120 protein-coding genes, 2 tRNA genes and 2 pseudogenes are annotated in these 105,569 nt (G+C 32.8%); 98 read left to right on the top strand and 26 right to left on the bottom strand.

Going from position 1 to position 105,569, the window contains the following annotated elements:
• Positions 1-38: 38 nt before the first annotated feature.
• From RT412_RS15515 to RT412_RS15505, 3 genes are read right to left on the bottom strand one after another with little or no spacing between them, the layout of a single operon-like run.
• On the bottom strand, positions 39-401 hold the full coding sequence (locus RT412_RS15515; RefSeq protein WP_313413320.1) for a hypothetical protein: 363 nt from the start codon (positions 399-401) through the stop codon (positions 39-41).
• 50 nt (positions 402-451) lie between these two features.
• Positions 452-640 (bottom strand): hypothetical protein, encoded by a 189-nt coding sequence (locus RT412_RS15510; protein ID WP_313340760.1) that lies wholly within the window; start codon positions 638-640, stop codon positions 452-454.
• Positions 637-1,002: a hypothetical protein gene (locus RT412_RS15505; protein WP_313340758.1), complete on the bottom strand. Its 366-nt coding sequence runs from the start codon at positions 1,000-1,002 to the stop codon at positions 637-639. Before RT412_RS15505 ends, RT412_RS15510 begins: the two co-directional genes overlap by 4 nt.
• Before the next feature lie 340 nt (positions 1,003-1,342).
• On the opposite strand from RT412_RS15505, the gene RT412_RS15500 reads away from it, so the two are divergent.
• Positions 1,343-1,750, top strand: a complete 408-nt coding sequence (locus RT412_RS15500; RefSeq protein ID WP_313340756.1) for a hypothetical protein — start codon at positions 1,343-1,345, stop codon at positions 1,748-1,750.
• Between the two features lie 50 nt (positions 1,751-1,800).
• Here the strand turns inward: RT412_RS15500 and RT412_RS15495 are convergent, their stop codons facing one another.
• Positions 1,801-2,211, bottom strand: a complete 411-nt coding sequence (locus RT412_RS15495; RefSeq protein ID WP_313340754.1) for a hypothetical protein — start codon at positions 2,209-2,211, stop codon at positions 1,801-1,803.
• A gap of 42 nt (positions 2,212-2,253) precedes the next feature.
• Complete coding sequence (locus tag RT412_RS15490; RefSeq protein ID WP_313340752.1) at positions 2,254-2,982, bottom strand: LytTR family DNA-binding domain-containing protein; 729 nt, start codon at positions 2,980-2,982, stop codon at positions 2,254-2,256.
• 599 nt (positions 2,983-3,581) lie between these two features.
• Here RT412_RS15490 and RT412_RS15485 point away from each other — a divergent pair.
• The 6 genes from RT412_RS15485 (at position 3,582) to RT412_RS15460 (ending at position 8,197) form a co-directional block, all read left to right on the top strand.
• Positions 3,582-4,139 (top strand): sigma-70 family RNA polymerase sigma factor, encoded by a 558-nt coding sequence (locus tag RT412_RS15485; protein WP_313340751.1) that lies wholly within the window; start codon positions 3,582-3,584, stop codon positions 4,137-4,139.
• Entirely contained in the window at positions 4,129-4,353 is a 225-nt protein-coding gene (locus RT412_RS15480; protein ID WP_313340749.1) for a BhlA/UviB family holin-like peptide, read from the top strand. Before RT412_RS15485 ends, RT412_RS15480 begins: the two co-directional genes overlap by 11 nt.
• A 276-nt stretch (positions 4,354-4,629) precedes the next feature.
• A complete protein-coding gene (locus RT412_RS15475) occupies positions 4,630-5,442 on the top strand; it encodes an ABC transporter permease (RefSeq protein WP_313413318.1) in 813 nt (270 codons plus the stop codon).
• 9 nt (positions 5,443-5,451) lie between these two features.
• Positions 5,452-6,438, top strand: coding sequence for an ABC transporter ATP-binding protein (locus tag RT412_RS15470; RefSeq protein WP_313340746.1), 987 nt, complete (start codon positions 5,452-5,454; stop codon positions 6,436-6,438).
• Complete coding sequence (locus RT412_RS15465; RefSeq protein WP_313340744.1) at positions 6,422-7,231, top strand: ABC transporter permease; 810 nt, start codon at positions 6,422-6,424, stop codon at positions 7,229-7,231. The genes RT412_RS15470 and RT412_RS15465 overlap by 17 nt, the downstream gene beginning before the upstream one ends.
• A 9-nt stretch (positions 7,232-7,240) precedes the next feature.
• Positions 7,241-8,197, top strand: coding sequence for a metalloregulator ArsR/SmtB family transcription factor (locus RT412_RS15460; RefSeq protein ID WP_313340742.1), 957 nt, complete (start codon positions 7,241-7,243; stop codon positions 8,195-8,197).
• On the opposite strand, the gene RT412_RS15455 is transcribed toward RT412_RS15460, so the two are convergent.
• Together RT412_RS15455 and RT412_RS15450 are read right to left on the bottom strand one after the other, a co-directional pair.
• On the bottom strand, positions 8,187-9,986 hold the full coding sequence (locus RT412_RS15455) for an ABC transporter ATP-binding protein (RefSeq protein WP_313340740.1): 1,800 nt from the start codon (positions 9,984-9,986) through the stop codon (positions 8,187-8,189). The genes RT412_RS15460 and RT412_RS15455 overlap by 11 nt on opposite strands.
• A complete protein-coding gene (locus tag RT412_RS15450; protein WP_313340738.1) occupies positions 9,983-11,758 on the bottom strand; it encodes an ABC transporter ATP-binding protein in 1,776 nt (591 codons plus the stop codon). Before RT412_RS15450 ends, RT412_RS15455 begins: the two co-directional genes overlap by 4 nt.
• A 340-nt stretch (positions 11,759-12,098) precedes the next feature.
• Between RT412_RS15450 and RT412_RS15445 the strand changes: the two genes are divergently transcribed.
• The 8 genes from RT412_RS15445 to RT412_RS15410 all read left to right on the top strand — a co-directional run bounded on the left by RT412_RS15445 (position 12,099) and on the right by RT412_RS15410 (position 20,165).
• Complete coding sequence (locus tag RT412_RS15445) at positions 12,099-13,028, top strand: hypothetical protein (protein WP_313340736.1); 930 nt, start codon at positions 12,099-12,101, stop codon at positions 13,026-13,028.
• Between the two features lie 116 nt (positions 13,029-13,144).
• Positions 13,145-15,784: an alanine--tRNA ligase gene (gene alaS, locus RT412_RS15440; RefSeq protein ID WP_313340734.1), complete on the top strand. Its 2,640-nt coding sequence runs from the start codon at positions 13,145-13,147 to the stop codon at positions 15,782-15,784.
• Positions 15,785-15,930: 146 nt separating this feature from the next.
• Positions 15,931-16,194 (top strand): IreB family regulatory phosphoprotein, encoded by a 264-nt coding sequence (locus RT412_RS15435; protein WP_179239680.1) that lies wholly within the window; start codon positions 15,931-15,933, stop codon positions 16,192-16,194.
• Positions 16,195-16,352: 158 nt separating this feature from the next.
• Positions 16,353-17,300 carry an aldo/keto reductase gene (locus RT412_RS15430; protein WP_313340732.1) on the top strand — a complete coding sequence of 316 codons (948 nt, stop codon included), beginning with the start codon at positions 16,353-16,355 and terminating at the stop codon, positions 17,298-17,300.
• Between the two features lie 7 nt (positions 17,301-17,307).
• A complete protein-coding gene (ruvX, locus tag RT412_RS15425; RefSeq protein ID WP_313340731.1) occupies positions 17,308-17,721 on the top strand; it encodes a Holliday junction resolvase RuvX in 414 nt (137 codons plus the stop codon).
• Positions 17,722-17,731: 10 nt separating this feature from the next.
• Positions 17,732-17,977 carry a DUF1292 domain-containing protein gene (locus RT412_RS15420; RefSeq protein WP_313340729.1) on the top strand — a complete coding sequence of 82 codons (246 nt, stop codon included), beginning with the start codon at positions 17,732-17,734 and terminating at the stop codon, positions 17,975-17,977.
• An 18-nt stretch (positions 17,978-17,995) separates the two neighbouring features.
• Positions 17,996-18,469 carry a Fur family transcriptional regulator gene (locus RT412_RS15415; RefSeq protein ID WP_313340727.1) on the top strand — a complete coding sequence of 158 codons (474 nt, stop codon included), beginning with the start codon at positions 17,996-17,998 and terminating at the stop codon, positions 18,467-18,469.
• Positions 18,447-20,165, top strand: coding sequence for a ribonuclease J (locus tag RT412_RS15410; RefSeq protein WP_313340725.1), 1,719 nt, complete (start codon positions 18,447-18,449; stop codon positions 20,163-20,165). The genes RT412_RS15415 and RT412_RS15410 overlap by 23 nt, the downstream gene beginning before the upstream one ends.
• 50 nt (positions 20,166-20,215) lie before the next feature.
• Here the strand turns inward: RT412_RS15410 and RT412_RS15405 are convergent, their stop codons facing one another.
• On the bottom strand, positions 20,216-20,443 hold the full coding sequence (locus tag RT412_RS15405) for a hypothetical protein (RefSeq protein WP_313340724.1): 228 nt from the start codon (positions 20,441-20,443) through the stop codon (positions 20,216-20,218).
• 325 nt (positions 20,444-20,768) lie between these two features.
• Here RT412_RS15405 and mltG point away from each other — a divergent pair, with 325 nt between their 5' ends.
• Genes mltG through RT412_RS15390 form a run of 3 tightly spaced genes read left to right on the top strand, consistent with a single transcriptional unit; the run spans position 20,769 to position 23,670 of the window.
• Positions 20,769-21,785: an endolytic transglycosylase MltG gene (gene mltG, locus RT412_RS15400; RefSeq protein ID WP_313340722.1), complete on the top strand. Its 1,017-nt coding sequence runs from the start codon at positions 20,769-20,771 to the stop codon at positions 21,783-21,785.
• A 9-nt stretch (positions 21,786-21,794) separates the two neighbouring features.
• A complete protein-coding gene (locus RT412_RS15395) occupies positions 21,795-22,439 on the top strand; it encodes an O-methyltransferase (protein WP_313340721.1) in 645 nt (214 codons plus the stop codon).
• A 10-nt stretch (positions 22,440-22,449) separates the two neighbouring features.
• Entirely contained in the window at positions 22,450-23,670 is a 1,221-nt protein-coding gene (locus RT412_RS15390) for a U32 family peptidase (RefSeq protein ID WP_313340719.1), read from the top strand.
• A 53-nt stretch (positions 23,671-23,723) separates the two neighbouring features.
• On the opposite strand, the gene sigK is transcribed toward RT412_RS15390, so the two are convergent.
• Both sigK and RT412_RS15380 read right to left on the bottom strand, forming a co-directional pair.
• Complete coding sequence (gene sigK, locus RT412_RS15385) at positions 23,724-24,425, bottom strand: RNA polymerase sporulation sigma factor SigK (RefSeq protein WP_313340717.1); 702 nt, start codon at positions 24,423-24,425, stop codon at positions 23,724-23,726.
• 251 nt (positions 24,426-24,676) lie between these two features.
• Entirely contained in the window at positions 24,677-25,339 is a 663-nt protein-coding gene (locus RT412_RS15380; RefSeq protein ID WP_313340716.1) for a hypothetical protein, read from the bottom strand.
• Between the two features lie 195 nt (positions 25,340-25,534).
• Between RT412_RS15380 and RT412_RS15375 the strand changes: the two genes are divergently transcribed.
• The 7 genes from RT412_RS15375 to RT412_RS15345 are packed head-to-tail and all read left to right on the top strand — an operon-like array spanning position 25,535 to position 29,661.
• Positions 25,535-25,933 carry a PTS mannose transporter subunit IIAB gene (locus RT412_RS15375; protein ID WP_313340714.1) on the top strand — a complete coding sequence of 133 codons (399 nt, stop codon included), beginning with the start codon at positions 25,535-25,537 and terminating at the stop codon, positions 25,931-25,933.
• Between the two features lie 10 nt (positions 25,934-25,943).
• The gene (locus RT412_RS15370; protein WP_313340713.1) at positions 25,944-26,417 is read left to right on the top strand and encodes a PTS sugar transporter subunit IIB; all 474 of its coding nucleotides are present in this window, start codon (positions 25,944-25,946) and stop codon (positions 26,415-26,417) included.
• Positions 26,414-27,784, top strand: a complete 1,371-nt coding sequence (locus tag RT412_RS15365) for a PTS system mannose/fructose/sorbose family transporter subunit IID (RefSeq protein WP_313340712.1) — start codon at positions 26,414-26,416, stop codon at positions 27,782-27,784. The genes RT412_RS15370 and RT412_RS15365 overlap by 4 nt, the downstream gene beginning before the upstream one ends.
• 12 nt (positions 27,785-27,796) lie before the next feature.
• Positions 27,797-28,402, top strand: a complete 606-nt coding sequence (gene nadD / locus RT412_RS15360) for a nicotinate-nucleotide adenylyltransferase (RefSeq protein ID WP_313340710.1) — start codon at positions 27,797-27,799, stop codon at positions 28,400-28,402.
• A gap of 3 nt (positions 28,403-28,405) precedes the next feature.
• Positions 28,406-28,909 (top strand): bis(5'-nucleosyl)-tetraphosphatase (symmetrical) YqeK, encoded by a 504-nt coding sequence (yqeK, locus tag RT412_RS15355; protein WP_313340708.1) that lies wholly within the window; start codon positions 28,406-28,408, stop codon positions 28,907-28,909.
• Positions 28,906-29,268: a ribosome silencing factor gene (rsfS, locus tag RT412_RS15350; protein WP_313340706.1), complete on the top strand. Its 363-nt coding sequence runs from the start codon at positions 28,906-28,908 to the stop codon at positions 29,266-29,268. Before yqeK ends, rsfS begins: the two co-directional genes overlap by 4 nt.
• A gap of 9 nt (positions 29,269-29,277) precedes the next feature.
• Entirely contained in the window at positions 29,278-29,661 is a 384-nt protein-coding gene (locus RT412_RS15345; protein WP_313340704.1) for a RidA family protein, read from the top strand.
• A 95-nt stretch (positions 29,662-29,756) separates the two neighbouring features.
• Here RT412_RS15345 and RT412_RS15340 read toward each other — a convergent pair whose 3' ends face one another.
• Positions 29,757-31,043 (bottom strand): D-alanyl-D-alanine carboxypeptidase family protein, encoded by a 1,287-nt coding sequence (locus RT412_RS15340; protein ID WP_313340703.1) that lies wholly within the window; start codon positions 31,041-31,043, stop codon positions 29,757-29,759.
• Positions 31,044-31,287: 244 nt separating this feature from the next.
• On the opposite strand from RT412_RS15340, the gene RT412_RS15335 reads away from it, so the two are divergent.
• The 15 genes from RT412_RS15335 to RT412_RS15265 all read left to right on the top strand — a co-directional run bounded on the left by RT412_RS15335 (position 31,288) and on the right by RT412_RS15265 (position 45,143).
• On the top strand, positions 31,288-31,848 hold the full coding sequence (locus tag RT412_RS15335; protein ID WP_313340701.1) for a ComEA family DNA-binding protein: 561 nt from the start codon (positions 31,288-31,290) through the stop codon (positions 31,846-31,848).
• 79 nt (positions 31,849-31,927) lie between these two features.
• A complete protein-coding gene (gene selD, locus RT412_RS15330) occupies positions 31,928-32,971 on the top strand; it encodes a selenide, water dikinase SelD (protein ID WP_313340700.1) in 1,044 nt (347 codons plus the stop codon).
• Positions 32,972-32,994: 23 nt separating this feature from the next.
• Positions 32,995-34,404 carry an L-seryl-tRNA(Sec) selenium transferase gene (gene selA, locus RT412_RS15325; protein ID WP_313340699.1) on the top strand — a complete coding sequence of 470 codons (1,410 nt, stop codon included), beginning with the start codon at positions 32,995-32,997 and terminating at the stop codon, positions 34,402-34,404.
• A complete protein-coding gene (gene selB / locus RT412_RS15320) occupies positions 34,401-36,305 on the top strand; it encodes a selenocysteine-specific translation elongation factor (protein ID WP_313340697.1) in 1,905 nt (634 codons plus the stop codon). Before selA ends, selB begins: the two co-directional genes overlap by 4 nt.
• 123 nt (positions 36,306-36,428) lie before the next feature.
• The gene (locus tag RT412_RS15315) at positions 36,429-37,115 is read left to right on the top strand and encodes a response regulator transcription factor (protein WP_313340695.1); all 687 of its coding nucleotides are present in this window, start codon (positions 36,429-36,431) and stop codon (positions 37,113-37,115) included.
• A gap of 46 nt (positions 37,116-37,161) precedes the next feature.
• Positions 37,162-37,258, top strand: a tRNA-Sec gene (locus RT412_RS15310).
• Between the two features lie 16 nt (positions 37,259-37,274).
• The gene (locus RT412_RS15305) at positions 37,275-37,643 is read left to right on the top strand and encodes a universal stress protein (RefSeq protein ID WP_313340693.1); all 369 of its coding nucleotides are present in this window, start codon (positions 37,275-37,277) and stop codon (positions 37,641-37,643) included.
• 4 nt (positions 37,644-37,647) lie between these two features.
• The gene (locus tag RT412_RS15300) at positions 37,648-37,935 is read left to right on the top strand and encodes a hypothetical protein (RefSeq protein WP_313340691.1); all 288 of its coding nucleotides are present in this window, start codon (positions 37,648-37,650) and stop codon (positions 37,933-37,935) included.
• Between the two features lie 158 nt (positions 37,936-38,093).
• Positions 38,094-39,560, top strand: a complete 1,467-nt coding sequence (locus RT412_RS15295) for a hypothetical protein (RefSeq protein WP_313340689.1) — start codon at positions 38,094-38,096, stop codon at positions 39,558-39,560.
• An 83-nt stretch (positions 39,561-39,643) separates the two neighbouring features.
• The gene (locus tag RT412_RS15290; protein WP_313340687.1) at positions 39,644-40,345 is read left to right on the top strand and encodes an ABC transporter ATP-binding protein; all 702 of its coding nucleotides are present in this window, start codon (positions 39,644-39,646) and stop codon (positions 40,343-40,345) included.
• Positions 40,338-42,092, top strand: coding sequence for an efflux RND transporter periplasmic adaptor subunit (locus tag RT412_RS15285; protein WP_313340685.1), 1,755 nt, complete (start codon positions 40,338-40,340; stop codon positions 42,090-42,092). Before RT412_RS15290 ends, RT412_RS15285 begins: the two co-directional genes overlap by 8 nt.
• A gap of 20 nt (positions 42,093-42,112) precedes the next feature.
• A complete protein-coding gene (locus RT412_RS15280) occupies positions 42,113-43,447 on the top strand; it encodes an ABC transporter permease (protein ID WP_313340684.1) in 1,335 nt (444 codons plus the stop codon).
• A gap of 136 nt (positions 43,448-43,583) precedes the next feature.
• Positions 43,584-43,967: a thioesterase family protein gene (locus RT412_RS15275; protein ID WP_313340682.1), complete on the top strand. Its 384-nt coding sequence runs from the start codon at positions 43,584-43,586 to the stop codon at positions 43,965-43,967.
• A 64-nt stretch (positions 43,968-44,031) separates the two neighbouring features.
• Complete coding sequence (gene nrdR / locus RT412_RS15270; RefSeq protein WP_313340680.1) at positions 44,032-44,493, top strand: transcriptional regulator NrdR; 462 nt, start codon at positions 44,032-44,034, stop codon at positions 44,491-44,493.
• Between the two features lie 17 nt (positions 44,494-44,510).
• Positions 44,511-45,143 (top strand): DUF4241 domain-containing protein, encoded by a 633-nt coding sequence (locus RT412_RS15265; RefSeq protein ID WP_313340679.1) that lies wholly within the window; start codon positions 44,511-44,513, stop codon positions 45,141-45,143.
• A gap of 51 nt (positions 45,144-45,194) precedes the next feature.
• On the opposite strand, the gene RT412_RS15260 is transcribed toward RT412_RS15265, so the two are convergent.
• Positions 45,195-46,127, bottom strand: coding sequence for a CorA family divalent cation transporter (locus tag RT412_RS15260; RefSeq protein WP_313340677.1), 933 nt, complete (start codon positions 46,125-46,127; stop codon positions 45,195-45,197).
• A 230-nt stretch (positions 46,128-46,357) separates the two neighbouring features.
• On the opposite strand from RT412_RS15260, the gene RT412_RS15255 reads away from it, so the two are divergent.
• The 12 genes from RT412_RS15255 to RT412_RS15200 all read left to right on the top strand — a co-directional run bounded on the left by RT412_RS15255 (position 46,358) and on the right by RT412_RS15200 (position 56,722).
• Positions 46,358-46,762, top strand: coding sequence for a NusG domain II-containing protein (locus RT412_RS15255; RefSeq protein WP_313340675.1), 405 nt, complete (start codon positions 46,358-46,360; stop codon positions 46,760-46,762).
• 19 nt (positions 46,763-46,781) lie between these two features.
• Positions 46,782-47,300 (top strand): Gx transporter family protein, encoded by a 519-nt coding sequence (locus RT412_RS15250; RefSeq protein ID WP_313340673.1) that lies wholly within the window; start codon positions 46,782-46,784, stop codon positions 47,298-47,300.
• Between the two features lies 1 nt (position 47,301).
• On the top strand, positions 47,302-47,544 hold the full coding sequence (locus tag RT412_RS15245; RefSeq protein WP_313340671.1) for a DUF4321 domain-containing protein: 243 nt from the start codon (positions 47,302-47,304) through the stop codon (positions 47,542-47,544).
• 9 nt (positions 47,545-47,553) lie between these two features.
• Complete coding sequence (locus RT412_RS15240) at positions 47,554-48,132, top strand: Maf family protein (protein ID WP_313340669.1); 579 nt, start codon at positions 47,554-47,556, stop codon at positions 48,130-48,132.
• A 42-nt stretch (positions 48,133-48,174) separates the two neighbouring features.
• Positions 48,175-48,864 carry a DNA repair protein RadC gene (gene radC / locus RT412_RS15235; RefSeq protein WP_313340667.1) on the top strand — a complete coding sequence of 230 codons (690 nt, stop codon included), beginning with the start codon at positions 48,175-48,177 and terminating at the stop codon, positions 48,862-48,864.
• Between the two features lie 21 nt (positions 48,865-48,885).
• Positions 48,886-49,923, top strand: a complete 1,038-nt coding sequence (locus RT412_RS15230) for a rod shape-determining protein (protein ID WP_313340665.1) — start codon at positions 48,886-48,888, stop codon at positions 49,921-49,923.
• A gap of 12 nt (positions 49,924-49,935) precedes the next feature.
• A complete protein-coding gene (mreC, locus tag RT412_RS15225; protein WP_313340663.1) occupies positions 49,936-50,772 on the top strand; it encodes a rod shape-determining protein MreC in 837 nt (278 codons plus the stop codon).
• Between the two features lie 13 nt (positions 50,773-50,785).
• Complete coding sequence (gene mreD / locus RT412_RS15220; RefSeq protein WP_313340661.1) at positions 50,786-51,277, top strand: rod shape-determining protein MreD; 492 nt, start codon at positions 50,786-50,788, stop codon at positions 51,275-51,277.
• Positions 51,278-51,302: 25 nt separating this feature from the next.
• Positions 51,303-54,656 (top strand): penicillin-binding transpeptidase domain-containing protein, encoded by a 3,354-nt coding sequence (locus RT412_RS15215; protein WP_313340659.1) that lies wholly within the window; start codon positions 51,303-51,305, stop codon positions 54,654-54,656.
• 18 nt (positions 54,657-54,674) lie between these two features.
• Complete coding sequence (locus RT412_RS15210) at positions 54,675-55,376, top strand: AAA family ATPase (protein ID WP_313340657.1); 702 nt, start codon at positions 54,675-54,677, stop codon at positions 55,374-55,376.
• A gap of 165 nt (positions 55,377-55,541) precedes the next feature.
• Positions 55,542-56,171: a M23 family metallopeptidase gene (locus tag RT412_RS15205; protein WP_313340655.1), complete on the top strand. Its 630-nt coding sequence runs from the start codon at positions 55,542-55,544 to the stop codon at positions 56,169-56,171.
• Positions 56,172-56,179: 8 nt separating this feature from the next.
• Complete coding sequence (locus tag RT412_RS15200; RefSeq protein WP_313340653.1) at positions 56,180-56,722, top strand: site-2 protease family protein; 543 nt, start codon at positions 56,180-56,182, stop codon at positions 56,720-56,722.
• A gap of 369 nt (positions 56,723-57,091) precedes the next feature.
• Here the strand turns inward: RT412_RS15200 and RT412_RS15195 are convergent, their stop codons facing one another.
• The gene (locus RT412_RS15195; RefSeq protein ID WP_313340651.1) at positions 57,092-57,697 is read right to left on the bottom strand and encodes a master DNA invertase Mpi family serine-type recombinase; all 606 of its coding nucleotides are present in this window, start codon (positions 57,695-57,697) and stop codon (positions 57,092-57,094) included.
• A gap of 97 nt (positions 57,698-57,794) precedes the next feature.
• On the opposite strand from RT412_RS15195, the gene RT412_RS15190 reads away from it, so the two are divergent.
• The gene (locus RT412_RS15190) at positions 57,795-58,469 is read left to right on the top strand and encodes a TaqI-like C-terminal specificity domain-containing protein (protein WP_313340649.1); all 675 of its coding nucleotides are present in this window, start codon (positions 57,795-57,797) and stop codon (positions 58,467-58,469) included.
• 1 nt (position 58,470) lies between these two features.
• Here the strand turns inward: RT412_RS15190 and RT412_RS15185 are convergent, their stop codons facing one another.
• The 5 genes and pseudogenes from RT412_RS15185 to RT412_RS15170 all read right to left on the bottom strand — a co-directional run bounded on the left by RT412_RS15185 (position 58,471) and on the right by RT412_RS15170 (position 66,323).
• Positions 58,471-61,767, bottom strand: coding sequence for an Eco57I restriction-modification methylase domain-containing protein (locus RT412_RS15185; protein WP_313340647.1), 3,297 nt, complete (start codon positions 61,765-61,767; stop codon positions 58,471-58,473).
• On the bottom strand, positions 61,764-65,060 hold the full coding sequence (locus tag RT412_RS15180) for a helicase-related protein (protein WP_313340646.1): 3,297 nt from the start codon (positions 65,058-65,060) through the stop codon (positions 61,764-61,766). Before RT412_RS15180 ends, RT412_RS15185 begins: the two co-directional genes overlap by 4 nt.
• Positions 65,061-65,175: 115 nt before the next feature.
• Positions 65,176-65,432: pseudogene (locus RT412_RS17190) on the bottom strand (DUF86 domain-containing protein).
• A gap of 26 nt (positions 65,433-65,458) precedes the next feature.
• On the bottom strand, positions 65,459-65,746 hold the full coding sequence (locus RT412_RS15175) for a nucleotidyltransferase domain-containing protein (protein ID WP_313340643.1): 288 nt from the start codon (positions 65,744-65,746) through the stop codon (positions 65,459-65,461).
• Positions 65,747-65,855: 109 nt separating this feature from the next.
• A complete protein-coding gene (locus RT412_RS15170; protein ID WP_313340642.1) occupies positions 65,856-66,323 on the bottom strand; it encodes a cupin domain-containing protein in 468 nt (155 codons plus the stop codon).
• Positions 66,324-66,620: 297 nt separating this feature from the next.
• On the opposite strand from RT412_RS15170, the gene RT412_RS15165 reads away from it, so the two are divergent.
• Both RT412_RS15165 and RT412_RS15160 read left to right on the top strand, forming a co-directional pair.
• Positions 66,621-66,926, top strand: a complete 306-nt coding sequence (locus RT412_RS15165) for a type II toxin-antitoxin system RelB/DinJ family antitoxin (RefSeq protein ID WP_313340639.1) — start codon at positions 66,621-66,623, stop codon at positions 66,924-66,926.
• Entirely contained in the window at positions 66,923-67,231 is a 309-nt protein-coding gene (locus RT412_RS15160; RefSeq protein ID WP_313340637.1) for a type II toxin-antitoxin system RelE/ParE family toxin, read from the top strand. The genes RT412_RS15165 and RT412_RS15160 overlap by 4 nt, the downstream gene beginning before the upstream one ends.
• 32 nt (positions 67,232-67,263) lie before the next feature.
• On the opposite strand, the gene RT412_RS15155 is transcribed toward RT412_RS15160, so the two are convergent.
• From RT412_RS15155 to RT412_RS15145, 3 genes are all read right to left on the bottom strand, one after another.
• Positions 67,264-67,920, bottom strand: a complete 657-nt coding sequence (locus RT412_RS15155) for a hypothetical protein (protein WP_313340635.1) — start codon at positions 67,918-67,920, stop codon at positions 67,264-67,266.
• Positions 67,921-67,979: 59 nt separating this feature from the next.
• Entirely contained in the window at positions 67,980-68,573 is a 594-nt protein-coding gene (locus tag RT412_RS15150; protein ID WP_313370724.1) for a hypothetical protein, read from the bottom strand.
• Positions 68,574-68,705: 132 nt separating this feature from the next.
• Positions 68,706-68,788 (bottom strand) — tRNA-Leu (locus tag RT412_RS15145).
• 148 nt (positions 68,789-68,936) lie between these two features.
• On the opposite strand from RT412_RS15145, the gene RT412_RS15140 reads away from it, so the two are divergent.
• The 15 genes from RT412_RS15140 to RT412_RS15070 all read left to right on the top strand — a co-directional run bounded on the left by RT412_RS15140 (position 68,937) and on the right by RT412_RS15070 (position 80,898).
• Entirely contained in the window at positions 68,937-69,809 is an 873-nt protein-coding gene (locus tag RT412_RS15140) for a PhzF family phenazine biosynthesis protein (RefSeq protein WP_313340508.1), read from the top strand.
• A 13-nt stretch (positions 69,810-69,822) separates the two neighbouring features.
• Complete coding sequence (locus RT412_RS15135; protein ID WP_313340507.1) at positions 69,823-70,176, top strand: DRTGG domain-containing protein; 354 nt, start codon at positions 69,823-69,825, stop codon at positions 70,174-70,176.
• Positions 70,169-70,594, top strand: a complete 426-nt coding sequence (locus RT412_RS15130; RefSeq protein WP_313340505.1) for an anti-sigma regulatory factor — start codon at positions 70,169-70,171, stop codon at positions 70,592-70,594. The genes RT412_RS15135 and RT412_RS15130 overlap by 8 nt, the downstream gene beginning before the upstream one ends.
• 9 nt (positions 70,595-70,603) lie before the next feature.
• Positions 70,604-71,845 (top strand): [Fe-Fe] hydrogenase large subunit C-terminal domain-containing protein, encoded by a 1,242-nt coding sequence (locus RT412_RS15125; RefSeq protein ID WP_313340504.1) that lies wholly within the window; start codon positions 70,604-70,606, stop codon positions 71,843-71,845.
• Between the two features lie 13 nt (positions 71,846-71,858).
• A complete protein-coding gene (locus RT412_RS15120) occupies positions 71,859-72,191 on the top strand; it encodes a DRTGG domain-containing protein (protein ID WP_313340502.1) in 333 nt (110 codons plus the stop codon).
• On the top strand, positions 72,188-72,877 hold the full coding sequence (locus RT412_RS15115) for a PHP domain-containing protein (RefSeq protein WP_313340500.1): 690 nt from the start codon (positions 72,188-72,190) through the stop codon (positions 72,875-72,877). The genes RT412_RS15120 and RT412_RS15115 overlap by 4 nt, the downstream gene beginning before the upstream one ends.
• A gap of 42 nt (positions 72,878-72,919) precedes the next feature.
• Entirely contained in the window at positions 72,920-73,465 is a 546-nt protein-coding gene (locus RT412_RS15110) for a sensor histidine kinase (protein ID WP_313340499.1), read from the top strand.
• 187 nt (positions 73,466-73,652) lie between these two features.
• Positions 73,653-74,981 carry an electron transport complex subunit RsxC gene (gene rsxC / locus RT412_RS15105; protein WP_313340498.1) on the top strand — a complete coding sequence of 443 codons (1,329 nt, stop codon included), beginning with the start codon at positions 73,653-73,655 and terminating at the stop codon, positions 74,979-74,981.
• Positions 74,982-74,993: 12 nt separating this feature from the next.
• On the top strand, positions 74,994-75,944 hold the full coding sequence (locus RT412_RS15100) for an RnfABCDGE type electron transport complex subunit D (protein WP_313340497.1): 951 nt from the start codon (positions 74,994-74,996) through the stop codon (positions 75,942-75,944).
• A complete protein-coding gene (locus RT412_RS15095) occupies positions 75,934-76,509 on the top strand; it encodes an RnfABCDGE type electron transport complex subunit G (protein WP_313340495.1) in 576 nt (191 codons plus the stop codon). The genes RT412_RS15100 and RT412_RS15095 overlap by 11 nt, the downstream gene beginning before the upstream one ends.
• Before the next feature lie 9 nt (positions 76,510-76,518).
• Positions 76,519-77,115: an electron transport complex subunit E gene (locus RT412_RS15090; RefSeq protein ID WP_313340494.1), complete on the top strand. Its 597-nt coding sequence runs from the start codon at positions 76,519-76,521 to the stop codon at positions 77,113-77,115.
• 12 nt (positions 77,116-77,127) lie between these two features.
• Positions 77,128-77,703 (top strand): electron transport complex subunit RsxA, encoded by a 576-nt coding sequence (gene rsxA, locus RT412_RS15085; protein WP_313340493.1) that lies wholly within the window; start codon positions 77,128-77,130, stop codon positions 77,701-77,703.
• A 14-nt stretch (positions 77,704-77,717) separates the two neighbouring features.
• On the top strand, positions 77,718-78,524 hold the full coding sequence (locus RT412_RS15080) for an RnfABCDGE type electron transport complex subunit B (RefSeq protein ID WP_313340491.1): 807 nt from the start codon (positions 77,718-77,720) through the stop codon (positions 78,522-78,524).
• A gap of 259 nt (positions 78,525-78,783) precedes the next feature.
• Positions 78,784-79,422 carry an isochorismatase family cysteine hydrolase gene (locus tag RT412_RS15075; protein ID WP_313340490.1) on the top strand — a complete coding sequence of 213 codons (639 nt, stop codon included), beginning with the start codon at positions 78,784-78,786 and terminating at the stop codon, positions 79,420-79,422.
• A 12-nt stretch (positions 79,423-79,434) separates the two neighbouring features.
• On the top strand, positions 79,435-80,898 hold the full coding sequence (locus RT412_RS15070) for a nicotinate phosphoribosyltransferase (RefSeq protein WP_313340489.1): 1,464 nt from the start codon (positions 79,435-79,437) through the stop codon (positions 80,896-80,898).
• A gap of 66 nt (positions 80,899-80,964) precedes the next feature.
• On the opposite strand, the gene RT412_RS15065 is transcribed toward RT412_RS15070, so the two are convergent.
• The gene (locus RT412_RS15065) at positions 80,965-82,155 is read right to left on the bottom strand and encodes a coenzyme F420-0:L-glutamate ligase (RefSeq protein WP_313340488.1); all 1,191 of its coding nucleotides are present in this window, start codon (positions 82,153-82,155) and stop codon (positions 80,965-80,967) included.
• Between the two features lie 170 nt (positions 82,156-82,325).
• On the opposite strand from RT412_RS15065, the gene RT412_RS15060 reads away from it, so the two are divergent.
• From RT412_RS15060 to RT412_RS15020, 9 genes are all read left to right on the top strand, one after another.
• The gene (locus RT412_RS15060) at positions 82,326-82,907 is read left to right on the top strand and encodes an aromatic acid exporter family protein (RefSeq protein WP_313340486.1); all 582 of its coding nucleotides are present in this window, start codon (positions 82,326-82,328) and stop codon (positions 82,905-82,907) included.
• 115 nt (positions 82,908-83,022) lie between these two features.
• Positions 83,023-83,289, top strand: a complete 267-nt coding sequence (locus RT412_RS15055; RefSeq protein WP_313340485.1) for a pro-sigmaK processing inhibitor BofA family protein — start codon at positions 83,023-83,025, stop codon at positions 83,287-83,289.
• A gap of 262 nt (positions 83,290-83,551) precedes the next feature.
• A complete protein-coding gene (locus RT412_RS15050) occupies positions 83,552-83,701 on the top strand; it encodes a hypothetical protein (RefSeq protein ID WP_313340483.1) in 150 nt (49 codons plus the stop codon).
• A 75-nt stretch (positions 83,702-83,776) separates the two neighbouring features.
• Entirely contained in the window at positions 83,777-85,207 is a 1,431-nt protein-coding gene (locus RT412_RS15045; RefSeq protein WP_313340482.1) for an aminotransferase class I/II-fold pyridoxal phosphate-dependent enzyme, read from the top strand.
• A complete protein-coding gene (gene tmk, locus RT412_RS15040) occupies positions 85,204-85,815 on the top strand; it encodes a dTMP kinase (protein WP_313340480.1) in 612 nt (203 codons plus the stop codon). Before RT412_RS15045 ends, tmk begins: the two co-directional genes overlap by 4 nt.
• Before the next feature lie 9 nt (positions 85,816-85,824).
• Positions 85,825-86,157, top strand: a complete 333-nt coding sequence (locus RT412_RS15035) for a cyclic-di-AMP receptor (protein ID WP_313340478.1) — start codon at positions 85,825-85,827, stop codon at positions 86,155-86,157.
• 8 nt (positions 86,158-86,165) lie between these two features.
• The gene (holB, locus tag RT412_RS15030) at positions 86,166-87,146 is read left to right on the top strand and encodes a DNA polymerase III subunit delta' (RefSeq protein ID WP_313340477.1); all 981 of its coding nucleotides are present in this window, start codon (positions 86,166-86,168) and stop codon (positions 87,144-87,146) included.
• Positions 87,143-88,024, top strand: a complete 882-nt coding sequence (locus RT412_RS15025) for a stage 0 sporulation family protein (RefSeq protein WP_313340475.1) — start codon at positions 87,143-87,145, stop codon at positions 88,022-88,024. Before holB ends, RT412_RS15025 begins: the two co-directional genes overlap by 4 nt.
• Positions 88,025-88,124: 100 nt before the next feature.
• The gene (locus RT412_RS15020) at positions 88,125-88,295 is read left to right on the top strand and encodes a 4Fe-4S binding protein (protein ID WP_313340474.1); all 171 of its coding nucleotides are present in this window, start codon (positions 88,125-88,127) and stop codon (positions 88,293-88,295) included.
• A gap of 62 nt (positions 88,296-88,357) precedes the next feature.
• Here the strand turns inward: RT412_RS15020 and RT412_RS15015 are convergent, their stop codons facing one another.
• Positions 88,358-90,052 (bottom strand): M3 family oligoendopeptidase, encoded by a 1,695-nt coding sequence (locus tag RT412_RS15015; RefSeq protein WP_313340473.1) that lies wholly within the window; start codon positions 90,050-90,052, stop codon positions 88,358-88,360.
• 227 nt (positions 90,053-90,279) lie between these two features.
• Between RT412_RS15015 and RT412_RS15010 the strand changes: the two genes are divergently transcribed.
• The 7 genes and pseudogenes from RT412_RS15010 to RT412_RS17185 form a co-directional block, all read left to right on the top strand.
• Complete coding sequence (locus tag RT412_RS15010; RefSeq protein WP_313340472.1) at positions 90,280-91,575, top strand: DUF512 domain-containing protein; 1,296 nt, start codon at positions 90,280-90,282, stop codon at positions 91,573-91,575.
• A gap of 11 nt (positions 91,576-91,586) precedes the next feature.
• On the top strand, positions 91,587-92,912 hold the full coding sequence (gene der / locus RT412_RS15005; protein ID WP_313340471.1) for a ribosome biogenesis GTPase Der: 1,326 nt from the start codon (positions 91,587-91,589) through the stop codon (positions 92,910-92,912).
• A gap of 22 nt (positions 92,913-92,934) precedes the next feature.
• The gene (gene plsY / locus RT412_RS15000; protein WP_313340469.1) at positions 92,935-93,516 is read left to right on the top strand and encodes a glycerol-3-phosphate 1-O-acyltransferase PlsY; all 582 of its coding nucleotides are present in this window, start codon (positions 92,935-92,937) and stop codon (positions 93,514-93,516) included.
• 8 nt (positions 93,517-93,524) lie between these two features.
• On the top strand, positions 93,525-94,526 hold the full coding sequence (locus RT412_RS14995; protein WP_313340468.1) for an NAD(P)H-dependent glycerol-3-phosphate dehydrogenase: 1,002 nt from the start codon (positions 93,525-93,527) through the stop codon (positions 94,524-94,526).
• 12 nt (positions 94,527-94,538) lie between these two features.
• Positions 94,539-94,868, top strand: a complete 330-nt coding sequence (locus RT412_RS14990) for a tRNA-binding protein (RefSeq protein ID WP_313340466.1) — start codon at positions 94,539-94,541, stop codon at positions 94,866-94,868.
• A gap of 24 nt (positions 94,869-94,892) precedes the next feature.
• Positions 94,893-95,678, top strand: a complete 786-nt coding sequence (locus RT412_RS14985) for a 4Fe-4S binding protein (protein WP_313340465.1) — start codon at positions 94,893-94,895, stop codon at positions 95,676-95,678.
• Between the two features lie 109 nt (positions 95,679-95,787).
• A pseudogene (locus RT412_RS17185) lies at positions 95,788-95,955 on the top strand (CPBP family intramembrane glutamic endopeptidase); the annotation flags it as partial.
• A 202-nt stretch (positions 95,956-96,157) separates the two neighbouring features.
• Here RT412_RS17185 and RT412_RS14980 read toward each other — a convergent pair.
• Positions 96,158-96,748: a class I SAM-dependent methyltransferase gene (locus RT412_RS14980; RefSeq protein WP_313340464.1), complete on the bottom strand. Its 591-nt coding sequence runs from the start codon at positions 96,746-96,748 to the stop codon at positions 96,158-96,160.
• A 118-nt stretch (positions 96,749-96,866) separates the two neighbouring features.
• On the bottom strand, positions 96,867-97,388 hold the full coding sequence (locus RT412_RS14975; RefSeq protein WP_313340462.1) for an NUDIX domain-containing protein: 522 nt from the start codon (positions 97,386-97,388) through the stop codon (positions 96,867-96,869).
• A gap of 426 nt (positions 97,389-97,814) precedes the next feature.
• Between RT412_RS14975 and RT412_RS14970 the strand changes: the two genes are divergently transcribed.
• The 12 genes from RT412_RS14970 to RT412_RS14915 all read left to right on the top strand — a co-directional run bounded on the left by RT412_RS14970 (position 97,815) and on the right by RT412_RS14915 (position 104,978).
• Positions 97,815-98,042: a hypothetical protein gene (locus tag RT412_RS14970; protein WP_313340460.1), complete on the top strand. Its 228-nt coding sequence runs from the start codon at positions 97,815-97,817 to the stop codon at positions 98,040-98,042.
• A gap of 88 nt (positions 98,043-98,130) precedes the next feature.
• Positions 98,131-98,268, top strand: a complete 138-nt coding sequence (locus RT412_RS14965) for a hypothetical protein (protein ID WP_313340458.1) — start codon at positions 98,131-98,133, stop codon at positions 98,266-98,268.
• Between the two features lie 143 nt (positions 98,269-98,411).
• On the top strand, positions 98,412-98,552 hold the full coding sequence (locus RT412_RS14960) for a hypothetical protein (RefSeq protein WP_313340456.1): 141 nt from the start codon (positions 98,412-98,414) through the stop codon (positions 98,550-98,552).
• Positions 98,527-99,294, top strand: a complete 768-nt coding sequence (locus RT412_RS14955) for an anti sigma factor C-terminal domain-containing protein (protein WP_313340454.1) — start codon at positions 98,527-98,529, stop codon at positions 99,292-99,294. Before RT412_RS14960 ends, RT412_RS14955 begins: the two co-directional genes overlap by 26 nt.
• Positions 99,295-99,364: 70 nt before the next feature.
• A complete protein-coding gene (locus RT412_RS14950) occupies positions 99,365-100,360 on the top strand; it encodes a hypothetical protein (RefSeq protein ID WP_313340452.1) in 996 nt (331 codons plus the stop codon).
• A 110-nt stretch (positions 100,361-100,470) separates the two neighbouring features.
• Positions 100,471-101,043: a hypothetical protein gene (locus RT412_RS14945; RefSeq protein ID WP_313340450.1), complete on the top strand. Its 573-nt coding sequence runs from the start codon at positions 100,471-100,473 to the stop codon at positions 101,041-101,043.
• Positions 101,044-101,066: 23 nt separating this feature from the next.
• Positions 101,067-101,792: a hypothetical protein gene (locus RT412_RS14940; protein WP_313340448.1), complete on the top strand. Its 726-nt coding sequence runs from the start codon at positions 101,067-101,069 to the stop codon at positions 101,790-101,792.
• 224 nt (positions 101,793-102,016) lie between these two features.
• The gene (locus RT412_RS14935; protein WP_313340446.1) at positions 102,017-102,532 is read left to right on the top strand and encodes a DNA topology modulation protein; all 516 of its coding nucleotides are present in this window, start codon (positions 102,017-102,019) and stop codon (positions 102,530-102,532) included.
• A gap of 9 nt (positions 102,533-102,541) precedes the next feature.
• The gene (locus RT412_RS14930) at positions 102,542-103,105 is read left to right on the top strand and encodes a pyridoxamine 5'-phosphate oxidase family protein (RefSeq protein ID WP_313340444.1); all 564 of its coding nucleotides are present in this window, start codon (positions 102,542-102,544) and stop codon (positions 103,103-103,105) included.
• A gap of 27 nt (positions 103,106-103,132) precedes the next feature.
• On the top strand, positions 103,133-103,579 hold the full coding sequence (locus RT412_RS14925; protein WP_313340442.1) for an NUDIX domain-containing protein: 447 nt from the start codon (positions 103,133-103,135) through the stop codon (positions 103,577-103,579).
• 10 nt (positions 103,580-103,589) lie between these two features.
• The gene (locus RT412_RS14920; RefSeq protein WP_313340440.1) at positions 103,590-104,132 is read left to right on the top strand and encodes a GNAT family protein; all 543 of its coding nucleotides are present in this window, start codon (positions 103,590-103,592) and stop codon (positions 104,130-104,132) included.
• Between the two features lie 12 nt (positions 104,133-104,144).
• Positions 104,145-104,978, top strand: a complete 834-nt coding sequence (locus tag RT412_RS14915) for an endonuclease VIII (RefSeq protein ID WP_313340438.1) — start codon at positions 104,145-104,147, stop codon at positions 104,976-104,978.
• A gap of 283 nt (positions 104,979-105,261) precedes the next feature.
• On the opposite strand, the gene RT412_RS14910 is transcribed toward RT412_RS14915, so the two are convergent.
• Positions 105,262-105,423 carry a hypothetical protein gene (locus RT412_RS14910; protein WP_313340436.1) on the bottom strand — a complete coding sequence of 54 codons (162 nt, stop codon included), beginning with the start codon at positions 105,421-105,423 and terminating at the stop codon, positions 105,262-105,264.
• Positions 105,424-105,569 lie beyond the last annotated feature (146 nt).

Genomic DNA, 105,569 nt, shown 5'->3' with positions numbered 1-105,569 from the left:
ATATTGACCTAGTTTTCGATGAGCCAGCTGACCTATTTTTAGATTAGCATAAACATTGTTATGGTAAATTTCATTTTATCTGATAAATACCAATATCCTTCATATTTATAAACATTTTCTTTTTCCGGTTCAATAAAATTTTTATGGGGGAAATAAATAAATTTACCGCTTTTTCTAACAACCAATATGCCGTACTCATCATTTTCAATAATCGTATTTAAAGATAAATACAGATTTTTTAGATAAGCACCATAAGGTCCGGCAACCGCGGAATGCTTTCCCGGATATCCTTTTTCGGCATAATTACTGATTAAATTAAAACAATTGATATATATAATATATATGATAATTACTGATATTATGGATATTGACAGCTTTATTTTCGTTGAATTCTTTTTCATGTTATTATTTGCTCCTACAAGATATTATCCGTATTCAACGGAAACGGGCTTTATTCATATTTCAATTCATAAAAATTCAATTCATTAGCATATGGCAAGGTTTTTGCCCAGTTTATAAAGTCTGTATTCCATTCGGTCAACTGATGATGACTCCTGCTGGCTGCCATATGTCTGATGCTTGCATAATTTAAAGTAACCGTTCTTTTCTGAAAAAATCCTTCCGGTAACATTTGCTTCATAATTCTTTTATTCCGTCGGATTCAAACATTTCCTTAATCATCGGATAAGCTGTTAATTTGTGCATGGTTGAGCTGCTGTTTGCAGTTGTCCCTATTTTATATGTATCGAATTCAGACCACCAATACCGGGGAGCCGTTATATCAACACTGACAAATATTTGTCTCATATATTTAGAATGTGTACTTCCGCCCTTAATCATTCTTTGCGCCAAGTTCAAATCATTTTTACCTATTTCATAAAAAGGTTTATCACAACTATCATGTATATAGCGGCTATCAGATAAATGCCAGCTATCCTTTGGATTCCTCAGTCCTCTTAACGCACCTTCAAAATTAAATACTTCTGTATTTTCAAACCTCATACCTGCATTCTCCTTATGAATATGTATCATCATTATATCAAATAACGTTTATAATTTCTATAAATTTATAAAATAGGTTTACACTTATAAAATGAAATTGTTCTTATAGAAATTAATAGAAGATTTATCATAGCATGAAATTTTATAACCATAAATTCTAATTTGAGTGATAAGTTTGAATATTTCAGAAGATATTAAATCTGATATAAGTGAAATTAAAAATGAATTAGAAAAATTAATTTGTAAAACAGGTATACATTTTGTTTTAAAAAGTTGACTTTATATTATGAGAAGCTAAATAAGAATATGCTTTTTAGTATAACAAAAGGAGGTAAAAAAAATGGCATGGACAAAAGTTCAGACAGTAGATGTTTATTATACTTACAATCAGCTTTGTGATATTCTTAATGAACATGCATATGGGTTTGTATTTAGTCAGTTGTCCGATATTTTTTTGGAAGACGCTAAAGAAGCAGCTAAAGATGCAATTATTGCAAAGGTAGGAAGCGCTGCATTTACTAAATTATTATCAAAAATAAGTTTGGTATTAACTGTTAGAGACATAGTAAGTTTCATTGATGGAGTTGTAGATTTTATTCAATTATACAATGCAGCATTGTATTTGGAAGCGGTTAATCTGCAGGGAGCAGTAAGATTTAGGACAATAATATATGAAGATGTAGGAGGTCCAAACGAGGGGTTATATTTCCCGGGCGAAACATCAGTAACTTATAATATTAACTACTAACAAAAAAACTGTCTATATAAAGATATATGCTTTTATAGACAGTTTTTTCATTACTTTCTTATAACTTCGTAATGTATTTTTATCCTATCAAGTTTCGAAAATATTATTTCATCATTATTATCAGTTTCAACAGTATATGTATACTCAATATGCCTATATTCTTTAGCATTTAGTTTATAACTTTCAGTAATAATATTCTTAGGAATTAAATTATAATAAGGATACCATTCCTCATCTTTTTCTTCTCTCAAGAAATGTAATTTTAAATTAATTGATTTGTTTCGCTTATTTTTAATACCTATTCTAAATACTATATTTTTTATATTAGCATTGTTTTTGTCGGGAGTAACTAAGTCTACACTCCCCTTTTCTAATTTCACAGGTTTAAAATAATCGTAGACAGCAAATATAGCTAACATTATTCCTATAATTATAATAAGTATTTTATTTCTATAAATCATCGTTAATACTCCTTTTCATTTATTTATCATGTCTTATGATTTTCAATTTTCATTTTGAACTAAAAAATTCAGAAATTCTTTTTTATATACGCGCCCTATTGGTACCTTTTCACCCGTGTGAAATAGTTCCACTTCTTTTGCCGATATTGATTTGATTTTCGATTTATTAATAATAAAACCCTTGTGACATCTTAAGTATAAACTCATATCAATAGTGTCCATAAGTTCTTTAAAAGTCATACGGATTCGTTCTGTTTTTTGGTTTATCATATAAATATTGATATAATTCGATTCTTTTTCAAAATACAAAATATCCTTATTCATAATTTTTATTTTCTTATTATTTTTATTTATTGTAATAAAGCTGTTTTCATTATTATACAACATATCCTTTTCAATTTTTTCAAAGGCTTTCATTAATGTTAAAGTTAGCTTTGTTTTTTCAATTGGTTTAATTAAATATTGAAACGCAAATTGTTCAAATGCTTTAGTAGTATATTCTGTAAATGATGTAACATATATTATTATGGCATTTGGGTCAATTTCAAGTATTTTACCTGCTATTTCTGTACCACTTATTTCAGGCATATTAATATCCATAAAAATTATGTCATATTTATGTTTAGAGTACAATTCAATTACTTCAGCACCTGATGCTGTTTTATGGCATATATAGGATATGTCATTATCCTTTAATATGCTATTTATATTCTCTTCCAAAACATATAAATGTTCTTCCATATCATCGCATAGCAAGAATCTGTATTCCAAATGTATCCCCCCTTGTAATAAAAATACATCAACACTCGAAATAACAATCTTTATATAGCTATCAAATAAAATACGTCTTAAAATATAAGACGTATTTTTGATATAAATAGTTCCATTAAAATAATACTTCTATACATGTTTTAATTTATAAATTAATTAACTTTTTATATTAAATTACTTATAATGTTGTTTATATAATTAACTGTGCTGTTTATAACCTACATATTGAATTATATTATTCAATTGGATAAAATTAATAAAATGCTACAAGTTTATTCAAAGGAAATGGAAGTATTATGATCAAAAATATCTTATTTCAATTAAACATTAATACTTATTGTCAAATGGCTATGCCTTTATATGCATTTAAGCCCGGTTAAATAATTCTATTATACTTGACAATATTCTAATCTTATATTTAGCAAATAAAAAGATGCATATAACGGCTTAATGCAGATGAAGCATGAAACCTTAGTATGTGTCTTTTTTATGCGCAAAATTTAATTATACCCCCTTGTAAAAATTTTTGGGACAGGTTTACAGATTACCTTTTCAACTTGTCCTTAATATTCAAGCGATTTTTACAAGGAGGTAATAAGATGGAATTATATTTGCTTTTTCGAGCCGCTCAATCGGGAGACGAAGAATCAATATTAAAGCTTTATGATAAGTTTTTGCCAAAAATAAAGAAGTGCGGCAGAAATTTGAATTATGAAACTGCGGAAACGGACATTGTAATACTATTCTTGGAGTTTATAAAAAACACTGATTTTAGTGCTTTAAATTCTAAATGTGACGGTGTAGTAGTAAATTATACTAACAAGTTTTTTATTAACGCATATTTAAATTTATTAAAAACCCACAAATCTAAAATTCAATACGTTTATTTAGATGATGAAAACACTTTTATAAATGATGTCCCTTACTATGATGAAATAGACGATTTAGAGAATGCTTACCTTTCATACTTAACCGAGCTCCAGAAAAAGATAATTATTTTAAAATATGTATACGGATATTCTGATAATGAAATAGCAAACAGCTTGCGAATTTCGAGACAAGCTGTTAACAGGGCAAAAAATAGGGGACTAAATGCTATTAAAGAGGCAATTGGTGATTTTGAAATTAAAACAGGAGGACGATACCATGGAAGATAAAATAATAGAAATTGCATCAACTCAAGGGTTTTGGGCTTTATTGTCAGTAATGATGATATTGTATATTATCAAAACTCAAGAAAAAAGAGATCTCAGGCAGGAAGAAAGAGAAAAAAGTTATCAAAATATCATTTCTTCACTTACCGACAAGCTTAAAGTGGTTGAAGCTATAAAAGATGATGTTACACAAATTAAAGGTCTATTGAGCAAATAGAAAATTTATTAGAAAGTTTTATAAAAAATCGTCTAATATCGTCTAATAAAGATATGCTCCTCTTATGGTAGACAGTGGAAAATAAAAACTGTTTATTGTAAGGAGGAGCATATTTAATTTTGTATTAAGTTTATCTTTAGAATGTTATTTTAAGTAATATTTTTGGAACAATTATCATTGACAATATCATACTTCATCCGTATAATACGCGTGAATTTAAGATAAATGCGTTTGATTAACCAAATGGTTAATCAAAATGACGGAATGGAGGATGGAATGAACCTGAAGGTTTTATACGGAACAATGAAAAAGGACCTGCTGATAAAGTACAGGGCGTATCCGGTACATTTCTTTGTGGGTAATACGCTGACCGGATTATATACGGTGCTTGGAGCATGGATGATGTGGAAGCTTTTGTTTGAAGGGAACATGTCGTCGGATTTCAGCAGGTTTACCGGGACAGGAGATTATATAAGCTATGTTGTGGTGGGAAGCCTGACGTACTTGTTCGTCGTGAGGACATGCCTCAACGTAAGCAGGAGTTTGATTACAGAATTAAGGGAAGGTACTCTTGAGAGTCTGATGCTTGCACCGTTCAGAAGAACAGAATATTTTCTTGGGAACATGCTTGTTCAGACTGTGACCACATCCATGGAAATAATAGTTTCTCTCATTATTGCAATACCATTTGGTATAGATTTAAGCCGTGCGAATATGGGAGCGTTCCTGATTGCTTTCATAGTATCGCTTTATGCCTTTTTTGGAGTGTCCATGGTACTTGGGAGCATAATGCTTTATACGAGGGATACTTATATATCTCAAAACACTCTGTTTGCATTTTTGTTTTTAGTGTGCGGAATTTCTTTTCCGGTTCAGTACTTGCCGGAATGGCTCAGGGCTATTGCAGAGTTTATACCCGTTACCGAAGCGGTTAATCTTATACGCAGCACACTTTTATCAGGCAGGGGTATAAGTGAACAGATGTCATCGGTGCAGCATATTTTACTGCTGGGAACCGTATATGTTGTTGTTGGATTTATGCAAATGAAAAGGTGCGAAGAAATTGCGCTTGAAAAAATAAACGGATAGGAGCAGGACATGATTATAGCGGAGCATTTGAAGAAAACATATATAATTAAGCAAGGAAAGGGATTATTCAGAGAAAAACAGGAGATACAGGCAGTCAGGGACATATCCCTGCAGATTGAAAAAGGAAAAATAGTAGGGCTTTTGGGAATAAACGGTGCCGGAAAAACAACCACCATAAAAATGCTGACCACATTGCTGTCACCAACAGAGGGGAGCTATTTTCTGGATGATATAGATGCAGTGAAATATCCTGTTGAAATAAAAAAGAGGATTAATATGATTGCCGGCGGAGAGAGAATGATATACTGGCGTCTGACGGCTTATGAAAATCTGTGGTATTACGGACAAATATACAATGTCTCAAACAATGTACTTAAGGAAAGAATTGATAATCTGCTTAAGCTGGTGGGGCTTGAGAATAAAAAGGACGTGCCTGTCGAAACATTTTCTAAGGGTATGAAGCAAAGATTACAGATAGCACGGGGACTAATAAACGACCCGCAATATTTATTTCTTGACGAGCCTACAATAGGGCTGGATGCGGTTGTGTCAAAGGAGCTGAGAAGCCACATCAAGCACCTTGCAAAGGAGCAAAGCAAGGGCATTCTTATAACCTCTCATTATATGGGTGAAATAGAGGAGCTGTGCGACTATATTTATATAATGAGTGACGGTTTTTTGATAAAGCAGGGTACTGTCAAAGAGCTTACGTCAGAAACCTTTAACAGAAAAAATTATGTATTAAGATTGGATAAGCATTGCAAGGAAATTACAGAACGTATTTGTGGCAGGTTGAAATCCGTTGATGCAACTGTTGAGGTAAAGGATGAAAATGATGCAATATACATCAACAGCAGAGAAAATATATCCATGGAATTATCAAGGGCGTGTACGGAAGCAGGTTTGTATATAAGGGAAATGTATGAAAAGGAACCGCAGCTTGAGGATGCAATAATTCGTCTTTCGAAGGAGGCGCATCATGAGGTCGTTTGTTAAGGCACTTGCTGCTGAAATGAGGAAGCAGCATAAAAATTATTTTCACAGCAGGATGATCTATGTATCATTGTTCGTATGGCCCTTTTTAAATTTCATAACAACGTATTACAGCTTCAAGGTTTTTGATATTGAAAAAAGCAAAATAGCTTACATTACAGCAGAAAATATGGTAGTATATTTATTGTTGGGGTATATGTGCATGAGCTTTTTCAGGTCACTGGTTCAATCCGCATGGAACTTCTCTTTCGAACGAATCAGCGGAACGCTTGAGCTTATTTATCTTTCACCGGTCAACAGAGCGGCTGTGCTTTTAGGAAATGCCATATCATCACTGTTTGAAAGCGTATTTGTAATGCTGATTTTTTCGCTTCTTGTGCTGATAATGAAGGTCGAGGTTTTGTTTGTAAAAATTTTGCCCTGTGTTACCGTGTTTCTCATTGTTACGGCAATGGCTGTGGCGTGGGGGATGTTTCTTAACTCTCTCTTTCTGTTTTCAAGGGACTCTGATTTTTTGTTTACCATATTGGAGGAGCCCATGGAAATATTTTCGGGCGTAAAGGTTCCAACCGTATTGTTTCCCTTATGGGCAAAAGCAATCAGCGTAATTTTTCCTTTGACCTATGCTATTGAAGCTGTAAGGAGAGTGGTGCTCACAGGAAGCTCGCTTTATGAAATCAAAGAGTTTGCAGGAATCGGAATTGCAATTACTGTAATATTGTTTGCTTTAATTTCGGTAATAATAAAGATAGTGGAAAAGCATATGCGCATAACGGGAAATATAACTCTTTTTTAGGAGAGCAGCATGAATGTAGGTTTTTTGTGTGAAAATGAATTAAGTGCGGAATTTGCCTTTTCTCCGTTATTTGAAATGCTTGCTTCAATGCATGTTATTTCTGTGCCTGAGCACCATCTGGACAGAAGGAAATGGATCGAGGAAATATCGTATAAAATTTCCAAGGAGCTTCTACATAATATAAGAAAATACGGACGTATTACGGGAGATTGGCTTATACCTATGGATTTTTCCGACTTTAGTCCGTATAAGGACCTTTGCATCCCGGATGCGCTGGCAGAAATTGAAAAACTTAGCTTACATCAATGGAATGAGGTATATGAATTATATGATAAGAGTATCAGCTGGGAAGAAAAAAACAATATTATTGAAATCATGAAAATTTATTACGAGACATTTTTTTATAATGAGATTAATTTTCTACAGCCCTTTCTCATCCATACAATAAAGAGAAAAATAAACATGTTTATGGAAGTTGGATTGCTTAACGGTATGGATAAAATACATGAGCGACTGGAAATAAGCGAAGATAAAATAATTTTTCATAAGAACAGAGAGTATAGCTTTGATTTAAATAAACTGAGCAAAGTGGTTATAACAGCGAGTACATTTATGAGCCCGCATCTTCTGATGCATGAGGATAAAGGAATATTGTATCTGACCATGCTTGTTTCATTGGAAGAAAGGAATGAAGCAGTTCCCGACGATTTGATAGATTTATTGAAAGCTCTGGGCGATGGAACGCGTCTCAGAATCCTCCGTGAGATGAGGACTGAAGCCGCATCAACACAGAGCTTAGCATTAAGCTTGAATTTGACTGAAGCGGGAATATCAAAGCACTTAAAGGTTCTTTGCAATGCTAAGCTGATTGAAAAGAAAAGACAAGGAAATTTTATGATGTACAGTATCAATAAAGATGCCATTGATTACATTCCATATAAATTGTATGAATTTATCATGCGGTGACGTTGGGGTAGGTCGAATACCATTTAGCTTGAGTTTTAAACATAACAGAATATTTTCCGCCGCTGTTTAAAAGCTGTTCATGTGTTCCTACCTCAACTATTTTACCGCTGTCAAGAACAACTATCCGGTCGGCAATTTGAGTTGCCCCCAATCTGTGTGTTACAATTATCGCTATTTTATCCTCTGCTATGTCTCTGAATTTTTTATAAATTAAGGATTCTTCTATAGGATCTATTGCCGAGGTCGGTTCATCAAGTATTATAAACTTAGAATCTTTGTAAATTCCTCGTGCCAATGCAATTCGCTGCCATTCTCCTCCTGATAAATCTAATCCTCCGAAATCTCTTGAAAGCATAGTATTTAATCCGCTTGTTATTTTTTCACTATCTAAGTTGAAATCCGCAGAATATAATGCTTTCTTAACCTTTTCCTTATCAATGGTATTATTGGGATCGGAAAGGTAAACATTATACTTAAGCAGCATTTTATATTTGCCAAATTTTTGTACAACACCTGACACATACTTGAATCTGCTTTTTTTAGAATATGCTGATATTGTAGTATCATTTATCAGAACGTCACCCATAGTCGGCAGTAAAATACCTGATATAATTTTTACCAAGGTTGTTTTTCCCGCGCCGTTCTCACCTACGATGGCAATTGTTTCGCCCTCTTTTATATGCAGGGATATATTTTCTAAAGCATATATATTACTGTTAGGATATTTAAACGAAACATTTGAAATATTAATGCCTTTAGAATAATCAATATCTTCATCAATTCCGTCTTCTTCCGGAAGATCAAGAAAATATACTAAGCTTCTGAGAGAACCATAATTTCCAAGCATATCTCCCAAATAATTGCTTACAGCATCATCCATAAAGGCAATCATAATGTTTACAGATGAAAAAACAGCAGCAAAAGCTCCAATTGTAATGTACCCGTTTATCAAAGAGGAAACGAAAAGCACTATAACTCCAAAATATCCTAACAATGTTAATGATCTAAGACCTATTTCTATCATTTGAACTTTTTTTACAGAGCTCCAACGTTTTGAACAGAATAACATCAGCTCGTTTTCGTATTTGTCTCGGATAAATGAATAAATACCTAACAATCTTGTTTCTTTAATGTATTCTTTTTTATACATTTCATTTTCATAATAATTGACTTTGCGTTCAATTGGTGCAGATTCATCTACTAACTTTGTATATACCTTTTCTTTAACTATTTGCGAAATAAGCAGTGGAACAAACATCAGGAAAATACTCCATACAAGAACAGGGCGCAGACTGTAAAAATAAATACCCATAATAACAAAATACGGACCATAAAAAGTAAGTAATGTGGAAACTGAATGATATAATTCAATTCCATTATCAGCACCTTCTTTGGCCTTTTGAATACAATCAAGAGTTTCGGCATCTTCAAAATCAAGAGCGTGAAGCTTACTGACTTTTTCATGTATCTTTTCTCTGAATGCTCCTTTAATTCTTAACGCGGTTGGTCCGGCCAAAAAATTACATATTGCATTCATTAATTCATTAAAAATAAGTACTGCAACTGTGATAAAAATAGTCATTAACAGACTGACAACATTTGTACCGTTCTGTATCGCATGATTAATTGTATCAAACATATTCTGCAAGGCATGTACTATAAGTACAAAACTTGAAGAAGACAGTATCATTCCTATGCTATCGGCTATTATCCATAGAGGTGCAGCTTTAAAGGAAGCAGCAAGAATACGGCTTGCAACCTTAAAGTATGAAATTTTTTCCTGATTCATTGATACCAGCTCCTTTGTTGTTCAAACATTTGATAGTAATGTCCTTTTAAATTCATAAGTGATTCAAAATCTCCTTTTTCAACCAATGTTCCTTCATTGAAAACAAGAATTTCATCTGCTATTTTTGTTGATGCTAATCTATGACTGATTAAAATAGTCATTATATCGTGACTGATTTTACTAAACAATTCATAAATTTTATTTTCGTTTACCGGGTCTAATGAGGCTGTGGGTTCATCCAAAATCCTGACGGGTGCTTTGGATACTATTGCTCTTGCCAGGGCAACCCTCTGCCATTCTCCGCCTGACAAATCTATACCGTCTTTATGAATTTTACCTAAATTAGTATTGAGACCGTTTGGCAGGCTTTCAACAAGCCTTTCCAATTCAATCTGGCTTATAGCCTTATTTATAGCTTCGTCGTTACAAGAGGTATTCATCATTTCTATGTTTCCTATTGCAATATTCTCTCTGAATGTAAATTCATGCTTTGAAAAATCCTGATAGACAGCAGAGAAGAAGCCCTTGATTTCACTGAAGCTATATTCCATTAATTCTTTTCCGTTTATGAGGATTTCACCGTCATAATTCGTATACAGTCCTGTGAGCAATTTGATTATTGTTGTCTTTCCAACACCATTCGGACCGACCAAGGCATATTGCTTTCCACCCTCCAATAAAAAAGATACATTTTTAAGTATCGGGGTATCTGTTCCCGGATAGCTAAAGCTTACATTTTTAAACTCAACACCTGTAATTTTACTATTTAATATAGGAGGTTCCAAGGCATACAGTCTTTCTTCATAGCTCATAAAATTTTGAATGTCTTTTATGTACTCCATACCGCTCGTAATTGTATCAATCTGATAGCTTAAACCCCAGGATAAATTTCCAGTCAGTGAAAGAATGGCATTTACAAGAGAAATAAACATACCCATGCTTATGGAGCCTGTAATTAAAGGCTCTAACAACACGACTATTATAATCAGTGCAGCTATTGATGTGAATACACCGCCGAGTTTAGTTTTAATAAACCATTTAAACCTTGTAATGGTTTTAATGCGAAATGTCTCGTTATAAACTCTGCGGTATTCTGTGTTAATCTTCTCGCTGAAACCAAAAATACTCCTTTCGTCAACATTTTCTCTGTCTGAAAGAATTTCACTGTAGTATTCGCATTTTCGTTCAAGCTCTGAAGAATCAATTTTAGCTTTATAATTGGCTTTACCGCTTTTTATTGAAAAATAAAAAAGCGGAACGCAACTTATAATAATTATTATTGCTGCCCACCACGCTTGTACAAAAATTATAGAAATTATACCCATTATGGATATAAAGGTTGCCAGTACTTGATTCATGGCAATATAATTATCTACAACAGTATTTTCGGGTTTATCTAATACCCTTGATATTAAATTCCATGATTCTGTATTCTCCAAATAGTGGTATTCTAATTTAGAGCATTTTTCAAGCAATAAGCTTTTATAACTTTTCCTGATATTAATTTTTGCTTTTTCAGATATCAATTTCTGGAATGCAGGCAGCATAAGTTCATATCCATACAATAGAATGATTGCCGCCACATCAAAATAAATTTTAGAATTTATGACGCCTATACTTGCACTTTGCAAAGCTAAATTTATAAAATCTGTAACAAATATTATTGTAACAATAGGACAAAAACCACTTAATATAAAAATTATAGTTATTAGAACTGCTTGTTTAGGGGAATATTTATTTACAATATGAATATGTTCTGAAAAATTTTTCATTTTAGTTTATATATGATTTCAACAATCATAATTTCCTTTCATTATATACTTTTATGATATATTCCCGTAATGTTTTATATTCTTGATTTTTTGGGCATATGGTACCTGAGTTACATAATTTTTCATTATGCCAAATTTTTCAAGTTTTGTTGTTTAATTATATCATTTACTGTAATATAAGCAAAGTATTTATATTTTATATCCTCATGTTTAACTGTGTCTAAAATTAATGGATGTTAATAATTCTATTATTTAAATATTTTTCCAATTATGATATACTCTATTTTGTAGAATTTGCATCTACAGTACACTTGAATATATAAAAAATAGGAGAGGTTATATGCTTAAGTTATCAAATGAATGTTTTAATAAAGTCAGTTATTTATTGAAAAATGAAGCGAGAGATTTAGAGAAATATTTATATGAATATCATTTTCAAGGAGGAAGCAGTAAAAATATAATAAAGGAATTAAAAAAATATCAAAACGATGATGGAGGATTTGGAAAAGCGTTAGAATCAGATTTTAGGCAGCCTGATTCATCGCCTATGGCTACTTCAATAGGGATAAGGATTCTATCTGAAATAGAAGAAACAGAGGATACAAAAAATATTATAAAGTCGGCTTGCAAATATTTTGAGCTTACATTTAATGAAAAAAGAAGTGGATGGTATGCCTTAAATAAAGAAGTCAATAAATATCCTCATGCACCATGGTGGCATTATGATGTAGAAAAAGGAATGACTGTAATAGATAAAAACTGGGGAAATCCTTCTGCTGAAATATTAGCATACTTATATAAATACAGAAATTATACTAACTTATTAGATATTAATTATTTAATCGAATATGCAATTAAATATATTGAGGATAAAAAAGTGTTTGAATCAGATAATGAACTGTTTTGTTATATAAAATTATTTGAAATACTGCCGGAAGATATTAAAAGCCAATTAAAAAACAGAATTTCGTGCGGTATATCTCAAGTTATTGAATACAATCGAGAAAATTGGAAAGATTATGTTCCGCTTCCGTTAGATTTTGTTTCAAGTCCCGAAAAAGAAAAGTTCGGAGTCATTAACAGTAAGATAAATGAAAACCTTGACTATTATGTAGAGCTGATAGAAGGAAATGAAGGCAGCCTGATAAATCCTCCTTGGGGAGACAGCTATTATCAGGGGAGTTTAAAGCCTGCTTATAATGAATGGAAGGGAGTTTTAACTTTAAAAATATTAAAAAGATTAGACAATTATAATAGGATAGAAAGATAGAACAGCAGTAATTATCTTTTTTTAAACATAGTTGACAATACGGGAAAGAATACATTATAATTTCATAATAAAGTACATAAGAGCGCATACTATGAAACGGAGGAATAATCGGATATATGGATAAATTAGATAGATTTTCGATAAACAATATAAGAAAAGAGTATTTAAACTTTTTTAAGAGCAAGGAGCATTTAACGGAACAAAGCTTTTCTTTGATTCCTAAAAATGATAAGAGCTTGTTGCTAATTGGTGCAGGTATGGCACCTTTAAAGAAATATTTTACGGGAGCTGAAGCACCTCCGGCAAAAAGAATGGCAACATGTCAAAAATGTGTAAGAACAGGAGATATAGACAATGTTGGTTTAACAGCGAGACATTTAACTTTTTTTGAAATGCTCGGAAATTTTTCCTTTGGAGACTATTTCAAAAAAGAAGCAATAGAATGGGCGTGGGAGCTCTTGACCGATGTTCTTAAAATAGATGCAAACAGACTTTGGGTTACTGTTTATTTGGATGATGATGAAGCTGCTGATTTGTGGCATAATAATGTGGGAATACCAAGAGAAAAAATAGTCAGATTAGGCAAGGAAGATAATTTCTGGGAATTAGAGGTAGGACCTTCAGGACCTTGCTCAGAAATATATTACGATACAGGTGATGACAGGGGATGCGGTTCACCTGATTGTAAACCGGGTTGTGATTGCAACAGATATATAGAAATTTGGAACTTGGTTTTCACACAATTTGATAAGGATGAAAATGGAGTTTATCATCCGCTGCCAAATCCAAATATTGATACAGGAATGGGATTAGAAAGAGTTGCTACTGTCTTACAGGATAAACCGACTGTTTTTGACGTGGAACCATTAATTTTCATAGTAAAAAAGGTTGAAGAAATTTCAGGTATAACTTATGGCAGCGGTAAGAAAAGTGATGTATCCATGAAAATAATCTGCGATCATTCAAGAGCAGCAACGTTTATGATCGGTGACGGTGTTATTCCTTCTAATGAAGGCAGAGGATACGTTTTGAGACGTCTAATCCGTAGAGCAATAAGACAAGGAAAATCTTTAGGCATACATAATGAATTTTTAACTAAGACGGTTAAGGTTGTAATAGACGAGTGGAAGGAAGCTTATCCTGAATTAGCTGAGAAGGAAAGCTACATTTTAAAGGTTGTGAGCTTAGAGGAAGAAAGATTCAAAATAACTATTGACCAGGGTCTTGAGCTTTTAATGAAAAAAATTCAAGTGTTAAAGGATTCTGATGAAAAGGTTCTTGATGGTGAGGATGCATTTAGGCTTTATGACACTTATGGATTTCCAACAGAATTAACAGAAGAAATTCTAAGCGAAAATGGATTTATACTTGATAAAAACGCTTTTGTCACTATTATGGAAGAACACAGGAAAATGGCAAGAGAAGCAAGGTTAAAGACAGGAAGCTCAGGTTGGAAGGATGAAAATTTCAACATAGATGTACCTAAGACATTGTTTACGGGATATGAAAGCTTGACTGAAACTGATGCAGATGTATTAGCTTTAATAGTTGATTCAGAACAAGTTAATACTATTAACGAAGGTCAATCCGGTATTATGGTTTTAAATAAAACTCCTTTCTATGCTGAAAGTGGAGGACAGTTAGGAGATTCAGGAAAAATTTCTACACACGAAGCTGAAGCTGCGGTTGTTGATACGAAGAAATTCAATAAAATTATTCATCTTCATGAAGTAACTCTTGAAAAAGGAAGTATTTCTGTTGGAGACAAAGTAACTGCGACAGTCAATGCCGACCAAAGGAAAAATACTGCTAAAAACCATACATGCACCCATTTGCTTCACAAGGTTCTTAAGGAAATGCTCGGGGATCATGTAAATCAGGCAGGTTCTTTGGTAGCACATGACAGGTTCAGATTCGACTATACTCATTTTGAAGCAGTTACACCTGAAATATTAAAAGAAATTGAGAGAAGAGTTAACGAAGCTATTCTTTCTGACTACACTGTTTATACTGACATATTGAGTATTGACGAAGCTATCAAATCAGGCGCTACAGCATTGTTTGATGAAAAATACGACGATGTTGTAAGAGTTATAAGTGTAGGTAATTTCAGCAAGGAGCTTTGCGGAGGTACTCATATTGATGAAACTGCTAAGATAGGTATGTTTAAAATAATATCAGAGGGAAGTATTGCTTCAGGAGTCAGAAGAATTGAAGCGATTACAGGAAGAGCTGCAATTAATTATTTAAATCAGCTTTCTGATGTTGCGGAAGAATTGTCATTTGCTTTGAAGTCATCTATTGATGAATGCGTAGGAAAAGCACATGCAATCAAAAAAGAATTAAAAGAAAAGGATAAAGAAATACAGAAACTAAACAACGAATTGCTTAAGCAAAGCATAGGGAATATACTTAATGATTTTGAAGTAATTAACGGAGTGAAATTATTTGCTATAAGCTTAAAAGACAAGGATGCTAATTCATTAAGAGAAATTGCGGATAAAATTAAGGATAAAAATGAAAGCTGCGCTGTTTTGTTAGCTTCTGACCTTGGGGATAAGGTGTTGTTTGTTTCTTCTGTAACAAAGGATTTAGTTCAAAAAGGATTTCATGCAGGAAATATGGTAAAGGAAGCAGCTTCAATTACCGGCGGCGGCGGTGGAGGAAGACCGGACTTCGCTCAGGCAGGCGGTAAGAATCCTGAAAAAATAAATGATGCAATTGAGGCAGTAAGACAATTGATAGGCAATAGATAAGCAGTTGATTAGCAATTGAATTAACAATTGCTAATCCATAGCGAGTCAATCCCTAATCGACTGTAATGTTAATGTGTGCTAAAATTGTCATTGATTTTATATAATTGATATAGTACAATAGACATATAGTGCAAGAGGTGGTTTTTATGGATAGTAATGTAAATAATACTGCAAAGTTCGATTACAAATTAGAATCATTAAATGAAGCAAGGGAAATTATATCTCAGGTTTATGAGTCATTGAAAGAAAAAGGATACAATCCTAATAACCAGCTCATAGGATATATATTATCCGGAGATCCGACTTATATTACGAATCATAACAATGCAAGAAGTTTAATAAGGAAAATAGAGAGAGACGAACTGTTAGAAGAATTATTAAGTGTTTATTTAGACGTAATAGACCTTTAAGCAGACGACCCGAATTTTAAGCAGATGACCCAAATTTAATTTGGTGTCAGTCGCTTATGCTGTATGCGAAATTTGGTGTCGGTCGCTTATACTGTAAGCAACAAAGCAGTATATGTGTATATACTGCTTTGTTGCTTAGCCAAAATAACGAGTGAAAAATGAAATATATAAATTTTTTTGAAAAAAAACGAATATCAAAATTATGCTACGGAACTTTATCGTTAAGTGATTTACAAAATCGCGATTCACTGAATAATAAAGTAAAATTATTGAATTACGCTTATGAAAAAGGAATAAACTTTTTTGATACAGCAGAGCTATATGACAACTATAATATATTAAAAGAATTCATAAAAGACAAAGACAGGGAAACACTAACAATAGCTACAAAAAGTTATGCATACGACAAGGATACCGCAGAATATAGTGTCACTAAAGCTTTGAAGGAATTAAACACAGATTATTTAGATGTATTTATGCTGCACGAGCAAGAAAACGGCAACAACTTTTTAGGCCATTATGAAGCAGTTGAACGCTTTATGGAGTATAAAGAGCAAGGCGTTATAAAACATTTCGGAATATCGACACACCGTGTGGCAGCAGTGAGAGATTCGATTAAATTTAAGGAAATAGAGTTTGTATTTCCGCTTATTAACAAAAATGGTATCGGCATTCAGGATGGTACTGTAAATGATATGCTTGAGGCTATTAAGAAAGCAAAAGAACAAAACAAATTTATTATGGCTATGAAAATTTATGGAGGAGGACATCTTACAACAGATGCACAGGAATCCTTCAGCTTTATTAACGGGGTTGCCGGAATAGATGCCATAGCAGTAGGTATGAGCACAATTGAAGAAATTGATGCAAACATATGTTATTTAGAAAGCAATGAGTTAAATATTAATATAAAAAATAAAATCAGAAATCAAAAACGCACTCTAATAGTAGAAGAGTGGTGTATTGGTTGCGGAAAATGTGCAGATAAGTGCAGGCAAAATGCATTGACAATTGTTGACGGCAAATGTGTCGTGGATATGAACAAATGCGTTCTATGCAGTTATTGCGCAGGTGAATGTACGGATTTTTTTATCAAAATTGTATGAGGTATTTATGGACAGATTGATGGGTCTTGATGTAGGAGACAGAACGATTGGAGTTGCAGTCAGTGATTTGCTGATGATTACCGCACAAGGGGTAACTACAATTAAAAGAACAAATATTAAGAACGATATTAACGAGCTTAAGAAAATAATTGACGAATATAAGGTTACTAAAATTGTTGCGGGACTTCCTAAAATGCTTGACGGGACGGTTGGCATTCAGGGAGAAAAAGTCCTCAGCTTTTTAGAAAAGCTCAAAAAACACGTTGATTTACCTATTGAGCTTGAAGATGAACGTTTCACCACATCAATATCCGAAAGAATGTTGATAGATGCCGATGTAAAAAGGAAAAAAAGAAAAGAAGTAATAGACAAATTGGCCGCAGTTCATATTTTATCAGGGTATATGCAAAGAATTAAATAAGGAGCAGATCATGGAAGACAACATAATAGAATTAATTAATGATGAAGGAAAAGTTGAAAAGCTTGTTATAGAGGCAACTTTTCATTTAGATGACACCATGTATGCGGTTCTTCACGAAATAAATTCTGATGAAGGTATGATATATTATGTGGAAGAATCCGAGGACGGTAACGGAATATTGATTAAAGTTGAAGATGAAGAAGAAATCAGAGAAGTAATGGAAGTTTACGAAGGAATTGCGGATGATTTAATTTAAGTCATTTGGGGGTGAAGTATGGACAAATCAGATTACTTAATTAATGTTCTTGCCAATAACGGTTATAAATCTACAGTTCAAAGGAATTTAGTATATGAAATCCTTGCGGAGCATAAAGATAAGCATTTAAGTACTGAGGAAGTTTATGACCTGATAAAGGATAAGAACCCCAATATGGGAATTGCTACTATTTACAGAACACTTCAGCTTTTTGAAGAAATTGGCTTAGTTTATAAGCATAATTTTGATGATGGATGTTCAAGATATGAAATACTGGCTGAAAACAGCAATGAAATTCATCAGCATCATCATTTATTATGCAAAATATGCGGAGACATTATTGAGGTCAAGGAAGATCTAATGAACTCATTGGAAGAAATTATAGAAAAACAATACAATTTTGAGATATTAAATCACGTAGTCAAATTCACAGGTATCTGCAGTCAATGTAGAAATAAGGAGAATGAAAATGGCTACAGAAAAGAAACATAAATTAAAAATAATCCCATTGGGCGGACTTGGGGAAATAGGCAAAAACATGACAGTTATCGAATATGGAACAAACATAATTGTAGTAGACTGCGGTATGTCATTTCCCGAAGATGAAATGTTAGGTATCGATATAGTAATACCTGATATAACTTATTTAATAAAAAATCAAGATAAGATAAAAGGAATTTGTCTGACACATGGTCACGAGGACCATATTGGTTCACTGCCATATCTTTTAAAGAAAATAAATGTTCCTATATACGGAACAAAGCTCACATTAGGACTTGTTGAGAATAAATTACTTGAGCATAAAATAGAAGACGCAGAATTGAACAGAGTTGAAGCCGGTCAAACAATTAATCTGGGCTGCTTCAAGGTAACTTTTATCAGAAGTAATCACAGTATTCCTGATGCAGTATCTTTTGCTATTGACACACCAATCGGTATGGTTGTGCATACAGGAGACTTTAAAATCGATTATACTCCTATAAATGAGGAGGTAATCGACTTAGGCAGATTGGCGGAGTTCGGCAGAAAAGGTGTTCTGCTTGCTATGTCAGACAGTACGAATGTTGAAAGAGCAGGATTTACTGAATCTGAAAAAACTATCGGTTATAAATTTTTAGAAATTTTTAAAACCTGTGGATCAAGAATTATTGTTGCCTCATTTGCATCTAATGTTCATAGATTGCAGCAGATTATTAATGCTGCGGTAGCTAATAACAGAAAGGTAGCAATTTCGGGCAAGAGCATGATTAATGCCGTTAAGGTATCTCAGGAGTTAGGATACCTGGATGTGCCTGAAGGAACATTGATTCATGTTAATGATTTAAAGGATTACAAGGACAGTGAAGTTGTTTTAATGACAACCGGAAGCCAGGGAGAGCCAATGTCTGCTCTTACGAGAATGGCAAACAGCGATCATAAAAAGATCCAGATTAAGCCGGGAGATTTAGTTATTATTTCTGCTAATCCAATACCGGGTAATGAGAAAACTGTTTCAAGAGTAATCAATATGCTTTATGAAAAGGGAGCAACCGTATTATATGATGCGTTAACTCAAGTGCACGTTTCAGGCCATGCCAGAAGAGAAGAATTAAAGTTAATGCTTTCATTGCTGAAACCAAAATTTTTCATACCTGTCCACGGTGAATACAGACATTTGATGCAGCATGCTAAGCTTGCCGGAGAAATGGGAATACCTGAAAAAAACACCATAATCGGCAAAAATGGTGACGTTATTGAGCTTACATCAAAATCAATCGCTATAAACGGTTCTGTTCCATCCGGTAATATTCTTGTGGATGGTCTTGGAGTAGGAGATGTTGGAAATATTGTTCTGAGAGACAGAAAATTATTAGCTGAAAATGGATTGATAATAGTTGTTCTTGTAACAGAAAGAGGAACCGGCAAAATTATTTCGGGACCTGAGATTGTTTCAAGAGGTTTCATATATGTGAGAGAAAATATTGATTTAATCGAAGAATCCAAATCAGTTATAAGAAAAGCATTGTCAAAGTGCGAAGATACTAAAATCAAAGACTGGAACAATATTAAAATGATGATTAAGGATAGTTTAAGCGGCTTCATATATGAAAAAATTAAAAGAAATCCTATGATACTTCCAATAATTATGGAGGTTAAATCAGAGGATATGTCAAGTATATGTGATTTGTTTAAGGAGTTAGAAGTGTAAAAAAGCAAGCCGGCGAAAAATTCGCCGGCTGCTTATGTGCTTATTACTCATTATTTTTTAATCATGTGAAAGTTTACACCTAAAACAGGTCCAAATTGAGATGGTTTATTGTTTACAATCTTTTTTTCCACCAATCTTGAATTTTCTCTTTTAGAGAAAATATCTAATTCCGGTCTACCACTTATTTCATTGGTTAATTGTAAAGCACCATTCAGTTGATTTCTAACTTTTACATTGTCAAATTCATTTGTAATCTTATACTTCGGAGTGTTACTCATGTTCAATCTTTCCAATCTTCCAGTCCAATAGAACCAACCCTCTCTTACAAGTAATAAGCATTAATATTATGTGTTTAATACAATATATTATGCATAGAAAAAATTGCTATTTCAGGCTTTTTAAAAGTCCCGCCTGCGTCGTTGCCGTTCAATCGGTCAATCCTCACGTATAAAAACAATACGCTCCGGTTGTCCGATTTCCGGTGCCTTGCAGGACAAACCTTTTAAAAAGCCTTGGTTGATTAAGGAGAAAATCTTTTTTTATATTGTAATTGATGTCAAAAAGATGTATAATTTAGTGGATTTTGAATATACGGAGGGACTTATGAAGAAGATACTTGCCGTCTTAGTGATATTGGCTGTAATTATAACTTATTTTTTTGCTAAAAATTATATAAATGATAATTTACAGGCAGTTGACAGTACTGACGATACTAAAATTGTTGTGGAAATACCTGCGGGGAGTTCTACAAATCATATAGCTGATATACTTTATGAAAATGAATTAATAAAAGATACACGTATTTTTAAATATTATGCCAAAAAAATTGAAGCTGATTCCAAATTGAAAGCAGGCAGCTTTGTATTATCTAAAAATATGAATGCCGATGAGCTTTTAAAGGCATTAATAAACGGAGGAAGTTCCGGTAATACTTTAAATATTACGATTATTGAGGGTTTAACATTGGAGGAAACAGCAAATGAAATTTCCGAGCAAATGGATTTAAACTATGACAGATTAGTGGAAATTATGAATAATGGTCAGAGGTTCAAGGATGATATGGAATTTTTAAAAGATTATCCTGACATCAACAATCTTCAGGGTTATCTTATGCCTGAAACGTACAATGTATATATAAATTCAAGTGAAGAAGATATAGTAAAGGTGCTTCTAAACCAGTTTGATAAGTTTTATATTAATGAAATAAAACCAAGGTTAACTGATAATAAGCTGAGCTTTGAAGAGATTATAAATCTTGCAAGCATTGTTGAAAAGGAAGCATTACTGGACGAGGAAAGAGACGAGGTTGCAGCAGTATTTTTGAACAGAATTGATATAAACATGAAGCTGCAGTCATGTGCAACCGTAAACTATGCACACGGTGAATGGAAGGAAAGACTAACGTATGAGGATATAGCAATTGATTCACCTTATAACACATATGTAGTTGAAGGCTTGCCTCCAACACCAATTAATTCGCCCGGAAAAGTTTCGATTATAGCTTCACTTGAACCGGCTGATGTTGATTATTTATTTTTCGTTGCAAAGGGAGATGGTTCTCATTATTTTTCTAAAAGCTATGATGAACATATAGAAGCAGCCGGCGAGTATTTAGACTAAAGGTAAATTATGGATAATATTAACAGAGAATATATTGACAGCTATATAAATTCCCTTATATTAGATGAGGATGAGAAGCTTACGGCATTCAGAAATGAATGCCGGGAAAGAAATCTTCCCATAATTCATAAGGAAGTGGGACAATTTATAAAGCTTATGATAAAGCAATCAAATGTAAAAAGTATATTGGAGATCGGCACAAACGTGGGATATTCTTCTATATTTTTTAGTCATGTTATGAATTTAGGAGGCAAAGTTGTAACCGTCGAAAGAAGTGAAAAATTTTATCAGGAAGCTATAACCAATATCAAAAAATTTAATCTTGATAAAAATATTGAAGTTCATTTCGGTGATGCAACAGAGATTTTAGATACAATAGAAGGCAGCTTCGACATGGCTTTTATTGATGCGGCTAAAAGCTATTATAAATTATTTTTTGATAAAGCCTGCGAAAGAATGAAGTCGGGAGGAATCATAATATCAGATAACGTATTGTATCAAGGTATGATTGCATCTGATGAATTGGTTGTAAGAAGAAAGAAAACATTAGTAAGAAATTTAAGAAACTATCTTGAATATATATCACACGACGATAGATTTATTACTTCCGTACTTCCGTTAGGAGACGGTTTGGCAGTTACATTGTTAAAATAAAGGAGAAAGTATGTTACCAAAGTTATTAGCACCTGCAGGCAATATGGATAAATTGATCATGGCTGTTCAATATGGAGCAGACGAAATATATTTTGCCGGTAAATCAATGGGAATGAGGGCAGGCGGCAAGAATTTTTCCCAAAAGGAATTAGAGGAAGGAATTGAGTATTGCCATAAGCATGGGAGAAAATCAAATATTACCGTAAATATAGTACCTCATAATGATGATTTAAAAGGAATTGAAGATTATCTGAAATATTTGCAAAGAATAGGGGCAGATGCGTTGATAGTTGCAGATCCTGGACTTGTAGACATTATAAAACAGACTGTTCCTGACATGAGAGTTCATTTATCAACTCAAGCAAATACAACAAATTATCATACTGCAAATTTCTGGTACAGACAGGGAGTTAACAGAATCGTGTTAGCCCGGGAGCTTACATTTAAGGAAATAGAAGAAATAGTCAAGAATTCACCTAAGGATTTAGAATTTGAAACATTTGTACATGGAGCAATGTGCATATCCTATTCAGGAAGATGCTTGTTAAGCAGCTTTATGACAGGCAGATTTTCAAATAAGGGTGACTGTGCTCAAGCATGCAGATGGAAATATAACTTAGTGGAAGAAAAAAGACCCGGAGAGTATTATCCTATAGAAGAAAACGACGAAGGAACGTTTATCATGAATTCTAAGGATATGTGCATGGTTGAACATTTGGACAGATTTAAAGAAATAGGTATTAAGGCATTAAAAATAGAAGGTAGAAATAAAAGCGAATATTATACGGCAATTGCCGTACGTTCCTACAGAAATGCTTTGGATGAGTTAGAAAAACCGCGTGAAGAAAGAAATACCGTCTATTGGAAGGAAGAGCTCGAAAAATCGTCTCACAGAGATTTCTCTTATGGATTTTTCTTTGGCAATCCATATAAGGATGGTCAGCTTTACACCTCGAGCAGCTATATAAGAACCTATGACGTCGTAGGTATTATAAGGTCTTATGATAAAGAAACGAAGACAGCTCTTGTAGAACAAAGAAATAAGTTCAGGGAAGGAGATTTGTTGGAATGCTTCGGTCCTAAAGGCAGACATTTTGAAGTTATTGCAAAAAATATGCAGGATGAAGCAGGCAATAAAATAGATTCAGCACCTCATCCTCAGCAAATGATAAAAATAGAAATGAATGAAGACGTAGAACCATACTTTATATTACGAAAAAAGGTTGAATAAAAGATAGGGGACGATTCGTTTCGTGTTTGTGAGACGAATCGTCCCTGATTGTTCTATGTACCTGCGTTTGATACCAAGGCATCGTATAATTTTTTTAATGCCTTTTTTTCTATTCTTGATACATATGAACGTGAAATACCAAGAAGCTTTGCAATTTCCCTCTGAGTTTTATGCTCATGATTCCTTATACCGTATCTCATTTCTATTATTGTTTTTTCTCTTTTCTGAAGAGTTTTATCTAATATTTCGTCTAATGCCTTTATTTTTTCTTCTTTATCCAATCTGCCTATAATTTCTTCGCCTTCGTATTTTATTATGTCAATAAGATATATATTGTTTCCTTCTTTATCGGTACCTAAAGGACCTTGAAGAGAAATTTCTTTTTTTAGTTTTTTATCGCTTCTTATTGTCATCAGTACTTCGTTGTCAATGCACTTTGCAGCATAAGTAGCAAGCCGGATACCCTTATTGTCATCGAATGTCGATACGGCCTTAATTAGACCGATTGTACCGATTGAAATTAAATCTTCCTGATCAATACCAACAGTCTTATATTTTTTTATAACATGGGCAACTAATCTGAGATTTCGCTCTATAAGTACATTCCGTGCATCCATGTCTCCTTCCTTAGATTTTTGAATTAACTCAGATTCTTCATCTTTGCCTAAGGGCTGTGGAAAGGAATTTCCATTAGTTATGTAACCGAAAATAAAAATAGATAGTGGAAATAAAAGCTGCAATAAATTTTCAATCAAAAAACCACCCCCCGGAGTTATACATTATATGCAAGCTTTTTGAAAAATATTATACTGTTATAATTTTAGAATGTGTACAAATATTTGTCCGCGACATCTGAAAACAGTATCTGCTGATTCGCTTTAAGGGAACTTGATTAATGCGAATTAGTATTAACTGGGAAATACATAAAATTTGATAAAATTCGACTATGATAAATTAAACATGGGGGCTATTGTCCCCATGTATATTCGATGTATTTCCCTGCTAATTATTTTCTGCTGATATTATTTCTTGTATTGTTATTGTTCGTGTTTCTGTTTTGTTGATTATTGTTCATGACGTTGCAGTTCATCCGTCTCATTAAATCCATGAGCTGTTCGCAGGTTAATTGCTCAGGCATTTGCGACATACCCGGCATACTGGGCATCTGCGGCATTGAAGGAGTTTGTGGCGCAGTTGGCGTTTGAGGTGTACCCGGTGTTTGCGGAGCTGTCGGCATTTGCGGCATACCCGGCATCCGCGGCATACCCGGCATCCGCGGCATACCCGGCATCTGCGGCATACCCGGCATCTGCGGCATTTCGGGCATATCCGGCATCTGTGGCATTTCGGGCATATCCGGCATCTGTGGCATTTCGGGCATACCCGGCATCTGTGGCATACCCGGCATACCTGGCATAGGCATTTGTGGGAATGGGAATCCCGGAATACCTGGATATAAATTCATATTTCCCGGCATTAAATCCGGTGACATAGGTATTGCAGGCATATCACCATCGGGCAATACGGTATCAGGGAACATGAAGCCGTTTGGTAACGGACTCGTTGGCATCTGATTTGCTTTTATTGACATATGTGATGCGTAGGGGTTACAATTGTAGGGCATTGAATCATAATGCGGCCAGTTGTTTCTATTATTTGAATAAATCATATATTCCTCCATATATAAAATTTCTTATAATTAATATACGTATTAAATCCATATTAGTGAATTAAAATAGCAAATGTTTCTTTACTAATTTCATAACATCATTTACAATATAAATATGAAAAATGATGTTAGCCCAAATTTTATTGTCATCCATCTTTCTGCTTCCGGATGACAGAGTTAAAAGGAGATTAAGCTATGATAAATTTATTGCTTGTAACACATGGAAATTTTGGAAGGGAATTATTAAAAAGTTCAGAATTGATTATAGGAAATATAGAGAATGCAGAGAGTATATCTTTTGAATATGGTAATAGTTTTGAAGAACTTTTAGATAAAGTGGAAGAGGCAGTTGAAAGATTATCCAAAGATGATTTGATTATTTTTACCGATATGTACGGTGGAAGCCCTTTTAATGCGGTAACAAGAGTGTCTAATAACAGGAGATTTTATCATATAACAGGAATTAATTTTCCGTTGTTTGTCGATATAGCCGTAAACAGAGATACATACAGCTTAGAAGATATAGCAGAGAAAATTATAAAGAACGGTAAAAAGAGCATAGTCTTCGTTAATGAGAAGTTTTTGGCTGATTAGTGGAGGAAGAATGAAAAAAATTGTTTTGACAAGGGTAGATGACCGCTTGCTTCACGGACAGGTGGTTGTATCCTGGATACCTTATCTTAAGGCGAATGAGGTGATTATTGTTGATGATGAATTGGCACGTGATGAGTTTATGTCACTTTTAATAAAAAATGCAGAGCCGGAAAATGTAAATGTGCATATATTTACGGTTGAAGAGGCGGCAAACTATTTAAAAGGTGAAGATACCGGTTCTAATATACTTATTTTAGTTAAAAATATCGAATACATAATAAAGCTTTTGGAATTTAATATAGCATTGAATCAAATTAATATAGGCAATCTTGGCAGTAATTTAAAAAGAAAAAAATATTATAATTCTGTTTATTTAAGTGACGAGGAATTAAATATGCTCCAAGGCATTGCGAAAAAAACAGAGATTGAAATAAGAATGCTGCCTAAGGATAAAGAAATTAAGTTAGAAAAGGTAAATAAATGAGCTATTTAGAGTATTTTTTAATTAGCATATTATATTTTTGGGGAAGCAGCACGGCACTATCTTTTGGAGTTGGGTACTTTACATTGTACAGACCGGTAATATCAGGATTGCTGACAGGTTTTATCTTAGGAGACGCAGTTAATGGTATGGCAGCCGGTGCAGTTGTCAATTTAATTTATATGAATTTTATATCAACAGGCGGCTCTTTTAAGGGAGATCAAATGCTTACTGCAATTATTGCAGCAGCAGCAGCTGTCACTTTAAATTTAAATATGGTAGAATCCGCAGCAATTGCTTATCCGTTTGGTTTTTTGGGAATTTTAATTTGGAAGTATCGTCTGAATATTAATTCTGTATTTGTTAAAAAATTTGAAGAAGAGTATGAAAAAGGCAATAATCCTGAAATAAATTTATATAATGGATTTCTGCCGCAGCTTTTGTTATACATCATGAGTACGTCTGTAATTATAACAGCTCTTTTTATTATGAATTCAATCGGAATATATGCAGCAAGTTTAAATAAAATATTATTTATTTTAGGGTTTGCACTAATTATATATACTTCCTGTTCTTTAATTTTAAAATTAAAAAACAAAAAATTTATATTAATTTTTGTTGGCTCATTAATAATTACGCTAATTTTCAATATCCCGTCATATTTAACAGTTTTAACAGTTTTATTGTTTTTATTTTTATATACGGATAAAACACTGATAAAAATTAGCTATGTTATGCATGAGCAGAGTATTTTGAATAAAAGGGATTTGGTTTATTCGTGGGTCATCTGGTCCAACTACTCGCATTCATGTTACAGCTTTGAGAGGTTGCAGGGTTTGGCATTTGCTCACAGCATGAAGAATATTTTTAGAAAGCTTTATAATGATAAAGATGAAATGATGAAAGGTATATACAGACACAGTGAGTTTTTTAATACGGAACCGAATATGGGAACACCCATAATTGGATATATTATTTCTCAAGAAGAACAAATGGTCTTAAACAAAGAAGAAAACAATAATATTAGCTTTGTTAAAAAAGGAATGATGGGAATAGCGGCAGGATTGGGAGATTCCTTTACTCAGGTTGTATTAACGCCGATGTTCATTTCATTGTCAGTGGTATTATGTACTGACGGTTATTATTCTTTGGCTGTTATACCTGTTATAATTCTTGCTTTATTAATTTTAATGATTTCATATACCGGATTTATGAAGGGTTATTATGAGGGTAAGGAAAGTTTAATCGAAAGAATTAACATAGTTAAAAACAGCAAAATTAAATTGTATTTTCCGTATATTTTTTCGGGAATATTGGGAGTTTCATTAGGGAAACTAATATTATTCAATTATATGCATTTTTTCAGATAAGAGGAATTTTAGATGATAAACAGAAAAGTGGGAATAATGGGTGGGTCATTTAATCCTATTCATCAGGGACATTTAGTTGTCGCTAACGAAGTTTTAAATATATACAATTTCGATAAAATTATCTTTGTTCCTACGGGAATCCCCCCTCATAAAAATGGGTTAAAAACAAGCCCTTGGGATAGATATATAATGACACAGATTGCAACCGTGTCAAACGATAAATTTACTGTTTCTGACATAGAAGTCAAAAGAACAGGAAAAAGCTACACGTTGGATACCTTAATACAATTCAAAGAAATGTATCCTGATACGGAATTCTATTTTATAACAGGTACTGACGCTGTTATAGATATTCTTAATTGGCATGAGCCGGAAAAACTGTTAAAGTTGTGTAAATTTATTGCTGTATCAAGACCGGGAACAGGTAAAGACATTATTGAAATGAAAATAAAAGAAATAAAAGATACACTCAATGGTCACATAGAGCTTATGCAGGTGCCCATGCTTCAGATTTCTTCTACTGATATAAGAGAAAGAATTAAAAATGGTGTTTCCGCAAAATATTTGTTGCCGGAACCGGTAGAACAATATATTATAAAGAATAATCTATACAGGTGAAAGATGGATTTAAATGATTTAATAATCAAATTAAAAGACAGATTAAGTCCGAAGATATTCAATCATTGCGTAGGCACAATGGATGAAGCTGAAAAGCTTAGCCTGCGATATTCAATTGATGTTAATAAAGCAAAGATAGCAGGTCTTTTGCATGATTGCGGCAAAGCAGAAAAAGGAAAAGATAATCTGACTCATGCTAAAGCAGGTGCAATTCTTGCAAGAGAGGTTTATAATGTACAGGATGAGGATATAATAAATGCAATTAAGCATCATACAACAGGAAAAGAAAATATGACCACATTAGAAAAAATAATCTATATTGCTGATAAGATAGAACCTAACAGACATTATGAAGGGGTAGAAGAGCTCAGGGAAATTGCTTATAAGGATTTAGATGCTGCAATTATATTATCATTAGAAAACACAATAGAATATGTAAAAGATATGAATAAAGTACTTGACCATCAATCGTTAAATACATTAAAATTTTTAAAGGAGAAAAGATGATAAACAAAAAAATTGAAATTATACTTAAAGCGTGTGAAAATAAAAAAGCTTACAATTTTACCGTTCTTGATGTATCAAAAACGAGCTCGATAACCGATTATTTTATTATAGTAAGCGGCAATAACGAAAGACAGACAGTGGCAATTGCCGAGGAGGTAATAGAAAAATGTGCTCAGGAAGCAATAGATTTTTATTATAAAGAAGGTTTTGATACAGCAAGATGGATATTGTTAGAAACAGATGACATAATTGTTCATATTTTTCATAGAGATGAAAGGGAAATTTATGACCTTGAATCACTATGGTATGATAATAATTCAATAGATGTTGAGCAATATGGTATAACAAATTGGAAATAGGAGGTTATTATGGCTAATACAGTAGTTCAAACAAACAATGCGCCGGCAGCGGTAGGTCCTTATTCTCAGGGAATAAAAGCCGGCAACACTATTTACGTATCAGGTCAGCTGCCGATTAATCCGGCAACAGGAGAACTTTATACAGGTGGAGACATTAAAGAAGAAACAAGAATTTCTTTAATGAATGTTAAAGCTATATTAGAGCAAGCAGGTGCATCTTTAAAGGATGTGGTTAAATGTACAGTGTTTATTAAGGATATGAATCAATTTGGGTTAATAAACGAAATGTACAGTGAAGTGTTTGGCGACACAAAACCGGCGAGAGTTTGCGTAGAGGTTGCAAGATTACCTAAAGATGCAAATGTAGAAATTGATGCAATAGCAGTCGTATAATAAAAAATATGTCCCTCGTCAATAAAAGCGGGGGACATATTAATTATACTTACAGTATAAGCGACTGACACCAAATTAAAATTCGGGTCATCTGCTTAGCTATTATATCTGCTCTTTCTTTTTTTTCTGATTAGTTTAATTCTGATATCATTATAAACCTTTAATAAGAATAACCCTGTAACTATACCGGCAGTTATTATAAGAATAAACTTAATGATTGTAAAGAAAATATTGCTTTTTGAATTTTCAGACAAGGTGCTTTTTACGGGTGTAGGAGTTATAAGATTAACGCTTCCTATTACCTTACCGTCTGATTGATATTCTATTTTACCAACCACATCATTTTTATTTAAAGGTAAATTGATGTCATTAATAATAATTTTTGATTCAATATTATTTTTTGAACCCTTTTTAATTAACGTCGCAAAATCATTTTCTGCTATAGCTGAAATTTCTTTGATGTCTCCGTCTTTAACTTCTATATTCTGTACAAATGTATTTTTGCTTATCAATGTTGTGCTTTCAAACTCTTTGAAACCATAATTAAAAAGATTATGCGCATCTTGATACATTTCCAAGGATACCCCGTTCATAATAACAGCTATTAAATCGGTGCCGTCCTTGCTGGCACTGGCAACTAAAGTATTGCCTGCTTCAGGAGTATAGCCTGTCTTAATGCCTGTCGCATATTCGTATGTGGGGTCAATGTATGCACCGTCTACATATATCTGATTATAGCTCGCATTATGTATCAGCCTGTTTAAATTAGCAAAGTATCTTGTTTCATCTTTTTTATTGGTAGGCGGTATTTCATATCTTTCGGTGCCTGCTATTTTTCTGAAGGTTTCATTTTCCATTGCATATTTCGCAATTAGAGCAAGATCCGCAGCCGTCGTATAGTGATTGGGGTCATGTAAGCCGTGAGGATTTACAAAATTTGTGTTGTATGCCCCAAGCTCCTTTGCCTTATCATTCATAAGCTTAACGAATTTTTCTTCGTTTCCGCCATAATGCTTTGCCAATGCCAGAGCCGCATCATTTGCCGAAGGCAGCATCAATGCGTACAATAAATCCTTAAGCGTCAATATTTCTCCCGGCTCCAAAGCAATGTGGCTTCCTGCTATCTCATGAGGGGTATCATCATCAATAGTTATAATGTCGGATAGATCTCCCATTTCTATTACTAAAATAGCCGTCATAATCTTAGTAAGGCTTGCAGGATACATTTTTTGGTTTGCTTTTTTCTCGGATAATATTGTTCCTGTCTTTACATCAATCAGCACTGATGTTTGACATATAGTATTCGGTGCAGCATAGGCAGCAGATACATTTAATAAAAATACAGAAATTAATAACAGAAGGTAAATAAATCTTTTTATCATCTGTAAACTCCTTATTTATACAAATCAAATAATAGTATAGCAGAATTATATGCTTTTGTAATTATAAATTTTGATTTTTTGCAAAAATAATGTATAATGTAATTAGTATATGTCTATTACTGTTTTTATTTAAAAGAACGGACAAATATTTGTCCGTGACATAGGAGAACAGTATTGACTAATTCGCTTCAAGGGAAATATTTAATGCGAATTAATCTAATATTGCAAATACAGGAGATTTTTTATGAACAATCGTATTTATAAAAAAGGGCTTGCGGTTGTTTTAATCATTGCATTATTAATTATGACTTACTTGGGGATTAAACTTTCAAGCAAGGAAAAAGATATAGTATTTAGTGAAAATATTGGTGACAATAATGTTAAAACAGAAAAATCAGAAAGCATATTTGTTGATATTGATGGTGCTGTAAAGAACCCCGGTGTATATGAACTTAAGGAAGGAAGCAGAGTCAATGATGCAATTTTGATGGCCGGCGGACTTACGGATAAGGCGTATACTAAGAATCTTAATAAAGCAAGATTACTTGTTGACGGAGAAAAAATATATATTTTAAACGATGATGAAATAAATGAAATAAGTGCTGAAAACAGTAAATTAATTAATATAAATACTGCATCCAAGGATATGCTAATGACAATTCCCGGCATAGGAGATGTTTATGCTCAAAGAATAATAGATTACAGAAATAAAAAATCCTTTGGCTCAATAGAGGAAATTAAAAATATAGACGGTATTGGTGAAAAAACATTTGAAAAAATGAAAGAAATAATAACAATTGATTAGCAGCAGACAGGCAATGGATATACAATTGATTGTTTGTTGGTAACTATATGAGAAGAATATATGATTGGTGGTGCAAATTATGCAAAGAGATGAAATACGTCTTACACAGATGACAAAAGCTGCAGGCTGAGCGGCTAAAATAGGTCCTAAGACCCTTGCTCAAGTTTTGAGTAAGCTGCCAAAATTTACAAATGATAAATTAATTGTTGGATTGGAAACATCAGATGATGCCTGCGTATACAAGATAAATGATGATATAGCCATGATACAAACGGTTGATTTTTTTACACCGGTTGTGGATGATCCTTACACTTTCGGGCAGATTGCCGCTGTAAATTCCTTAAGTGATATATATGCTATGGGTGGAGAGCCTGCCTTGGCTTTAAATATAATTGGTTTTCCAAATTGCCTTGATCCGGATGTTATGGCTGAAATATTAAAGGGCGGTGCCTCTAAGGTAATGGAGGCAGGAGCAACCATTGCAGGCGGTCATTCGGTAGAGGACGATGAGCCAAAATACGGATTATGCGTAACAGGTTTCATTCATCCGGATAAAATACTGAAAAATTACGGTGCAGAGACAAATGATGTGTTGATATTAACAAAATCTGTTGGAACAGGAATCGTCAATACGGCGATTAAAGCCGATATGTGCTCTGAAGAATCCAAAGATGAGGCAATCCATATAATGAGCACATTAAATAAATATGCTAAAAGGGTAATCGAAAATTATCCTGTAAGCTGCTGTACCGACATAACAGGTTTTGGTTTAGCGGGGCATTCTGCTGAAATGGCGGAAGCAAGCAATAAAACATTTGTTATTAATATAAAAGATGTGCCGGTTATTAAGGATGTATTTGAATATGCTTCAATGGGACTTGTTCCGGGAGGTGCTTATAGAAACAGAGAATTTTTTGAAAATAAAATTTCTATAGAAGGTGTAGAAGAACAATTTATTGACTTAGTATACGATCCTCAAACTTCGGGAGGGCTGTTATTTGCAGTCAATGAAAAATATGCGGACAGTATAATGAAGGATTTAAAGATGAGCTTAGATACTGAATCTGCTGTTATAGGAAGGGTTATTGAAAAAGAAGGAAGCTATAATGTGATTATACGATAATGTCATAATCATAGGGAGAAAACATGGATAAAAAAACATATTACAGAAGTATTCCTAAAGTTGATTTGTTGATGGAATACGATGAAATTAAAAGCTTAGAAAAGAAATGCAGCAGAGAATATATTTTAGAATCAGTCAGAAAGGTTACAGATGAATTAAGAGAATTTATTAATAATTCGGAATGTCAAGAGGATATAAATAGAAAAATAAAAAATCTTGTACCGGACATTGTTGGGGAAGTAAAGAGCTACACCGAATATAATTTAAAAAAGGTTATAAACGGAACAGGAACCATATTACATACAAACTTGGGAAGAGCATTAATTTCCGATGAAGCTGCTGACAGAATCAAGCAATTGGTTACAGGATATTCCAATTTAGAATACAACTTAAAGGATGGTATCAGGGGCTCAAGATATTCCCATTTTGAAAAAATAACAACTAAAATAACCGGGGCAGAAGCGGCAATGGCGGTAAACAACAATGCGGCTGCTGTTTTATTGATTCTTTCTGCTCTTTGCAAGGGTAAGGAAGTAATAGTTTCAAGAGGAGAATTGGTTGAAATAGGAGGTTCCTTCAGAGTTCCGGACGTTATGGAGCAAAGCGGATGTGTATTGAAGGAGGTCGGAACAACTAATAAAACACATTTATATGATTATGAAAATGCAATAAATGAAAATACAGCGGCATTATTGAAGGTTCATACAAGCAATTATAGAATTGTGGGATTTACAGAATCTGTATCGGTAGATGAGCTGACAGAGCTTGGATGTAAATATAATTTGCCTGTTATTGAGGACATAGGCAGTGGTGTCTTAGTTGATTTAAGCAAGTATGGTTTAACCTACGAACCGACGGTGCAAGCTTCCATAAATGCGGGAGCCGACATAGTATGCTTTAGCGGAGATAAGCTGTTAGGCGGTCCTCAGGCAGGCATAATAGCAGGGAAAAGGGCCTTAATTGAAAAAATAAAAAAACATCCGTTAACTCGTGCCTTGAGAATTGATAAATTTACAAGCTGTGCATTGGAAAGTGTATTTTTGGATTACATGGATGAAGAAAAGGCAGTATCAAGCATTCCTGTTTTAAAATTAATCAACAGAAGCAAGGATGAATTATTTAATACGGCAAATTTGATATATGATAAATTAATAAAAATATCGGGTAATAAATGCGAAGTTCTTATAGAGGATTGCCAGTCGCAAATTGGAGGCGGCTCTTTGCCCCTTGAGAGAATTGACAGCATTTCACTTAATTTTAAACCTCTTAATATGACTACATCATCCTTAGAAAATAAATTAAGACATTTGGAAACACCTATTATAGGAAGAGTCGTTAACGATTGGTTTATTATAGATTTAAGAACTGTACTCCAAGGAGAAGAGGAAATAATTTTAGAAGCTTTTAAATACATCTTTGAGGAGGAAAGATGAAAAACATAATAATCGGTACAGCCGGGCACATAGATCATGGTAAGACGACCTTAATAAAGGCATTGACAGGAAGAGAAACCGACAGGTGGGAAGAAGAAAAAAGAAGGGGTATAACCATAGATTTGGGCTTTACTTATTTTGACCTGCCTAACGGAAATAAGGCAGGTATTATTGATGTGCCCGGACACGAAAGATTTATAAAAAATATGCTTGCCGGTGTTATAGGAATGGATTTGGTGCTTCTTGTGGTTGCTGCAGATGAAGGAATGATGCCTCAAACAACGGAGCATTTAAATATATTAAATATGCTTGGAGTCAAAAAAGGTATAGTAGTTATAACTAAGTATGACTTAATAGATTCGGAATGGCTTGAACTTGTTAAAGAAGATCTGAAAGAGGAATTAAAAGATACATTCTTAGAAAATGCACCTATGGTTGAAGTGTCATCTAAGACAGGCTACGGCTTAGATAAATTGGTTGATGTAATCGTTAATAAAACAGAAACTGAGATCGAAGAAAGAAACATTAATACTATACCGAGATTGCCCATAGACAGAGTTTTTTCAATAACCGGATTTGGAACAGTTATAACAGGAACACTTATTTCAGGCATGCTTAAAAAAGGTGATGAAGTAGAAATTTATCCGGTTAATAAAATATGTAAAATAAGAAATATTCAGGTTCATTCAAATGATGCGAACGAAGCTTATGCGGGACAAAGAACTGCTATAAACTTATCCAATATTAAAAAATCTGAAATTTACAGAGGTTGTGTGATTGCACCCAAAAATTCCATGAAAAATACGATGATGTTAGATGTTAAGCTAAGTATACTTAAAAGCTCAAGGCGCATTGTGGAAAATCGTTCAAGATTACACCTTTATACGGGAACCAGTGAAATACTGTGCAGAGTAGTTCTTCTTGACAGAGATGAATTGTCTCCCGGAGAAAGCTGTTATGCTCAGTTAAGGCTGGAGGAAGAAATAGCGGTAAGAAGAAAAGATAAGTTTATAGTTAGATTTTATTCTCCGATGGAAACAATAGGCGGTGGTGAAATAATAGAACCGGTACCTTTAAAAAAGAAAAGATTTGATGATTTATTAATTGAAGAGCTTAAAGTTAAGGAAAAGGGAAGCAGCAGTGACGTTATAGAAAAAATAATAACGGAAAATTCAAAGAATGTACCTGCAATCTCTGATATAGCAAAGATAACGGCACTTTCGGAGGAAGAAATAAATCTAAGTGTTGAAATTCTTGAAGAGGAAGAAAAAATAACGGTATTTAGCTTTAAAAGTGATAAGTACTTATGGCATAAAAATTATGAAAGAAGCGTTGAAGAAAGCATAGAAAAATATTTGTATAATTATCATGAAATAAAACAATACTCAAAGGGTGCTAAAAAATCAGAAATAAAAAGCAGGTTTTTATCAACCGTTAAGCAAACAATATTTGATTTAATAATTCAATCCTTTGAAAATAAGGGATTAATTAAGACAGAGGGAGAGTATGTATCCTTAGGTTGTTTCCAAATACAATATGATGAAACGTATAAAAAAGTTGAACAGAATGTTATAAAAACATTAAGGGAAGCTAACTTCGAATTAATTAAATCAGAGGACCTTATAGCTATGGTTAACAATGATAAAGCGGAAGAAGTTATTTCCTTGATGATTGATGATAAAAAGTTGGCGAAAATTGGTGAGATCGGAATAACAACTGAAGAAATATACAATGATGCAAAAGAAAAGCTTGTTGAATTTATTAAGAAAAATACAAAAATTTCTGCAGCACAATATAGGGATTTATTAAATACAAACCGTAAAATTGCAATAGGTCTTCTTGAACATTTCGATAGCGTTAAGGTTACAAAAAGGGTTGAAAACGACAGAATTTTGTTTTAATATCCTATAATCAGTAATTCATTAAAATACACAAATGAATATTTGACTTGACTTTTTTTCCAATTCAATGTAAGATTAATAAAAGTTTAATTTTTGTAACAAACTAATGAAGGAGCGTAACAAATGAAAATATTAATTGTTGATGATGAGCTATTATTGATTAAAGGTCTTAAAAATAGCTTCGAACAGGACAGTTATGAAGTAGATTTAGCTCTTGAAGGTAATGAAGCGTTAAGAAAAGTATCATTAAATGATTATGACATTATTTTGTTGGACCTTGTACTGCCTGACTTGGACGGGCTTGAGGTTTGTCAGAAAATCAGAGAAATATCAAACGTTCCTTTATTGATTTTAACCGCCAACAACGAGGATATGAACAAAATACTGAGCTTGGAATACGGTGCGGATGATTATGTTACAAAGCCATTTAATATATTGGAATTAAAAGCAAGAATTAAAGCAATTCTTCGAAGAACTAAGGGAGTTAATCAAAAACCTAATGAACAGACAGTTATCGTTGATGATTTTATCATAAATGCTTTAGGCAGGAAGGTAAGCTTACAGGGACAGGAAATTAATTTAACCGCTAAAGAATTTGATTTATTATTACTTCTTGCAACAAATCCCGGTAAGGTTTATTCAAGAGAAGAATTGTTGGAAATCATATGGGGATACGAATATTTCGGTGATTTAAGAACTGTTGATGTCCACGTCAGGAGACTAAGAGAAAAAATAGAAAACAAGAATAAAAACTACGAATATATCCTTACAAAATGGGGAGTTGGATATTATTTCAGAAATACTCATTAATAATTGGCTTGAATTATTTTCGGCAGTATGTTATCATTATTTCGATGGGGATAGATAGGTGCTGGTGTGCCTCCTGGTCTTCAAAATCAGTCGCGGGGCGTTGAACCGTCCTGGGTGGGTTCAATTCCCACATATTCCCGCCATTTAAGGAGAAAAGTGATGCATAAAAATGTATTGGTATGTGTTACGCAACAGAAAACATGCGAAAAACTCATAGAACAAGGTGTTAAACTAACACAGGAAAAAGGCGATAACCTGTATGTAATTCATGTAGTAAATGAAAATGATAAGCTTTTAAACAACTTCAGCGACGGTGAAGCATTGGAGTATCTGTTTATGATAACTAAGAATGTCGGAGCTGAACTGGTGGTTAAAAGATCTAAGGATGTAATTAAATCTATTGTAGAATATGCTGAAGAAATGGAAATAACACATGTTGTTTTGGGAAGTTCACGAGAAAAGGATCCTTCAAATAATTTTGTTACAAAATTAAGAAAAGGGCTTCCTGACAGGGAGTTTGTTCTGTAATATTATGAATAAAATTTTTTTAGTATTTAAATTTCTTTTCGATAAACAAATTCCATTAAAAGAAAAATGGTGGATTATAATACCTCTGATTTATATAATCAGTCCGGTAGATTTAATCCCTATGCCAATTTTAGGTTTCAGCATATTGGATGATTTGTTGATGTTCGTATATCTTATGAGCTTAGTATCTGAAAAAACCAAAAAATATTACGGAAATGAAAAAAATCTAAAAGAAAAAGATATTATAGAAAATGTAGAATATGAAATTGACGATGATGAGGATTTAAAATAATCCTCGTTTTTTTTATGCCCTAACCCCTGCGATGCCCTAATTCCCTTCCTCTGAAATATAATATGTAAATATTAGTAAATTTATCTTTATTTTTGTCGAATTAATTGATAATATATGATTAGGTTATAAATTTTCTGAAGAACGCTGAGGAGGTGCTTATGAACAATAATTACAAGATTATCCGAACTATTTTTGAAAATGTATTCCAAAGAGTAGTGGAATGCAAGGAAAATGAAACGGGAGATATTTTTTACAGCAATATTATTACAAGTCAAAAAGTTATTAATCTGATAAATATACCTGAGTTAAAATCTTTGTCATCTAATATATTGGAGGCCTATAATACAGACGATCGTATATATATTTATACATATCCTTTAAACCTCAAGTATAAAGGATTGAAGGAAGGTATTGCGGGAAATCTTACATTAAAACAACAGTTTAATTTGTCCGAAAAAATTATTACGCTCGCTCAAAGCATATTTAATATGACGGATGTAGTTCAACAAAAGATACTTGACTTAGATAGAATTTTTGTTGATGATAATCATAATTTATATGTAGATTTAAATCTTGTTTTTGAACAGGAATATGATATTGCAGATAATGAAACTTTTAAAAGGTTAGGAAATATTCTTCACTATATTTTTTCCGGAACCGAAATTGTTGATTACAATATTTCTGATACCATACCTCCTGATGTTCTGAAGATTATAGTAAGATGTCTTACTAAAGAATACGTGTTTCCCAAGGATGTATTTGATGAGTTAATGCAGTCACCTATTTATGGAATGATATTTGGCTCTGTCAATACGACAGATATAAATAAAGACACCGTAGAGAAAGAAACAGTAGCGGATGATAGTTTTATCCAATCTGAAACTGATTCTGTTCAGGAAGATGATTCAGTATTAAATATTTACTTGAACGGAGACGGCCAACAAGAACAAACATATAAGGATAAAAATGTATTTTCTAAAAAAGAAATAATCAGGCTGGCTGTTTCGTTGTTGATTGTTGTTATTGTTTTGTTAATAGGTAACAAAATAATTAAAATGTTTAATGCCGAGGAAACTAAGGGTGATAATCCTAACGAACAAATCGGAAATGAAAATCCTGAGGAACCAAATCCGGCAGAGACGACAGACCCCGGAAATGAAACACCTGCTTCAGATATAACCGATTCAACAGAAATATACTTTAATGATAAACTTTTAGAGGGTATTGGCTACAGCGGATCAAAGGCGGAAATTGATAACAACATATACCTGGAAGGTAAAAATTCATTGTTAGTCAAAAATGAAGGGGAGGAAACTGTTAAGAGCTTGTTTGCTGTTGTTGATTTTACCGACGAAAAATTCAGTTACATGTTAAAACAGCAAATCGGAATAGGGGCTAAAATGAAGTCGGAAAAAGATGTAGAGGTGTCGGTAGTGTTAGAAGCATATAAGAATGGCACTTTGGCATCTAATTTCCATACAAAATTAGATGTATACGATGATATGTGGTCACCCCTGACTGTACCTATTAATGTAACTAATGCTGATTATTTAAATATTTACGCAGAATATAAAGGTCAAAATAAGGTGTGGATTGATTCAATTTATATTGATGTTATAAAATAATTTTATGATATTATGGAACTTTTTCATGTAGTTTCACGTCTTATAATGAGGACTGATAGAATATCGCAAAAGAGAGGTGGAATATGGATATAATAAAGATGGGGAATATCTCCAAATTGTACAAATCAGGACAAATACAAGTTGAGGCATTAAAAAACGTGTCTTTTACAATAAAGGAAAAAGAATTTGTTTCCATCATGGGACCATCAGGTTCAGGAAAATCGACTCTTCTTAATGTAATAGGATGCTTAGATCATGCTTCAAGCGGCAGTTACGAGCTTTCCGGTAATGTAGTTGATAAGGTCAGCGATTCAAAAATGTCTGAAATTCGAAATATGTTTATCGGTTTCGTTTTTCAAAACTTTCATTTGCTTCCCAGAGCTAATGCGATTAAAAATGTTGAAATTCCACTTATCTATCGAGGAATGAACGGTAAGGAAAGAAAAGAATTGGCTGAACATGCTTTGGAAATGGTTGGACTTAAAGAAAGAATGCACCATTTGCCGTCGCAGCTTTCAGGAGGACAGCAGCAGAGAGTAGCAATAGCAAGAGCAATAGTAGGCAAGCCATCAATTATATTGGCAGACGAGCCAACAGGAGCATTAGATACGAAAACCGGCGATTTGATTATGGAATTATTTATAGAGCTTAATAAAAAACAATCTATGACAATTGTTCAGGTTACACACGAAGAAGAAATCGCCGAATACGGAAATAGAATAATAAGATTAGTAGATGGAGAAATAGTTTCTGATGAAAGCAGTGGAGGTATTTTAAATGTATAAAAAGATAATTTCAATAGTAGTAGTAATAGGTTTAGTATTTACCGGAGGTTATTTTACCGCAAAAATGTTAGTTCCTGACTCTTCTCAGGTTTCAAATGAACCGAGATACGCTACAAAAGAGGTAACAAGAGGAGATATAAAGCAAGGAGTTAATATAACAGGACAATTAAACGGAAACTGGGGCGGCTCCATATCTGCACCGAAGCCGGAGGGTATAACCGATGCTAACGGTATGAGCATTTCCGTTACATACAAGGTTGAAGAATTGTTTGTAGATACAAATCAAATGATAAAAAAAGGCGACAATTTAGTGCGCTTATCAGCAGAAAACCTTGGAGAAATATTAGATGAACTTACGCAAAGTATTCAGGATAAGCAAAGTTCTATAAGTGAAAAAACAATAGCCTTAGGCAAAATAATAAACAAGGATATAACTGACATATCACAAGTAAATCCTAATGAAGGAATTGTTATAACTGCACCAATAAGAGGAAGAATAAGCGAAATGTCCATAACAGAAGGAGATATGCTGGAAAGTGGATTTTTAGCTACAATAGTGGATGACAGTGTGGTTAAAATACCTTTTAAAGTTAACCAGCATGAATTTGAAAGCCTTAAAGAAGGTGAAGAAGTTCAGATGCAAATATCGAGGATTATAAAAGGAAATACAGTAGAAGACGATAAAGAAGTTCCTTTATTCAATGGATTCATAACCGGAAAAATAACCTTGTTGAACGAAAATGCCGTGCCATCATCGGATATGATATACTACGTACACAATGGTATGATTGAGGCAGCAAATCCGGGGCTTGTACAACCGGGAATGAAAGCACTAATATATAAACAAGAAAACGGAACACCCCTTTATTCATTATATTTTACTTCAATAGTTTCTTCTTATCTTAACGAGAAAAAGGTTTATTACACAGGCAGCTTAGATACTACGGTAATTGCCACAGAGGTCTTGGTAAGTGAAAATGAATTTGTTGAAGAAGGTCAGACTTTAATCAGGATTGCAGGTAATGATGTTACAGAATCAATCCAAAATAAAATAGAAGATATCAGAAAAATAAAAGATGAAATAGAACAGATTTACAAGAAAATTGATAAAGTGTCTGAATTGACAACCAAGATGATGGTTACAGCTCCTTCCGACGGAATGGTTTCTTACGTCATGTACAGAGAAGGAGATACGTTAGTAGCTTCTGATTCAAGTGACCAATGGTCATTGCAGCTGTTGGATATGTATAATACAAATGAAATGTACATTTATACCACAGTTTCAGACCTTGACGTTTTATACATCCGTCAGGATGCTCCTGTTATAGTGACAGTTGATGCATTGCCCGGAGAAGTTTTTGACGGCGTTGTAACGCATCTTAATCAATATACAGACAGAGACGGAAAAACTGTTTATAATGTCCAGATAAAGGTTGAAGGAAGAGAGGGCTTGAGACCCGGTATGAATACAAACTGCTTTGTTGATTCAGGTGAATCGTTGGATACTTTGTTAGTTCCGATAGAAGCAGTATTCGAAGAAAACGGCAAGCAAAAGGTTGAAGTTTTAACCGAAGGAAATGAGGTTGAAATAGTTGAGATAGAGGTAGGCTTAATGAACGATATGTTCGTAGAGGTTCTTAGCGGATTAGAGGAAGGTCAGCTTGTTGTTACAGGAAGCACGAAAGATTTAATGCCAAGTCAGTCGGTGCCGGAGAATGATGCAATCCTGCCGATAAATAATCAATAAATCAATGAGGAGTGATGATAATGCAAAGTAAAGGAAACATTTCATCTTTATTGATAAGATTGAAATTTTCAGCCATGATGGCATTGGACGGCATAAGCTCCAATTTACTGAGGACATTTCTTACGGTGCTCGGTATATCCATTGGGGTTGCTGCTGTTGTCAGCTTGATGGGCATTGGCGAAGGCGCAAGAAAATCTATTGTGTCCCAATTTGAAAGCTTGGGTGAAAATGTTATTGTTATTAAATCAAATGCCGAAAACATTACCTTTGATGCGAAAGAAGCAGAAGAAATTCCAAGCAGAGTTACCGGCATACAATACACAACACCTGTTGTATATACACAGGATACTCCAATCAGATGGAGAAGAGATGAAAGTAAAATGAATATTGTTGGTGTAAACGAGCAATATCCTCAAATAAAAGACCATAAGGTTTTGTCGGGAAACTTTTTTACATCTCTTCACGTTAAACAAAGATCTCCCGTAGCTGTTTTGGGGTACAATGTAGCCAACAATTTATTAAACGGAAGAAGTCCCGTAGGTCAAACACTTAAAATAGACGGTATTAACTATCGTATAGTAGGTGTTTTGGCAGAAAAAGGTAAGGATAAGGGAGACGGTATAGATGATAAAATTGTTATACCGTACACATCTGCTTTAAAGATTGCAAACACTAAGGATATATTGGAAATATGGGCAAAGTCGAATAGTTCGGAAGATGCTGAGCTTGCCATGATTCAGTTAGGAAGAATATATCAGCGAAAAGTAGGGATAGGAAGTAATATCAGACCCGGAAACGGACAGGAAGAAGGAGAAACGGCATCTGCATCTAATATGCCTATAGAAGAACCGATTGCGGAACCGTCTCCTGAAGTTCCCGGAGGAAAAGAAAATGTATTTGAAAAAGGTGAAGAACCCTTAACAATTACAAGCTTAAACAACTTAGTTAAAGAAGCAGATCAGGCAAACAGAATAATGACAGTTCTTCTTGGAGGTATTGCCGCAGTTTCCCTGCTTGTAGGCGGAATAGGTATTATGAACATAATGCTTGTAGCAGTAACCGAAAGGACAGGTGAAATAGGTGTTAGAAGAGCACTTGGAGCTAAAAAAGAGGATTTGCTGATACAATTTTTGCTTGAAGCGGTTTACGTTAGTATAATCGGATGCGTAGTAGGAATTATATTGGGGGCATGGGCTGTTACAATAGTTTCAAGATACGGGCTTTCAGCCATAGTAAGCTTTGATTCAATAAGAATAGCAGTATTTGTAGCTTTAACATCAGGATTGTTGTTTGGTGTTTATCCTGCAATAAATGCATCAAATCTACCACCGGTTGAGGCGCTGAAACGTCAGTAACCGGTATAAAGAGGTTTTGAAATTTCAAGACCTCTTTGTTTTTTCATTTGATGCATTCCTCTGCGAACAATATTGCATACATATTGCAAAGTATGGTAAAATAACTATATATTTGGAAATATAAAAGGAGTATATTATGGAATTTAATTTAAATATCGGACTTAAAAAAAGGGAAGAAAAAGCAGTAACAATGAACGATACTGCTTTAGTATTCGGAAGTGGAGCAGCTAAAGTATTTGCAACTCCTATGATGATTGGACTCATGGAGGCAGCAGCAATGAATGCTGTCAAGGATTATTTGCCTGAGGGCTTTTCAACCGTGGGCATCAGTGTTAATATAAAGCATATTGGTGCAACAGCGGTAGGTAAAAAAGTTTATGCAGATGCAGAGTTGATTGAAATTGATAGAAAAAGATTAGTATTTAAGGTTGAAGCATTTGATGAGGATAAAAAAATAGGCGAAGGAATTCACGAAAGATTTATAATTGATGAAAAGAAGTTTATGAGCAATTTATCATGATAATTCAATTATTTATTTACTTTTATTCGATTTTTTAGTAAAATCTAAAAAAGGAGAAATTAATATGAAATGTCCAAAATGTAATTATTCCGAAAGCAAGGTTCTTGATACCAGACCAACCGATGACGGCTCTAAAATCAGAAGACGAAGAGAATGCATGGTATGTGGTCATAGATTTACAACATACGAAAAAATTGAGGAAACTCAAATAGTTGTTATTAAAAGAGATGGAACCAGACAGGGATATAACAGAGATAAAATTATAAACGGTCTTATAAGAGCTTGTGATAAACGGTCTGTCTCTCTTGAAGTGATAGAAGGAATTGCCGATAAAGTTGAAAAACAGCTTTATAATACATTTCAAAATGAAGTGTCTACTGAGGTTATCGGAGAGCTGGTAATGAATGAACTGCAGGGTGTAGATGATGTTGCGTACGTAAGGTTTGCTTCTGTTTACAGGAAGTTTAAAGATATTAATACTTTTATGGATGAGCTTAAAAAAATACTTGATGAAAGAAAAAAATAAGCAAAGGAGCGAGCATTATGTATATTAATTACGATGTTCTTAACATAATTAACGGCAATATAAAAATAATCGATACTGAATTTGGACGGATGAAGATAGAGAAAATAGAAGCAGGTAAGTTAAAATTAAAAACAGGTAAAATAATTGCTACTGATCCTATCTTGATGTATGATGATGAAAGTTATTCGGAACGTGTAAAGCCGGGAACCTATGTTGTAAATATATATGTGGGGAAAACAGATAACAGGAAGAGTCAAACGGTAGTATCTGAGCTTAGAATTAATGATAATGAGCCTGTTAAATGGGAAATGGCACTTTTAAAGGGTGAATCATCAAATGGCTTTTCTCATGATGAATTTATGGGATATGAAGTTGAAAATGGTCTTGGCTGCTTTATGGATGAAAGTGTTATGGAAATTTTGGATGTAATGGATGATGCAGAGTTAGATATTTACGAAAAATCAATAAAGGATGCAGTGAGAAGAAATGAATACTCCTGTGCAGATATTTTAATAGATAAGAATAACGGATGTAATATTGTGGTTTTTGCAACAGGATGGAACGAAGGAACATTCCCTACATATTACGGTTATGATAAAAATAATAAGCTTTCAAGATTAGTTACAGATTTTATGGTAATAGAGAAATAGGGTGAGAGACTCAGCGGAGATGGTCCCTGCTGAGTCTTGCTTTTTGTTATGCTACCATAATTTCTTCTTTTTAAATATCCAGAGACAGAAAGACAAAACCGTTAAGCTTAAAAAAATTACAAAGATGTATCCATATTTCCAGTGAAATTCGGGCATAGTGGGAAAATTCATGCCATACCAGCCGACAATCAGCGTCAGAGGTAAAAATACAGCTGTCAATACAGTAAAAAGCTTCATGGTGTTATTCAGATTAATATCAAGCTGTGCCTGATAAGATTCTCTTATTTGAGTCACATAATCACGCAGATTTCCTACTTTTCTGTTCAGGCGTTCAATTCTGTTAAATAAAATCACAAAATATGTAATGGATTTTTTGTCAAGAACTTCATTTTCATTTTCTGTTAAATTTTCAACAACATCAAGAAGCGGTTCATAATGCTTTTTTAAAAATAGAAGTTTGTTTTTTAACAATACAATATCCTTTATATAATCCTTGGTCTTACCTTCCAGCACGTCCTCTTCGACTCCTGAAATTTCAGATTCCAAATTTGACAGCATATCGTAATCCTTGACGGTCATTTTATCAATCAGGTTATATAAAATTTTTTCGGTGCTTAAGCTTAAGCTTCCTTTATTGCTTATGTCATTTTGAATTTCTCTGAATATTTCAAGATAATTCTCAGAAACAAATATCAGGCAGTTATTAGAGATGTAGAAGTTTAATTCAGTTACCGAAAAAAATTTTTCATCGGGTCCTATGATGTTTAATATTCCAAAGCTGTAATTTTCATATATATCCAGCTTAGGGGTATCTTCATTATGCATGCAGTCATAAATTGTTTGATGGCTGAAATGAAAAATTTCGTTTTTTTCTTCAAGTTCTTTAGGAGTCATCATAATCCAATACTTATTTTTTTCATCTTTCTCAAAATCATCAAAGGTTAATTCTGAAAGGTTGTCTTGAAAAATTCTATATGTCAGCAATTGATTCACCTCAATTATATTGTATTTTAAGAAGTAGTATGTAATTTATTTTACCAGTTTTATAAAAAATAACAAGGAAACATTTAAAATATTTGTAAAATCAGAAAAGTTATCAATAATGTACCTTGAAAAATATGGATAACCGGGAAGAAAAATATATTATACAAGCTTGAAATAATGTTAAATAGATGATAAAATAAATAATCTATAAAGAGAGAAAAAGGATTACCATGAGAAAAAAAATTAACAAATATGATGTTGCTTTAATTTTAGTCATAATAGCGGTAAATGTTTTAATTTTGATTTACGGAAGCAATAACATGATACAAGAGACCGAGAAAATTGCCTATGTTTATTCAAACAATGAATTAGTTGGCAGGTATACCTTGACAGATGATTATGAAACGGAATTTAAAGTAGAGAATGAAAAAGGAACAGGTTATAATACTGTCCGTATTGAGGACGGTAAAATATGGATACATGAAGCCACCTGTCCTGATAAGATATGCTTACATCAGGGCAAAATTCACAACGGCGGAGAAGTAATAGTGTGTCTGCCTAACAGGTTTATGATACAAATTAAGGGTAGTACTGATAATTCAGACCCGGATGATATAGATATTATTGCACAATAGATGACAGGATGAGTAAACGATGAATAAAATACAAAGATATATATTTTTATCTCTATTAACAGCAGGGGCTTTAATTTTAAGCATTATTGAAGGTATGATTCCCCTGCCTTACGTTGCACCGGGTGCAAAATTGGGATTATCAAATATTGTTACAATGTCAATAATAATTGTTTTTGGATTTAAGGATGCTTTATTAGTTGTAATCATCAGATGCATATTGCTGATGCTTGTGGCGACGAATCCGATTACATTCACTTACAGTATAGTAAGCGGAATAATGAGTGCGATTGTAATGAGTTTTGGCTACAAATATTTTAAAAAGTTTAGCTTGATAGGTATAAGCGTATTGGGAGCAATGACACACAATGCTTCTCAGGTAACTGTTGCAGCAATACTTTTTGAATCTGCAAACCTGTATTATTATTTGCCTGTATTATCTTTTGTCAGTATTTTTACAGGTTGTTTTGTAGGATACACATCTATTTTTGTAACCGAAAATTTAAATAAGACATTATTAAAATTAAAAAGAGAGGTATAATATGAGAAGAGGGAATTCCGTTTATTTTGTTTTGCTTCTGTTAACTTCGGTGATTATAGGTACAATTCTCGGCAAAGCATTTTCTAAATATTTCCCTGTTTTAAATTACGGTGAATCAATTGGATTTGGTCCTGCAACCTTAGATTTAAGTATATTTTCGATTACTTTCGGTTTTAATGCAAATTTAACTGTTGCCGGAATAATTGGCATCATAATTGCAATAATAGCTTATAAAAAACTTTAAGGAAATAATATGAAGAATATAATTTTGGCATCAAAATCACCAAGACGTATAGAAATGCTCAAAAGATATTGTAAGGAGTTAATAATTTATTCTCCAAATACTGAAGAGTGTGTTGATGAAAATGATTCTCCCCAGATAACGGTTATGAAGATTGCCTTTGAAAAAGGATTAAATGCATATAAAAACTGTACAGATAAAGGAATAATCATTGCGGCAGATACTGTTGTTTACTTAGATAAAATAATGGGAAAACCGGAAAATGAATATGATGCATATAGTATGCTTAAATCTCTTTCAGGTAAGATACACAAGGTTTATACAGGAATATGTATCCTTGACAGTGTAAACTTAATTAAGGCAGTTGACTATGAAGAAACCTCTGTTGAATTTAATGAGCTAAGCGTTGATTTAATAAAAAGCTATCTGGAAACCGGTGAATATGCTGATAAAGCAGGCGGTTACGGAATACAAGGATATGGTGAGCTTTTAGTAAAAGGGATAAATGGCTGCTATAATAATGTAAAAGGACTTCCCTTGACAAAACTTAATGACTTATTGACAAAACATTTTTCTCATAAATTGCTTTGAAATTTAAGCAGTAGCTTTTAATATTGCATATTGGAGGTTAAAATGGACAATAATAATTATACCATAAAATCAATTCCTGCGGAAGACAGACCACAGGAAAAGCTGTTGAAATATGGAGCTAATAATTTGTCTAATTCAGAACTTTTAGCAGTAATATTAAGGACAGGTAATAAAGAAGAGAATGTTTTAAAACTATCTCAGAGAATTTTATCTGAGGACAATAAAGGACTTAAGAATATAGCAGAAGGTACAATACAAAAATTTAAATCCTTTAAAGGCATAAGTAATGCAAAGGCAGCTCAGCTTATGGCTTTATCAGAGTTGAGCAAAAGAATAAGCACTTTAAAAATAGAAAGAATAAAAATTTCTTCTCCAAGTGATGCTGCAGTTGTCATGATGGAGGAAATGAGGTATTATAAAAAGGAATATTTTAAGATTATTTTATTAGATACTAAAAATAATATAAAGAAAATTTCTGAAATTTCTATTGGGAGCTTAAATTCATCAATTGTTCATCCAAGAGAAGTATTTTCAGAAGCGGTCATTAACTCTGCTTCTTCAATTATATTAGTACATAATCATCCAAGCGGAGAATCAGAACCAAGTCATGAAGATATAGTTTTAACAAATCGACTTGATGAATGCGGTAAAATTTTAGGAATTAAGGTTTTAGATCACATCATTATAGGTGATGGAGTTTTTTACAGTTTTAAAGAAGAAGGTTTAATTTAATTGACAACGAAAGGAAATAAAATGGGATTTTTTAATATATTTACTCAAAAAATAGGGATAGATTTAGGAACATCAAACACTCTAATATATGTAAAAAACAGAGGAATTATAGTAAATGAACCATCAGTAACAGCTATTAACTTAAATTCAAATGAGGTATGCGCAGTTGGTATTCCGGCAAAAGAAATGCTTGACAGAACACCCAAGTCAATAAGCGCCATAAGACCTCTTCAAAACGGTGTTATAGCTGATTTTGAAATTACGAGAGCAATGATAAAATATTTTATTGAAAAGGCATTGAATAAAAGAAGATTCGTAAAATCGAATATTGTTATTTGTGTGCCTGTTGGAGTTACGTCCATTGAAAAAAGAGCTGTAGAAGAAGTAGCATATGATGCGGGAGCAAAAAAAGTTAAGTTAGTTGAGGAACCGATGGCTGCTGCAATCGGAGCAAATCTCAATGTTGAACAGCCCGTTGGAAATATGATTATCGATATCGGCGGAGGAACTACAGAAATTGCCGTTATATCACTTGGAGGAATAGTTGTAAGCGACTCGCTTCGGATTGCAGGCGATGACATGGATGTAAATATTAAGGATTATATAAAGCTTAAGTATAAAATGGAAATCGGTCTGATAACTGCGGAAAAAGCTAAAATGGTTTTGGGTAATGCAAGCAAGAAGTATTATAGCAAAGCTAATAAAGATAATGATGAGGAAGAACCGGCTAAGGATTATGTAACAGAAATGGAAATTCGAGGCAGAGACATAGTTTCAGGACTTCCTCTAAATATAGTTGTAACAAGCGATGAAATAAGAGAAGCAATTATCGAAACAGTTAACAATATTGTAAATGCAATAAAAAGAGTTTTGGAAAAAACACCTCCCGAATTGTCTTCTGATATTTATTCTAATGGTATAGTATTGACAGGCGGCGGTGCATTATTAAAGGGTCTGGATATTTATATAGAAAAAGAAACCGGATTGAAGGTATTTACAGCCGACAACCCATTACACAGTGTTGCTTTGGGTGCAGGCAAAATATGTGAGCTTCTGTAAAGTGGTGAGTAAATGAATTTTGTAAGAAAGTATTATAAAAGGATATTATTTTTACTTACAGTATTTGTATTGATAGTTTTAATCGGTCTCTCTTCTGTGGGCAGAGGAGAGGTTGACTTAGGTTTTTTTGGGAATGCAGTTGCGGGTTTCCAAAAATTGACCTTTAATACTGGACATACCATAATCAGCTCTATTTATTCGGTACAAGATATTGTAAGAATGCGTGAAGAAAATAATATGCTTACGGATACCGTACATGAGCTTCAAGAAGCTGTAAGGATATTGGAAAATATCGTAAATAAGTCAGATGCTCTTGAAACTGAATATGAAATGAAAAATAACCTTAAATATGATTATACTGTTGGACAAGTGATTGCATTAGATGATTCTAATTGGTTCAGCAGGGTAACCATTGATAAGGGTGAAAAAGACGGTATAAAGAGAAATGATATTGTTATACACGCAGTGGAAACTGAAGTAGGTGTAGTACAAATCGGTTTGGTGGGTGTAGTAACACAAACTTCATCAAATTGGGCTAAGGTAATAACCTTGTTGGATGAAAGCTGCAAAATAAGCTTCAGGGATATAAATACCGATGAAAGCGGAATCCTGCAGGGAAGTGTTGACGGAACAATTACAGGATATTTTTTCAACAGCAAGGCACAGGTAAACAAGGATGACTCTTTGGTAACTTCAGGTATAGGTGAAATTTATATTCCTGACATTTATATCGGAAAGGTAACTGAAATAGTTCCAACTACAGACGCTTCAACTCAAAGAATTGTAATAAATCCTGCTGTTGAGTTTACCAAGTTGAATAGAGTTTATGTACTTAAAGTGGACAGATGAAAGGTATAATTAAATGAAAAAATTTAGTTTAATGGCTGCTGTTATTATTTTAAGTTTTATCATACAAACATCTTTGTTAAATCATTTTGCTGTATTTAATACCACACCTAATCTATCATTGACCGTATTGGTTGTATTTGCCATGATGTCAAATGGTATAGCAGGTGCTATTATCGGATTGTTTACAGGTATGCTGTACGATGCAATGATTTACGATGTTTTTGGAGTTTACACACTTATTTATTTTATAATAGGAGCTGTTATAGGAAATTACAGCGAAGATATGATAAGGGAAAATTATGTTGCATATACAACTGTTACGGGAATTTCTACATTTGTAATGCATTTTTCTTTATATATTATATTATTCTTTTTGAAATACAGAGTAAGCTATGCAGGAAGCATTATAAACAATATTTTTATTGAAACAATATTAAACATGGTGCTTGTTGTTTTCGTTTTTAAATTTATGAATTTTTTATTTGACAAATTAAATATTAAATAATCCGTAATAATTGAGGTGAATTTATTTGAATTTAAAGAAATTTTTCAGTAACAGGTTTAACATAATATATATGATTATTATTTTTATGCTTTGTATATTAGGATTCAGAATGGCCGTCTTAACAATAGTTGAAGGCGAAGAATACAGAGCGGTAGCAGATATTAAGAAAATTAAAGATATTCCGGTAAAGGCTCCAAGGGGTAAAATATTAGACAGAAACGGAATTTTGTTAGCCGATAATGTTGCAAGCTTTACCGTGCAAATGTACACTGATGAAATTGAACCCCAAAAATTTAATGAAGTGTCATATATTTTATCTAAAATATTAGATGAAAACGGTGAAAGACCTATTGATGATTTTCCCATTAAGCTTGATACCTTTGAATATGTTAACGAGCCTGATTTAAGAAATTCATCTGATGAAGTAACAGCATATATTACAGCTGAAGAAAAGGTTATTCAAACTGTCAGGGAAAATTTATATGCATGGCTGAATTACACTGATGTTATATACAATGAAGAATTTGATATTAAAGAACGAGTTCTTGATACAATTTTAAGAGATATAGAAATGCCCGTTAAATTAGAAAATGGTCAATTTGTATATATTGAAATTGATGAAGAAGAAATTGTTGTTTCAGAGAATGAAAATACACAGGAGCAGGCAGAAACATCCGAGGATAGTGAAGATGCTGCTGACGATCCGATTACAGCTTGGTTAAAGAGTAACAATCTAAATGAAAAAACAACTGCAGAAAATGCAGTTATTGAAATGCTGAGTAAAAACGGTAAATATCTAAAGAGTTTATTTTCTAATTCAAAAGTAAGAAAGTTCTCATATAATTTTATTTCATCAATGGGACTTGAGCCTAACATTAAATTAACGGAATTTGCATTTGTTCAGGATGAATATTACGCAAGCTTAAAAAGAGGTCTGAACGTAAATCATCAGGAAATAACATCAAACTCATCCGCAAAGGATGATTTTGTAATATTAACGATGAAATATTCATTGGATAATTTATTATTAACTGTTTATCAATCTGATTTGAATAAAGTTATGCCCGGTGCTGTTCTTGTTGAAAAACTTAAAGACATATATCCGGATATACCCGTTAAATTCGTTGAAAACGGTGAAGTCGGAGCATATGAATTTACGGACGAAGATTTAAAAATAAAGTATTTAAATCAGCATAATATGGAATTAAATACAACTGCCTATGATTTCACTAAGCAGCTATCATTTAAGAATTATGAAATACTGTACAATTTAATAACCGATGATGAAATAAAATACTATGCACAGGTTGAATTGCTGAAGTATGAAAATCCATCGATTTCTATATCTGAGTGGGAATATTCTCCCATCAGAGACAAAAGAAACTGGATAAATAAAAATATTCCCGATATAGACGAAGAGGACATAAAAAACCTATCTTCAAAGGAGGTATTTAACAATTTAAGAGAATCATTAAATATCAGTGATGATATAAATGATTACGATATGAGAAATATGATGGTTATAAGGGAGAGGTATAACAGAGTAAGTTATCTTTCATACCATCCTGTCGACATATGCTATAGTATATCTGAAAAATCTGTAGCAATGATTTCAGAGCGTTCTCATGAATTAACAGGAATTAATGTTGAAATAGAACCATTAAGATATTATCCTAATAAAGAAACTGCTTCTCATGTATTAGGTTACTTAGGTAAAATAGCTCAGGAATATGAGATTAAGGAGTATGTTAACGAAAAGGGGTACAGTCCCGACGATATAATCGGAAAGACCGGAGTTGAGGAAAAGTTTGAGGATTATTTAAGAGGAGATAAAGGTAAAAAGACTGTAGAAGTAAACAATGTAGGCAAGACAATTAAATCTGTATCCAGCCAGGCTCCGGTTCCGGGGGATGATTTATATCTTACTTTGGATACAAGACTACAAAAGGTTGCAGAAGAATCCTTGAAAAAGGGATTAGAGCAAATACAAATAGGCGGAACATTTGAAAGCCAGTGGGGTGATTTTGCATTTAAGGATAAATATGAAAATGCCAAATCCGGCGCTTTGGTGGCTTTAGATGTAAAAACAGGCGAAGTTTTAGCCATGGCAAACTATCCGAGTTATGATTTAAACTTATTTTCAACAGGTATTTCGTCTGATGACTGGAACAGCTTGTTGAGTGATTCTAAAAATCCGTTGGCACCAAGACCTTTATACAATATAGCAATGCTTACTAAAATACAGCCCGGATCTACATTTAAAATGATTACTTCATTAGCTGCATTGGAAAAAGGGGTAGATCCTAATACAAGAGTTTATTGTGCAGGAACAATGAAGGTTGGAGACAGATACTTTAGCTGTTGGATTCACAATATGTTCGGCGGTGCTCACGGATATCAGACAATGTATCAAGCAATAATGAATTCATGCAACTTCTATTACTACACAACCGTATTGGGTGAAAATTTAGCAACAAACCAGAGACATACTGTCAAGGTAAGTGCTGAGGATATAATTGCAATGGCTGATGAATTCGGTCTTGATTCTAAAACAGGAATTGAAATAGATATTCCTCAGGAAGCTTCAGGTGGTGTTCCAAGTATAGAGGGTAAGAAAATAAATATCAGAGTTTATTTAAGAATGTTTCTTGAAGGAAATATAGAGAGATATTTAGAAGATGGTTTTACAATAGATACAGCAATGAAAAATGAAATAGTTGAAGAAATTGTAAGTTGGATTGACAGAGATGAACCAATGACAAGAGGCGAGGTTTATGACGGATTAAAAAGCTTAAGGTTAAATCCTGAAAAGACGAATGACTATCAAGTTTCATTAGTTGATATCATCAAATACTCCTATATAAATCAGGCCGTGTGGAATGTAGGAGACAACTTAAATATCAGCATCGGTCAGGGTAACAATGCATATACGGTTCTTCAAATGGCTAATTATACAGCAATCTTATCAAATGGCGGATATAGAAGAAATGTCAGTATTGTAAAAGATGTAAAAACATATGATGGTAAAGAAACTAACTATACTCCTGAAAGGAATGCAGAAAGAATAAATCTTTCAGATTACAATTATCTGAATGTTGTAAAAGAAGGAATGAGAATGGTTTCTTTAGATGACAGCGCTAAACCGTATAATAACTTCCCTGTGGAGGTTGGAAGTAAGACTGGTACAGCACAGAACCAAGGAACAAATCCTGATACCGGTAAACCATATGATGATTTTGCATGGTATGTTGCTTTCGCACCATATGACGATCCGGAAATAGCCGTTGCATGTGTGCTGTTTGAGGGTGGTTCGGGGCGTTATCCGATTCCTATAGTAAGAGAGGTTATAGGAGAGTATCTGAATTTGTATAAAGAATAATAGAAACGGAGAATGAATATGGGAAAGGTTATTGCAGTCAGTTCACAAAAAGAGACAATAGGAAAAACAATTATAAGCATTAAAGCAGGGGTTAAATTATCTCGTTCAGGCAAAAATGTTTTATTGATGGATTTTTCATCAGGTAAAAAGAAAATGTCAGAATACCTTAAGGTTAACGAAAATATAATTTACGATATAAAAGACGTACTTGACTCAACCTGTTCTCTTGAATTAGCAGCAATAGAAATAATAGAAGGGTTATCCCTTCTTCCTTGTCCAAGAATTAATGATAAGCTTGGAAAAATAAAAAAAGAATCCTTCGTTAAAATAATAAATGAGGCAAAAAAAGATTATGACGTAATTATTTTAGACATAGACAAAATTCAACTTAGTTATGTAGATTTTAGCGTATTGGACAATATTATCATAATTAATAATAATGATTTTTCATGTATTAAAGAAATAAATACTGATAAAGCAATTGCCGAAAAGTATAATTTCAATAATATATATGTGTTGATAAATAAATTTAACATAAAAAAGGGCTCAAAGGGCACTATGATGAAATTGAAAGACATACAAAAATTATCAGAAGCAAAAATTCAATCGACAATTGAAGAAAATATAAAGTACAGTGAAATAGATTATGATTTCTTTTTCAGTTCAGATGACAGCTCATTTAATAAAACAATAGATAATATGATATTTCTTATGTCATGAGTTAAATTAATAAGCGACCGACACCAAACCTTCTGATTTGGTGTCGGTCGCTTATACTGTAAGTGCAATATGAGATTATGCTGATTGCTGCATAATCTCTTTTTTTTCGAATTTAGTAATAAAGCTTGTAACATTTTAATAAAATGTAGGGAAGGGGTGGGTGAGATGAATAAAATAACAAGAAGGAGAATTAAGCTGCAAAGAAAAGAAAATATAAATAAAAAATTAGCACTGCAGGTATTATTCAGTATTGTACTTGTATCTGCTGTTATTTTTACAAAACAATTAGACACGGATTTATCTAAACAATTTTTAAATGCTACAAATGAAATTATGACAGAAAGTATAAAACCTAATGAAATAGGAAACTCCGTAAAGGAATTTTTTGTTGGGATAACAGACAAAATACCGTTCATGTCAAATAATAAAACAGAGTATGTGGCTCCTGTAAGCGGAAAAGTATATCAAAGCTATGGAATGGTCAAAGGTGAAAACAGTTCATTTTATAATCACGGTATAGATATTGTTTCCAACACTCAGTCAATAAGATCTATTTCCGGCGGTAAAGTAACGCAGATAGGAAACAATGATAAATTATTAAATTATATCGTTATAGAGGATGGCGACAGATTAATAATCTACGGTCAAATTCATCAAAGCTTCGTTAAGGAAGGTGACAAAGTTTCTAAAGGTGATATTATAGGAGCTCTCAATGAAGAGAATATGAATCTCCATATAGAAGTATGGGAAGACGGCGAATCGGTAAATCCGGCAAAATTATTTAAAATTAATTGATGGATTAAATGCACCTGTTAATTGCTTTGGCAGCACATGAAACAGCACATTTGCTGTCCGCCGTATTGTTAAACATCAAATTTCATAAAGTAAAAATAACCTTGTTTGGATTTAACTTAAATGCTGATTTAGAAAATTTAATGTTTGTAAAAAAAATGGTATTATTCTTATCCGGACCGTTAATAAATTTTTGCTTATATTTTATTTTTGTTGATACAGTATATGAACATTTTGCAAACATAAATATATTTCTTTGCATAGTGAATTTGATTCCCATAGTTCCTCTTGATGGTGGAAATATATGCAAGTCTATTTTAGAAATATTTTTAGATATAAACTCAGTATGTCGTTATATGATAATGACCAATACATTTTTTATTGTCTGTTTTATGGTAATTATTTATATATATAAAAATTACCTTTATTTTTTATTAATAGTAATGGCACTCAAAGGGATACTTGAAGAAAACAGATGCTTAACAGAAAAAATCATTAAGAATAACTATGTGGTTATGAGAGTGGGAAATAAGAACAGAAAAGTAAGCAGATAAGCAGATGACCCAAATCTCTGATTTGGTGTCAGTCGCTTATGCTGGAAGTATAAGAAAATTTTCAAAAAAATATTGAAAAATTATCAAAATAGGGTATAATAGAAATACATTTGTAAATGAAAATTTATAAATGCCTCTTAAATTTTTTGCCTCAAGCCGTGGAGAACCCACGGCTTGCCCTTTTCATTGGTGATGAAGACTGCCTAATTTTCTATCAATGTAAAAACCACAACAAAAAAGCATACAATAAATATAATTATAAAAATATTCCGTTTAATAAACCTATAAGCCTTATATAACATAAAAATTCCCCCTATATAATTATATGAGAGAATTTATTATTATTTACATACAAAAAGCAAAGACAGTTTAATCAGTTTTTATATTTTCTCTTTTTATAAATGAATCTACAGTCATTCTATCAACTTTCAGTATCTTGGCAATTTGAGTTTTGGGAATTTTGTGTTGTAATAAATTTCGAATAAAATCTTCTTTGCCGCTAAGTTTAACTTTTGCAGATTTTTTTCCAACAGGTCTGCCAAGAATAACTCCCTCCGAACGTTTACGAGCAAGAGCTTCTTTTGTTCGCTGACTGATGAGATTTCTTTCTATCTCAGCAGAAAGACCAAAAGCAAAAGCCAAAACTTTGCTCTGGATATCATCCCCTAACCGATAGTTATCTTTAACTGTCCAAACTCGACAGTTCTTATTCATACATATGTTCAAGATATCCATAATCATAAACAAATTTCTGCCTAGACGTGATAATTCGGCGCAAATAATCAAATCATCTTCTGTAACTTTATTCAATAATTTTCCAAGTTTGCGTTTGTCATAATTTTTTGTACCACTTATAGTTTCTTCAATCCATCCGTCAATAACTATTTTGTTAGATTCAGCAAATTTATCAATTTCAAACCTTTGATTTTCAACTGTTTGCTTATCGCTACTAACTCTAATATATCCGTAATTCATAACGTTGCCCTCCAAGCTTGGATTTTAGTAATATATTAACATAAAAAAATGGGTTATATTATAAAAATCTAAGAATGTAGAAATTATACGACCGATTTTGCGCGGCAGAGATATTAAACGATATGGATATGAGTTTGCAGACCAGTACCTTATCGTGACGCATAACGGATATATAGACAATGATGGGATAGAAGTTCAACATATCGACATAGAAAACTATCCCGTGATAAAGGCATATCTTAATGAATCATGGGATATTATTAGCAAACGCACCGATAAGGGTGTAACGCCATACAATCTGAGAAACTGTGCTTATATGGACGATTTTTCTAAGCAAAAAATTGTATGGGCAAGACTAATGCGTATATCAAAAAAAGATAACAATGAATTTCCGCGATTTGCAATAGTAGATGAGAATTTACTTGTACAAGATAGTCTATGTTTTATCACAGGTGAACAGTTGGATTTGTTGCTTGCAGTGCTGAATTCTGATTTGGGAGTATTCTATTTCTTTACAAATATTGTTTCATTAGATGAAGGTGGACTGCAAATGCGTCAGCAGTTTATTGAGCAAATGCCAATTCCACAGAATAATAGCGTCATTTCATCTGAGATAATAAGTTTACTCGATTCTCAAAAAAATAAAAATGACGTATTATTTAGGAATACTGTTAACCAAGCAGTTTATAGACTTTATGGATTCTCATCTGATGAAATAGTATTTATTGAAGAATTCAATAAAGCACGGTTTGAATCAATCAACATTAGGTAAATCAATTACGTCTAAGTTCCTCAGAAACAAGCGTAATATACTGGCATTCTTCTTCTGAAAAGCAAAAGTATTGAAATAGAAGTTCATCAAGCATAGTTTCATCTTCATTAAAATCTTTCTTTTCTTTAGCTTTTTCAATTATATTTTCTACTGTTAACATACATAAAGGTTCAATATTTTGTGGAATTAAAATTGGCTCAATAGCTTGAACACTTATTAGCAAATCACCAGTTCCCGTTTTAGGCGAATCTCGCAACAAATAATTACCTACTCTTGAGTTTAGGAAAGCAGTTATAAATTTAATACTATTCCCTGTAGCAAAACAGGTGCTATCAAGTCCAAAACAGCCTTTATCATCAAACGCAAATCGTAATATTGACCCGATCCTTTTCCATACAATTTTTTGCTTAGAAAAATCGTCCCAATAACCTATTTGATCTTGCGTTTCATACCATTTATTGTTTGTCTTTTTTCGCGACATAAATGTTATACCATCAACTATATTTTTTTTACCTGTCTGTTCGAGTCTCTTCTTTCCATGTCCATTTGGTATATCATTACTCCATTCAGCTGAAAGAAGATAATTTTTAATAACAGGATAATTTTCTATATCGTAATTCAATGATGGAAATAGAGCTATAAGGTACTGGTCTGCAAACTCATATCCATATCGTTTAATATCTCTGCCGCGCAAAATCGGTCGTATAATTTCTGCATTCTTAGGATCTTTACGAATCAACTCATCTTTTTTTGAGCCCGAAATAATAAATGCTTCATTACAGCCTGTCTTGATTCCAAAGTTGATTTTAACATTCCAATTACGCAATGGAGTGCCAACAGCTTCAATTTTTGCTTTAATACTTTGTTCTATGGGAGACAGTATCGTCCAACTGTTGCTTGAATTAAATCCTATTGTAACGCTGTTTTGCTTAATATACACACTCAAATTTTTTAAACCTTTTTCGTCCTTAATACTAACCGCTTTTGTATTAGAACAATTATTAGATTTGGAAAGCAATAGAATATTTGTATCGACTGTTGCATCAAATATTTGCTGTCCGGAAAAATCAATTAGTTGAATAGGATTGGTTTTTTCAGATATATACTTACGCAAAGCTTGTCCATAAGCAGCTCTCATCCATTTGTTTGAGGTTATATAACAAAGAATACCATTTGTTTTCAATAATTCAATGCCTTTTTCATAAAACAGAACATAAATATCACCTCTCGCTTCATATGTTTTAAATCCGAGATATTTATAGTATCCTGACTGCTCCTTAATATGTTCTAAGTGAATATATGGTGGATTTGCAATCACTATATCAAAATTATCAATACCAAACATCCATTCAGGATCAAACCAAGTAGTTGATTTATTCTCGAATGGTTCCCAAGACGATAAAAGGCTATATCTATTACTGGGATTTTTGGCATAGCGGCCTAAAGATTCTTTCAACATTATTTTCTGGACTTTATCAAATTCAAATCTTAATTCATGCCTTTCCTCAGGATCTGCAATGAAATATTCATCTCTGATACGTTTAAGTTCATCTATATGCTCTATATCTTCAAACATAGACATCTGACCCGATGCTTCTTTCGGATTTTCCAACCTAACAAGTGAATCAGCCGAAATAAACTTAAATTCAAGGTTAGGTAACGGACGTACTCCGCGATTTTCTGTATTATCTTCTATGTCTTCTTCAACAATTAACGATAGAAAGCAGCGCAGCTTAGCAATCTCTGTAGCAATAGTCTGAATGTCCACACCAAAAATAGACTCTCTGATTATACCAAGTTTACGTAGATAATCAAAATTTTTGCGGTTAAATTTTGATTCAATATCTTTTCTCAATTCAACTGAAGGAATATTACTAAGTTGTTTATTTTTCCACAACTCTGCATTTTCATCAACCTGCTGAAGTATATAAACTACTTTTTGCAGAATACCAATGGGAAATGCTCCCGAACCACAAGCGGGGTCAATTATTGTCAGTGAGGATAACGCGTCTACTACATGTATCTTTTCCTTCAAACTTAGATCATTACCCTCCTGATAGTCTTTATTATAGCTAAGAATTGTGTTTATTTTGTTATCTCCAATACAAGTTTTTTCTTTAAGATAATAAAATAAGCTTGTATCTACCATATAGTCAACAATATCACGAGGTGTATAAAAACTACCGGTACTCTTCTTGGCACTTTCACCTGTTTCAGGATTTATTTCAGCAAGGAGATTTTCAAAAATTCGCCCAAGCATTTCAGGATCAATGGATAAATCAACATCGTAGGAAGTATTTTCGTCAACAGTAAAGTTATATTGGCTCAGCAACTCAAACAACGATATGAACCAGCTATCAGGAATGGAAAGCACACCAAATGAACCGCTGTGTGTAACGGATGAATATTTATAATAATCTTCATTATGAGGATTGAATAGCCCTCCGTTTAAATAGGGTATTAGTCTAAAAGGCTCTACTTGAAACTCAAGTTTTCTTCTTCGAGCACGTGTATTAAGTAATTCAAAAAACAAAGGCTCAATAATGCTGTGATAATATTCATTTTTTTGTTTTACTGCTTCAAGTGACAATATGCTTTCTGGAATGAGTGGGATACCACTTTTGCTCTTTTTTTCTTTTAAAAACCAACAGAACATTATCCGTCCAATAAGTCGAACCGCAAATTCTTGAAGTTTTACTGAAGGTTTAGTAACGCCATATATATTTAGAAGACCTGGATATGTTTTTCCTGCTCTTTCACCTCCGACCAATTCTGTGAATAGTACAGCTATTGAATCATAAAATTGTTTATTAACAACTTCAACAGAAAACCGTTCTTTAAGTGATTGTAGATTTGACACTCTTCCTTTTTCAATCAGAAATTTATAAGGAGTATGTGTTTTTGCTCCTTCACCAAGAAGATATGAATATCTACGAGGATTGCTCTCAATATTAAAGATTTTTCCGTCTTTCAGTTCAAGTTTAGAAGTGAGTAACGATAATCTCCACTGATTAGTCCCATAACAAAATGCGACAAGAGCATTACTTATTCCATGATTTCTTAGAACTCTAAATGTATTTTGTGTTATTGCAATCCTTTTATTATTATTCACTTCATCACAGTAAGCCTCAAGCACAGTAATATTACTATCTTGAGATGTTCCAAGTTGGTTAACGGTAGTTAGCAAGGAATTATCGGAAATTTGAACTTGCCGCTCATCATACTGAAAATCTGACAGCAAAATATCGTTTAAAAAATTTAAAAAGTCATTCTTATTGTATGGTTTATCAAGTTTCATTTTCGCAAATCCTCCGTAAACATAATTACTTCCGTAACACGATCAACTGTCTCAGCACGTTCCTTTATTACACCAATATAATGAATAGGGAATTTTTCAATCAATTTATCAATACTATTTTTTAGATTTTCAACATCTATTTCCAACTGTGCGATAAACTTCAATTCACCATCAGACAAATCATCAAATGTTTTTATTGCTTCATAAAGATCGAGCAAATAATCTCTTTCAGCTCGATAGTTTTCCTTAAGGAATTCTATCTTTTTTAGAGCATCTGCCCTTCGTCCTTCAATTTTAGGCAATGGATGTTTCTCCATTATTTTTTTGCGTAAGATTTCAAATTTTGAGTCCAATTTCGCATCACCTGGTAAAGATTCCTCTTCTTGAGCTGCCTTGAAATAATTCAATACAATTTCAGGAGTTGCTATGGATGCTTTTTTTTCATGTTCCTTCGCTAATGCAAACAACACTCCGTTACCTCTCTTTGCAAAGGAAATAGATACATTATTTTTTTGGTTATTCCTTACGATTCTGGTTCTTTCAGGAATTTCCAAAATCTCTTTCAATAAATTCATGTCGTGCTTAATAGAGTTATATATATTACGAAATTCGTTGTCCCAAGATGCATCATCAGATAATTCATTTGCATCCGAATACTGTTTCTTAAAATAACTTTGCAAATCTTCATCAGGAGTAAGAGTCTTCGTATCGCTTCCAATAATATTATTTATTAACAGCATTTTTAACGTAGCTATTCCCTTTATATTCGTAATGGAAGCCCCAATATCTGTTGGGAAAAAGTTCATAATAAATATCTTATCGAAGACTCTTTTGTTAATTCTATTAATTCTCCCGATCCTTTGCACAACTCTTGTCGGGTTGTATGGAATATCATAATTAATAACAACTCCTGCGCGGTGTAAATTAAAACCTTCAGAAAGGGCATCCGTTGCAATAATAATATCATAATCATTCTTTTGTTTTGCTTCTGGAATGGAAGCATCAAAATTATCAGTAACTACTTGCCTATCAGTATTTGCTGATGACCCCGTATATAGTAAAGTACGATAAAATCCATGTTCTTTAAGGTTTTTGGCAACCCATTCCGCTGTGTCAGCAAAAGATGAGAAAATTACTATTTTTCTTTTTGTATTTTCAGCAAGTAGTTCAGCTATTTTTTTTTCAATACATTTTTGCTTAGGGTCATATCCTATCTCACCATCAGTAAACCAGCTTTTATAAATATCAGATAGCAGCTTTATATCATGTTTTACATCATGTATAAATTTATTGTCAATCATGTCTTTTGGAATAGGTACAGCAATCCTTTTTATTTTATCAACATCCACGTCTTCTTCATCACTTCGTTCTATTTGTTCAAGTAAGTCATCCAAATCGAAATCATCAGGTCCGAGCAATTCACCTTTTTTAAGAATTGGGACATACCCTCGTTCCCACCACTTAAGGATTGTCCTATTTGATTGCAAAATCTTTTTGAGTGTGGATTCAAAGGCATATTTAGAGCTTTCAAAACGCATAACAAGCAAGCGTTTCATAAATTGTGCCAAGTTACGCTGTGCTGTCTGCAAGTCAGTTTCATCAAAAAATTTTTCATACTTAGAAATAAATTCATCTCGGTTTTTTAGGTAAGTAGTAGACATATAACGAGCACCGGTAAAACCGTTGTATGTATCGGTTAATTTAATAAGAGTACTAATATATAACTCCCGTATTTCTCCTAAATCATATTCAATTAAATCTGGTCCGACAACTTCTGGAAATGATATTTTCTGATTTTTTAGGTCATCAGCATATTCTTTTATTTGCTTTAAATCAATTCTTGATCGACGAATAATAATAGGTTCAATCAAAATACGTAGTTCCTGACTAAGCTTTTGCAAATCCTCTCTTATTTTATCCGTCATCTCTTTTTTGCCCTTGCGTTCTAACTTGCGGTATTCTGAAATAAGTTCTCGAAAACGCAAGCTAAGATTATCGACAGAATGAATTGTTGATCGGCTCGGGGTTTGGAACAACTTGACCATAGCAAATAAGTCTTGAGGACGGTTGTTATATGGAGTAGCAGTAAGTAAAATAACCTTGTTGTCAGAGTGTGATCTTGTTAATTGATGAAGAAGTTGGTAGTCTTCTGTTAATTCATTGCGATATCTATGAGCTTCATCAATAATGAATAAAATCGGATTATCTGAACTTGCATATTTGTTATGCAGATTATCTATTTTTCCTCCGCTCTCTACAATAGCTCCTTTTATACCAAAATCCATAATATAGTCTTTCCATTGTTGGATTAAATGAGGTGGCGAAACAATAATGCACCTTTGGATATCAAGATTGTTTGCTATTGCTGACGCAATAATTGATTTACCAAGTCCAACAACGTCAGCAATAATAACTCCATTGTTTTTGTTGATACAATCAATACCACTTTTAATGGCATCAATTTGATATCTTAAATTAACAAACTTACCTCCCGAAATAGTATCAGGCGTTTTTATATCTTCATTTTCAATTTGTTTATATAGTTCATGAAGTATGCGAATAAAAATTTTATATGGCGCAGGAGTAGAATGAATCCATAACCTTTTTTCAATTTCTTTTAAAAAATCGTTATTACTATCAGAAGTTTTTATATCAATAGAATTTGAGTCTTTCCAAAGTTTTTCAAAATAGATTAAATATTTTTCATAAGTTTGATTATCACTAAATCTATCGTTAAGCTCTCCTTGCCCTATTAAACCAGAATAAGTAAAGTTTGATGAACCCATAAAAACGACACCTTTAGCATCGCCATTTGCTGAAAATCTTAGTTTGTTAGTAAGAATGTATGTTTTTGCATGATTATCTTCAGATGTCATTCTAATTTCAAGAGTACCATTTCTCAGTTTTTCCTCAAAAATAAGAAACATTTTTTGACTATCTGTGCTATCAAAGGATTCGGATAATGATGATTTATTAAATAACTTTATAAAACTGTCTGTATATTCTTTTCGTTTTTGTGTTCTTGTAAGAGCATACATTTTTTGGTTTTGAAATCCATCAAGGCTTATAGTGGGTACCATTTTAATAGCCGCACTTAAATTATCAACTGCATTTGGGTCAATAGTCTTGCCTATAAGAATACGGATTTTTTTATCCTTAAGTTCATCAGCAAGCATAGAAAATCCTGAGAAATAAAAGTATGCCGTCAATATGTCAATGCTTTCAACGTAAGGTAATGTATTTTTCAATGCCTGCTCAAGTGTTTGCTCTTGATTATCAATTAATTTTGCCACATTAATACCTCAGTTTTTAAAAATTTAGTTGTATTGAGAAAAATTTTTTTTATGTCTCCTGCATAATTTGATGCAGGGTTGTTCTTGTATTAGTATGCTTTTTTAAATATAGTTTTTAATATACTATGTTACTTATTTTTTTTATTATTTTTGAAAGGTTAAGTTTTAGTTGTGGGAGGTCATTTATTGTAGTTGTATACACGTCTTCCATTTTTAACGTCTGGTACTTATGTGCAGTAATATCTCTTAATCCTGAAATTCTCGCCAAGGTATATCGGTGTAAGATTTTTTGGTTTCTTCACTAATATTTTTAACAAGTTCACCTATATTTATCAATGTCATAGATACAGCTCTTTTTATTTTTTCATCCATTAAAAAATCGGGTTATTTGATAATCTCTATTGCTCATATATAGAAATCACCTTCTTTAAATGCAATAGGGAGTCTTTTTCTAAAGGTCCGTGAACAATATCAACTTCTTTCTTGAATTTTTCTTCGAGTTTATATTTCAATGCAGCTAAAGTAAGCAATGATATTGAAGGAGTTGTAAATTCAACTAATATATCTATATTACTTATGTTAGTATGTGTTCCTTCAGCATGCGAACCAAACAATTCAACTTTTTTTATAGCATATTCTTTAGCGGCTTCTTGAACCTCATTTTTTATTTGTTCAATTGTAATCATACTTTTCACCTTACATCACTTTTGGGAAAATTTTTAAGATTTATTTATTTTTATTATATACAATTTTCAAATTTTTAGCAATAAGAAACAATGTGAGTTAGGAGGCAACTTATTTTATATTGTTCGGTTCTGATGTCCACAACTGGTCTAAATCCGAGCCTCGAAAAATACGACGTTGTTCATTCGATTTTTGCAGGTATATATCTTCGTCCGGATAGTAGCAGGTATCTTCCTTCTCGTTAGTTCCAATATCTAAAATAACTAAGCTTTCATTACCGGAGTTATAAAATGTATGCGCGATATTTTGTGCTGAAGGCTTTGCAAAAAAATCTCCTTGCTTCACTGACAATTCTTTATTCTGAATGCGAAGAGTACCATTACCTGAAAGAATTATAAAAAATTCTTCCTGCTGAGAATGACTATGATATTTCGAACTGTATGCTTTAGGCGGAACGTAATCAATATTTACATAAAATTTTTGGCTGCCACCCGCAGCACCTAAAGACCTTGTAATTAAGCCGACAGAATCCTGCCAAACAAATCCTTCAGAAAGCTTTTCAATATTCTTAATTTCCATTTATTCTCCTTCAATTTTACTTATATTATATTGAGTATATCATGGTTTTAAATATAAATAAAGACACAGTACAAGGATAATGTGATAAGCTCTTCAAGCTTGTACTTGTACTCTCGAAAAAATGATGGTGATGCATCACCGGTATCATCGGAAAGCCGTCTATTTTCCATATGAGAGTAAAGTGGTTTTCAAGATGAGGAAAGTTAATTACTTTCTCCTATTTTTGTATTAAATAATTTGCGATTAGCTTGCATTTAGCAATATATTAGCTTATAATATTACCATGAGGTGATAATTATGGCAAGAACATCTAATATATTTGCTCGCGTTGAGCCGGAGGTAAAGGAACAGGCTGAAGAAGTCCTTAATCAATTGGGCATTCCCATGTCAAATGCTGTAAGTATGTTCCTAAAACAGGTTATATTACACAGAGGTATTCCTTTTGAAGTAAAACTACCGGAGAGTGTTCCTCTTTCATATGATTCTTTGACAAAAGAGCAATTTGATATTGAAATCGAAAAAGGTATTGAAGATATTAAAAATGGCAGGACTTACTCTATAGAGAGTGTTGCAGAAGAAATGAAAAGAGATTATGGCATATGAACTCTGTAATTTACTCTGCACAGGCAAAACAAGACTTGAGGAATATTTATGAGCATATAGCGTATATACTATGCTCACCTGATACTGCAAAAATTCAAGTCAGAAAAATTATGGGCGCAATAAAATTACTTGATGAAATGCCGTTGCGTCATAGATTATATGATGATGAACCATGGCACAGTCAGGGACTGCGGTTTTTTCCTGTGGATAATTATATTATATTTTATTTATATGATGAATTTTCCAATACTGTTATGATAGTTCGTATTATGTATGGCAGACAAGAATCAAAAAAATATTTTTAGAGGCAAAATGATTAGATTTTTCATCTTCAAGTCTACTGTGATAAGCTGAGGATTATTTTTGTAATGCGCTCTGTGCAATCAGATTCTCTTGTTTCTTTTTTTCTCCAGTTGTCGGAAAGCGGAAAATAAATCTTATCATTTGTAACACTGCCCATATCCCATTTACCGTTTTGATTTTTATTACTTTCTAACCAATTAACAACAAATCGAAGTTTAGTCTTACTTGCTTTGTATTTTGAAAGCAATTCTATGGCGCCAAGAAAACGGCTGGCATCTCTGCTTTTAAAAGCATCGGGAAGTGTATAAATTTTATGATCATATATATAGTAAATTCCTGTATCCTTGTTAAGTACATATTCAATAAAAGCTGATTCTGTTTCCTCGTCTAAACAACCTGCTAAAAGTGAAACGGGATAGAAATTAACAAAATCAATAAGCCTTCCGCCTTTTGGCTTTATTCCCAAGATTTTATGGTAGGTACTTATATACTCTTCATGGTCATATTCACCACTTGAAAAAGCTGATGAAATAATATTAGACCATTTTTCAGCTACAAAATTGGCATTTACATTATCGTTTTTGAAGATTCTTATCCAGGCAGCAAGAATAAGTTCCGTGAATATATCCCAATTATGCAGCTTTTCTCGCCTGTCGGGAAATTCTTTTTTTCCAATTAAACAATCATTCATATATGCAACTGCTTTTTTTATACTATGGTATAACCTAAATATAATAGCCGTCTAAGTGCTTAATAGCTGCCTCCCCATTCGGGTGTTTCTTTCACGCGAAGAATCCAACAAGACTCATCGATTATATAAGTTGAATCAAGAAGTGCTCTTGCAAAAATAGCATCCTTACCTATAGGTTCAAATGATTCACCGAGTATATACCAGCTTACAGCTTCAAACTCCATTTTCAGACTTTTTTTCGCTATGTCAAGGGCCTGCTCTTCTGTAATGGCATCCTGTGAGGGATTATCTCGTACGAACGCATCCACATCATTGTATCGTATATCAATACCGCTGCCTCCGCTTTCCCAAATGCTTTCAAGATCTGCTCTGGAAGGTTTACTGTCTGGTTTTGAGTATACAATTAAACGATATCCTCCTTTAACATGATAAACCATGATGTAACTGTTAAGATCTGAACTGGCATTTGCACCCTTATATTGGCTTAAGTCCTCAAACAATAAATCATCACCTTTTGCGGCAAGCTTACGCACATCGTCAAGTGTCATTGACATATCATATGTAGTATCACTAACGCTGTCCACCGGAGAGCACGCACTGAGCATAGACAGCAACACCGCTATCAACAGACAATAGGATAAATTTTTAATCATAACAATCCCCCTCAAAGTAAACATATTATACTAATTATAGTTTAATACGTTTAGACAAAGTTATCAATGATAATTTAGTTATTATTACAAACAAAAAAGACAGTTCATTAAATAAAAAGAACCGTCTTTTAATGCGGTTGGGGGGATTTGAACCCCCACGAATATACATTCGCTAGCCCCTCAAGCTAGTGCGTCTGCCGTTCCGCCACAACCGCAATGTGCTTTATTATTATAAGGGAATATACACGATTTGTAAAGAAAATTTTAATAAACAATTATTGGAATAATATCAGATATACTTAATTATTCTTGTAAAAATTTTACCGCTATATTATAATTAAAATAAATGAATGAGGTGGGGATATGCAAGGGGCTATATTAAAATCCTTTACGTACGGAGACAGCGGAGGGAATGGCGCAGGTGTATTTTTGCTTGACAAGGAATTAACAAGTGAAGAAAAACAACAAATTGCAGCAGACATAGGTTTGTCTGAAACAGCTTTTGTATTGGCAGAAGATGAAAATAATTATAATGTCAGTTTTTATACTCCGCTATGTGAAGTGGATTTGTGCGGTCATGCGACTATCGCAGCGTTTTTTTATCTTGGGTTGACAGGGTATATTAAAGGTTTCAATGAAATTAAAAAAGTTTATCAGCATACTAAGCTTGGTAAGCTTGAAATTGATGCCGTGTTTAAAGGAAGCACCATCGATTATGTTCTCATGCAGCAGCAGACTCCTAAGATATATGACGAATTTAATGGGGAAGATTTATCAGAAATTGCTAAATCTATAAATACTGCCGTTGAGAACGTTGGATTAAAAGATTTTACTATAAAACCTGCAATTGTATCCACAGGACTTAAAGATATAATAATTCCGGTCAAGTCAAGAGATATATTAAACAAACTTAATGTAAATATGGATTTAATAAATGAATTATCTCATATTTATGATGTAGTGGGATACCATGTTTATACAATTGAGAATAACCAAGTATTTGCAAGAAATTTTGCTCCAAGAGTTGGAATAGATGAAGAATGCGCCACAGGAACATCAAATGGAGCTTTAGGTTGCCTTTTGTATAGTAAGAGTATAATTTCTGATGAAATTTCGGTTATTCAGGGCGAATCAATGAATGAATCAAGTCAAATATATGTGAAGGTTGAAAATATTAACAACACTTTAGATGTGCGCGTAGGCGGTAAGGCATCAATTGTAAATTTATTCGAATAAAGTGAGGATAAATATGAAAATTAATGAAATTAAGGAAATATTAAATGCTGAAATAATAACTGATTTCAGCAATGAAAATACTGACATAAAATATGGATTTGCAAGTGATTTGATGAGTGATGCTTTAGCATTAGTTAAAAGTGAGTCACTTCTTATAACCGGATTAAACAATTCTCAGGTAATAAGAACGGCTGAAATGCTGGATATGTCTACGGTATTATTTGTTAGGGGAAAAAGACCCTGTCAGGATGCAATAAAATTAGCTTTAGAAAATCGCATATCTATTCTTTCAACAGATTATACAATGTTTAAAACATGTAGTTTGCTGGCAATTAACGGTATGGAGGGAATAGAGGCGGATGACTGATAAATTACTGATAAGATATAGCTATAGTATTGCTGCAAATGATTTCATAGCTGCAGGTAAAGGCTCAAGTGCCATTAAAAACACATTGAAATCAATGGGAATAGAAGCGAGCATTATAAGAAGAATTGCAATTGTTTCATATGAAGCCGAAATAAATTTAGTGATACATTCATATGGAGGAATGCTGCATTGTGATTTATATGAAAATAAAATTGACATAATTACCGAAGATATTGGTCCCGGTATAGAAAATATTGATCTTGCATTGACTGAAGGTTATTCTACCGCAACAGAAAGTATAAGAGAGCTTGGATTTGGTGCAGGTATGGGATTACCAAACATGAAAAAATATTCTGATGATTTTTGTATTACTTCAAGCAGTAAGGGAACATTCATCAAAATTACTGTGTTATTGTAGGAGGTATAAATGAATTTCTCAATAATGTTTGATAAGGAAAAATGTAAAGGATGCACAAACTGTATGAGAAGGTGTCCTACTCAGGCAATAAGGTTAATTGACGAGAAAGCTTTTATCAATAATTCTAAATGCATTCACTGTGGAGAATGTGTTAAAATATGTCCTTATGATGCATATACACCCGAGTCAATTGAATGGAATGAGGAAATGCATTATTCTCCTTATAAATGTAAAATAGCGATAATATCAACACCTACGTACGGTCAGTTCCCTAAAGGAACGAGTATTTGCAACGTGCAAAATTCAATAAAGAAACTTGGATTTGATTTTGTATATGATGCAAGCTGGTCCGCAGAATTAGTATCCAAAGCGATTAACAGAAAAATCAATGAGGTAAAAGATATCAGACCATTCATTTCTACTAATTGCCCGGCTTCAGTAAGGTTAATAAAAAGCAGGTACCCTTCATTAATGGATAATTTGATATATATAAAAGAACCTATGGTTATAGGTGCAATGCTTGCAAGAGAAAAAGCAAAAAGGGAATTTAATTTAAAGGATGAAGAAATAGGTGTTTTTTATATTTCACCATGCCCTGCAAAGCTGCTTGCTGTTACGGATCCGATTGGAGATTACCAGTCATCGGTTGATTGGGTCATACCTCTTAACACTATATTCGGTGATATGTACAGAGAAATTAAAAAAGGTGATATTTCATGTTCCTATCCATCTTTAAACGGTCTAAAGTGGGGTGTTGCAGGTGGTCAGGCTGAATCAGCAAATCTCACCAATTATATTGCAGTGCATGGCATGGAAAATATAATACAGATCTTGGATGAAATAGAAAACGGTAATTTAGATAATGTAGATTATGTTGAAGCATTAGCATGCGTCGAGGGTTGCGTGGGTGGTTCTTTTAATGTTATAAATCCTTATATTGCAAAAAATAATATTGAATATATTTTAAAAAATGCCGGTGATAATTTTAATATAGAAGATTTAGACAAATTTGATGAAATGTATGATTCGGGAATCTTTAAATTTAAGTTGAAGGCAGAGGATAATCCAATTAAGCTCAATATGAAGGAAGCGATAATTAAAAATGAAAAAATTATGGAAATAAATGCTTTGCTTCCAGGCTTGGATTGCGGCTCATGCGGAGCACCTACATGCTATGCTCATGCGGAGGATGTATTTAATAACCAATCTGAATTATATGATTGTATAGTTTTGAGAGCAAAAAATAAATAATAGAGGAGAATTTATGAAAATTTTAGATTTTTCAAACAAATTAAACCTTGACCCGCTATATGAAACATCAAAGGATATTGAGATAGATGGTGTATATATCGGAGATTTACTCAGCATAGTTATGGCTAAGGCAAAAAAGAATTATGTATGGATTACAATACAAACACATATTAATACTGTTGCAGTTGCAGAGCTGTTAGATTTATCATGTATAATTGTTGTTGAAAATATGGAAGTTGAGGAGGAAACTTTAAATAAGGCCAGGGAACTTAACATACCCGTATTTAAAACTAAAGCAAGCGCTTATGAAACTGCTGTTAAGTTATATGAGATAGGAATAAAATGAAATTTTATTATGATTTGCACATTCATTCTGATTTATCTCCCTGTGCCCATAACCATATGACACCTAATAACATTGTTAATATGTCTTATATAAAAGGTTTGAATATAATATCCGTGACTGATCACAATTCGACGAAAAATCTTCCTGCGATAATAAAAGTTAGTGATAATAAAATCAAGATAATACCGGGCATAGAGGTTACAACTAAAGAAGAGGTTCACGTACTTTGTTATTTTAAAAATCTTTATGAAGCATCAGAATTCGGAGATATAATATATGAATCGCTGCCGAATATTATAAATAACCCAGTATTGTTCGGACAGCAAAACATATACAATGAAGATGATGAAATAATAGGGAATTTAGATAAATTGTTATTGAGTGCAGCAAGTTTTTCTCTTAAGGAATTAGATTTTATGATAAAAGAATACCATGGGATTATGGTTCCGGCACATATAAATAAAAAATCAAACAGTATATTGGGAATATTAGGATTTATACCTGATAATTTAGAATTTACTTTCGTTGAGATATACAATAAGTCAGATATAAATGATAAGTTATTAAAGAAATATAAATTACTGATAAATTCTGACGCTCATATATTGACGGATATATCGGAGCCGGTTAATTATATGGAGATTAAATCAGCAGATGAAGTGTTTGACTACTTAAAAACAATTTGACATGTTATTAACCTGTCAAATTGTTTGCTTGTTGGAGGATATATGAAAGAGCTATCAATGCACATACTTGATATAGCTATGAACAGCATCAGTGCAGGTTCAAAATTAATTGAAATAATAATTGAAGAAAGTAATAATAGCAATTTAATAAAAATAATTATAAAAGATGACGGTTGCGGAATGAGTGATGATACCATAAAAAGAGTTACAGATCCCTTTTATACTACAAGGACGACGAGAAAGGTCGGACTTGGAATACCATTGTTAAAAGAGGCATGTGAAAGGTGTAACGGTTACTTTAATATTAATTCCGAGATTGGCAAAGGAACTACGGTTGAGTGTTCTTTTGAAAGGGACAATATCGACAGAGCGCCTGTAGGAAATATGGGGGATACTATTATTACTATTATCAATTCTTTGAATAATTGTGAATTATTATACAATTATTCAACTGACGAAAAGTCATTTGTACTAAGTACCTTGGAATTAAGAAATATACTTGGAGGAGCAGATATAAAGAGCAATGATATCCTGCTTTGGGTAAAGGAATACATTAATGAAAATATGAAAAATATGTCAAATTATTAACAATGCTAAAAATGGAATCTTTACACTTTGCTTGCTATTTCACAAAATTAATGATAAAATTTAATATAATATTAAAAAAAGTGTTTAAAAATTGAATATTTTCTGTTATAATCGATATGTTTGATTATTAAATAACTTTTTATATAGTAGTAAATTATATAAAACAATTAAAACAAGAGGTGAAAATATGAGCACAAAATTGTTTACATTTAAAGGCGGTGTACATCCTCCTACAAACAAGCATACTCAAAATGTGCCTATTGAAAATGCAGTTGACCCCAAAATTGTTGCTATACCTATGTCACAACATATTGGAGCACCATGCGACCCATTAGTAGCTGTTGGCGATACAGTAAAAGTTGGACAAAAAATAGGAGAATCAAAGGCCTTTATGTCAGTGCCGGTACATTCAAGTGTTTCCGGAACTGTAAAGAAAATCGAACCACGCTATGTACCGGGAGGAGCTAAAGTAAATTGTATCGTTATAGAATCTGACGGCAATTTTGAAGTCCATGAATCTGTACAACCTAAAGGTAATGTGGAAGATCTTACTAAAGAACAAATTTTAGCTATTATTAAGGAAGCTGGCATGGCAGGCATGGGAGGAGCAACATTCCCAACTCACGTTAAGCTGAGCCCTCCACCGGACAAGCCTATTGATGTTTTGTTGGTAAATGGAGCTGAATGTGAGCCATATTTAACATGTGATCACAGAACAATACTTGAACAATCTGAGCTTGTTCTTATAGGTGTTAAAGCAATAATGAAGGCACTTGGAGTAAATAAAGCTTATATAGGTATTGAAAAGAATAAACCTGATGCAATTGATATTATGAAAGAAGCAGTTGCAAATGAAGAAGGTATAGAAGTAGCACCTATGGAAGTTAAATATCCTCAAGGTGATGAAAAAAGATTAATACAGGCAATAACTGGAAGAGTTGTACCTTCAGGCGGACTTCCTATGGAAGTTGGTTGTGTAGTAGATAACGTAGGTACAGTTGCAGCAATTGGTAATGCTATCAAGACTGGTATGCCTTTAATTCAAAGAGTTGTAACAGTAACAGGAAGTGCTGTTAATAATCCTAAAAACCTTTATGTAAGAATTGGTACATCATTTAAAGATGTTATTGAACAATGCGGTGGGTACAAAGAAGAACCCGGCAAAATAATAAGCGGTGGTCCTATGATGGGTATAGCACAGTTCTCAGATGAAGTATCTGTTATAAAAGGAACATCAGGTATATTGGTATTCAATAAAAAAGAAGCTAATCTTCCAGAACCACAAAACTGTATTATGTGCGGAAGATGTTCAGAAATATGCCCTGTTTATTTACAGCCATATAGAATAAGCAGATATTCTATATTAAAGGATTTTGACAGTGCCGATCAATTCCATGCAGCAGATTGTATAGAATGTGGTGGTTGTTCTTATATTTGTCCGGCTAAGAGACCATTAAAAGAAACTATCAGTGTTGCAAAAAAAGAAATTTTAGCAAGACGTAAAAAGGTTAAATAGGAGGAAAAACAGATGGAAAATAGATTGATTGCTTCATCGTCACCACATGTTAGAGACGCTGAATCAACTCAAAGTTTAATGCTTGATGTTATTATTGCCTTATTACCGGCTTTAGTTGCAAGTATATTTTATTTTGGGTTCAACTCGATGATATTGGTGATTTCGGCTGTAGTATCAGCTGTTGTTACTGAATATGCATGTCAAAAAATTATGAAAAGACCGATTACTGTTACAGATTTAAGTGCAGTGGTTACAGGAATTTTATTAGCTTTTAACTTACCTTCAAACGCTCCTTGGTGGGTGGCTGTAATTGGCTCTGCATTTGCAATCGCAATAGTAAAACAAATATTTGGAGGTATAGGATTTAACTTTATGAACCCTGCTTTAGCAGGTAGAGCATTTTTAGTAGCATCTTGGAATCCATATTTAACAGGTGGATTTGTGGATCCTGTTACTGATGCTGTAGCTTCAGCAACTCCATTAGCTATAATAAAAGGTAGTGCATCAGGTCAGCTTCCTTCAATATGGAATATGTTACTTGGTGGAATTCCCGGAGTTTTAGGAGAAACATCAGCAATATTAATTATTTTAGGCGGAATTTATTTAATATATAGAGGAACAATCAAATGGATAATCCCAGTCGTATACATTGGTACAGTTGCTGTAATAGCTTTATTAACTGATGGCTCAAGTTTAGTTGCCTACCATCTGTTTGGTGGCGGATTAATGCTTGGTGCATTCTTTATGGCTACTGATTATGCTACAAGTCCTATCACTGATAAGGGTAAAGTAATATATGCAATCGGTGCAGGTGTTCTAACAATGCTTATCAGAAAAATAGGCGGATATCCTGAAGGAGTATCATATTCTATATTACTTATGAACATTATAACACCAATGTTAAACAAATATGCTGTCCCTAAAGTATTTGGTGTAGCAGGAGGTGCAAAGAATGAAAAATAATATAGTTAAATTAGGTGGTGTATTATGCTTAATCTCAGCTATAGCAGGTGGAGTATTAGCATTTACTAACGACTTTACTAAAGATAAAATAGCTGAAGTTGAATTGAAAGCAAGCTTGGATCCTGCTGTATTAGAGCAAGTTATGCCTGGCTCCGATACTTTTTTGCCTTATGAAGACACAGCTTTAATTGATACAATAAAAGCTGATAATGCTAAATTTGTTGATATAATGGTTCCGGTTGATGGTTCAGGAAATCAAATGGGCTATGCTATAAAAACATGGAGTACAGTTTCCGGATTCGGCGGAGATATAGAATTATTTTTAGGGGTTTCTCCTGAAGGTAAAATAACAGGAATTGCTGTAACTCAACTATCTGAAACAGCAGGTCTTGGAACAAGAGTAGCTGAACCTGATTTTAAGGATCAATTTACAGGAAAAGATTTAACTGTTGAAATAAGTGAAAGTGATGTTAATATGATATCAGGAGCTACTATTTCTTCTAAATCATTTACAAGTGCAGTAAGCAATGCGGTTAATATTTATAAACAATATTTGAATAAATAGGAGGTTGCGATGAATAATTTTAATGTATTTAAAAATGGTCTTTTAAAAGAAAATCCTATTTTTGTTCAATTGCTTGGAATGTGTTCTGCATTGGCTATTACGACATCAGCTTTTAACGGAATAGGTATGGGTTTAGCTGTTACGGCGGTTTTGTTAGGTTCAAATGTGGTAATTTCTTTATTGCGTAAAGTAATACCTGATGAGGTAAGAATACCTGCTTTCATAATAATAATTGCAACATTTGTTACTATTATAGATTTATTAATGCATGCATATATTTATGATTTATATAAAGCTCTTGGAGTTTTTATACCTCTTATTGTTGTTAACTGTTTAATTCTTGGCAGGGCAGAATCTTTTGCATCAAAAAACGGTTTAATATCATCTGTTTTTGATGGATTAGGCATGGGATTAGGATTTACATTTGCTATAACTGTATTAAGTATTATAAGAGAGCTTATAGGTAACGGTACTATTTTTGGATTTCAAATTTTAGGAGAATGGTATCAACCTGTTATGATTTTTGTTCAGCCTCCCGGGGCATTTATAGCATTAGGATTGCTTATAGGTCTTGTTAATTTCTTAACAAGAAAAAAGAAAGCGTAGGAGGTATATAAGATGGAATTATTTAGTTTATTTGTAACATCATTTATAGTAAACAATATTATATTTATGCAGTTCTTAGGTGTTTGTCCTTTTCTTGGAGTTTCAAAGAAAATTGACACATCAATAGGAATGGGTATAGCAGTTATTTTCGTTATAACATTAGCAGCCGTTATAACCTATATAATTCAAAAGACAATATTAGAAAACTTTGGATTAGAATATTTACAAACAATAGCTTTCATTTTAGTTATTGCAGCATTGGTACAATTCGTAGAAATGTTTCTTAAAAAATCAAGCCCTGGACTTTATCAAGCTTTAGGTGTGTATCTGCCTTTGATTACAACAAATTGTGCTGTTTTAGGAGTTGTAATATTAAATATAACAAAGGAATATAACTTCGTTGAAGCAATGGTTAATTCTGTTGGTACATCAGCAGGATTCTTATTGGCAATAGTGTTATTCGCCGGAGTTAGAGAGAAGGTTGACACTGCAGATGTGCCTGAAGCTTTAAAGGGTTCATCTATAGCTTTAGTTGCTGCAGGTTTAATGTCTATTGCATTCCTTGGTTTTTCTGGATTAAAAATATAGGAGGAGAATAGATTATGGTTATTGTAAAAGCAGTTGGAGTTTTAGGTGGTTTAGGTGTTTTAGCGGGTGCATTATTGGCTGTTGCTTCAAAGATATTTCATGTAGAGGTTGATCAAAAAGTAATTGAAGTAAGAAATATACTTCCGGGCGCTAACTGTGGTGCTTGCGGATTCCCGGGCTGTGATGGCTTGGCGAATGCAATAGCTGAGGGAAAAGCTCCTGCCAATGCATGTCCTGTTGCAAATAAGGAAAAGCATGAACAAATAGCAGCAATTATGGGTACAACAGCCGGTGAAACAGAGAAAAAAGTTGCTCACGTAATATGTCAAGGTTGCGACAGTGTGGCAAAAAAGAAATTTGAGTATGAAGGTGTTAAGGATTGCAAAGCGGCGGCAGCAATTCAAGGCGGAGATAAAGCATGCGACAAAGGTTGTTTAGGTTATGGAAACTGTAAGGTTGTATGCGATTTTGACGCTATTGAAATAGTTGACGGTTTGGCTATTATAGATAAAGAAAAATGTACAGCTTGCGGTAAATGCTTAGAAGAGTGTCCAAAAGCAGTAATTACTTGGGTGCCTTACAAAAATAATGTTATTGTAGCATGCAACAACAAAGATTTTGGAAAAGCCGTAAAGGATGTTTGTACGGTTGGATGTATCGGATGTAAAATATGTGAAAAGAATTGTGAATTTGATGCAATTCATGTTAAGGATAATTTGGCAAAGGTTGATTATGACAAGTGTACACATTGTATGGTATGCGTACAAAAATGTCCTACTAAATCAATCAGAGGCGACTTAACAGTAATAGAAAGTAATTAAAGATAACCTGGCTGAAAAAATTAAGCAGACGACCCAAATCTTCTGATTTGGTGTCGGTCGCTTATACTGTAAGTGCAATGAGATCTTTCACTGCGTCCGGAATGACACATGTCATTCTGAGCGTAAGAGAAGGATCTCATCTTTTTTGTTAGCAGGGGAACTTAATTAATGCGAATAATTATTTTTTAGTTTTGACAAATAATATAAATGACACTATAATGGGAGTGATACAATCAAAATATAAATAAGAGGGTTGAAAATGAAAGCTTTAGAAACTATGGAAAAGGAAATCAGGGGAAAAACATTAGAACTAAAATCCTTAAATAAAGACAGGACATCTTTGTTTGTTGTTGACATGATTGTTGGGTTTGTGCATTCCGGTATAATGTCTTCTCCAAGAGTTGCATCTATAGTAAATAGTATTACAGAATTAAATGAGAAACTTCAAGGGTATAAAAAGGTGTTTTTTTTAGATGCACATGAAGAGGATGCTCAGGAATTTAACAGTTATCCTAAGCACTGTGTTATCGGAACAGAGGAAGCGGAATTAATACCTGAATTAAAAACTGAATTCTCGGAAGGAGCTGAAACTACCTATGTAAATAAAAACAGTACTAATGGTTTTTTCAGCGATGAATTCCAAGAATGGTTCAAAAAAAATGGAGATGAAGTTGATAACTATATAATTACCGGCTGTGTAACCGATATTTGCGTAATGCAGTTTGCATTAAGTTTAAAATCGTATTTTAATGAGGATAATAAAAATAAAAGAATTATAGTGCCTATAAATTCAGTTGAAACATATGATGGCGGAAGTCATGATGGAGAGTTGATGAATCTATTTGCATTGTATAATATGCATATAAACGGTATTGAAGTTGTGGAAAATATTAAATAGCAGGAGACATAAATGTATAATAATTTAGGTGACAGAAAGCTATCAATGCTGATGGATTTCTATGAACTTACCATGGCTAACGGATACTTTGCCAACGGTATGAAGGATGATATTGTTTATTTTGATATGTTTTTCAGGAAAAATCCTGATGGGGCGGGTTTTTCCATAGTTGCGGGCTTAGCTCAGGTTATTCAATATATTAAAGAATTAAAATTTGATGATGATGATATTGAATATCTTAGGGGTAAAAATTTATTTAAAGATGAATTTCTTAAATATTTGAAAAATTTTAAGTTTTCAGGTGATATATATGCCATACCTGAAGGCACTCCGGTATTTCCCGGCGAACCGTTATTGACGGTAAGAGCAAAAACAATCGATGCACAGTTGATTGAAACAATGCTTTTATTAACCATAAATCACCAAAGCTTAATAGCTACTAAGGCAAATCGAATTGTCAGAGCCGCTAAGGGAAGACCTATTATGGAATTTGGTGCAAGGAGAAGTCAGGGATATGACGGTGCCATATATGGAGCAAGGGCGGCATATATAGGTGGAGTTAACGGAACAGCAACTACTCTTGCTGACGAAGTGTTTGAAGTGCCGGCTCTCGGTACTATGGCACATTCTTGGGTACAAATGTTTGAAAGTGAATATGAGGCATTTAAGGTTTATGCTGAAAATTACCCTGATAGATGCACTTTATTGATTGATACATACAATGTAATAAAAAGCGGCATCCCGAATGCTATTAGAGTATCGAAGGAAGTTCTTGAGCCGATGGGAAAAAGGTTAAAGGGTGTAAGATTAGACAGCGGTGATATAGCATATCTAAGTAAAAAATGCAGACGAATGCTTGATGAAGCAGGTCTTAATGATTGCAATATTGTGGCTTCCAACAGCTTAGATGAATTTATTATTACTGATTTATTGGATCAAGGTGCTAAAATAGATTCGTTCGGTGTGGGAGAAAGGTTGATAACTGCTAAATCAGAGCCTGTATTTGGTTGTGTATACAAACTTGTAGCCATTGAAAGGGACGGAGAAATAATTCCTAAAATTAAAATTTCAGAAAACGAAGAAAAAATCACTAACCCCGGATACAAAAAAGTATGGCGCCTGTACGACAGAGATACAAACAACCCCATAGCGGACGTTATAACATTGTCCCATGAAACAATTGACGATTCAAAGCCATATACAATTTTTGATGAAATACATGTTTGGAAAAAGAAAAAGGTAACTAATTTCTATGTTAGGAATCTGCAAGTTCCGATTTTTATAAATGGAGAATGTGTATATGAAAGCAGAAATATTCATGAGATTAAAAAATATTGCAAAAATCAAGTTGATAATTTATGGGGTGAGGTAAAAAGATTTATTAACCCTCACAGCTATTATGTAGATCTTTCCGCAGAACTTTGGAATTGCAAACAGAATTTAATAAATCAGTATAGCTTCAAAGATCTAAAGTAAACAAAAGGGACAGTTCTTTTCGTTGCACAAACACACAATGAAAAAACCCGTCCCGTTTTATTTTTTTTAAACAGAATAATTATCAAAATATCCTTGTATATAAATAATCGGAGTTCCCTTGTCGCCGCTTCCGGATGTTAAATCACACAGTGAACCGATTAAATCGGTTAACCTTCTTGGTGTTGTTCCCTGGGCTTCCATACTGCTTTTTAAATTACCGTCTTTGTTTTCAATAGATTTAGTGATTGCTGCCTTTAATTCATCACCGTATAAGTCCTTAAACTGATTGTCTGCAAGGTATTTCAATTTAAGTTCATTTGGTGTGCCTGACAAACCGTCTGTATAGCCGGGCGAAACAACAGGGTCTGCAAGCTCCCAAATTTTACCTACAGGATCTTTAAATGCTCCGTCACCGTAAACCATAACTTCTATATTTTTACCTGTCTCATTGAAAAGTATTTTTTGTATTTTATCTACTAAGCTTTTGCAACCTCTTGGGAATAGCTTAACTGAATCCTCCGTTGCTTTATTTGACCCCAACAATCCGTATTCTTCGTTGTAACCGCTTCCGTTTACTGATGAAGATAGTATATCATCTAATCCATACACAACTTTTGCTCCGGCATTTTTAAGTAATCTCTTGCTTCTTTGTCTTGTATGAATGTCGCAGACTAATACAGAGTCGGTATATTTTAATATGCTGACAGGGTTATTTGCTAAAATAACTTCTGCTTCGGCACCACTTTCCTTTATTATATCTGAATAATATTTTATATAATCTATTCCGGTAAATATATGATTTGTATTTTCAAAATGATTTCTGAATTCTCCCTCTGTAAGTATATCAGTCCATGGATTAATGCCTGCAGCATCAAGCGAATCATAAGTTACAAAAGAATTACCAACCTCATCTGAAGGATAACTAAACTGTAAATATACTTTTTTGAAAGATTTAGCAATGCCCTTTAAACATATGGCAAATCTGTTTCTGCTAAGTATTGGAAATATTAAGCCAATTGTATCACAATTAAATTTATCTTTTACATCAGAAGCAATATCATCGATTCCGGCATAGTTGCCCTGGCTTCTTGCTACTACCGATTCAGTAATTGCTAATATATCCCTGTCTTTTAATGAAAAGCTATCAAGCTTCGAAGCTTTTAATACTGAATCAACTGCTATTTGAGCTATATCATCACCATTTTTGATAATGGGAGCCCTTACACCTCTGACAACAGTTCCGACCATTCTATCCATTTTTTTCTCCTTAAATAATTATTTATTATTTTTTCCTTGTACATTATAATACATTTAAAGATTTAAGTAAAATATTTTTTGTGTAACGCATTGGTTGTATTTTAATATATTATTTGATAATATCAAAGTATTGTGTTATATTATATTGATTATTTATTCGGAGGATATTTATGAATTTTCCAAGGATAGGAATGCGAAATATAAAAACATCAACATCAGTATTCCTTTGCTTATTGTTATTTGAACTTTTTAACAGAGAAAATGCCCTTATGGCATGTGTTGCTGCAGTTATTTGCATGCAAAATACTATAGTGGATTCATTCAGAAAAGGCACTGAAAGAATAATAGGTACAATTATCGGGGGTATAGCAGGTGCATTAGTACTTTTTATTATAAGCACATTCGGCCGTGAAAATATATTAATTTTTATCATACCGATAGGAATTATAATTCTGATTGAAATATGCGTATCATTTGGCTTGAAAAACTCTGTCGTAATATGTTGCGTCGTTTATTTGGGCTTATTAACATCACGGGAGCATGAAGGTGGTTATATTTTATATACGATTAACAGAATACTGGATACATCCGTAGGAATAGTTATAGCTTTGTTGGTAAACAAATATATGAATATTCCTACGGATGATATAAAATATAAGTTGAAAATATCAAAAGAACCTGATAAGGATGATGCTGTAAAGGATATATTAAATGAAAATAATAATGATGAAACAAATATGAAGGATATTTAAATTTATTATTGACAATGTGTTAATAGTAATGTAATGTATGAAATGTTATCATCTTGCATAAAAACAGGGACAACTTCATAATATTAAAAAAAGATATAATAGGGGGTTGTCTTAAGTGGGAGCAGATATAGGTATCGTATTAGCTTATTCGGCAGGAATAATGTTGGTATTTATGGTTTCCTGGATTTTTGTGAAACCGCTGAAGTTTTTAGGTAAAATGATATTGAATTCTATTTTGGGAGCAGTTTTTTTAATTATTTTTAATTATTTCGGACAATATTTTGAGTTGTACATTGCAGTGAACGAAATAACGGCTTTAATTTTAGGTATTTTGGGAATACCCGGTTTTATTGCGATATTAATAGTAAAATTTCTTTTATAGGTCACTTAAAACGCCCGCCTGCTTCGTTGTCGTTCAGACGGTCAATCCTCACGTATGTATGAATACGCTCCGGTTGCCCGTCTTCCGACGCCTTGCAGGACGAACCTTTTAAGCAACCTATATGATTGATTAAATATCTTCAATCTGTATATAATAAAATTATACTAAGGGGTATTTTGCTATAAAATTTTTTATTGGACAACATTTTATTACTGTAATATAATAGTATTAATTTCTTTAATGTTATTTAAGGGGTGGTAAAATGTGGTTAGAATATATCGTTCTTTTTTCAATTGCAGCCACGGTATTTTCTATAATGATTGTTTTAATCATAGAAACTGTGCACACAACAAAGAGCATTTCAAGAAAAAGAAACAGCAGAAAAACAGCTGCAAAAAGCAGTAAATTATAAAAAAGGAGATGAGCACTAATCCCAATATACAACAATAAATTTAGCAAATTTATTTAGTTTTACGGGAGATAAACAATGGATAAACTGAATATTATTTCGGGGATTAAACAGTATCGAAGCGAAGTAGATACAAATTTTCACATGCCTGGTCATAAAGGTAAACATGGAATTTTAGATGAAATAGGTAATAATCTTAATTTTTATGATATTACCGAAACTTTAGGTACAGACAACTTACATTACCCAACAGGATTTTTAAAGGATGCCATGAACTATGTATCAAAATCATATGGCGCTAAAAGATCTTATATGGTCGTTAACGGAACATCTTGCGGAATTATATCGGCTATAATGGCATGTACAAACCCCGGTGATAAGATTATTGTGCAGAGAGACTGTCACAAATCCGTTTATAATGCTTGTATATTAGGAGATTTAAAGTTATACTATTTATATCCTGAATTTAACAAGAAGTATGGATTAAATTTCAGTATCAGTTTGGAAAAGTTAGAACAAATGCTAATAGATAATCCTGACGTAAAAATGGTTGTTTTGACTTATCCGACATTTTATGGCATTTGTTTTGATGTAAAAAAAGCAGCAGAAATAGTTCACAAGTATGGGAAAATACTTATGATCGATGAAGCACATGGTTCACATTTGCATTTTTGCAAGGATTTATTGCCTCCTTCGGCTGAAAGCTCAGGAGCTGATATTGTTACACAAAGCACACACAAAACTCTTCCTTGTATGACGCAAGGTTCTATATTGCATGTATGCTCCGACAGAGTTGATATGGCAAATATTGAATCAATGCTTAGAATGCTTCAGACAACTTCACCGTCATATATCCTTATGGCATCAATAGAAAATGCAGTGCATTGGATGAATCAATACGGAGAAGAAAGATTAAAAAGAAACATAGAGGTATTCAAGAAAAGAACGCTTGAGCTTAGAAACATGGGCATAAATGTTTTAGAAGATGATTTTATAATCAGTGAAGGATGCTACGACTTTGATGCCACAAGAGCAGTTATTAGTATGAGCGAACTTGGTATTACAGGAACAGAGCTTCAGGAAATTCTTAGATATAAATATAAAATTCAAATGGAATTTGCAGACTTACAGTATACTGTAGGATATATTACAGCAACTGATGAAATAGAAGATATAGACAGATTATTTGATGCTGTAAAAGAAATATATTTAGAGGAAAGCAAGAGTAAGGAAAAGAGAGAAATAATACAAATAGAGCCATTTCCTCAATTGCAGCACGAGAGAAAAATGAGGAAAGCATTTTATGCCGTAAATGAATTGATTGATATGGATGAAGCAATCGGCAGAACGTCTGCTGAATTTATAATTCCATATCCTCCGGGAATTCCTTTGGTTTGCCCGGGTGAAATAATTCAACAGGAAACAGTTGATTATGTTAAGGTAATGCTTGAAAACAGCATAAATGTTAATGGAGTAAACAAATACAATCAAGTGAGAGTTGTTAAATGAGAGGAATCTTTATTGTATTAGAAGGTCCGGACGGTTCCGGAAAAAGCACTATGGCTAAAAAAATAGGTAAATATTTTTCCGAACAGGGTAGAGAAATAGAATTTACCAGAGAACCGGGCGGAACTAAAATAAGCGAAAAAATCAGGGAGCTTATTTTAGACAATAATAATACTGAAATGAATTATAGAACAGAAGCTTTGCTTTATGCGGCAGCAAGAGCACAGTTGGTAACTGAAAAAATAACTCCTTGGCTTGAACAGGGTAAAATCGTAATAAGCGAAAGATTTGTCTATTCAAGTTTAGTATATCAAGGTATCGGCAGGGGCTTAGGTATTGAAGAAGTCAAAAATATAAATAAGTTTGCAACTGATAAACTTCTGCCTGATTTAGTTTTGCTGTTGGATGTTAATCCTGAGAAGGGATTAAGAAGAAAGCTGAACATTGATGGCGGAGATCGACTTGAAAATGAAAGCATCGGCTTTCATAAACAGGTTTATGAAGGATATAAGGAACTTGCCTTGTCTTGCCCTGAAATTAAAACAATTAATGCCGAAAGAACTATTGATGAAATTTTTAATGAGATTAAAAATATTATTATTTCAATGTAGGAGGATCTTATGAAATCAATAACTGCCATAGTACAAAACGATGATGCAAATAAACTGATTTCCGCTTTGAGAGAAAGTGGCTTTTCATCAACAAAAATGTCATCTACCGGAGGTTTTTTGAGCTCAGGAAATACAACCATAATATCATTGGTTGAAGACGATAGAGTGGATGAAGAAATTGAGATAATTAGGAAAATATGCAAGACAAAAAAGAAAATTACGGCAGCTATACCTCCAAGTTCATTTAGTACGGTTGGAGGATATTTACCTCAAACTATTGAAGTAACAGTTGGAGGGGCAGTTGTTTTTGTAACTAATGTAGAAAGATTTGAAAAGATTTAGGTGATAAAATGCATTTCAGCCAGATAGCAGGCCAAGATGAAATCAAAAAATCTTTAATAAATTCAATTAATAACAATCAGGTATCCCACTGTTATATATTTGAAGGACCAAAAGGCATGGGCAAGTATGATTTAGCTTTAGTATTTGCCCAAGCTTTGCTTTGTAAAAATAAAGATAATACCCCTTGCAATAAATGCCATGATTGTTTAAAGGTAAATTCAGAAAATCATCCTGATTTACATGTAATAAATATTGACGAAACAACAATAAAACGCGAAGACATTGATGAATTAATCAATTCAATTTATAAAAAACCTTATGAGGCAAATAAGAAAATATATATAATAAAAGAAGCTCAGGAAATGACGCCTCAGGCCGCCAACACATTTTTAAAAACATTGGAAGAACCGCCTAAGGATTCTGTTATAATATTATTAACAACCAATTCCAATTTATTATTAACAACAATCGTTTCAAGATGTCAGCATATAAAGCTTAAAAATGTTAACAAGGAAATTATTAAATCCCATTTGATTGATAATTATGATATATCAGATGAAATTGCCGAATTAGCATCATTTTATTCAAAAGGGATATTAAATAAAGCAATAAGCATCAGCTTAGAAAAAGACAACTTATTAAAATTCAGAGAAGAAATAATTAAATTATTCGATAAAATTATAAACTCTGATTCGGAAATTATATATGATTTGGAAAACTACTTTGAAGAACAAAAAGATAATATAGATTCAATAATTGAAATTATGATGACATGGGTTAGAGATATAATGTTCATCAAAAATAATATGGAAGAATTAATTATTAATAAAGATTTTAAACAGCTTATTAAAATGCATGGAGAATTAATGAAAGATAATTCGAATATTATTGAGTACATGCAGCAAACAAGCGAAAATATAAAGAGCAATGTCAACTATAAATTAGCGGTAGATAATATGCTTTTAAGGATTCAGGAGGAATTTAGATGATAAAGGTAGTAGGCATCAGATTCAAGAAAGCTGGTAAAATATACTATTTTGATCCTGATAAAAAGTGGATAAATGAAGGAGACTTCGTAATAGTAGAAACAATCAGGGGGATTGAATATGGTCAGGTTGTTGTCGGTCCGAAAATGGTGAAGGAAGATGATATAATTTCACCGCTAAAAAAGGTTTTGCGACTGGCAACAGAAGAAGATATAAAAATAAATCAAGAAAATAAAGAAAAAGAAAAAGATGCATTCGATTTATGCTTAAAAAAAATAGAAGAGCATGGATTGGAAATGAAGCTTGTTGATATAGAATATACCTTTGATAACAATAAGGTTATCTTTTATTTTACTGCAGACGGCAGAATTGACTTCAGAGAGCTTGTTAAGGATTTGGCTTCAATATTCAGAACAAGAATCGAATTAAGACAAATAGGAGTCAGAGACGAAGCCAAGATGATTGGAGGACTCGGACCGTGTGGGAGGCCAATGTGCTGTTCATCATTTTTAGGTGAGTTTTACCCTGTGTCGATCAAAATGGCAAAGGAGCAGAAGTTATCACTTAACCCTGCTAAAATATCAGGTATATGCTCACGATTAATGTGTTGCTTAAATTATGAGCATCAGGTATATGAAGAAAACATAAAGGAGCTGCCTGACGTAGGAGACAGAGTTTCTATCATAGGAGGCAACAGAACAGGTATAGTAATAGATATTAACCCATTGTTTAAAACTGCAAGAGTAAGTATTAATAAACCCGATGGAACAGTAGAAATAGAGGACATAGACGGTTCAAACCTGAAGGTTATTGAAGAAGGTGTGTTAAAACAAAGACATGACGATATAAATTTAGAAGAATTAAAAGAATTGGAAGATTAAAATGAAAATAAAATATTTCATATTTAACATAAAAAGTACTTTAAAATATGATTAAATAGTGTTAAAATATGTATTGATAATGTTGGGGGAGGTGAAATAAATGTCATATATTATTACAGATGCATGCATCAGCTGCGGAGCATGCGAACCGGAATGCCCAGTAGGAGCAATTACTGCCGGTGATGATAAATATGAAATTGATCCAGCAACTTGTATCGATTGCGGAGCATGTGCAAGTGTTTGTCCTGTAGAAGCTCCACAACAGGATTAATAGATACTAAAGAAAAAAAGCCAACGCATGGCTTTTTTTTAATTTGTCAAATTATTGTCATTTTAAAGTTTAGAATCATCAATATTGTCCAGATGATTTTTTATATGTGAAGAAACTGTTTTTATGGTATTTTCTTCAAATGGACTTTTTAAATTTCCGGTTTTCACTATTTCAAGGAAGGACTGACTTCCTCCCACCTTGCAAATATTGTTGTAATCCTCCCAGCCTTTTTCTCTGTCTTCATTAAATTTTATCCAATACTGATATGCACATATTTGTGCCAAGGTATAATCGATATAGTAGAAGGGACCGAAAAATATATGCCCTTGCTTAAACCAATAGGTTCCTTTGTCTAAGAAATCATTGTCTCCATAATCCTTGTACGGAGTATATTTCTTTTCTGTATCTCTCCATGCCTTCTTTCTTTCATCAGGAGTCATGTCTGGATTTTCATAAACTATATGTTGGAATTCATCAACAGTTACTCCGTAGGGGATGAAATTAAGTGAATCAGCTAAGTGAAAATATTTAAATTTATCTATGTCATTTTCAAAGAATAACTCCATCCAGGGCCATGTTATAAATTCCATCCCCATAGAATGAATTTCACACGCTTCAGAGGTAGGGAAGCCGTATTCGGGAGCATCCCAGTTTCTGCTCTGATAGGTTTGGAATGCATGACCGGCTTCATGTGTTACCACGGTTACATCATCCTGTGTACCGTTAAAATTAGCAAAGATGAACGGTGATTTGTATTTATGTAAAAATGTGCAATAACCGCCTGCTTGTTTGTTTGGCTTTGTTTCAAGGTCAAACAAATCTCTTTCAAGCATTATATTAATGAACTTACCTGTTTCGGGAGAAATCTCTTCATACATTTTTTTTGTTTTTTCCATAATCCAAGGTTTATCGCCTTTAGGAGCAGGGTTTCCTGTCATAAAATTTAACGGTATATCGTAGTATTTGAAATTATCAGCTTTTATTCTTTTGGCCTGCTTATCTCTTAAATCATTTGATAAAGGAACTATGTATTTTAAAACGTGTTCTCTGAATTTGCTTACATTATCCTTGTTGTAATCAGATCTGCCCATTCTAAGGTATCCTAATTCAACAAAGTTTTTAAATCCAAGCTTTACGGCAATTTCATTTCTTGTTTTAACTAATTTATCATATATATTATCAAATTTTTCCTCGTTTTCCTTAAAGAAGCTGCTCCATTTTTCATGAGCTTCCTTTCTTACACTTCTGTCCATTGATTCCATATACGGCTGCATTTGTGATAAATTAAGTACCTTTTCGTCATATTCAATTTTAGCCGATGATATTAATTTGGAATATTCACTGACAAGCTTGTTTTCTTCCTGCATGAGAGGAACAACTTTATCAGAAAATGTTTTTATTTCCATTTCAGCTAAAGTAAATAGCTGAGGTTTAGCTTTAACTTTTAATTCTTCTTTAAATTTAGAATTCAATAATGTTTTATAAAACTCAACTCTAAGTCCGTGAAATTTAGGCATTGTCATATCTATGTATTCATTTTCCTTGTCATAAAATTCATCGGCAGTATTAATCGAATTTCTTATTAATACAAGCTGAGCCATAGTATCGGTTTCTTTTTGAAGTTCATTGATTTTTTGTAAATAACAGTATTGTTCTTCCGCATCCTTTGAATCGTTAAATTTGCTCAATAGTTCCATGTATTGAGATTTGATGTTTTCATATTCGGGTCGTACATATTCGTAATCTTTAAATTGCATACTACACCTCTTTTATATTAGAATATCTCACTTTGTGTAATCCTATTATACCAAAAATTGATAAAAATACAATGAAAAATATGTCATATGATACATTGGCATAAATGTTATCATGTTTAAAAATACATTGCAGTTATTGAAATAGATATGTTATAATACTATGAACAAAATATAGCAGGATGAACTTTTTCAACAACCTATAAATTGAGGAAATATAAGGATACAACATGAAAAATATTATAATTAAGGTTTTAAAAAACTCCATTGCCGAAGAGCTTGAGCTTGAGCCCGGTGATGAGCTTATTTCAGTTAATAACTGCAGCATAAAGGATTATATAGATTATAAGTATCAAATTTCGGATGATTTTGTTTTGTTTGAGGTAAGAAAACAAAACGGTGAAATCTGGGAGCTTGAAATAGAAAAAGAATACGATGAGGATATCGGAATAGTATTTGAAAACCCTTTGATGGATAACATAAAGGTGTGTTCAAACAAATGCATTTTTTGCTTTATAGATCAAATGCCTAAGGGCATGAGAAAAACTCTTTATTTAAAGGATGATGATACGAGATTATCATTTCTTTACGGTAATTTTATAACATTAACCAATTTGACAGATGATGAAATAGATAGAATCGTAAAGTACAGAATCAGTCCTATTAAGGTTTCGGTTCATACTACGGATTCCGAGCTCAGAAAATACATGATGGGCAATGATAAAGATATAGACATTTTAGAATATCTGAAAAAATTAATTGATGCAGGTATAACTGTAGATTGCCAAATAGTCTTAGTGAGAGATGTAAATGACGGAAAACAGCTAAGTAAGACAATTAATGATTTATCTTCTCTTCATCCCGGCTTAAGAAGCGTTGCGGTAGTTCCTGTAGGTCTGACAAAGTTCAGAGAAAGATTGATAGAATTAAAACCCTTTGATAAAGAAAGCTCTGATGAGGTAGTAAGACATGTCACCGAAATTCAGGAAGAGCTTCTGAAAAAATTGGGAACAAGATTTATATTCATAGCAGATGAATTTTATATTCAAAGCAGGAATGATTTTCCGTCTTATGAAAGCTATGAGGATTTTGATCAGCTTGAAAACGGAATAGGAATGTGCAGATTATTTAAGCAGCAAATTGAAGATTTAATAGGAGAATATGAAGGAAGAGAGCCTATTGCAGAGGAGCTTACTTTTATTACGGGAGTTGCTGCTTATGAATTGTTGACAGAGATATCAGAAAAAGTTATGAAATCAATACCTGTTAAAATTAATGTAATAAAAATAAAAAATAACTTTTTCGGAGAAAGAATAACAGTATCCGGCTTAACCACAGGGAAGGATATTATAGAGCAATTAAAGGATAATAATTATAAAAATATAATAATTCCTAAGAATATGATTAATGATAACAATGTTATGCTTGATGATTTAACAATAGAAGATTTAGAGAGAGAATTAAATACAGAAGTGGCTTTTTGTGAAGTTGACGGTGCAAGCTTGCTGAATTTAATTACAAAATAACGGAGGATATAATGGCGAAGCCGATAGTTACGATTGTAGGAAGACCTAACGTAGGAAAATCAACACTTTTTAATAGAATAGCAGGAAAAAGAATATCAATAGTAGAAGATACTCCCGGAGTTACAAGGGATAGAATTTATGCTGAATGCGAATGGCTGGATAACCATTTTACATTAATTGATACAGGCGGTATAGAGCCGGATGCAACAGATACAATTTTTGCGCAGATGAGAGTTCAGGCAGAAGTTGCAATTGAAATGGCTGATGTTGTATTGTTTATGGTTGACGGCAAGGAAGGCGCTACGGCAGCAGATATGGAAGTTGCCCAGATACTTAGAAAGGCAAAAAAAGAAATAATTTTGGTTGTTAATAAAATGGATAAATTTGTTAATAACGATAATATTTATGAATTTTATAATTTAGGAATAGGGGATCCTGTATCCATATCTTCATCAGAAGCATTAGGTATTGGTGATTTGCTTGATGAAATTATATTTAGATTTGATGAAACAATGAACACGGACGAAGAAGATGATAGTATAAAAATTGCCGTAATCGGTAAACCAAATGCAGGCAAATCATCAATTATAAATAAAATAATTGGTGAAGACAGAGTCATTGTAAGTGATATACCCGGAACTACAAGAGATGCCATAGACACTAAATTTGAAAGTAACGGACAGAAATACACCATTATCGATACAGCAGGTATAAGAAAGAAAAGCAAGGTTTTAGAAAATGTTGAAAAATACAGCGTACTTAGAGCATTTACTGCCGTTGAACGAGCAGATATATGCCTGCTTGTGATAGATGCAGATAAAGGTGTAACAGATCAGGATATAAGAATAGCAGGTTATTCTCATGAAAATAACAAGGGTATGATTATTGTTATAAATAAGTGGGACTTAATTGAAAAGGACAACAGTACATTTAAAGAATTTCAGGAAGACGTAAGAAAGGCGCTTGCTTATGCAACCTATGCTCCTATTTTAACTGTATCTGCCCTCACCGGTCAAAGGGTCAATAAGGTTTTAGATGCGGTTGATGAAGTATATAACTTCAGAAATTTAAGAGTTTCAACAGGTGTATTAAATGACATTTTAACAGAAGCCGTTCTTATGAATCAGCCGAGAACAGTTAAAGGCAAAAGATTAAAAATATATTACGCCACACAGGTTGCGGTAAATCCGCCGAAGTTTTTAGTCTTTGTAAATGACAGCACTATAGTTCATTTTTCATACGAAAGATATTTAGAAAACAAAATACGTGAATCCTTTGAATACAAGGGGACACCGATTATAATAGAATTCAGAAGCAAAAATGAGAAAAAACTATAACAATTGATATATTGGAGGGACAATGAAATACTTTATTATCGCAATAATATCATATTTATTAGGAAACATTTCATTTGCCTATATATTAGGCAAAATTTTTACGAAAAAAGATGTCAGGGATTTTGGCAGCGGCAGTGCAGGCGCAACAAATGCATTAAGAACATTCGGCAAAAAAATCGGTATAATGGTTTTTTTCGGCGATGTATTAAAAGGAGTAATAGCAGTTTTAATAGGAAAAAATATCGGAGGCGATACAGGTGCTTACTTAGCAGGAGCTTCTGTAATAATCGGACATAACTGGCCCGTCCTCTTAGGGTTCAAGGGTGGCAAGGGTGTTGCCACAACTATAGGCGTAGTATTTATGATTAATATAAAATTAACCTTAATTTGTTTTGTATTAGGGGTTATAATAATAATAATAACAAGGACAGTATCGATGGGTTCAATATTCGGAATGGCCATGGCGCCGGTTGTTGCAATTGTATTTATAAAACCCTTCGATTTAGCATTTTTTTTATTCTGCTTATTTATAGCAGGCATGTCTATATACAGACATAAGGATAATATTAAAAGGTTAATAAAGGGAACAGAAAGAAAGATATAGGAGATGATGTGTTGAACAGAAAAATAACGCTGCTTGGCGGCGGAAGCTGGGGAACAGCTCTTTCAAAGCTTTTATCAGAAAACGGTCATCAGATTACTGTCTGGCTTAGAGATGAAAATCAATGCAGAGAATTGAATACAGAAAGGATTAATAAAAAATACCTTCCTAAAATTCAAATTCCCGATAATATTATGTTTACTTCAAATATAAATGAAGCTGTAAAAAATGCACAAATGCTTTTAATAGTAACACCTACTCAAATGATAAGAAGTGTTTTGAAGCAAATTGATGCAGAATTCAAAAAAGATAAAATAATTATAAATGCTTCAAAAGGTATTGAAATAGGTACCTTATGTTTAGTTTCAGACATAGTAAAGGAAGAAACGACCGATTGTACCTTTGCTGTATTATCCGGTCCATCACATGCAGAGGAAGTGGGACTTTCTTTACCGACTGCTATAACCGTAGCATGTGATGATAAAAAAATATCTGAAGAAATTCAGGACACCTTTATGTCATCTTACTTCAGAGTTTATACCAATGAAGATGTAATAGGTGCGGAGCTTGGAGGAGCATTAAAAAACATTATAGCTCTTGGTGCCGGCATATCAGACGGTATAGGATACGGTGACAATGCCAAGGCAGCCTTAATTAACAGAGGTATAGTTGAAATTGCTCGATTAGGTGTGGCTATGGGAGCCGATATACATACATTTTACGGTTTAACAGGCATAGGAGATTTGATAGTAACATGCACCAGCAAACACTCAAGAAATTATAATGCCGGAAATCTTATAGGTCAGGGCTTTAAAAAAGACGAAGCAATTAAAAAAATCGGTATGGTAGTAGAGGGAATTCCAACCACATATGCAGCATACGAACTTTCCAAAAAGTTAAATGTTGATATGCCGATAGTAAGCGCAATGTATGATTTGTTAGAAAATAATGCTGACGTAAAAGAAACAGTAAATAAGCTTATGCTCCGCGACAAAAAAGAAGAAAAACTCTAAGGAGACAAAATAATGATTACATTTGACGAATTTGCAAAAATAGATATAAGAGTGGGAGAAATTATAAAGGCGGAGGTTTTTGAGAAGGCAAGACGACCGGCTTATAAGCTGTATGTTGATTTCGGAGAAGAAATCGGAATAAAAAAGTCCAGTGCCCAAATTACCGATTTGTATAAAATTGATGATTTAATCGGAAAACAGGTTCTTGCGGTAGTAAATTTCCCGCCGAGACAGATTGCCGATTTTATGTCAGAGGTTCTTGTTTTAGGAACTTATTCCAAGGATGGAGTTGTTTTGATCCAACCCGAAAGAACTGTTGAAAAGGGCGATAAGCTGGGATAGTATATTTAAATATGGGGGAATTTAATGAAAAGAAATTTAAACTTATTATATTTCAGCGCCACAGATACTACAGCAAAAGTAATTAAATCAATAGCTAAGGGGTTTAATGAAGATGCAAAAGAATATAATATCACTCTGCCTGAAAATAGGATAAAAAGTTTAAATTTTAAAAAAAACGATATAGTAATTATTGAGGTACCCGTATATGCAGGAAGAGTACCGGGATTTTTATCTGAATATTTTTCAGCAAAAATTCACGGGAACAATACATATGCGGTTTTTATTGTAGTTTATGGAAACCGCGCTTATGATGATGCCCTTTTAGAATTAAAGGATATTTTTGAAGGAAACAGTTTTATAGGAGTTGCCGGTGGAGCTTTTATCGGAGAGCATTCATATACTGAAAAGATAGCTGCAGGCAGACCTAACGAAGGTGATTTAGATATTGCCTATAAATTTGGCTGGGATATTAGTAAAAAAATAAACAGTATTGATATATTTTCAAAAAGGTTAAAAGTAAAGGGCAATTATCCATACAGAAAAGGCATGGTATATGAACCGGTTATGATTGATACCGATGAAAATTGTATTAATTGCGGTATATGTTCAATGCATTGCCCAATGGGCGCCATCAACAAAACTGACAACAAAAGTATTGATATTTTTAAATGTATAAGATGCTGCAGTTGTATAAAAAGATGCCCCGTTAATGCAAAGGATATAAATTATGACTTGCATAAAATATTTCTTAAAGAATTTATAAATACATATAGTGCTGTAAGGCTGGAGCCTGAACTTTTTATTGTTTAGTTGATTTTTTTAAAAGAATAGTTATTATTCTATTAATAATTTTAATTGCTTTTTTCTTTTTACATAATGATTATTCAATAGCCGGTTTATTTAAGTTCTTTTTTTAGTTGTTATTTCTTTTGGTGAAGAATTTATATATCGTGGTTATATATACAACAGATTGAAAGAAAAGTCAGTAATGAAAGCAATAATAATCAGCGGAATATTATGGGGCATTGGGCATCCGATTCTGCCGTCTATAATGGAAAATTCTAATATTTTTTTAGGAATTATATAACATAGGAGGCGGAATTATAGGTGGGTGGTATTTCATTTACCTTCAAGAAAAATCCGGTACATTATGGGTTCCGGTTTTAATACACGCTTTGCTTGATTATTTCTATATGCGTTTCGGTTCTTTAATAGCTATCATAGTACTTGTTTATTATATAAAAACATCAAGAAGTAATAAAAGTAGGACTATTGATATAAGTAAAATATCATAATTTAGAAATATATAAATTCGACCGTATATTGGCTTTGATTATTTTAACATCACTGAATTTTTCATTCAGTTCTTGTTTTATTATTTTTATAAAATTAAAATAATCACCGCCTTCCAGCCATTCCGCTATATCGGTTATTAATCCGCGATGTTCATTATAATCATAAATTATAACAAGATGTTTTGTAATTCTTTTCATTTCATCATACATTATTTGTCGTTCATTTTTGTTAAGTCCGTGAGCAACAAAGGAAGATATGGAAACGTCAAAGCTTTTATTTTTAAAAGGCAGACTTGTCAGTACATTTGCTTCTATGAATTCAATTTCTTTATTTTTAGATTTTTTCTTTGCTATTTCAACCATTCTTTTTGCAGGATCAATTCCTGTTACAGATAACCCATTTTCATAGAGCACATTGCATAAAGCTCCGGTACCACAACCTATGTCTATTATGTTTTTATAATTTGACAAATCCAATTCATCTTTAGTATTAGTAAAAATAGTTGTAAAATGTTTTACCTGAGTATTAAAAAAAAGTCCATATATTGATGAAATATTATTAAATAGCTTATCTTTTGTTTTCATGATAATCCTCTATAATCAAAATCGTGACATAAGCTATTATACCCTATTATATAGAATTGACGAAAGTAAATATTTGTTAAAATATCAATAGTTATTGGGGAGAAACAATTCTTTTTAACTAATCTATTCTAATTGAACCGTATTGTTTTCGATTATCAAAAAGTAGTTGTATTAAGCTTTTATAATATGGTATAAATTGACCATCATCTATCATAGAAAATATTTCTTCCATAGATGCCCACTTAACTTTCTGAACCTCTTCATATTGCAGTGATAGCTCATTGATATCAATATCCTGTTCAATTAGATAATAATCATCAAATCCATTTTTAAAGTTTATTGTAATATGAGGTCTGACATTTGTTAAATCTATTTTTAATCCGATTTCCTCAAACAGTTCTCGTTCAGCAGCATTTTGACTGTTATCACCTTTTACGGCGCTTCCGCCTACTGTTACATCCCACATATTCGACCAACCTTTTTTAAAAGGTTGTCTTTGTTGAATAAGCATTTCACCCTTAGAATTAAAAATACAAATATGTACAACTAAATGATAGCAGTTTTCTTCGAAATCTTCTCCGCGAGCCATAGTTTTATCTGTTTTATTCCGATTAATATCATATACATCCCAAAGTTCCATATTTCACCTAACCTAAATTTCATATTTAAAATCAACAAATATTATTGTAACTTATTTATTTGTTAAAAGCAAATAAAACATGCTGTTGTTTGACATACCTTAATAATCGTTATATAATATTGTTAAAATATGGATAAAATTGCGATTAGAGAGAATAGAATGAAAGATTAGCACCTATTTTAATTCTTTATATGCATAGGTTTTCTAAACCTGAATTGCCGGACTGCTCGACCTTTGCCTGATACACTTTTGCCGAGCCGATTTCTTTACAGGCTTTGCCCATATCCTGAAACAAGCGGTTGCAAGTTTGACAGTGAGTATGTGATACTCAACTGTTTTTTTATTATGTTTTTAATCCTATCATTACCTTGAAAATTATGTTAAAATAAATACAACAATTTTTTTGTGTAAAAAGGAGCTGATAAAATGAAGGATTTTATTGCGCTATTTATAGTGTGCTTTGTAATATGCTTAATTGTTATCTTTTTCACTGGAGGGATTATATTTACTAATATATGGGCAATTATTGCTTTAATTTCTATGATATTAGCTATTATAGCTAAAAATTTTATTAATCAGAGTGATAAGATTGAAGAATTGGAGAAGAAGATAGAACAATTATTGAAAGATGAACAAAATGACGAGGGGACGTGACGAGGGGACGTGACGAGGGGACGGACGTGACGAGGGGACGGGGTTACTGTCATAAATATAAATTAAATTTACGTAATGAGGAAGTAATATGGAAATTATTTTAGCGCTAATTGGTATGCTTGTATTTTTTTTAGTTGTAAAAGGAGCGGTCCACCAAGGTACTCTTGATGCACTTAAAGATTTTGAAGATTATATGGATAAAAAAGAAAAAAATAAAATAGATTAGTTACATATATTGAAAATAAAAATTTAGAGTGTAACCTAAACCCTGATATTTCGTTTATTAGGTGAAAGGGGGTGTCTCTGTGTTAAACGACCAGCTGGAAACATTATATATTAAATACCATAGAGAACTGCAGGGATCATCATTTGGCGCAGGATTTAACCAGTGAAACATTCTTTAAAGCTATGTTATCACTTGATGATAATGTTTTATATATAAAATATTGGCTTTTCAGAGTTTGTAAAAATCTATTCATTGATTATGCAACAGGGATTTGGAACGTATGAAACAAGTTATAGATATAGAAATATTTTTACTGATGAAGATTACAGAGTTAATTCCAAAATAAAACGCGGTGAAATATATGCTACTCATCAAGACACATATGATAGCGATATTATGTTTTGGTATATTCAACGTCCAAACAGTGAGCAGAAATATATTGATGAGAAAAAAGAACGGGTTTTAAATCATATGAAACAATTAAATCCTGTTTCCTATGTTTCTGCAGGAATTACTTTTGAAAATGATTTGAACATGGAGGAATTGAACAATTTAGAATCGAAGTATCCGGATGTTGAATTTATATGGGCAGGAATACGAACGGATTCACCTGATAAGGAAGTTATGGACTTGATTGGTATTCAATTGCTCAGCAGTAATGGAGTACATCTGGATGATGGTGTTGAAGATAAATATAGAGCTTTTTCACTTTTAAAATGGCTTGTAAATCCTGTGGGTTCAGGTAACAGCGAATTGCCTATAGTCGCACAGGCATACGAGCTTCATTACAAAAGTTTATTGCAATATGTTATTGACAGAGAAGAAGCAGTCGATGTAATTGAACGCAGACCATGGAAAAATGAATTTTATCAAACAGCCCTAAATTATGCAGAAGAGCTGGGGGTAAAAACCTATGGAGTACTTGTATTTGCTGAAGCAAAGGATTTAATTGAATTGGTTGAAAATGAACAAATAAAATTGGTGGAATTCAATCAAGCTTTGGTTTCTAAAAGAAATATACAATAACATTATTACAATAAACAAAGGAATGTGATTTGAGAATATATTAATGCAAATAATTATAGAGGGGGAAACAATGGATAATATTTTAAAGAATAAAAAGACATCGCTTTGGATTGTCATAGCAATTATTGTTATAGCAGTTATTGTAGTCGTTGTATCAGACAGAAATTCCATAGATGAAAAACAATATCAATTTCCTTTAACTACTGAGGATATAGAAGGAGTATTAGCTGAGAAGGGAATAAATATGTATGTAGAAGACAGTAGCACTATTGATGGCTCAATAAATGTTCCTGCCTTAAAGAATGTCATAATAAATATAGCGACATTAAAAAATGATGACAATGTAACATTTGGAATCAGTTCTCAAGTCAGAAACAATCATAAGGTTTTGAACTTAACTTGGTATTTTCCGAAGACACTATCGTCGGAACAGGTTGATGATTTTTTTCATGATGAGCTACCGAAGCAATTTGAGCTTGCAGGTATTTTCTATGGAAACAAAAAAGAATTAGACAAAGAATTAAATAAATTGCTTGATTACTATCTTGATGAAAAAAATTATAATAACAGCTCCTATTGGAACAAAAGGGTGGGAAATGATCATTTAACAGTAAGAAGAAATAGCAATAACATGTCGACAATATCCATGATGATTATTCCCGATGAAATATATGAAGATTATTTAAGTACATCAAATGAGTTGTGGAAAGATAATGCCAAAACTGAGAATATTAAAATATACGACGGTACTGTAGCCGAAATTGAAAAGGCGTCAAGGGAAGAAGATACTGTAAAACACTTTGTAATAAAAGGACATCTGAAAAATATTAAAGAAAATAAAGTTGTTCCCGAAAAATTAGCTGATATCGAATCAAACTATTTAATGCCTAACAGAGATAAATATTTAAGCGCTAAATTAGTTGACAGCACAGGCAGCATAGATGTATTTCTACAAATGACTTCCCTTAAACCGAATGAATTAAGTAAAGATCGCAATCACAATGTTGTGATTCTCTACAACGATGGTGAACCTATATATATTGTTCGTTCCAGTACTTTAAATTAGCTTTAAAATGAACTTTATTAATTATTTATACGTCTATATATGTAGGGGAAAGTATAAATAATAATTTTGAGACGATTAAATCAGAATGAATAGTAAGGGGGGACTTTAATATGAATGGGATAGTTTTAAAACTTATATTAGTCTTTGGAATTTTCATAATAATTTATATAATTATGGAGCTTAAAGCCGATAATTTTATATCCTGGAAATTTAACATGATATGGCTATTGTTAATGATAACAAGCACACAGAGTGTTTCTGTTTATAATAATATTTTTACCGAGGGTTATTATTTACTAATTATGCCGTTATCTCTAATTGTAATAATAGGTGGATTTATAATTTTTCAAAAGAATAAAATATATTTATTCAGGGCAATAGATAAAAAATTAATCGCTGAAAAAAGGGATGATATAATTAAAATAATAGACAATTATAAAAATAATTATATAGATGATAAACCGGAAATAACATTATTAAAGGATAAAGTAGTTTTTGAAGGTATGAATAAGACACAGGTTGAAGAATGCTTATTATTAATAGGTAATTTTTTAAACGAAAACAGGAAAAATTACACTATGGCGGATTATGCGATTTATATTGTAAAATCATGGCTTGTACCATTTATCATTGCAATAGCGGCTGTTTTTATAGTTATTAAGCTTATATTGAACAGTTATTGAGAATAACAAATTCAGGAGGATTTATGCAGAAATATAAAAAAATTATCAGTATATCGTTATTTACATTGTTGATTCTTTTTTCATTAAATTTTTTTGGTTACGGGAATTCTGCAGAACCACCGTCAATATTGATTATAGTTCCAAATGCGACTGATGATTTAAATATAAAGTTAGAATTAGAAGACGGTGAATATGAAGGAAGAGTAGTTGATAAAGTTATAGAAAAATATTATACATTTTATTCAAGCGCTATTTTTAATAAACCAAGCAGCTATAATTTTATTGTAAGTACTGAAAATGAAAGCTTTGAAATTAAATTAGACAAACCGGCTAAAAATTATAATAATATTTATACACTGAATTTAAAATCACAAGCTTTAACGGAAGGGAAATTATTATCAAGATCTATTTTACTTGTGGCAATGCGAATTATTTTAACGCTCATAATCGAGGCATTTATATTCTGGATTTTTGGTTTCAGAAATAAAAAATCATGGGCAGCCTTCTTATTGATAAACCTTGTGACGCAAGGAGCGTTAAATATTTGGATAAGTGGTTTTACACCACTTATGAGCTATGCTATTTTCACTTTAATATTTGGTGAGATTTTTGTGTTTATTGCTGAATTAATAGCATTTTTATATTTCTGTAAGGAGCATGAGCGATTAAGAAAAGTACTATATGTGTTAACCGCAAATTTTGCAAGTCTGATTGTTGGAGGATATATAATAACTATACTGCCTATTTAGTTATTAATTTTTGGGTAGCAAACAAAAAGAAAAAAAATAGCAGATAGGATTCCAATTTTTTAGGAAGGATGGATTTATATGATGTTATTAAGCATAATGGCAATTTTTATTGTAGTAATAGCCATCTTAATTGTTGGAGTAGTAACAAAATAGAATTATTAAATAGTTGGATAATCTCTTTTAGCATAAAATTTAAATAAAATATTCTTACGATTGAGGTATAAATGAAGATTGCAATAATTGGATACAGCGGTTCAGGTAAGTCTACTTTAGCAGGACGGCTGGGAGAATTTTATGACTGTCCGGTTTTGTATTTGGATAAAATTCAATTCGAAGCAAATTGGATAGAGCGGGATGAAGAATCAGCTAAAGCAATGGTGAAAAGGTTTTTAGATGAAAATAACAGCTGGATAATAGACGGAAACTATACTAAGTTTTATAGAGAACAAAGAATGGAAGAAGCAGATATCATTATATTTATGGATTATCCAAGGTTAGTATGCCTATTTCAAGCTTATAAGCGATATTTGAAATATAAGGGAAAAACACGTGAAAGCGTGGCTCCTGACTGTAATGAAAAACTTGATTTTGAATTTATCAGATGGATTTTATTAGACGGAAGATCAAAGGAAAAGAAAAATCAATATATTGAGACAATTCAAAAATATAGTCATAAAATTGCAGTGCTAAAAAACAGAAAGGAAACGGATTCATTTTTGAAAGAATTGATGATGAGGTAGGTAAAAGATATGAGACGAAAAGACAGGGAAATGAGTAAGGAGTTTGGAATTGAGGTTATAGACAAGGCAAGTTACGGAGTAGTTTCCATGATAGATGAAAATAACGAACCTTACGGAATACCGCTTTCCATAGTCAGGGATGGAAACAATTTATATTTTCATTCTGCTTTAGATGGTAAAAAAGTAAGAATATTTGAGAAAACTCCTGCCGTAAGCGTAACTTTTGTGGGACAAGTAAAAATACCGGAAACTTTAACAGCAGAGGAATTAACTGAAATTTCAAAGGACAAGACCAAGGCAGATACACTTATAAGCAAGGTATTTACAACAGAGTACGAGTCAGCCATTGTAAAAGGAAAAATAAAATTAGTAGAAGACGAAGAAGAAAAATTAAAATCAATAAAACTTATATGTGAAAAATTTACACCATCAAAAATGGATTTCTTTAATTTAGCAATTGAATCCGGCTTGCAAATAGTTAATATGTACAAAATAGAAATTCACGAGATAACAGCCAAAAGAAAAAAATATGATATGCACGGCGAAGAAATGAAATGGGGAAGAATGGAGTAAATTAAGATCGAAAAGGTTGGTAATATAATGTTGGAAGTTAAGTTTTACGATAATGTTGATGATGAGCTGTTAAAATTTGCAGTCATTGTCGCAAAATATAAGGGGAAATGGGTATTTTGTAAACATAAGAACAGAGATACATTTGAGGTTGCAGGTGGTCATAGAGAAAAAAACGAAAAAATAATAGAAACTGCAGAAAGAGAATTATTTGAAGAAACCGGAGCTATTGAATATGATTTATCACCGATATGCGTTTATTCAGTAACTGGAAAAAACAGAGTAAATGACAGTGGTGAAGAGACATTTGGGATGTTATATTATGCCGATATTAAATCTTTAAATAATCTTCCCGAATCAGAAATGGAAAAGGTGTATTTGTTTGAGAAATTACCTGCAGATTTAACCTATCCTCTTATTCAACCATTGCTAATAAAAAGAGTTAAGGAACAGGTAATTAATAATAATGTTACGTGAGGTGGAGAAAATGAAGTATTATAAAAAATTAACAGGAAAGAAAGTTTATTTGTCACCGATGAATGTAGAAGATGCGGAAATTTATGTTAAATGGCTTAATGACTTCGATGTGACAGATGGTTTGGGTACTTCTAACAGAGTTGTATCCTTAGAAGGTGAAAGGGAATGGATTTCTCAAAATTCAGGTCATAATCAATTTGCCGTAGTAAGATTAGAAGATGATAAATTAATCGGCAATTGCGGAATTCACGGGCTTGATCAATCAAAGCAATGTGCGGAAGTAGGATTGTTTATAGGTGATGAAGAAAACCGCAACAAGGGCTACGGACAGGACGTACTCGACTTATTACTGAATTATGGTTTTAATTATTTGAATTTAAATAATATTATGTTAAAAGTTTTTTCATTTAATGAACCGGCAATAAATTGCTATAAAAAGGTTGGGTTTAAGGAAATAGGCAGAAGAAGAAAATCCTATTATTTAAGAGGTAAATTTTACGATGATGTGTATATGGATATATTGAGAGAAGAGTATCATCAATTCGATAAATAACGGAGGTATAAGATGATAGAATTACCTGAAGCTACGACTATAGCAGAACAGATTAATAAAACAATCAGCGGAAAAAGAATTAAAACCGTTAGAGCGGCTTATTCACCTCATAAATTTGCCTGGTATTATGATAATCCTGAAAATTATGGTAATCTTCTTTTAAATAAGATAATCGGTAAAGCAGAAAGTTATGGAGGATTTGTAGAAATTAATGCGGAAGATACTATAATATTATTGGGAGACGGAGCTAACATTAGATTTCATAATACAGTAGAAAATCGACCGCAGAAGCATCAGCTTTTATTAGAATTCGAAGATTTAACAGCATTAAGTGTATCCATTCAGATGTATGGGGGTATTTGGTGCTTTAAAGATGGAGAGTTTCAAAATAAATATTATGAACTTTCAAAAAGTAAAACGTCTCCTCTTTCGAACGAATTTGACGAAGAATATTTTAATAGTATAATTTCTTTTCCCGGCAATGAGAAATTAAGTGCTAAAGCTCTGCTTGCCGCTGAGCAGAGAATTCCCGGTCTTGGCAATGGCTCTTTGCAGGATATTCTTTTTAATGCAGGAATACATCCAAAGAAGAAAGTAAAAATTTTAACTGATGATGAAAAAGAAAAACTCTTTCATTCAGTAAAAACAACCATTAATGAGATGGTTGACAAAGGCGGAAGAGATACTGAAAAGGATTTGTTTGGAAATCCCGGAGGCTATATAACAATTCTTAGTAAAAATACTGTTGACAAACCGTGTCCATCCTGTGGAACAACAATTAAAAAAGAAGCGTACATGGGTGGAAGCATTTATTATTGTAGTGAATGCCAAAAAACAAATGAGTAAAAGCTAAAAACTACCCTGAGGGTTACAAGGTAGTTTTTAAGAAAATTCATTTTATAATATTATAAATATAAGGGAAGACCTTATTTTAAGGGTTAACCCTTGTAAAAAATTACGTCAGTTTTTTGTGTTTACACAAAACTTGAAACGATTTCTGTTAAATACAGAATTTAATCCTCATTACTAGCTTAATAAATTTTATCTAACGTTTTAGGGTCAAATCAGTGGGATGCTTATGTTCGTTAATTTTAGTTGACACAAATTTTTATATACTCGATATCTTTTGTTATTTTAAAGGACTTTTTCCAGTGTCGTAAAATGGATTTTCAATACCAGCTCCAGTTATTAATACACCATCTCCATAGAAATAAGTATATCTCTGATAATGAAGAAATTCATCGTCTTCTCCGTATCTTATTGAGACTTTTATTTTAACTTCATTATACATACCAGCGATAACAGTTGCGAGAGCAAAAATTACACCAAACGCAGACCATCCTGCGTAAAGTGTTAATATAGCAGCTATTCCAGCAACAGTTAGTAAGCGTCAAACCTGCCGGTACATTTACAGCAAAATAATAAGATGAGATAATA

It is taken from the genome of Sedimentibacter sp. (assembly GCF_032080165.1).
Lineage (GTDB): Bacteria > Bacillota > Clostridia > Tissierellales > Sedimentibacteraceae > Sedimentibacter.
Note: the sequence above shows the minus strand (reverse complement) of the source record. Positions and strands in the feature narration are given on the sequence as shown.

Coding starts and splice junctions, on each gene's coding strand:
- RT412_RS15515 (WP_313413320.1), bottom strand. CDS start 401: ATGAAAAAGAATTCAACGAAAATAAAGCTGTCAATATCCATAATATCA.
- RT412_RS15510 (WP_313340760.1), bottom strand. CDS start 640: ATGAAGCAAATGTTACCGGAAGGATTTTTTCAGAAAAGAACGGTTACT.
- RT412_RS15505 (WP_313340758.1), bottom strand. CDS start 1,002: ATGAGGTTTGAAAATACAGAAGTATTTAATTTTGAAGGTGCGTTAAGA.
- RT412_RS15500 (WP_313340756.1), top strand. CDS start 1,343: ATGGCATGGACAAAAGTTCAGACAGTAGATGTTTATTATACTTACAAT.
- RT412_RS15495 (WP_313340754.1), bottom strand. CDS start 2,211: ATGATTTATAGAAATAAAATACTTATTATAATTATAGGAATAATGTTA.
- RT412_RS15485 (WP_313340751.1), top strand. CDS start 3,582: ATGGAATTATATTTGCTTTTTCGAGCCGCTCAATCGGGAGACGAAGAA.
- RT412_RS15480 (WP_313340749.1), top strand. CDS start 4,129: ATGGAAGATAAAATAATAGAAATTGCATCAACTCAAGGGTTTTGGGCT.
- RT412_RS15475 (WP_313413318.1), top strand. CDS start 4,630: ATGAACCTGAAGGTTTTATACGGAACAATGAAAAAGGACCTGCTGATA.
- RT412_RS15470 (WP_313340746.1), top strand. CDS start 5,452: ATGATTATAGCGGAGCATTTGAAGAAAACATATATAATTAAGCAAGGA.
- RT412_RS15465 (WP_313340744.1), top strand. CDS start 6,422: ATGAGGTCGTTTGTTAAGGCACTTGCTGCTGAAATGAGGAAGCAGCAT.
- RT412_RS15460 (WP_313340742.1), top strand. CDS start 7,241: ATGAATGTAGGTTTTTTGTGTGAAAATGAATTAAGTGCGGAATTTGCC.
- RT412_RS15455 (WP_313340740.1), bottom strand. CDS start 9,986: ATGAATCAGGAAAAAATTTCATACTTTAAGGTTGCAAGCCGTATTCTT.
- RT412_RS15450 (WP_313340738.1), bottom strand. CDS start 11,758: ATGAAAAATTTTTCAGAACATATTCATATTGTAAATAAATATTCCCCT.
- RT412_RS15445 (WP_313340736.1), top strand. CDS start 12,099: ATGCTTAAGTTATCAAATGAATGTTTTAATAAAGTCAGTTATTTATTG.
- alaS (WP_313340734.1), top strand. CDS start 13,145: ATGGATAAATTAGATAGATTTTCGATAAACAATATAAGAAAAGAGTAT.
- RT412_RS15435 (WP_179239680.1), top strand. CDS start 15,931: ATGGATAGTAATGTAAATAATACTGCAAAGTTCGATTACAAATTAGAA.
- RT412_RS15430 (WP_313340732.1), top strand. CDS start 16,353: ATGAAATATATAAATTTTTTTGAAAAAAAACGAATATCAAAATTATGC.
- ruvX (WP_313340731.1), top strand. CDS start 17,308: ATGGACAGATTGATGGGTCTTGATGTAGGAGACAGAACGATTGGAGTT.
- RT412_RS15420 (WP_313340729.1), top strand. CDS start 17,732: ATGGAAGACAACATAATAGAATTAATTAATGATGAAGGAAAAGTTGAA.
- RT412_RS15415 (WP_313340727.1), top strand. CDS start 17,996: ATGGACAAATCAGATTACTTAATTAATGTTCTTGCCAATAACGGTTAT.
- RT412_RS15410 (WP_313340725.1), top strand. CDS start 18,447: ATGGCTACAGAAAAGAAACATAAATTAAAAATAATCCCATTGGGCGGA.
- RT412_RS15405 (WP_313340724.1), bottom strand. CDS start 20,443: ATGAGTAACACTCCGAAGTATAAGATTACAAATGAATTTGACAATGTA.
- mltG (WP_313340722.1), top strand. CDS start 20,769: ATGAAGAAGATACTTGCCGTCTTAGTGATATTGGCTGTAATTATAACT.
- RT412_RS15395 (WP_313340721.1), top strand. CDS start 21,795: ATGGATAATATTAACAGAGAATATATTGACAGCTATATAAATTCCCTT.
- RT412_RS15390 (WP_313340719.1), top strand. CDS start 22,450: ATGTTACCAAAGTTATTAGCACCTGCAGGCAATATGGATAAATTGATC.
- RT412_RS15380 (WP_313340716.1), bottom strand. CDS start 25,339: ATGATTTATTCAAATAATAGAAACAACTGGCCGCATTATGATTCAATG.
- RT412_RS15375 (WP_313340714.1), top strand. CDS start 25,535: ATGATAAATTTATTGCTTGTAACACATGGAAATTTTGGAAGGGAATTA.
- RT412_RS15370 (WP_313340713.1), top strand. CDS start 25,944: ATGAAAAAAATTGTTTTGACAAGGGTAGATGACCGCTTGCTTCACGGA.
- RT412_RS15365 (WP_313340712.1), top strand. CDS start 26,414: ATGAGCTATTTAGAGTATTTTTTAATTAGCATATTATATTTTTGGGGA.
- nadD (WP_313340710.1), top strand. CDS start 27,797: ATGATAAACAGAAAAGTGGGAATAATGGGTGGGTCATTTAATCCTATT.
- yqeK (WP_313340708.1), top strand. CDS start 28,406: ATGGATTTAAATGATTTAATAATCAAATTAAAAGACAGATTAAGTCCG.
- rsfS (WP_313340706.1), top strand. CDS start 28,906: ATGATAAACAAAAAAATTGAAATTATACTTAAAGCGTGTGAAAATAAA.
- RT412_RS15345 (WP_313340704.1), top strand. CDS start 29,278: ATGGCTAATACAGTAGTTCAAACAAACAATGCGCCGGCAGCGGTAGGT.
- RT412_RS15340 (WP_313340703.1), bottom strand. CDS start 31,043: ATGATAAAAAGATTTATTTACCTTCTGTTATTAATTTCTGTATTTTTA.
- RT412_RS15335 (WP_313340701.1), top strand. CDS start 31,288: ATGAACAATCGTATTTATAAAAAAGGGCTTGCGGTTGTTTTAATCATT.
- selA (WP_313340699.1), top strand. CDS start 32,995: ATGGATAAAAAAACATATTACAGAAGTATTCCTAAAGTTGATTTGTTG.
- selB (WP_313340697.1), top strand. CDS start 34,401: ATGAAAAACATAATAATCGGTACAGCCGGGCACATAGATCATGGTAAG.
- RT412_RS15315 (WP_313340695.1), top strand. CDS start 36,429: ATGAAAATATTAATTGTTGATGATGAGCTATTATTGATTAAAGGTCTT.
- RT412_RS15305 (WP_313340693.1), top strand. CDS start 37,275: ATGCATAAAAATGTATTGGTATGTGTTACGCAACAGAAAACATGCGAA.
- RT412_RS15300 (WP_313340691.1), top strand. CDS start 37,648: ATGAATAAAATTTTTTTAGTATTTAAATTTCTTTTCGATAAACAAATT.
- RT412_RS15295 (WP_313340689.1), top strand. CDS start 38,094: ATGAACAATAATTACAAGATTATCCGAACTATTTTTGAAAATGTATTC.
- RT412_RS15290 (WP_313340687.1), top strand. CDS start 39,644: ATGGATATAATAAAGATGGGGAATATCTCCAAATTGTACAAATCAGGA.
- RT412_RS15285 (WP_313340685.1), top strand. CDS start 40,338: ATGTATAAAAAGATAATTTCAATAGTAGTAGTAATAGGTTTAGTATTT.
- RT412_RS15280 (WP_313340684.1), top strand. CDS start 42,113: ATGCAAAGTAAAGGAAACATTTCATCTTTATTGATAAGATTGAAATTT.
- RT412_RS15275 (WP_313340682.1), top strand. CDS start 43,584: ATGGAATTTAATTTAAATATCGGACTTAAAAAAAGGGAAGAAAAAGCA.
- nrdR (WP_313340680.1), top strand. CDS start 44,032: ATGAAATGTCCAAAATGTAATTATTCCGAAAGCAAGGTTCTTGATACC.
- RT412_RS15265 (WP_313340679.1), top strand. CDS start 44,511: ATGTATATTAATTACGATGTTCTTAACATAATTAACGGCAATATAAAA.
- RT412_RS15255 (WP_313340675.1), top strand. CDS start 46,358: ATGAGAAAAAAAATTAACAAATATGATGTTGCTTTAATTTTAGTCATA.
- RT412_RS15250 (WP_313340673.1), top strand. CDS start 46,782: ATGAATAAAATACAAAGATATATATTTTTATCTCTATTAACAGCAGGG.
- RT412_RS15245 (WP_313340671.1), top strand. CDS start 47,302: ATGAGAAGAGGGAATTCCGTTTATTTTGTTTTGCTTCTGTTAACTTCG.
- RT412_RS15240 (WP_313340669.1), top strand. CDS start 47,554: ATGAAGAATATAATTTTGGCATCAAAATCACCAAGACGTATAGAAATG.
- radC (WP_313340667.1), top strand. CDS start 48,175: ATGGACAATAATAATTATACCATAAAATCAATTCCTGCGGAAGACAGA.
- RT412_RS15230 (WP_313340665.1), top strand. CDS start 48,886: ATGGGATTTTTTAATATATTTACTCAAAAAATAGGGATAGATTTAGGA.
- mreC (WP_313340663.1), top strand. CDS start 49,936: ATGAATTTTGTAAGAAAGTATTATAAAAGGATATTATTTTTACTTACA.
- mreD (WP_313340661.1), top strand. CDS start 50,786: ATGAAAAAATTTAGTTTAATGGCTGCTGTTATTATTTTAAGTTTTATC.
- RT412_RS15210 (WP_313340657.1), top strand. CDS start 54,675: ATGGGAAAGGTTATTGCAGTCAGTTCACAAAAAGAGACAATAGGAAAA.
- RT412_RS15205 (WP_313340655.1), top strand. CDS start 55,542: ATGAATAAAATAACAAGAAGGAGAATTAAGCTGCAAAGAAAAGAAAAT.
- RT412_RS15200 (WP_313340653.1), top strand. CDS start 56,180: ATGCACCTGTTAATTGCTTTGGCAGCACATGAAACAGCACATTTGCTG.
- RT412_RS15195 (WP_313340651.1), bottom strand. CDS start 57,697: ATGAATTACGGATATATTAGAGTTAGTAGCGATAAGCAAACAGTTGAA.
- RT412_RS15185 (WP_313340647.1), bottom strand. CDS start 61,767: ATGAAACTTGATAAACCATACAATAAGAATGACTTTTTAAATTTTTTA.
- RT412_RS15175 (WP_313340643.1), bottom strand. CDS start 65,746: ATGATTACAATTGAACAAATAAAAAATGAGGTTCAAGAAGCCGCTAAA.
- RT412_RS15170 (WP_313340642.1), bottom strand. CDS start 66,323: ATGGAAATTAAGAATATTGAAAAGCTTTCTGAAGGATTTGTTTGGCAG.
- RT412_RS15165 (WP_313340639.1), top strand. CDS start 66,621: ATGGCAAGAACATCTAATATATTTGCTCGCGTTGAGCCGGAGGTAAAG.
- RT412_RS15160 (WP_313340637.1), top strand. CDS start 66,923: ATGAACTCTGTAATTTACTCTGCACAGGCAAAACAAGACTTGAGGAAT.
- RT412_RS15155 (WP_313340635.1), bottom strand. CDS start 67,920: ATGAATGATTGTTTAATTGGAAAAAAAGAATTTCCCGACAGGCGAGAA.
- RT412_RS15150 (WP_313370724.1), bottom strand. CDS start 68,573: ATGATTAAAAATTTATCCTATTGTCTGTTGATAGCGGTGTTGCTGTCT.
- RT412_RS15140 (WP_313340508.1), top strand. CDS start 68,937: ATGCAAGGGGCTATATTAAAATCCTTTACGTACGGAGACAGCGGAGGG.
- RT412_RS15135 (WP_313340507.1), top strand. CDS start 69,823: ATGAAAATTAATGAAATTAAGGAAATATTAAATGCTGAAATAATAACT.
- RT412_RS15130 (WP_313340505.1), top strand. CDS start 70,169: ATGACTGATAAATTACTGATAAGATATAGCTATAGTATTGCTGCAAAT.
- RT412_RS15125 (WP_313340504.1), top strand. CDS start 70,604: ATGAATTTCTCAATAATGTTTGATAAGGAAAAATGTAAAGGATGCACA.
- RT412_RS15120 (WP_313340502.1), top strand. CDS start 71,859: ATGAAAATTTTAGATTTTTCAAACAAATTAAACCTTGACCCGCTATAT.
- RT412_RS15115 (WP_313340500.1), top strand. CDS start 72,188: ATGAAATTTTATTATGATTTGCACATTCATTCTGATTTATCTCCCTGT.
- RT412_RS15110 (WP_313340499.1), top strand. CDS start 72,920: ATGAAAGAGCTATCAATGCACATACTTGATATAGCTATGAACAGCATC.
- rsxC (WP_313340498.1), top strand. CDS start 73,653: ATGAGCACAAAATTGTTTACATTTAAAGGCGGTGTACATCCTCCTACA.
- RT412_RS15100 (WP_313340497.1), top strand. CDS start 74,994: ATGGAAAATAGATTGATTGCTTCATCGTCACCACATGTTAGAGACGCT.
- RT412_RS15095 (WP_313340495.1), top strand. CDS start 75,934: ATGAAAAATAATATAGTTAAATTAGGTGGTGTATTATGCTTAATCTCA.
- RT412_RS15090 (WP_313340494.1), top strand. CDS start 76,519: ATGAATAATTTTAATGTATTTAAAAATGGTCTTTTAAAAGAAAATCCT.
- rsxA (WP_313340493.1), top strand. CDS start 77,128: ATGGAATTATTTAGTTTATTTGTAACATCATTTATAGTAAACAATATT.
- RT412_RS15080 (WP_313340491.1), top strand. CDS start 77,718: ATGGTTATTGTAAAAGCAGTTGGAGTTTTAGGTGGTTTAGGTGTTTTA.
- RT412_RS15075 (WP_313340490.1), top strand. CDS start 78,784: ATGAAAGCTTTAGAAACTATGGAAAAGGAAATCAGGGGAAAAACATTA.
- RT412_RS15070 (WP_313340489.1), top strand. CDS start 79,435: ATGTATAATAATTTAGGTGACAGAAAGCTATCAATGCTGATGGATTTC.
- RT412_RS15065 (WP_313340488.1), bottom strand. CDS start 82,155: ATGGATAGAATGGTCGGAACTGTTGTCAGAGGTGTAAGGGCTCCCATT.
- RT412_RS15060 (WP_313340486.1), top strand. CDS start 82,326: ATGAATTTTCCAAGGATAGGAATGCGAAATATAAAAACATCAACATCA.
- RT412_RS15050 (WP_313340483.1), top strand. CDS start 83,552: ATGTGGTTAGAATATATCGTTCTTTTTTCAATTGCAGCCACGGTATTT.
- RT412_RS15045 (WP_313340482.1), top strand. CDS start 83,777: ATGGATAAACTGAATATTATTTCGGGGATTAAACAGTATCGAAGCGAA.
- tmk (WP_313340480.1), top strand. CDS start 85,204: ATGAGAGGAATCTTTATTGTATTAGAAGGTCCGGACGGTTCCGGAAAA.
- RT412_RS15035 (WP_313340478.1), top strand. CDS start 85,825: ATGAAATCAATAACTGCCATAGTACAAAACGATGATGCAAATAAACTG.
- holB (WP_313340477.1), top strand. CDS start 86,166: ATGCATTTCAGCCAGATAGCAGGCCAAGATGAAATCAAAAAATCTTTA.
- RT412_RS15025 (WP_313340475.1), top strand. CDS start 87,143: ATGATAAAGGTAGTAGGCATCAGATTCAAGAAAGCTGGTAAAATATAC.
- RT412_RS15020 (WP_313340474.1), top strand. CDS start 88,125: ATGTCATATATTATTACAGATGCATGCATCAGCTGCGGAGCATGCGAA.
- RT412_RS15015 (WP_313340473.1), bottom strand. CDS start 90,052: ATGCAATTTAAAGATTACGAATATGTACGACCCGAATATGAAAACATC.
- RT412_RS15010 (WP_313340472.1), top strand. CDS start 90,280: ATGAAAAATATTATAATTAAGGTTTTAAAAAACTCCATTGCCGAAGAG.
- der (WP_313340471.1), top strand. CDS start 91,587: ATGGCGAAGCCGATAGTTACGATTGTAGGAAGACCTAACGTAGGAAAA.
- plsY (WP_313340469.1), top strand. CDS start 92,935: ATGAAATACTTTATTATCGCAATAATATCATATTTATTAGGAAACATT.
- RT412_RS14990 (WP_313340466.1), top strand. CDS start 94,539: ATGATTACATTTGACGAATTTGCAAAAATAGATATAAGAGTGGGAGAA.
- RT412_RS14985 (WP_313340465.1), top strand. CDS start 94,893: ATGAAAAGAAATTTAAACTTATTATATTTCAGCGCCACAGATACTACA.
- RT412_RS14980 (WP_313340464.1), bottom strand. CDS start 96,748: ATGAAAACAAAAGATAAGCTATTTAATAATATTTCATCAATATATGGA.
- RT412_RS14975 (WP_313340462.1), bottom strand. CDS start 97,388: ATGGAACTTTGGGATGTATATGATATTAATCGGAATAAAACAGATAAA.
- RT412_RS14970 (WP_313340460.1), top strand. CDS start 97,815: ATGAAGGATTTTATTGCGCTATTTATAGTGTGCTTTGTAATATGCTTA.
- RT412_RS14965 (WP_313340458.1), top strand. CDS start 98,131: ATGGAAATTATTTTAGCGCTAATTGGTATGCTTGTATTTTTTTTAGTT.
- RT412_RS14955 (WP_313340454.1), top strand. CDS start 98,527: ATGCAACAGGGATTTGGAACGTATGAAACAAGTTATAGATATAGAAAT.
- RT412_RS14950 (WP_313340452.1), top strand. CDS start 99,365: ATGGATAATATTTTAAAGAATAAAAAGACATCGCTTTGGATTGTCATA.
- RT412_RS14945 (WP_313340450.1), top strand. CDS start 100,471: ATGAATGGGATAGTTTTAAAACTTATATTAGTCTTTGGAATTTTCATA.
- RT412_RS14940 (WP_313340448.1), top strand. CDS start 101,067: ATGCAGAAATATAAAAAAATTATCAGTATATCGTTATTTACATTGTTG.
- RT412_RS14935 (WP_313340446.1), top strand. CDS start 102,017: ATGAAGATTGCAATAATTGGATACAGCGGTTCAGGTAAGTCTACTTTA.
- RT412_RS14930 (WP_313340444.1), top strand. CDS start 102,542: ATGAGACGAAAAGACAGGGAAATGAGTAAGGAGTTTGGAATTGAGGTT.
- RT412_RS14925 (WP_313340442.1), top strand. CDS start 103,133: ATGTTGGAAGTTAAGTTTTACGATAATGTTGATGATGAGCTGTTAAAA.
- RT412_RS14920 (WP_313340440.1), top strand. CDS start 103,590: ATGAAGTATTATAAAAAATTAACAGGAAAGAAAGTTTATTTGTCACCG.
- RT412_RS14915 (WP_313340438.1), top strand. CDS start 104,145: ATGATAGAATTACCTGAAGCTACGACTATAGCAGAACAGATTAATAAA.
- RT412_RS14910 (WP_313340436.1), bottom strand. CDS start 105,423: ATGTATAATGAAGTTAAAATAAAAGTCTCAATAAGATACGGAGAAGAC.